Genomic DNA, 84,541 nt, shown 5'->3' with positions numbered 1-84,541 from the left:
GTACCGCGCTCTCGTTGCCTTCGTCACTTCACGTTCTCCTTGCTTGGATTGAATCACTCAGCAAGGGATCCGGTTTTCGAGGGCAAGGTCACTATGCCGTCGCGCGGGCCAGTGGCGCGCCGGCGATCGACGCGTTCCTCGCCGCGTACAACTGGACTGGCAAACGCGAGAACGCCCGCCAGGAGGCGGCCGTTGTCGAGGGTCGTGAACGTGTTGCCCGTCGGATTCAGGAACTGCGCGACCGCTATGCCGAGTCGGCGGTCGAGGCGAGCCGGGGCTCGTTGTCGGAGTCGCGCCCGCGCGCCTACACGGTAGCCGACGCCATGGCCGAGCTCGATCAGGCCTACAGGCTCGCCATGGACAACGCCAACCCGACGGCGATGGTCCGCGTCGTCGAGGCGCGGATCAAGCTCTATGGGCTGGGTATTGGCGACGCCAGGAATCCGGTCGACCAGCCCGCGATGACCTACGAGGAGGCGATCGAGCTGCTGCAGCGCATCAAGGCCCTTCGGGAAAAGGCGAACTGACGGGGCCTCGCTGATGCCGGGCTGCTCCTGATGGGCAGCCAGCCACGACGCCGGGCAATGCCGGATCGTACACCGACCACACCAAGCGCTGTCGGTGCCGCTGCGGCCGCGGATCTGGGTGTTGCGATGGTTTACGAAATGCTATTCTGCGCACCAGCCCGGCTGTCTTTCAGCCGGTGCCCATCGGGCTCCCATGATCCGCTGCCACCTCTCCACGCTGATGGGCCGAGACAAGCTCCGCATTGCTGACGTGGCCCGCCAGACCGGGCTCAACCGGAGCACAGTCACGGCGCTGTATCGGGAGACGGCGACCCGGGTCGATCTGCCGGCCGTCGAGGCGCTGTGCCGCCTGTTCCGGTGCTCGGTCGGTGAGCTTTTCGAGGTCGTTGCTGACGACGCCCAGGTCGCCCGATGAGCCTGGGCCCATCGCGCTGGCACGTCATCGCCGAGTCGCACTTCCCTTGGGAGCGCGAGGCGCTGGAGTGGTTGCGCGCCCAGTTGCCCGACCGCGACCCCTGGCACGTCTGGACTAACTTCGAGTTCATCGACGACGAGGGCAAGGTCAACGAGGTCGACGCGCTCGTCCTCTCGCCCGCCGGCCTGTTCGTCGTCGAGGTCAAGTCGCGCCCGGGCGCCGTGACGGGTGACGCGCACACCTGGACATGGACCACCGACGGCCGCGAGCGCTCGGTCGACAACCCGCTGCTGCTGACCGACCGCAAGGCCAGGCGACTGGCCAGCCTGCTCAAGCGCCAGAGCGCCGTGGTCAAGGCCAAGGTCCGGCTGCCGTTCATCGAACCGCTGGTCTTCCTGTCCTCCACGTCGCTCGCCTGCCGGCTGCAGGGGCAGGCGAGGGCGGGTGTCTTCCTGCGCGGCCGGCCCAGCGATCTGAACGACGACGGCATCGTCGGCGCGCTCTCGCGCGGCCTGCGCACCGCGAACCTGCCGCCGGTCGACGCGCATCAGGTGCGCGCGATCTCTCGTGGCCTGGCCGAGGCTGGCATCCGCCCGTCGAACAAGCACCGGCAGGTCGGGGACTACCGGCTCGGCAAGCTCATCGCCGACGGGCCGACCTACCAGGAGTGGGAGGCGCGCCACGTCAGCGTCGACGTGCAGCGCCGCGTGCGCATCTACAACCTCGCCGGCGCCACGAGCCCCGAGGAGCGACAGGCGCGCGTCACCCAGGCGCAGCGCGAGTTCAAGATCCTGGAGGGCATCGACCACACCGGCATCCTGCGCTGCCGCGACTACAAGGACACGGAGCTCGGCCCCGCGCTGATCTTCGACCACGACCCGAAGGCCGTGCGCCTCGACCACTTCGTGCGCGACCACGGCGCGCGCCTGAGCGTCGGCCAGCGCCTGCAACTCGTGCGCGACATCGCCGAGGTGCTGCAGTACGCGCACTCGCGCCGGCTGTACCACCGCGCGCTCGGCCCGCAGAGCATCCTCGTGCGCGGCGCCGACGGCGGCGACCTGCGCGTGCAGCTCATGAACTGGCAGACGGCCGCGCGCCAGGCCGAAACCGCGGGCGCCACTGCCACCGTGCACCGCACCACCGGCACGCAGCACGTCGAGGCCTACGTCGAGGACCCGGGCCTGGTCTACCTCGCGCCGGAGACCACCCGCGCCGACCCCGCCCACGGCGCCGAGCTCGACGTCTTCTCGCTCGGCTGCCTCACGTACCTGATCTTCAGTGGCCAGCCGCCCGCCACGTCGACGCTGGAGCTGGCGGCCAAACTGCGGCTGGGCCCCGGCCTGCGCCTGTCCGACGTGCTCGACGGCTGCCACCCGCGCCTGCACGAGCTCGTGCAGTACGCCACCAACCCCGAGGTGCTGGCGCGCTACGACACCATCCAGGGCTTCCTGGGCGATCTCGACCGCGTCGAGGACGAGCTCACCGCCCCCGACCCCGAGGCCACCGTCGACCCCAGCCGCGCCGGCCCCGGCGACCGCGTCGAGGGCGGCTTCACGGTGGTCAGGCGCATGGGCCGGGGATCGTCGAGCGACGCGCTGCTCGTGCGCCCCGACGGCAGCGACGAGGAGCTGGTGCTCAAGGTCGCCATCGACGCCGCCCACGGCGAGAACCTGCAGGCCGAGGCCGACGCGCTCGGCAAGCTCCAGCACGCCAACATCGTCGCGCTGCGCGAGGTTCGCACCGTCGCCGGCCGCACCGCGCTGCTGCTCAAGAGCGCGGGCGACGAGACCCTCGCGCAAAAGCTCAAGCGCGACGGCCGCCTGTCGCTGGACATGCTGCAGCGCTTCGGCGACGAGCTGCTCGACGCCGTGCGACACCTCGAAGACGCGGCCGTCGTCCACCGCGACATCAAGCCCGACAACATCGGCATCGCCGAGTCGCGCACCGGCAAGCTCAAGCTCGTGCTGTTCGACTTCTCGCTTGCACGCACGCCGGCCGAGAACCTCACCGCCGGCACGCCGCCGTACCTCGACCCGTTCCTGACGCTGCGTCCGCAGCGCCGCTGGGACCTGCACGCCGAGCGCTTTGCCGCTGCCGTCACGCTGTACGAGATGGCCGTGGGCAAGCCCCCGCACTGGGGCGACGGGCAGACCGCGCCCGCCATGCTCGACGTGGAAGCCACGCTCGAGACCGAGGTCTTCGACCCCGTCGTGCGTCAACCGTTGACCGATTTCTTCGCCAAGGCGCTGCGGCGCGACTACCGCGAGCGGCACGACAACGCCGACGACATGCTGCGCGCCTGGCGCGCCGTCTTCGAGCGTGCGTCGACCACGCAGCCCGCTGCGGCTCAGGGGTTCGAGGCGGTCGCGGCGGTGGCCACCGGCCACACCACGATGGCCGAGCTGGGCTACAGCCTTGAAGCGCAGGAGGTGCTCGACCGCATGGGCGTGCACAACGCGCGCGAACTGCTGGCCGTCGACCGCATCCGTTTCCGCTACCTGCGCGGTGTGGGCGACAAGGTTCGCAAGGAGATCCGCCTCAAGGCCAAGGAGCTCGCCCGCCTGCGTCCCGACCTCACGCAAGGCCGCGGCAGCCTGTACGACGGTGCCGAGCCGGACGCCGACGATGCGCGCGTGCCCGTCAGCGTCAACGAACTGGCCGAGGCGCTGCTGCCGCGCCGCCCGGCCGGCGACGATCGCCCCGAAGAAGTCGCGCTCGCGCATTACCTCGGCCTCGACGATGCCGTCCCCGCCGGGCAGTGGCCCTCGGTGGGCGACGCCGCCCAGGCCTGCGACGTCGACCGGGCGACGCTCGCCACGGCGCTGGTGAAGGCGCGCGAACGCTGGCTGAAGAACAAGGCCTTCACCGAGCTGCGCAACCAGGTCGAGGTGCTGCTGGCCACGCAGGGCCAGGTGATGACCGCGCACGAGCTCGCCGCGGCGCTGCTGGCGCTGCGCGGCTGCGCCCTGCAGGACGACGCCGAGCGCCTGCGCCTGGCCAGCGCCGTGGTGCGCGCCGCCGTCGAGGCCGAGTCGCACCTGGACCAGCCCCGCTTCGACGCCTTCGACCACGCTCCGGTGCCGCTGGTGGCCACCTCGTCGCCCTGGGCCGACTACGCGCGCCAGCTCGGCACGGTGGCCGACACCTGCGCGCTCGCCGACCCGCTGATGCCGCCCGGCCGCGTGCTCGAAGCGCTGGAGTCCGTTCGCCCACCTTCGGAGCCGGCGGGGCAGGCCGACGCGCCTGCCATCGCGCCCATCCCGGCCGCACGCCTGCTGCGCCTGGCCACGATGGCCTCGCGCAAGGCGGCGCTGTCGAGCCGGCAGGAGATCTACCCCCGCGGCATGCCCGCGCTGCAGGCGCTCAAATCGTCCATGGGCGCGCTGCTCGGCGCCACCGAGCTGAGGGTCCAAGAGCTGCGCGACCGCGTGCGCGGCCGTTACCCCGAGGCCGAGCCCCTGCCGGACCGCCCGCTGCTCGACCGCCTGCTGGAGGAGGCCGGCGCGCCGCTGCACTGGGACCCTCTCGCGGCCGACGGTGCCGGGGCCTACCGGCGTGAGAGTCTGGGCGGGGGCCTCACGGCCGGCACCACCACGCTGTTCGCGCGTCGCTCCACCGTCGACGGTGGCGTGGCGGCACGCACCGACGCCGTCTCGGGTGCCGCAGCCGACGCCGCCGCGATCGAGGCCCGGCTGCAGCGCAGCCTCAGGCAAGGGGGCCTGCTGGTGCTCAGCGTCGAGCCGCGCCTCGCGCGCCACGCCGAAGCTGAACTGCTGCGCCGCTTCGGGGCCGGCGCGATCCCGCCCGGTGCCGGGGTGTCGCCCTTGCAGCGCCTGAGCGTGGATGCCGTGCTCCTGCGCGAGCTGCGCCGCCAGGCCGACGCGCTGCGCGTGGACTGGGCCACCGTCCTGCGTGCCGATGCCGCCGATCCCGGTTCACGCGACTGGCGCAACCTGATGGCGCTGGTGCAGCGTGCGCTGCCGGCGCTGCGGCAGGCGCTGCTCGACAGCGCCGACCCGCTGCTGGTGGTCAATGCCGGTCTGCTGGCCCGTTACGACCTGATGGCGCTGGTCAGCGAACTGGAGGCCAGCGCCGGCCGCCCGGGCCACACCCCCACGGCGTGGCTGCTCGTGCCGACCCACCAGCCCGCGCAGGCCGCGATCGACGGCGTGCCCGTGCCGCTGGTCAACGCCGGTGCCGCCATGGCTCTGACGCTGCCCTGGGTCGAGAACCTCCACCGCGCTGCAGCGGGCACTGCTGCCCCGTGAGACGCCTCGAGCGTGCCACAGACCCGCTGATCACCGCTCCCATCGAAAGCTCCGCCGTTGATCCAGGCCCCCCAGCTCCTCGCCGACCTCACCCGCCAGCTCAAGCGCCTAGAGGACGACCTGCGCCTGCGTGTCTTCGACCCGGCCACCGACGTGCCCGCGCTCAAGCCCACGCTGCAGGCGGAATGGCAGGCCGCCCGCGACGCCGACCGCACCGCCGAGACCTTCGAGACCTGGGCCGAGCAGGTCCTCACGCAGGCCGGCGTGCACTGGCTGCTCTCCTGCGTGTTCATCCGCTTCATCGAGGACAACGGCCTCGTCGAGCGCCCCTGGCTGGGCGGCACGCCCGAATCCGGCCGCCTGGCGCTGGCGCGCGACCGCCACGAGGCCTACTTCCGGCAGCGCCCCACCGAGAGCGACCGCGACTACCTGCTCGCCGCTTTCCGCGAGGCCGGCGCGCTGCCGGGCCTCGCCACCTTCTTCGACGCCGCGCACAACCCGGTGTTTCGCCTGCCCATCAGCGGCGACGCCGCGATGGCGCTGCGCCAGTTCTGGCAGCAGGTGGACCCGAACACCGGCACCCTGGTGCACGACTTCACCGACCCCGCCTGGAACACCCGCTTCCTCGGCGACCTGTACCAGGACCTGAGCGAGGCCACCCGCAAGCGCTACGCGCTGCTGCAGACGCCCGAGTTCGTCGAGGAGTTCATCCTCGACCGCACGCTCACCCCCGCCATCCGCGAGTTCGGCTTGCGCGAGGTGCGGATGATCGACCCCACCTGCGGCAGCGGCCACTTCCTGCTCGGCGGCTTTCACCGGCTGGTGGACGAGTGGGCGCGCGCCGAGCCCGGCCGCAACCGGCGCGACATCGCGCAGAAGGCGCTCGACGCCGTGGCCGGCGTGGACCTGAACCCCTTTGCGGTGGCCATCGCGCGCTTCCGGCTGCTGCTGGCCGCGCTGAAGGTGGCCGAGGTGCAGCGCCTGGCCGACGCGCCGAACTTCAGGCTCAACGTGGCCATCGGCGACAGCCTGCTGCACGGCCGGCGCTTCGGCCTGACCGCCACCGAGGGCATGTTCGAGGGCGCCGAGCACTACGCCGGCACCGGGCTGGCGCATGCCTACGCCAGCGAGGACCTGGACGAGGTGAATCGCATCCTCGGCCGCCAGTACCACGCGGTGGTGGGCAACCCGCCGTACATCGTCGTCAAGGACGCGGCGCTGAACGCAGCCTACCGGCAGCGCTATGCGAGCTGCCACATGAAGTATTCGCTCGGCGCGCCGTTCACCGAGCGCTTCTTCGAGCTCGCGCTCACCGGCAACGGCCGTCCCGCGGGCTTCGTCGGCCTGATCACCGCCAACAGCTTCATGAAGCGCGAGTTCGGCAGCAAGCTGATCGAGCAGGTGCTGCCGCGGCTGGACCTGACGCACGTCGTCGACACCTCGGGCGCCTACATCCCCGGCCACGGCACGCCCACCGTGATCCTGTTCGGCCGCCACCGCGCGCCGGTGGGCGACGCGGTGCGCACGGTGATGGGCATCAAGGGCGAGCCGAGCACGCCCGACGACCCGGCGCAGGGGCTGGTGTGGTCGGCCATCGTCGGGCAGGTCGACCGGGCGGGCTCGGAGAGCGAATTCGTCAGCGTGGCCGATACGCCGCGAGCCACTTTTGCCAAGCACCCGTGGAGCATCGGAGGGGGCGGGGCGGCCGACTTGAAGGAACGAGTTGAAGATGGCCGCGGGACGTTGGGTTCGGTAGCAGATTCGATTGGATTTGCAAGCTTCACGGGCGCTGACGAGGTCTTTAGCGCATCCGCAGCGGCACTGCGACGTGCGGGCTTCCCAGCGAACACGATCCGGCCATTTGTCGTCGGTGACGCCGTCAGGGACTACGTCGTTGGAGGTGACGATTACGCCTTTGCGCCGTACACCGAAAGTCTCGACCCCATCCCCCTTGCAGCCGACAGCCGTTGGGGTCGCGCGATGTGGCCTTACCGTTCGTCGCTGGAAGGTGTGTTGTCTTTCGCTGGTAAGACGAGAAAGGAGTGTGGTGACCTCTGGTGGACTTGGTATCGCTGGGTGCCAACGAAGTATCGGCAGCCTCTGAGCATCACCTTCGCCGAGGTCGCCACCCACAACCACTTCGTCCTCGACTGCGGCGGCAAGGTCTTCAACCGGACGGCGCCGGTGATCAAGCTGCCGGCCGGCGCCAGCGAGGACGAGCACCTCGGGCTGCTCGGGCTGCTCAACTCTTCGGTGGCGTGCTTCTGGTTCCAGCAGGTGTGCCACAACAAAGGCGGCCCCGGTGGCGGCAGCAGCAAGGACGAGAAGTGGCACGACTTCTACGCCTTCAACTCCACCAAGGTTGCCGAGTTTCCGCTGGTCGCGGAGCGCCCGGTAGCGCTGGCGCGCCGACTTGACGCCTTGGCCATGCGACTTGGCGCGTGCATGCCGGCGGCGCAGATGTCAGCCGCGAGTGCAGCAGGAACCACGCTGACGCGTGGTGCGCTCAACCTTGCGCGGACTGAAGCCGCTTCGATCCGAAGGCAGATGGTCGCCTGGCAGGAGGAACTCGACTGGCACGCCTATGGCCTGTACGGCGTGCTGCCGACCGGGATAGACCCCGCGTCTGTGACCCACGCCGATCCGCCCGAAGTGGAGCGCGGTGAGCGAGCGTTCGAAATCGTGCTGGCGCGCCGCGTTGCTGCCGGCACGCTGGAGACACGTTGGTTCGAGTGGCTGGGCGTCGCACCGGTTACCGAGATTCCCGTCCGGTGGCCTGCGGACTACCGCGAGGTGGTTCAGCGTCGTATCGACTTGATCGAGCGCGACCGCAACGTCGGCCTCGTCGAGAGCATGGGCTGCAAGCGACGCTGGGAGTGGCCGGTCTGGGACGAGCTGGAGCGCACCGCGCTGCGCGATTGGCTGCTCGACCGCCTCGAAGCCCCGCACCTGTGGCCCGCCGGCGACGACCACCCGCCGCAGCTCACCACCGTCAACCGCCTGGCCGACGCGGTGCGCGGCGACGCCGGCTTCATGCAGATCGCCGAGCTCTACGCCGGCCACTCGGGCTTCGACGTCGCCCAGGTGGTGGCCGAGCTCGTCGCCGGCGAGTCGGTGCCCTTCCTGCCCGTGCTGCGCTACACCGACACCGGCCTGCGAAAGCGCGCGCAGTGGGAAGCCACCTGGGCGCTGCAGCGCCGCGAAGACGCCGGCGAGAACGTCGGCAAGATCCCCGTGCCGCCCAAGTACCAGAGCAAGGACTTCCTGAAGGCCGACTTCTGGCGCCTGCGCGGCGGCCTGGACGTGCCCAAGGAGCGCTGGGTCAGCTACCCCGGCTGCGAACGCGGGGCGGACGGCAGCCTCGTCATCGCCTGGGCCGGCTGGAACCACCTGCAGCAGGCCACCGCGCTGGCCGCGTACTACCTGGACATGAAGGACAACGAAGGCTGGCCGCGCGAACGCCTGCAGCCCCTGCTGGCCGGCCTGCTGGAACTGGTGCCCTGGCTCAAGCAGTGGCACAACGAGGTGGACCCCACGTTCGGCGAGCGCATGGGCGACTACTACGAGGGCTTCCTGAACGACCAGGCGCGGGAGCTGGGGTTCACGCGGGACGACTTGCGGGCGTGGAAGCCGGCGCCGCAAACAGCGCGGCGTGGGCGGCCGAGGAAGGCTGCGGTATGAGCACGAACCTCGTGTCTTCGGCTTCGGCGGCTCAGCCCGGTCGTCCGGTCCCGAACCGCCGTTGCGAAGGTCTTCTGGCGCTGGTCAGCGCGAACAGCATCCATCGAAAGGAATCGACACCATGGCAGCGCTGAAGCGTCTGAATGTGGAAGGCTTCGTGGCCTTCCAGCAGCGGCTGGACTGGAAGGACCACACGTCGCTCAACGTCATCATCGGCGAGAACGACACCGGCAAGACCCACTTGCTCAAGCTGCTGTACGCGATGACGCGGGCCATCGAGGAGCATGCCAAGAAGCAGGCCGGCCCCGAGCCCAAGGAACTCAGCGAGTTGCTGGCCAGCAAGCTGCGCTGGACTTTCCTGCCGCAGAAGATGGAGTTGGGCCGCCTGGTCTCGCGCGGCGCGGGCCAGCGGCTGTCAGTCGAACTTTGCTGGAACGCGGGGGGCTATCTCAAATTCGGCTTCGGCAAGGACACGACCGTTCGCATCAACGAGTTGCAGACCAACGGCTTGCCGGAGCTGAACGGCCACAAGGCCAGCTTCCTGCCGCCCAAGGAGATTCTGTCGATCTTCGACGCGATCGTCGCCACCCGTGAGTCGCAGGAACTGGCGTCTTTCGATGACACCTACTACGACCTGGTGCAGGACTACCGGCAGCCCACCCTGCAAGGCAAGTTGCAGTCCAACATCAAGACTGCCCTCGACCATCTCAAGAGCGTGACCGGCGGTGGCGAGGTGGAGATGACCGCCGAGGGGTCCATCGTCTTCCGGCGCGGCTCCGAGGTGTTCAACATGCACCAGACCGCGGAGGGCATCAAGAAGATCGGCATCCTGTCGCGGCTGATGCGCAACCGGCGTCTGACCCCGTCGGGTGGCTGCGTGCTGTTCGTCGACGAGCCCGAGGTGAACCTGCATCCGAAGGCCATCGTGCTGTTCGCCGAGATGCTGCACGAGTACGCGCAGTCGGGGATCCAGGTATACCTGACCACGCACAGCTATTTCCTGCTCAAGCGCCTGGAGCAGCTCGCCCGTGCGCACAAGACCGACTACACGCTGCTCGACTTGCGGCGGGCCGAAGGCGGAGGGGTCACTGGTTTGAGTTCCCGGCTGTCAAAGGGCCTGCCGATGAATCCGATCGTCGAGGAGTCGCTGCGGCTCTTCGACCGCGACGTCGAGCTCGAACTCGGGAGCTGAAAGGTGGCGACGTATGTCGAGTCGGGCCTGGAGGTCAACCTGCCGGACGGCGCGCACTTTCGCTTCGAGAGTCTGCCGACCTACGTACAGGTCAGTGGCCAGCAGGTGAAGGAGATGGACTTCGCCTGGTTGCATAACGGCAAGCTCTGGCTCCTGGAGGTCAAGGACTTCAAGCAGGTGACCGATTCGTTGACGAAGGATGACTTCGTGGCTACCAAGGGTCAGCCCGCGCCGCGTCGCTTCGAGGAGCTGGTCACCAAGATCACCGACTCGCTGCTGATGCTGCTGGCCGCCTGGGCACAGACCGGCTGGGGCAAGAAGCTGGCGGCGGAACTGCCCGCGCCTGCCCGCAAGGCCGTACCGCTGAAGCTGATCGTCGCGATCGAGCTTCCGGTCGCGCTGGCGGTGCATCTCGGCGCGCTGAAGACCGCCCTGAACGATCGGCTCAGGGGCAGGGTCGCGATGGTCGATGTGCCGGTGGTGACGCTGCTGGATTACACGCGCTTGGCAGCGCACCCTGCGACCGGCCCGTACGTGAGGCGGCTGCCATGAGCGACCGGCAACGTGGTTCGCGGGTTGACCTCTGGGGGCCTGCAAGCGTCGAAGCAGCTTCACGTGCAGCTCTTGGCGACCGTGGGCCGTCATGACCACGCTCGTGTCCGAGAAGGCCGCGGAGATCCTGTTCAACCGCTTCATGTTGCAGTGGTTCGGGCTGGGTGCTGCGCAGTTGTTCGCGCCCACGTCGCCGCAGGAGTTCGCCTGTGGCTACGACGGCAAGGTGGTGGGCTTCGACGCCATGCGCGAGCTGTACCTGCAGTTCAAGGCGCCTTCGCTGTCGCGGCGCGATCGGCGGTTCACCGTCCGGCTGACGCCGCACCAGCACGAGCGTCTGAAGCGCTATCCACCGGGATCGGCGTTCTACGTGGCCGGCATGTTCGGCTCGATGGCGGACTTCAATCGGGCCCAGGCTGGCGTCAAGACGGCCGAGGACTTCCTGCGTCATTTCGTCTGCATCGACGCGGCAGCGCTGCCGCAGGATGCGCGGGCGATCACCTTCGGGATCCCCGAGAGCCACCGACACTCGCCCGAGCCGGGGTTCAAGGCCTCGGCGCACGGCCCCGGCCCCGCCGACTTCGAACCGCTGGTGGGCAGCCAGTGGGAGCGCGGCAACACGCTGGTGTCCAAGCTGAAGCAGGGACAGGTGGGCCGCGTCTTGAGGTTCGGCCCCGAAGGTGAGTGCGCGCGCGCCGACGCGGTCGCTCCGGTTACCGAACTGGGCTCGATGCCGACCGAGGCCGAGTGCCGGGGCATGGGCACCTTCGTACGGATTCCGGTTGAGCAGTGAGCGGCCACGACGTTGGAAAGAAAAACATCGTCGGCTGGAGTCTTGTATGAAAAACTTTGGGCTCGATAAAGAGAAACCGCGTCACCAATGATCGGGTACGAGTTCCTGCTGTCGCGCATCCCGCTGCGGATGCCGCCGCCGACGCGGCCGGCGCGGGTTCGTCCGGTCACGCGGATCGAGCCGATGCCCGATCTGCTCGCAGTGCCTCGGCATGTGGCGCCAGCCGACGACGCATCGCTGCTCGACCATGTGCTCTTTGCCCTGAAGCACGAGACGCTCCAGTTGGCCATCCTGCACGAGGCGCTGAAGCTCGTGCCGGGCGAGGACCTGCTGCGGGCACTCGCCACGCAGCGCACGGGCGGCTACCTGCGCAAGGCGGCCTTCCTGTGGGAGAAGGCCAACGGGCAGGCGCTGCCGCTTCCCTGGGACACCACCGGCGGCAACTACCTCGATATCTTCGACCGCGGCACCTACTACACCGGGCCGTTGTGGGAGCGCAGCCCCAAGTACCGCGTCAACTTCAATGGCATCGGGCCTTACGAGTTCTGCCCGGTGGTGATGCGGGACGTCGCACTGGAGCAGCGCGGGCGCGACGTCCTGGAGCGCCTGCGCGCGTGGGCCACCGACCCCGCCAACGCCGGGATCGTGGACCGGGTGATGAATTGGGCCTACCTCAGCGAGACCCGGGATTCCTACGCCATCGAGAACGAATCGCCGACACCGGACAAGGAGCGAGCCTTCCTGCAGGCGATGGAGCACCTGCGCGACCGCACCCCGCTGACGGAGGGCTACCTCGTCGGCCTGCAGAACGTCGTGATCACGAACGACCTGAAGCTGGAGCACGCATTCCGCCGGCGCCAGAACTGGCTGCAGCGGGGCGGGCACGGGGCGCTGGCGGTGCGCTACGTGCCGCCGCCGCCCGAGGCGCTCGGCCCGCTGATGGACGGGCTGATGCGCATGGCCAACGCCCGCGAGGGCGACGTGCCGCCATTCGTGAAGGCGGCGCTCGTGAGCTTCGGCTTCGTCTTCCTGCACCCGTTCATGGACGGCAACGGGCGCGTGTCGCGCCTGCTGGCGCACCACAGCCTGAACTTCAGCGAGGTGCTGCCGATCGTCGGCGGCAACCCGGCGATCCTGCCGTTGTCGGTGGCGATGAAGCGCCACGAGAAGGACTACCTGGCCGCGCTGGAGGCCTTCAGCAGGCCGGCACGGCAGCTTTGGGACGTGACCTACGTCGCCGACAACGAGTTCGTGTTCGAGTTCAAGTCGTCGCCGATGGTGTACGCCCACTGGCCGGCCGATGCCGCGGCGGCATTCGTCACGGGTTGCGCCGAGGTGGCGCTGCAGCAGTCGCTGTTCGACGAAACCTCGTTCATCCAGGCCTACGACCGGGCCTACGAGCAGATCGACAAGGCGTTCGACCTGCCCAACCGCACGATCAACCTGCTGATCCAGTGGATCCGGCAGAACAACGGGCGCATGCCCGAGCGGCGAAAGAACGCGGCCGAGCTGATCCTGCTGAAGCCCGAACAACTCGCGCGCATCGAGGCCATCGTGGCCGAGTGCTTCCACCACGACGCCAGCCAGAACTGAAGAGGACCGAGATGCCGCTGATCAGGGAGTTGATCGCCATCCCCGAGCGGGTGCACCAGGGCGACTTCGTCCTCAAGCTGTCCGAAGGCGTCGCGCACGCCGACCAGACGCTGCGCGACTACGTCGTGACGCCGCAACTGGCGGAAGCGTTCAAGAACGCGCTGGGCTTCATCCAGCAGGCGGTGCTCTCGGGCAGCAGCAAGGCGGCCTACCTGCACGGCTCGTTCGGCTCCGGCAAGAGCCACTTCATGGCTGTGCTGAACCTGCTGCTGGCCGGCAACACGCAGGCGCGCGCCATCCCCGAACTCGCCGATGCGGTGGCGCAGGCGACGTGGACGCAGGGGCGCAAGTTCCTGATGGTGCCGTACCACATGATCGGCGCGCGCGACATGGAGTCGGCCATCCTCGGCCAGTACGCCGAACACGTCCGCCGGCTGCACCCCGAGGCACCAGTGCCGGGCTTCTATCAGGCAGAGGAGCTGTTCCGCGACGCGCAGGCCTTCCGCAGCCGCCTGGGCGACGAGGCCTTCTTCGCCAAGCTCAACGAGGGCCGCGCGGCGGGCGGCGGCGGGGGCTGGGGCGCCCTCGAGACGGGGTGGGACGCGACCAGCTTCGAGGCGGCCATGATGGAGCCGCCCTTCGGCGAGGAACGCTGCCGGCTGGTCGGCGACCTGATCTCGCAATACTTCTCCGCCTACCGCGCGCTGGCCGACGGCGGCGAGGCCTTCGTGCCGCTGGACGACGGGCTGGCGATCATGAGCCGGCACGCGAAGGACCTCGGCTACGACGCCGTCATCCTGTTCCTCGACGAGCTGGTGCTGTGGCTGGCGAGCCATGCGGCCGACGTCAACTTCGTCAGCCGCGAGGGCACGAAGCTTGTCAAGCTGGTCGAGGCGACCAACGCCGACCGGCCGATCCCGTTGATTAGCTTCGTGGCACGCCAGCGCGACCTGCGCGAGCTCGTGGGCGAGAACCTGCCAGGCGCCATCGGCGTGCAGTTCACCGACGTGCTGCGGCACTGGGAGGCGCGCTTCCACCGCATCACGCTGGAAGACCGCAACCTGCCGGCCATTGCCGAGAAGCGGGTGCTGCGGCCCGTCGACGACGCTGCCCGCCAGACACTCGCGGCTGCATTCGAGGACGTGCTGCGCCTGCGCCGCGATGTGCTCGACACGCTGCTGACGACCGAGGCCGACCGCGAGATGTTCCGCAAGGTCTACCCGTTCAGCCCGGCGCTGGTGCAGACGCTGATCGCGGTGTCGGCCGCGCTGCAGCGTGAGCGTACTGCCCTGAAGCTGATGCTGCAGTTGCTGGTGGATCGGCGCAACGACCTCGAACTCGGTCAGCTCATTCCGGTGGGCGACCTGTGGGACGCGATCGCCGAAGGCGACGAGCCATTTTCGGAGGCGATGCGCGCGCACTTCGACAACGCCAAGCGCCTGTACATGCAGCGCCTGCTGCCGATGCTGGAGGCGCGGCACGGCACGACGTGGGAGGCGATCAAGCTCGGCCAGGCCGATCCCACGGCGGCGAAGAACCTGCGCAACGACGCGCGGCTTCTGAAGACGCTGCTGCTCGCCGCGCTGGTGCCGGAAGTCGAGTCGCTGAAAGCGCTGACGGCGCAGCGTCTCGCGGCGCTGAACCACGGCACGTTCCGCTCGCCGATCCCGGGGCAGGAAGCGCAGCAGGTGCTGCGCAAGATTCGCGACTGGGCCGGCGAGGTCGGCGAGATCAAGGTCACCGACGACGCCAACCCGCTGGTGTCGATCCAGATCACCGGCGTAGACCTGGAGCCGGTGCTGGCCGCCGCGAGCACCAACGACAACCCGGGTAACCGCAAGAAGAAGGTCCGTGAGCTGCTGTTCGAGCAGCTCGGCATCCACGACAGCGGAGGCCTCTTCACCACGTACGAGTTCGCCTGGCGCGGCACGCAGCGCGAGGTCGAGGTGCTGTACGAGAACGTGCGCGAGATGACCGACGACACGCTCAAGGGCCGCTCCGGCGCGTGGAGCGTGATCCTGGACTTCCCGTTCGACGAGCCGAACCGCACGCCCAACGACGACCTCGCGCGACTCAACGACTACCGCGGCGGCAGCACCCGCACGCTGGTGTGGCTGCCCGCGTTCCTCGGGCCGAAGGCGCAGCACGACCTCGGCCGCTACGTGGTGCTCGACCACATCCTGCAGGGTGATCGCTTCGACCAGTACGCGGGGCACCTGTCGGCCATCGACCGGGCACAGGCCAAGGCGCTGGCGAGAAATCAGCGCGACTCGCTGCGCATCAAGCTGCGCGGCGTGCTGGAGGTGGCCTACGGCATCACGAGCGAGCCGCGCGACGCGGTGGTGCACCACCTGAGCGCCGACCAGCAGTTCCGCTCGCTCGACCCGACGCTGGCGCCGCGCCCGCCCGTCGGCGCCGACTTCAAGGCCGCGTTCGACAACCTGCTCGACCAGTTGTTCGCGCACCAGTATCCGGCGCATCCGCAGTTCGACACGGCGATCCGCCCGTCGGTGGTGAAGAAGGTGTGGCCCGAGGTGCGTGCCGCCGTGGAGGCACCGCAGCAGCGCGTGCTGGTGGCCGACCCGGCGACGCGGCGGCTGGTGAGGTCGGTCGTCAACGCGTTGAAGCTGGGGCAGATGGGCGAAACGCACCTGCTGCTCGATCCGCACTGGGCGTCACACTTCGCGCAGCGCGCAGCACTCGAACCGCAGGCGCCGCTGACGGTGGCCAGGCTGCGCGAGTGGATCGATCAGCCGCGCGCGATGGGGCTGCCGGTCGAGCTGCAGAACCTCATCATCCTGACGTACGCGGCGCAGACGAACCGGCGCTTCCTGCTCAACGGTGGCCCGTACGAGCCGGAGGTCGATCGCCTGCCCGACACGGTGGAGCTGCGCGAACAGGCCCTGCCGCCGGCGGCACACTGGCAGACCGCCGTCGCACGCGCCGCCAGCCTCTTTGGACTGGTGAGCCCCGAAGGCCTGAACGCTGCCAACGTCGACAAGCTGGTCGCCGACGTCAAGGCCGCTGCGACGGCGCGGCGCGCTGCGGTCGCCGATCTCGTGCGGGCGATCGGTGATCGTGCGAGTCGCTATGCATCCGACCCGCAAGGTGTTCCGGGTGACCGCGAACGCACGGCCACTTCGGCACAGGCGCTGCTGGCTGCACTCACTGCGTCGGACGAGGTCGGCCTCGTCACCACGCTGGCGACGGCGACGCTGGAGACCTCAGAGGCAGCAGTGGCACGCGCGCTGGGCCAGGCACAGGCGGTGACCACGGCGTTGGCCCAGGCGAAGTGGACGCTGTTCGACGCGGTTCGGAATCTTGCCGATCACCGGCGGGCGGCCGGTGAGGATCTGGGACGGCGTTTGTCAGAGGTGCTCCGGCACGACGAGCACGTCATACCGCTTCAGACGAAGCTCGACGAACTGACCGCGGAGGCTGTGCGCCTGCTGGCCGAGCCCGTGGCGCCGGCCGTCGCGCCTGCTCCGGTGCCCCCCGCACCGGTGCTGGCTTCACCGGCGCCGGCACCGTACGGCACGAGCCAGGTGGTGGTCGAGGAGAACCAGAAGTCCGACCTCGACGCGAGCAGCGCGGTCGAGCTGCTCGACAAGCTGAAGTCGAGGCTGCAGCGCGACCGTGACCTGGAGTTGACGTTGCACTGGCGTCTGCAGCGCAAGGGTACGCAGTCGTGAGCACGTTGCCGATCATCTCCACGGCGCAGGCGGCCGCGCAACTCGATGCCGTGCTTGCGCGCGAGCCGGCGGCCGCGGCGGTGGCGATCCGGGCCGCGGGGCCGCTGCAGGGCACCACGACGATCGCCCGGCGCGGACGCACGTTCGCCGTGCGCTGGTGCGAGAGCCGCCTGGCGTTGCGCGAGGCGCTGGCCGATGTGGACGACGCAAGAGCCCCGGGCGACGGCCTGCTGCTGCTGACCCCTCTGGCGGACACCGAGGTGCCCGACGACGTGGCGGCCCGGCTGGCGCGGGCCCGCGTGTTCCAGCCCGGCGGCTGGGAGATGGTGCGCCAGCTCTTTGCTGCGCACGGCACCGATGCGCGCCTGGGACGGTACGAGTGGATGCCGCAGGTGCTGATCGAGAGCGCCGACGCCGGCCCGTTCGCACCCGTCCAGAGCGGCTTCCTGGACCTGGAAACCGCGTGGCGTGAGGTGATGCAGCGCTGCCTGCAACTGCCCGAGGCGCGCCCCGACGCCGCCACGCTGATGCGTTGGGCGCTGAGACCCGACCTGCCTGTCCTCCTGGGGCGACTGCCGGCCCGGGCGCGATCGGACGCGTTCGAGTGGATGGCCAGTCATGCGGGTGCGGCGGGGCAGATGACGCTCCATTGCATCGAGGCGGGTCGCGCAGCAGACGCCGCGGCGCTCGGCGTGGTGTGCGGTGTGGTCTTTGCGCCCGCGGGCGACGGGGTGGCCGACCTGGCCCAGGCCGCGGTGCGGGTGGAGCGGTACGTCGGCGACCGGCATGTCTCGGTGGACGTCGGGCGTGACTGGGCGACTCACGCCGGACGACTGCTCGATCGCCTGGAGCCGGAGGAGGCTCGCGCCGTCCTCGACCGTGCCGACGCGCTGTTGCGCGAGTTGCGCGTGCCTGGGTATGCGCGCCTGAGCGACTGGACGCCGGCGGGGCTGGAGCAGCGGCTCGCCCTCTTCGCCGACGCGCTCGTGGCCCTGCTGGACGATGCCGGCGAGGCGACCGCCGCGGCCGTCGAGGAGGCGGCCGGCGACGTGCTGCGGCATCGGCTGGCCGGCCTGCAGCCGCTGCGCATGGAGCGGGTCAGGATGGCGCGCCGGCTGGGCCGCTGGCTGTTGCGGCCATCGTCGGCTGCAGGCGGGGTGGACGGGCTCGTTGCGCAGCATGCCGACGAAGGCGCCTTCGTCGACTGGGGGCGTTTCCGCCTGCTGGGGGGCGACGAGTTGCCCGAGCTGTCGCAGGCCTACGCACGCTTGCGCGCGGTCGTGGCGCAGCGCAGGGACGCGCAGAACAAGGCGTTCGCGGCAGCGCTCGCTGCCCAGGTGCGAGAGGCGCAGCCCCTCGGCGCGCGGGCGGTGCCGGTCGAGCAGGTACTCGAAAGGGTGGTGGGATCACTGGCCGCGTCGCACCCGGTGCTGCTGCTGGTGGTCGACGGCTTGAGCGTGGCCATCTTCCGGGAGCTTTTCGAGAAGCCGGAGCGGCACGGGTGGGTCGAGTGGTTGCCGCAGGCGCTTGAGCGACCGCTCGTGGGCGTGGCCGCGCTGCCGACGGTGACCGAGGTCAGCCGTGCCAGCCTGCTGTGCGGACGCATCTGCACGGGCACGGCGCCGGTCGAGAAGGCGGGGTTCGCCGCGCATCAGGCGCTGCTGGCGCAGAGCAGCAACAGCCACCCGCCGAAGCTGTTCCACAAGGCAGAGCTCAGCGAAGACGGCAACCTCGCGAGCGGCGTGCGATCGGCGCTGGCGAACCCGAGTCAGAAGATCGTGGGCGTGGTCTACAACGCCGTCGACGATCATTTGAGCGGGCCCGACCAGTTGCATCAGCGCTGGAGCCTGGAGGACCTGCGACTGCTGCTGCCGCTACTGCGCGAGGCACGCGACTCGAAGCGCGTCGTCGTCGTGACGGCGGATCACGGCCACGTTCTGGAGGAGGCGAGCACGCAGTGCGCGGGCGGCGTGAGCGACCGCTGGCGCCCGGGCACGGCGGCCGCCGATCCGAGGGAGGTCCTGCTGGCCGGCGCGCGCGTGCTCACGCCGGAGGGCGCGCAGCGCGCTGTCTGCCTGTGGAGCGAAGCGGCGCGCTACACGGGGCGCAAGAACGGCTACCACGGCGGCGCGAGCCCGGCCGAGGTGCTGGTGCCGCTGGCAGTGCTGGCGCCGTTCGGTGTCAACCTGGCCGGCTGGAAGCCTGCCCCGCCGCAGCAGCCCGATTGGTGGGATCTGCCGGCGGCGCCAGCGCCGGTCGTTGCACACCCGGCGCCGCGTACCTCGGCTCGACGGCCTGCGGCGGTGCCGGTCGGGCAGGGCGGGCTCTTCGGCGACGAGGAGCTGCCGGTGCCGTCGGGACCTGCCCGCGACGGTGAAGACTGGATCGGCGCCCTGTTGGCCTCGCCCGTGTACGCCTCGCAGCGCCTGCTGGCCGCGCGCGTGGCGCTGGCCGACGAGCAGATGCGCCACCTGCTGGCGTCGCTCGACGAGCGCGGCGGCAAGCTCAGCCGCGCGGCACTGGCGCAGCGAATGGGGGTGCCCGAGCTGCGGCTCGGCGGCATGCTCAGTGCCGCACGCCGGATGCTCAACGTCGACCAGGTGCAGGTGCTGAACGTCGACGACGGCGCCGGCATGGTCGAGGTGAACCGCGCGCTGCTGATGCAGCAGTTCCGCTTGCCGACGGCCGGGGGGAGCCGATGATCAGCGCGGCACGACGCGAGGACATCGTCGCCGCGTTGCGGCGCGGCACGGTGCCGAATGCCGGGCTGGACGCGCTGGCGGTGGGGATCGACGCGCTGGCGCCGGTGCTTGACGAGGAGCTCGCGGCGGCGGCCACCGGGCGTGCCGGGTTCAAGGCGGTGCGCGGCGAGTACGGCAGCGGCAAGACCTTCTTCGGGCGCTGGCTGCAGGAGCGTGCCCGCGCGAAGGGTTTCGCGTCGAGCGAGGTGCAGATCAACGAAACCGAAACGCCGCTGCATCGCCTGGAGACGGTGTACCGGCGCCTGGTGGAGCGGCTGGGCACCAGCGATGCGCCGTCGGGTGCGTTTCGCAGCGTGGTCGACGGCTGGTTCTATGCACTGGAGCAGGACGTGCTGGCTGACGGTCGCACCGACCCCGCCGACACGCAGGCGCTGCTCACGAAGACCGAAGCGCTGATGGAAGCGCGGCTCTCCGCGATCAGCCGCAGCGCGCCGGCGTTCTCGGCGGTGCTGCGTGCGTACCGCAAGGCCCTGGCCGCGGGCGACCTGCCAACGGCCGAGGGGCTGATCAGTTGGCTGGCCGGCCAGCCCAACGTGGCTGCCAGCGTGAAGCGTGTCGCCGGCATCAAGGGCGACCTGGACCACTTCACCGCGGCGAACTTCCTCGCTGGGCTGCTGACGATCCTGCGCGACAGCGGGTACGCCGGGCTGCTGCTGGTGCTCGACGAGGTCGAGACGCTGCAGCGCATGCGCGCCGACACGCGCGAGAAGGGGCTCAACGCGTTGCGCCAGTGGATCGACGAGATCGACGCGGGGCGCTATCCCGGGCTGTACCTGGTCATCACGGGCACCCCGGCGTTCTTCGACGGCCCACAGGGCGTGCAGCGACTGGCGCCGCTTGCGCAGCGGCTGCACGTGGACTTCGGGGCGGACCGGGCCTTCGACAACCCTCGCGCCGTGCAGATCCGGCTGAACCCGTTCGACCAGGCGGCGCTAGTGGCCGTGGGCCGCCGGGTACGCGACATCTTCGCCGAGGGCCGCGCGGCGGAAGCGCGCATCCGACGGCTCGTCGACGATGCCTACATCGAGACGCTGGCCAAGGCGGTGACCGGCGGTCTGGGCGGCAAGGTCGGCGTGGCGCCGCGCCTGTTCCTGAAGAAGCTCGTCGGCGACGTGCTCGACCGCGTCGACCTGCACGAGGGCTTCGATCCCCGCCAACATTACCGGCTGACGTTGAACGACACGGAGATGACGGTCAACGAACGGGCGGCGGCCGGCGCGGCGTCGGTGGACGACATCGAGCTGTGAACGCCGACGCGAGCGCCTTCGAGCGGCTGCACCCGGCAGTTCAGTATCACGTCGTCAACTCGCTCGGCTGGTCGTCGCTTCGGCCGACCCAACTCGACGCCATCGCGCCGATCCACGAGGGCCGCCACTGCCTACTGTTGGCTCCGACCGCTGGAGGCAAGACGGAGGCGGCGTTCATTCCGGTGCTGTCGAGGATGGCCGCCGAGGGCTGGCGTGGCACGAGCGTGCTGTATGTGTGCCCGATCAAGGCGCTGCTCAACAACCTGGAGCCGAGGCTGAGCCGCTATGCCGGCCTGCTCGGGCGCACGGTGGAGGTGTGGCACGGCGACGTGGCGGCAACGCGCAAGCGCCGCGTGCTCGGCAACCCTCCCGACGTGCTGCTGACGACGCCAGAGTCCCTGGAAGGCATGCTGGTGTCGCCGCGCATCGAGCGGCAGGGCTGGTTCGGCAACCTTCGTGTGGTGATCGCCGATGAGCTGCACGCCTTCGCCGCCGACGACCGCGGTTGGCACCTGCGCTCGGTGCTGTCGAGGATCGATGCCTATGGCTCGCAGCCGCTGCAGCGCATCGGTCTGTCGGCCACGGTCAGCAACCCCGAGGAGTTGTTGACGTGGTTCGCGCCGCGCGGTGAGCGCCAGGTGGTGGGCTCGTCGGCCGTGTCCACCGACGCCGACGTCACCATCGACCACGTCGGTTCGCTCGACAACGCCGCCATCGTGATCTCGCGCCTGCATCGAGGCGAGAAGCGCCTGGTCTTCTGCGATTCGCGCAGCAGTGCCGAGAAGCTGGGCGCCGCGCTGAACCAGATGGGGGTGCGCACCTTCGTCAGCCATGCGTCGTTGAGCGCCAGCGAACGCCGGCAGGCCGAGGCCGCGTTCGCCGAGGAGCGGGACTGCGCGATTGTGGCGACGTCGACGCTGGAACTGGGCATCGACGTCGGCGACCTCGATCGCGTGATCCAGATCGACGCGCCGTCGACGGTCGGCTCGTTCCTGCAGCGCATGGGTCGCAGCGGCAGACGTGCCGGCAGTCGCCGCAACTGCCTGTTCCTCGCTACCACCGACAGCGCGCTGTTGAACGCCCTCGGCATCGTCAACCTCTGGTCGAAGGGATGGGTCGAGGCTGCGGTGCCTCCGCCCGAGCCGTGGAACGTGGTGGCCCAGCAAGCGTTGCTGATGGCGCTTGAAGCCGGGCGAACGACCGCGCAGGAACTGGTTGACAGCCTGGGGCGGTCGTTTCCTGAGCTGCCCATCGACCGCGTTCGTCTGATGGTGGACCACCTCGTCGCGGCCGGACATCTGGCGCGCGAGGACGAGGGCACCGTGCAGATCGGGCCCCAGGCCGAGCGCGAGTACGGTGGCGGGCACTACCGTGACCTGATGGCGACCTTCACCGGGGGGGCCCTGCTCACGGCACGGCACGGCGCGTCCGAGGTGGGCTACCTCGACCCCACCGTGCTGGCCGGGCAGGGTGACGTGCTGGTCGTGCTGCTGGCCGGCCGGAGCTGGCGGGTTCGGGAGGTGGACTGGAAGCGGCGTGTGGTATGGCTCGAACCTGCTGAGGAGGGAGGGCGGGCACGATGGACCGGCGGCGGCCGAGGAATGAGTGCCGAGCTTGCAGCATCCATTCGCGACGTGCTGTCGGCCGGGGAGGTGAACGGCGTGACCCTGTCACGCCGCGCCCGCGCTGCATTCGACTCCGTTCGTGACGAGACGCCGGTGGCCATCGACCATCTGCCCGTCCAGGCGGATGGGGCGTGGCGATTCAGGCTCTGGACCTACGCGGGCACGGCGGCCAATCGGACACTGATGCTGACGTACAAGAAGGCGGGTGCCTATCGGTTCGATGGGCTGGGCGTCGATTTCCGAGTGGATCCGCAACGGGCCATGCGCGACGGTGCGGTCGGCTCCGTGCCTGAGGCCGATGTCATCGAACTGACGACGGGCCTGAAGTTCGTCGGCCTGTTGCCCACTTCCATGGCCATCAGTGTCGTGAAGGCCCGAATGTTGGTTGACACGGTCAAGGTCCTGGGTCCACTGGGATCAGTTCAAGCCATGATAGAGCGTCGCTGATCGGGAGTACGTATCCGGCGGCGTGGCAGTGGCGCCTTGGCGATGCTCCATACCCTGTTTCCTTACACCGATGGATGAATCCGAGATCAGCCAAGATCACCGACGGACCCTAAAAGCGTTCAGGAAGACGCTTCGCACACTGCCTCCCGGTGTTCTCGGAGCGGTCTACTCGACGTTGGCCGCGAAAAGGTTCGATCACCTCGGTGACCGCCCTTGATAGGTACTTTCTGGAGGTGACCGAGGACTTCATCATCAATGCCATCGGGCAAATGCCTCGCCGCGAGCTAGAGCAACTGCTGACGCCGCTGCATGGGACCGTTGACAGAGGAGAAGCGACCCAGAGAACAAGGACGATCGTTCAACTTGCAGATCGCCGCAGAGTCTCACTGTTGGTTGGACAGATCAACCCGAAACCCCGGCAAGGCGGTGCACCGGGGTCGCGTCGATAGCAGCCAGTCGATAGTGCTTCCCTTTCAGCAGCAAACTGGACGAGGCCCACAACATGCCGATGGTCACCACTGCTTATCATCGTTTCGGCCAAAGCGCCTGAGCGAGCATCTCCAGCTTGTTCTCGCCAAGGAGGCCCGTGTCAAGTACCTGGTGGTATTCGTCCAGGTCCTCCTCGTTGATCTCGCGCCGCCAGCACGCCGCCAGCACGCCGCCAGCATCCGCGCCGCCGCTACCGCCTCGGGCACATCGCGCTTGCTGGCGTACGCCACGAGCCGCGCCGCGCGCTCCCGGCGGCTGTAGTTGTCGCCGAAATACCGCTGCCACAGCAGCCACAGGCTGCCGTCGCGGTTGCCGCTGATGAAGTACCGCGGCCGACGCGAGTGCATCGGGCTCCACGACCATTCCACCTCGACGACGAGCCGCGCGTTCGGCGGCATGTGGCGCGGCGCCTTGCCCTCGGGCGGCGCCCCGAAATAACCCCCCGCGTCGATCTCCAGCTCGGCTTCGAGCGGTGACCCTAGAAACAGCAGTTGCTCCCGAGGCGAAACGGCGAAGAGCAAGCATCCATGCGGGTTTCCGGCCGATTTCCGCGACTGCGGAGCAGTTCCAAACGGGTGACCATCGCGGCCTTCGCAACCCGTTGTGCGGCAACGCATTCTTGTCGCTCCACCTACGTCAACTGCCGTTTCTAGGGTGACTCGTCCGGCGCGTTGAGCAAGCCCCCGAGCCGTACCACGGCGGCCTCGGCGTCGCGCGGCGGGCAGCGATTGGCCGCGCTGCGCACCTGATCGGTCTCCCATCGACCTGACCTGCGCACGAATAGCGCCGTCGCCACCCGTCGCCCAGGGTCCGAGCCCGCACGCACCGACACGACCAGAACGTCACCGGCTGCGCATCGGGCGGCGTACCCGTCGGCGCAATGGTGCATCGCCCGGGCTTCGTCCCACAGGTCGCGCACGGACTTCAGCGAGCGGCAGACGAAGTCCCCGACGATGGCCTCATCGAATGGGGTGTCCCAGGTGAGCGCCTCGGCGTCGATCTCGTTGCGCCGCAGCGCTAGCCACTCGCACGTGCGGGCCACCAGCCACGGCCAGCCCGCGCGTCGCTGCAGCTTGTCGAGCTGCGGGCGCTCGGTGGCGAGCCACTCAAGCACATCCGGCAGGTCCGCCTTGGCGACTTCAGGCTGACGCATGAAGTGCCGTGCGGCGTGGCCGAACAGGTGCCGATGCCGCGCGAGATGCTCGCAGTGCCGCTCGAACCGGTAGGCCGGGTTCGCGACGCGGCTGAGCAGGCACCAGGCAAAGTGCGGGTGCGGCTCGACCTGCAGGCGAAGGTCCGACAGGATGCGCAGGTAGTCGAGCATGGCGCTGCCGGCATCGCCCCGGTAGAAGTCGCGCACCGGCAGGAACAGGCGCGTGCCGGAGGCGACGATCAGCCGCCAGACGGCGGGGCCGAGGTCGTGCTCGACCAGGTAGCGGTGCAGCGCCTGCGCGGGCCAGCCACGGCGCGGGAAGTCGTCGCGATCGACGAGGGCGCCGTACAGCGGGATCGCCTGCGGCAGCTCGCGTTCGAGCGCGAGGAATGCCTCGCGGTGGCGCACGACGGTGTTGTAGTACGACAGCCGCGGTAGGCCGCGGTCGGGCAGCAGGTTCATCAGGCGGCGCGCGATGCGCAGCGCGGCGGGGTCGAGGTCGAGCTCCCGGGCGACGCGCTGGCGCATCACGCGCAGATCGGCGTGGCGCGCCAGCCGGCGGCGCAAGTGCGCGAAGAGCGCGCGGCCGTATTGCTCCAGCTCGCCGGTGGTCGCGGGGGTGCCGATGGCCTGAAGGTGGTGGGCCAGCTCGACCATCGCCGCACGCCGGATGAGGTCGAGCCAGACCCAGCCGGCCGGAACGGCCTGCACGACGACTTCGTCGTCCGGGCAGGGATCCCACTGCAGGCGGCCATCCTTCTGGCGCCACAGGCTCGCATGCAGGCCTGCCTCGGCGTCGCGCTCGAAGACGGCGATGCCGAGCACGACGACGCTGCCGTCGCCCAGGCGTAGGGCGGGCTCACGAACGGCGTCGATGAGACGCCGCCACAGGCTGGCGACCAGCACCGGCACGTGCAAGCGGCGAAGCCCGGCTGGCGGCAGCCAGCTCGGCGCAGCGTCGCGCCAGCTTGCGAACTCGGCCTGGAGCGACCAAGGCACGGCCGGCGAGCGGCCAAACAGGGGCTCGGGGCGGTCCTCGAGGAGGGGCTGCATCGTCGTCCTCCTCAGTCCGAAACGGGCCGCGTGAGGTCGTTGGACCACCGCGCACGGCGCATACCGTTGATCTGCAGGGCGTCATCGAGACGGTCGGCCGGAACCTCGAAGACCCGCTTGTCGAGGTGGCGGCAGAAGCTGACCCAGCCTCGGGGTCGCCTGCCGATCAGGCCGAAGAGCCGCTTGCGGGCTCGGTGGGATTCGCAGCGGACGAGGACACGGTCCGCATAGATGCGGTCTTTCATCTCGCACTCCACACCCCGGGTGACCATGGCGTGGTCGCGCCGGGGCGGGGTCGCGAGCCGCGCTTTAGCCAGTACTTGTTGACCGCCCCGGCAAGTTGCTGGGTTAAATCCGGCGGTGGGCTTGCGCCCGGGAACGGGTGCAGCCCGTCGCAGGGCCGCGGGTCAGACCTCGCAGGGTTCAGCCATCTCGATCGGGGCGACCGGCTTGCCGCCGGCAGCCACGAACTTGCGGCCGTCGATCTCGGCCTCGCCGTCCCACCGATAGGCCACGAGCGGCTGATCGGGCAGCGCGGCACTCCAGTCCAGGCAGGCCACCTTGCGCGACATCGGCACGGGCCGACCCCTCATCCAGTAGTGGCCAACGAACACCGGCGCACCCTTGAGCGGCGCCGCGGCGTAGTGCGCGGGCAAAGGGTGATCGGGCACCCGGTGGCTCTGGTCTTCGCCAACGATCGCCACGTCGCGGAAGCTGCGCGGGTCGTCGTGCCACCACTTCACGCGCACCTCGCGCCGCTCGACGCCGCCGTGGTCGATGAACGAGTGGCCGTCGGGCAAGCGGACCTCCAAACCCTTGGACAGGCCCTCCATCGCGTCCCACTCGGGCGAGCCGCGGTCGAAGGCGGCGAGCAGGAACTCGTCGCTCATCCGGCTGCCCGGCACCCACCGCGAGGCGATCAGGTCGACGTGGGGCTGGTGCCACCACGCGTGCACGACGCGCAGCCCTCCAAGGTCGAGCGCCGGCGGCAGCCACCGGAACCACTCCACCCACTGCCGGTGGACGGCGGACCCCTCGCCAACCTGCTTCAGGAACTCGGCGTGCTGGGCCAGGTTCTTGGCGCTGCGGGGGCGGAGGTATGCGCCCGGCACCTGCGGATCGGGCATCGCGAAACCGATCGCATTGAGTTCATGGTTGCCCATCACTGCGTGAGCGTGGCCTGCATCGACCATTGCGCGAACGATCGCCAGCACCTTGACCTGCTCGGGGCCGCGGTCGATCAGGTCGCCGACGAACACCGCCATGCGTCCGGCCGGCGGCACCCAGACACCACGGCGCTCGGCGTAGCCCATGTCGCGCAGCAGCGCCTCCAGCTTGGCCGCATGGCCGTGGATGTCACCGATCACGTCGTAGCTCATCGCCATCTTTTGCTCCACTTCGTAGCTGACTGCCACGAAGTAAGTATCCTACACTTAGGTGCAATGTGCAACTAACAGCGGGGTCCATGGCGAACGACGTCACGAAATCGGGTCATAGGCGTCACCCGATGCCGTTCACCCGGGTGGAGATCGCGGTGCTCAGCGTCGTGGACGAACGTCTGCAGGTGCTGATGGCGCGACGCGCCGAAGAGCCCTACAAGGGGCGGTGGGCCCTGCCCGGCGGCGTGCTGCGCATCGACCTCGACGCCTCGCTCGACGCGGCGGCGCAACGGGTGGCGATGGAGCGCCTCGGCCTGGAGATGCCGCTGCTGCGCCAGCTCTGCGCCGTTGGCGGCCCCGGGCGTGACCCGCGCGCAGCGTGGGGATTGAGCGTGGTCTACCGCACGCTGGTGGCCGCCGAGCAGATCGCGCCGAAGGCGGGCAAGCGGGTGGAGGAAGTGAAATGGCGTCCGGTCGACGATGCGGTAGGCGATCGGGCGATCGCCTTCGATCACGCCAGCCTGATCGGGCGTGCGGTCGCAGCGACGCGCGCCGAGGTGCGGGCACTCGACCTGCCGTTCGCATTGCTGCCCGAGCACTTCACCTTGGGGGAACTTCAGGCGGCGTGTGAGCAGGTCCTTGGCGAGCGCATCGACAAGTCCAGCTTCCGGCGACGGCTGGCGGCGGCGGAAGTCGTCGAGCCGGTCGAAGGGCAGATGCGAGGCGGGGCGTTCAGGCCCGCCCAGCTCTATTGCCGTCGATGACGGCTGGCACGGATGCAGCCGCGCCTGGGGCGGGGCGTCTCTCGCCAGTCGGGTTGATAGCGGGCTGGTCTTTATTGTTCTACCGGCCTACACGAACCCGCTTTCGTGGCCCTCGTCGACCCTCTACAATCCTCTCAAGCTGCGTTCCGAAGTGGATGTAAGTGCTTGGTGGGGCTTGCAAATCCGTTCAGCCCGGTTCGACTCCGGGCCGCGCCTCCACGATGACTCCGCGGTGAACGACGGCCCCCTCGGGGGCCGTTTTCGTTTTCGTTCTGCGGGCCGACCTCGTGGTGCGCGTGCCCGACCCCTCGAGCGCCCGCGCGCGTCAAGGCTCGATCAGGCCCCAGCGCAAGGCCATCAGCGTCAGCTCGGACTGATTGGTCGCGCCGAGCTTCTGCTTCACGTGGTACAGGTGCGTGCCCACCGTGCTCGTCGACACGTTGAGCGCAGCGGCGATCTGCGCGACGCTGAGCCCGCGCGCGAGGTGCAGGAAGACGGAGAACTCGCGTTCGCTGAGCACCGCGGCCGGGCTTTCCTCGCCGCTGATCTGCGCCATCGCGAGCGCCTGCGCCGTCGCGGCGTCCAGGTAGCGCTCGCCGCGTGCGACGGCGTTGACGGCGGCGATCAGCGCGTCGGGCGCGCTGCGCTTGGCGAGGTAACCGAGCGCGCCAGCGCGCAGCACGCGCTGCGGGTGCGCTGTGTCCTCGTGCGCCGACAGCGCGAGGATGCGCGCCTTCGCATCCTGCGCGAGCAGGCGGCGGATCGCCTCGAGCCCACCCATGCCCGGCATCGACAGGTCCATCACGACGACGTCCGGGCGCACGTGCGGGTAGCCGGCCAGCGCGTCCTCACCGCTGCCGTATTCGGCGGCGACTTCGATGCCCGCGTCGGCGAGCAGCATGCGAAAGCCCATGCGCACGAGCACGTGGTCGTCGACGAGGATCACGCGGGTCATCGGTCCGGTAGTCACGCGGGTTGGGGCAGGCTCACCTGCAGGTGCGCGCCGCGCGGGGTGGCCGGCTCGAGCCGCATCTGTCCGCCCAGCGCCTCGACGCGCTCGGCGATCCAGCGCAGGCCGTAGTGGCCCGGCGCCGTCGTGCCGGTGGCCGGCAGGCCCTGACCGTCGTCGCGCACGTCGAGCACAAGCCACCCGTCGCGCGCACCGACGCGCACCTGCAGGTGGCGCGCGTGCCCGTGGCGCAGCGCGTTCGTGATGCCCTCCTGCGCGGCGCGGTACAGCGCGAGCGCGGCGTCGACGCCGAGCGCGACGTCGGCCAGGTCGATGTGCAGATCGACCGTCACCTGCGGGTGCGCGCGCCGGGTGCGTTCGACGAGGTCGTTCAGCGCCGCCTCGAGCCCGAGCGTGTCGAGCACCATCGGCGCCAGCCGCGGGATCAGCCCGTGCATCGCGTCGTACAGCTTCGACGACTCGTCGGCGATCAGCCGCGCCGCCTGCTCGGCGGCCGGGTCGACGCCGTGCACGCGCTGCGCGATCGACAGCGCCATGCTGCGCATCGCGGTCACCGACTGGCCCAGTTCGTCGTGCAGTTCGCGCGCGATCAGCCGGCGCTCCTGCTCGATATGGTGGTCGATCCAGCGCGCGAGCTCGCGGCTGTCCGACAGCTCGCGCTCGGCGCGCATCGCGCGGCGCTCGGTCTCGAGGTTCTCGCGCAGCACGCCGACCATGCGGTTGAACGCGGCGCCGATCGCCGCCGCCTCGCGCCCGGGCAGTGGCGGCAGCTCGACGTCGAAGCGCCCGCGCTGCAGCTCGTCGAGCGCCTCGACGATGCGGCCGAACGGGCGCACCGCGCGCCCCACGCCCCACAGCACGAGCGCGTTGACGGCCACCAGCAGCGCCAGCGCCGCGCCGGCGAGGACGACGAAATCGTCCCAGGCGTCGAGTACCGCGCGCGACGCGTTCGAGCGCACGACGAGCTTGCCGTCGGGAAACTCGATCGACTGCACGGTGGGCGGCGGGGCGATCAGGCGGTCGAACCATGCCGGCGCGTCGCGCCCGGCCTTGTACGGCGACGGCGGCGAGCGGTACAGCTCGGCGCCGTCGGCGCCGTACAGCGTGATGTCGTTCGAGCGCACGCGGCCCACCCCTTCGAGGTAGGCACGCATCGCCGCGGTGCCCTGCGCAGCGTAGCCCCAGGCGCTGCGGTTGAGCAGCTGCGAGGCCACCCGGTTGGCTGCGACGGTTTCCTCGGCCACCGCGGCGCGCATGCCGCGAAACTGCAGCCCGAGCAGCGCGGCGACGAACAGCGCCGTCAGCGTGCCGACGATCAGGTTGATCTTCAGCCGCAGGCTCATCGCTCGGCCTCGAACCGGGCGGTGGTCGCCACGCTCGCGAGCGCCGCCGACATCGCGGCCGCCATCGCCGGGTGCGTCGGGTCGTGGCCGGCGCCCTCGACGATCTCGAGCGAGCTGCCGGCGATCCGCCCGTGCGCCAGGCGCGCGCCCTCGGGCGGGCAGACGCGGTCGCGGGCGCCGTGCAGCAGGTGGGTCGGCACGGGGGGCAGGTCGCGCAGCCGTTCGACCAGCGGCGGTGCCGCCAGCCAGCAGTCGTGCCGCAGGTAGTGCGCCTGCACGCGGTAGCGCTGCCGCAGCGCCTCGCAGGCCGGCAGCGTCACGGCGGCGGCTCCCTGCAGCGACTGTTCCCAGCGCCACCAGGCGGTCACGATGGAGTGCTGCTCGGCCTCGTCGCCGTGGTCGAGCCTGGCCGCCAGGTGTTCGACGAGGCGCACGCCGGCGGCGTCGGCCGCCGCCTGCCAGCGCCGCCATGTCGGCTCGCCGTCGCGCACCGCGTTGGCGAAGAACGCGTCAATGTCGTCGCGGCGCGCGAGGAACAGGCCGCGCAGCACGAGCGCGGCGACCGCATCGGGCTCGTCGAGCGCGTGCGCCAGCGCGAGCGTCGCGCCCCACGAGCCACCGACGACGACCCAGCGCGCGATGCCCAGCGCCCGCCGCAGCGCGCGCAGGTCGGCGAGCAGGTGCGCCGTCGTGTTGTGCGCGGTCGCGCCGGCCGGCGAGCTGAGCCCGGCGCCGCGCTGGTCGACGCCGATCACGCGCCAGGCCCGCAGGTCGAACGCGCGCACCAGCGTCGGCGAGCAGCCCGATCCCGGCCCGCCGTGCAGCACCAGCGCCGGACGGGCGGTCGGCTCCCCCCACTCGTAGACCTGCAGCTCGTGGCCGTCGCCCACCGGCAGGCGCCAGCGGCGGGGTGCGGCAGCGAGCGGTGCTGACGGGTCGGGTGCAGCGGTGACGGTCGACACCGTTCAATGGTAGCCAGCGCGACGACGGCGCCCCGGCGCGCGAATCATGAAAATCATGAGCCGAGAATCATGGCGGCGGGGCTTTGCGGCCGCGGCGCGCCGCGACACCATGTGGCACGGGATCGAAATCCCCGCCGTGCCGTGTGGTGCGGTGTCACGACCTGTTGGAGACTCACGATGCAGTGGCAAACCCCACAAGCCTGCGACTTCCGCTTCGGCTTCGAAATCACGATGTACGTCGCGGCTCGCTGAGCCGGGCCGCTGAGGCCGACGCCCCGGGTGCGCCCGGGGCGTTTCGTTTGAACGCGCTGCCACACCGCTTCGTATGCGCATCACGGTGCTCGGTGCCGCCGCCGGCGGCGGCTTCCCGCAGTGGAACTGCAACTGCCGCAACTGCCGCGGCGTGCGCGAGGGCAGCGTGCGCGCGAAGCCGCGCACCCAGTCGTCGATCTTCGTGCGCCCCGACGACGGTGCCGACGGCGTGCTGTTCAACGCGTCGCCCGACATCCTGCAGCAGATCCGCGCGAACCCGGCGCTGCAGCCGGCGCGGCGCGTGCGCGACACCGCGATCGCCGGCGTCGTGCTGATGGACGGCCAGGTCGACCACACGACGGGGCTGTACATGCTGCGCGAGCGCGGCAGCCCGCTGCCGCTGTGGTGCACCGACCCGGTGGCCGAGGACCTGACGCAGGGCAACCCGATCCTGCGCGTGCTCGACCACTTCTGCGGCGTCGAGCGGCAGCGCATCGCGCTCGACGGTACCGCGTTCGAGGTACCGGGTGTGCCGGGGCTGAGCTTTCGCGCGCTGCCGCTGCAGTCGAAGGCCGCGCCGTACTCGCCGCACCGCGACGCGCCGGTGGCGGGTGACAACATCGGCATCACGGTGACCGACCGCGCGCGCGGCACGACGCTGTTCTATGCGCCCGGGCTCGGCGCGATCGAGCCGGCCGTGTTCGACGCGATGCACCGCGCCGACGCGGTGATGGTCGACGGCACGTTCTGGACCGACGACGAGATGATCGCGCTCGGCCTGTCGCGCAAGACGGCGCGCGACATCGGCCACCTGCCGCAGTCGGGCGCGGGCGGCATGATCGAGTGGATGGCCCGGCTGCCGGCGCGCACGCGGCGGCTGCTGATCCACATCAACAACACCAACCCGATCCTCGACGAGGACTCGGCCGAGCGCGCCGCGCTCGCCGCCGAGCGCATCGAGGTCTGCGAAGACGGCATGGAGATCACGCTGTGACGATGCGCGCCGACCTGATCCAGGAAGCCCGCCACCCCGCCGATGGCGGCGAGCCGTGGCCGCGCGACGAGTTCGAGGCCAGGCTGCGCGAGCGCGGGCGGGCCTACCACATCCACCACCCGTTCAACGTGATGTTGAACACCGGCAAGGCCAGCCCCGAGCAGATCCGCGGCTGGGTCGCCAACCGGTTCTACTACCAGATCGCGATCCCGGTGAAGGACGCCGCGGTGCTCGCCAATTGCCCCGACCGCGACGTGCGCCGCGGTTGGGTGCAGCGCATCCTCGACCACGACGGCTTCGAGATCGAGACGCCGCAGGGCACGGTGCGCGACGCCGGCGGCATCGAGGCCTGGCTGCGCCTGGCGCAGGCGGTGGGGCTCAGCCGCGACGAGGTGCTCGACCTGCGCCACGTCGTGCCCGGCGTGCGCTTCGCCGTCGACGCCTACGTCAACTTCGCACGCCGCGCGCCGTGGCAGGAGGCCGTGTGCTCGTCGCTGACCGAGCTGTTCGCCCCCGAGATCCACAAGCAGCGCCTGGCGACCTGGCCTGAGCACTACCCGTGGATCGAGAGCGAGGGCTTGCAGTACTTCCGCAACCGCGTCAGCCAGGCGCGGCGCGACGTCGAGCAGGGGCTGGCGATCACGCTCGATCACTTCCGCACGCGCGCGCAGCAGGAACGCGCGCTCGAGGTGCTGCAGTTCAAGCTCGACATCCTGTGGGCGATGAACGACGCGATGGCGCTGAAGTACGGGGTCGCGTCGTGAGCAGCGAGCTCGCCGCCGACAGCCGCCCGCGCATCGGTGCGGGCTTTCGCCTGCAGTGGGAGCCGGCGCAGCAGTGCCACGTGCTGCTGTACCCCGAAGGCATGGTCAAGCTCAACCAGAGCGCCGGCGAGATCCTCAGGCGCTGCGACGGCGAACGCACGCTGGCGGCGATCGTCGCCGACCTCGAGCAGGCCTTCTCGGCCACCGGCCTCGAGGGCGACGTGCGCGCGTTCCTCGACATCGCCGCGCGCCAGCGCTGGGTGACCTGGGCATGACCCCGGACATGACGGCGACGCCTGCCGCGCGCCCCGGCCCGCCGCTGTGGCTGCTGGCCGAGCTGACGTACCGCTGCCCGCTGCACTGCGTGTTCTGCTACAACCCGGTCGACTTCGCGGCCCATGAGCGCGAACTCTCGACCGACGACTGGCTGCGCGTGCTGCGCGAAGGCCGCGAGATGGGCGCGGTGCAGCTCGGCCTGTCGGGCGGCGAGCCGCTGCTGCGCGACGACCTCGAGACGATCGTCGCCGAGGCGCGGCGGCTGGGCTACTACAGCAACCTGCTGACCTCGGGCGTGGGGCTGACGGCCGAACGCGCCGCGGCGCTGAAGGCCGCCGGGCTCGACCACGTGCAGCTGTCGTTCCAGGACTCCACGCGCGAGATGAACGACTTCCTCTCGCACACGAAGACCTTCGAGCTGAAGAACCGCGTCGCGAAGATCATCAAGGCGCAGGGCTGGCCGATGGTGATGAACGTCGTCATCCACCGGCTGAACATCGACCACATCGGCCGCATCATCGAGATGGCGCACGAGATGGGCGCCGAGTACATCGAGCTCGCCAACACGCAGTACTACTCGTGGGCCTTCGTCAACCGCGCGCAGCTGCTGCCCACGGGCGAGCAGCTCGAGCGCGCCGAGGCGGTGACCGACGAGTGGCGCCGCCGCGTCGGCGACGCGATGCGCATCTTCTTCGTCGCCCCCGACTACCACGAGGGCAAGGCCAAGAAGTGCGTCAACGGCTGGGGCAGCATGTTCCTCACCGTCACGCCCGACGGCACCGCGTTGCCGTGCCACACCGCGCGGATGCTGCCCGGGCTCGAGTTCCCCAACGTGCGCGACGCCAGCCTGCGCGAGATCTGGTTCGACAGCGCGGGCTTCAACCGCTTCCGCGGCACCGGCTGGATGAAGGAGCCGTGCGCGAGCTGCGCGCACAAGGAAGAGGACCTCGGCGGCTGCCGCTGCCAGGCCTACCTGATCGCGCACGACGCCGAGGCGGCGGACCCGGTGTGCCGCTTCAGCCCGCACCACGACAAGGTGCAGGCGGCCGTGGCCGCCGCCGAGCGCGGCGTCGTCGAGCAGCCGCTCGTGTTCCGCGACCCGGCGAATTCGCGGCGGCTGAGCACCCCCGCGGCCGGCGGCTGACGCGGCGCTACTGCTCGAGGCGCAGGATCTCGAGCTGCTCGGGCACGGTCTCGAACGTGCCGGTGCCGCCGGGCATCTGCATCAGCGGCTTGCCGTCGGCACCGAGCAGCCACACCGTCGGGTACATCAGCCGCCGCTCGCGCGCGTCGCCGATCGCGCGCTGGAACTCGGTGTAGTTCAGGCTGCGCTCGCCGACGCGCAGGTGCACGCGGTCGGCCCCCGCGGCCAACTCGCTGCGCAGGTCGACGACGAGGTAGTCGGCGGCGAAGTGCGGCACCAGCTCGGCGGCGTTCGCCGCGAGGAAGGCCTCGTACTTGCGGCAGAACGCGCAGTCGCGCGCGCCGAGGTAGACGTACAGCCGCTTGCCTTCGCGCTTTGCGCGCTCGAGCGCGGGCGTGAGGTCGAACTCGAGCCGCGCCGGGCGGCCCTGCGCCTCGACGACGATCGGCGAGTAGGCGGCGGGCAGCCCCGCGCGCGCATCGGCCGCGGCGACGGCCGCGACGGCGGCAAGCAGCAGCGGGCGCAGCATGGTGCGCTCAGTCGACCAGCAGCCGGCCGCTGTAGTGCAGGCCCTTCGTGTCGTCGACTTCGGCGCGCAGCTCGCCCGGGCCGCGCGGCACGAAGTGGAAGCGGAACATCGGGTTCTCGGCGATCGCGAACGTCAGCTCGGCGTCGAACAGCCGGCGCCCGTTCCACGTCACGTGCAGCTCTCGGACGTAGTGCGGCGGGATGAACATCACGGTGACGTGGTTGAGCTCGAAGCCGGTGTCGTTGGGGTGGATCACCTGCACCTCGGCCGGCGTCGGCGCGCCGGTCTTGACGCCTTCGGGCAGGCGCAGGATCGTCTTGCCGATCAGGTCGGGGCGCTCGCGGTTCGGCGGCGCCGAGCAGCCGCCCGAGACCTTGACGTAGCGCGAGTCCATGTGCAGCTGCCCGTCGGAGAGTTCGGCGATCGCACGCACGTGGCTGTATTCGTCGACGCGCAGCCGCGTCTCGAAGTCGGCCTGGCCGAGCTCGGGCGTGAGGTCGAGCACCGCGACGACCGGCGCCGGGTTCTTGTCGACGACGAGGTACAGGCGCCTGACGTACAGCGCCGGCGTCTGCGGCAGCTTCGAGACGACCTTGACCGGCACCGACGCGCCGAACGCCGCGCGCAGCGGCACGACGAGCTCGACGCGGCTCGGCGTCGCCGTGATCGGCCGGCTGCCGAACAGGTGCTGGCGCACGCGCTCGAACTCGGGCGACGAATCGGTGTGTGCCGCCGGCGCCGGCAGGCCACCGGGCGCGGCGAACGCCGCCGGGACCGTGATCGCGCCGAGCAGCGACAGCACGCGGCGGCGGGGCAGGTCAGGGTCAGGCATCGGCGGGTTCTCCGTGGGCGTCACTTGGTCAGTTGTTCGCGTTCGAGGCGCAGGAACACGATCGACGCGTTGCGGCGGTGGACGACGTCGGCCTGGTCCCAAGCCTCGAACTCGGGCAGCGCGGCGAGGTCGGGCACCTCGGCGAGCGCGGCGCCGCTTTCGAACAGGTCGCGCACACGCGCCTGCAGCTGGCGCAGGTAGCGCTCGACGGTGTCGATCAGCGCCGGGCCGGCGACCGGGCCGTGACCGGGCACGATCGCGGTGATCGGCAGCCTTCGCAGCGCGTCGAGCGCACGCAGCCAGCCGTCGAGGTCGGCGTCCTGCACGTCGGGGATGCGCCGGTGGTCGAGCAGGCCGCCGGCGAACAGCACGCCGCTGCGCTCGTCGAACACGGCGACCGCCCCGGGGCCGCTCGCGAGCCCGAAATCGAGCACGCGCAGCCGCCGGCCGCCGGCGTCGGCGTCGACGGCCACGTCGATGCTGCCGGTGAAGGTCAGGTCGGGCGTGGGCAGCGCGGTGCCCTGCATCTCGTCGTCGCCGAGCGTGCGCCGCAGCGTCGCGAGGCAGCGGTCGCAGCGCGCGGCCATCAGGCGCGCGGCGTCGCGGTGCATCAGCACCGGCACGCCACGCTCGCGAAACGCCCCGGCGCCGAAGATGAACTCCTGCCGCGCCTGCGTCAGCACGAGCCGGCGCAGCGGCAGCGGCGACGCCTGCCCGATCGCCGCGAGCAGCGCCTGGCCCTGGCGGTGCGAGGTGCCGCTGTCGATCGCGACGATGCCGCCCGCACCGACGACGAAGCCGGCGTTGCCGGTGCGCCCGCGGTTGTCCGGCGCGACCTCGCCGGCGGCGCCGCGCACGACGTAGACGCCGGCGGCGATCTCGGTCGCGACGCCGGGCGGCGGGTCGGCCGCCGGCGCGGCGATCGCGCGCGTCGCGAGCACGGCGCACGCGAGCAGCGCCCCGACGCCCCGGATGCACCGGGCGCGGGCGGCGGCGCGTTCAGGCCAGCGCATCGGCGCGTTCGCCGGCGATGCGCCGCAGCGTCTGGCCGCCGCCGTAGCTCGCCGGCACCGGCGCCGGGCCGCCCGGGGTCACGCGCACCGCGCAGTACTTGAACTCGGGGATCTTCGCGAACGGGTCGAGCGCCGGGTTCGTCAGCACGTTGACCGCCGCCTCGACGTAGCAGAACGGCACGAACACGGCGCCGCGCGGCGTGCCGTCGTCGGCGCGCGCATACAGCGACACCGCGCCGCGCCGCGTCGCGAGCGTGACGACGTCGCCGGGCCTGACGCCCAACGCGTCGAGGTCGAGCGGGTGCAGCAGCGCGGTGGGGTCGGGCTCGATCGCGTCGAGCACCGCGGCGCGCCGCGTCATGCTGCCGGTGTGCCAGTGCTCGAGCTGGCGGCCGGTGATCAGCACCATCGGGTACTCGGCATCGGGCCGCTCGGCGGCGGGCACGATGTCCACCGGCACGAAGCGCGCCTTGCCGCCTTCGCGCGGGAAGTCGCGCGTGAACACGACGCGCTCGCCCGGGTCGCCCTCGTGCAGGCAAGGGTAGGTCACCGCGTGCTCGCGCTCGAGCCGCTCCCACGTGATGCCGCCGATGCTCGGCATCGTGCGGCGCATCTCGTCGAACACGTCGCGCACGTGCGCGTAGCGCCAGTCCAGGCCGAGGCGCTGCGCGATCTGCTGGATGATCCACAGGTCCTGCCGCGCGTCGCCCGGCGGCTCGATCGCCTGCCGGCCGAGCTGCACGAGGCGGTCGGTGTTGGTGAAGGTGCCGGTTTTCTCGGGGAAGGCGCTCGCCGGCAGCACGACGTCGGCGAGGTACGCCGTCTCGGTGAGGAAGATGTCCTGCACGACGAGGTGGTCGAGCGCGGCGAGCGCCTCGCGCGCGTGCTGCGCGTCGGGGTCCGACATCGCCGGGTTCTCGCCCATGATGTACATCCCGCGCACCTCGCCGCGCAGCGCGGCGTGCATGACCTCGACGACGGTGAGCCCCGGGCGGTCGTCGAGGCTTGCGGGCGCCACGCCCCAGACGCGGGCGATGCGCTCGCGCGCGGCGGCGTTGTCGACGCGCTGGTAGTCGGGGTACATCATCGGGATCAGGCCGGCGTCGGATGCCCCCTGCACGTTGTTCTGCCCGCGCAGCGGGTGCAGCCCGGTGCCCGGGCGGCCGATCTGGCCTGTCAGCAGCGCCAGCGCGATCAGGCAGCGCGCATTGTCGGTGCCGTGCACGTGCTGGCTGATACCCATGCCCCACAGGATCATCGACGCCTTCGACGTCGCGTACAGCCGCGCGACCTCGCGGATCGTCGCCGCGTCGATGCCGCAGATCGGCGCCATCGCTTCGGGGCTGTAGCCCTCGACGTTGCGCCGCAGCTCGTCGGCGCCGATCGTGCGGCTGGCGACGAAGTCTTCGTCGACCAGCCCCTCGGTGACGATCACGTGCAGCATCGCGTTGAGCAGCGCGACGTCGGTGTCGGGGTTGAACTGCAGGAAGCGGTACGCGTGGCGCGCCAGTTCGCTGCGCCGCGGGTCGCAGACGATCAGCTTCGTGCCCGACTTCGCGGCGTTCTTCATCCAGGTGGCCGCCACCGGGTGGTTCACGGTCGGGTTGGCGCCGATCAGGATCACGACCTCGGCGTGCAGCACGTCCATCACTGGGTTGCTGACCGCGCCCGAGCCGATGCCCTCGAGCAGCGCGACGACCGACGACGCGTGGCACAGCCGCGTGCAGTGGTCGACGTTGTTGCTGCCGAATCCCGTGCGCACGAGCTTCTGGAACAGGTACGCCTCCTCGTTGCTGCCCTTGGCCGAGCCGAAGCCGGCGAGCGCCTTGGGCCCGTGGCGGTCGCGGATCGCGCGCAGGCCGTCGCCGGCGAGCGCGAGCGCCTCGTCCCACGTCGCCTCGCGGAAGACCTCGTGCCAGCGCTCGGGGTCCATCGCGAACTCGCCGCGCGCGATCGCGGCCTTCGGCGGCGCGTCGGCGCGGCGCACCAGTGGCTTCGTCAGCCGCTGCGGGTGGTGCACGTAGTCGAAGCCGTAGCGGCCCTTGACGCACAGGCGGCCGTGGTTGGCCGGGCCGTCGCGGCCTTCGACGTAGGCGATGCGCCCGTCGCGCACGTGGTAGGTCAGCTGGCAGCCGACGCCGCAGTACGGGCACACCGACTCGACGCTCCTGTCCGGGGCGGGCAGTGCGGCGCCGCGCGCGGGCATCAGCGCGCCGGTCGGGCAGGCCTGCACGCACTCGCCGCAGGCCACGCAGGTCGACGCGCCCATCGGGTCGTCCATGTCGAACACGATCTTCGCGTGCTCGCCGCGCCACGCCAGCCCGATGACGTCGTTGACCTGCTCGTCGCGGCACGCGCGCAGGCAGCGCGTGCACTGGATGCACGCGTCCAGGTTGACCGCGATCGCCGCGTGCGAGAGGTCCGCCGCCGGCTGCGAGCGCGCCGGCAGCCGCCCACGGCCGACGCCGAGCGCCTGCGCCCAGCGGCCGACTTCGTCGTGGCGCGTGTACGGCGCCTCGGGCAGGTCGGCGAGCAGCAGCTCGAGCACCATGGCCTGCGACTTGCGCGCGCGCTCGCTCGCGGTGTGCACCGTCATGCCCTCGGTCGGCGTGCGGCAGCACGACGGTGCGAGTGTGCGTTCGCCGTCGATCTCGACGACGCAGGCGCGGCAGTTGCCGGCCGGCTCGAGGCCGTCCTTGTGGCACAGGTGCGGCACCGCGATGCCCTCGCGGCGGGCAACCTGCAGCAGCGTCTCGCCGGGACGGGCGGTGACGGCGCGGCCGTCGAGCGTGAAGCGCACCGCGGGTGCGGCGGCCTCGAGGTGTTCGGGGCGGGTCGGGGCGTTCATCGCGTCAGCGCTTCGGGGCGAGTTCGTGGGGGAAGTAGCGGACCACGCAGTCGATCGGGTTCGGTGCCGCCTGGCCGAGGCCGCAGATCGACGCGTCGCGCATCACGGCCGAGAGGTCGGCGAGCAGCGGCAGGTCCCAGTCGTCACGCGCGATCAGCTCGCTCGCCTTCGCGGTGCCGTTGCGGCACGGCGTGCACTGGCCGCAGCTCTCGTCGCGGAAGAAGCGCATCAGGTTGCGCGCGGCGTCGACGGCACGGTCGCGGTCCGACAGCACGATCACCGCCGCCGAGCCGATGAAGCAGCCGTGCGGCTGCAGCGTGTCGAAGTCCAGCGGCACGTCGCCGAGCGACGCCGGCAGGATGCCGCCCGAGGCACCTCCGGGCAGGTAGGCGTAGAAGCGGTGGCCGTCGAGCATGCCGCCGCAGTGCTCGTCGATCAGCTCGCGCACCGTGATGCCGGCCGGCGCGAGCTTGACGCCGGGCGACTTGACGCGCCCGGACACCGAGAACGAGCGCAGCCCCTTGCGGCCGTGGCGGCCCTGCGCGGCGAACCACGCGCCGCCCTTCTCGACGATCTCGCGCACCCAGTACAGCGTCTCGAAGTTGTGCTCGAGCGTCGGCCGCCCGAACAGGCCCAACTGCGCGACGTACGGCGGGCGCAGGCGCGGCATGCCGCGCTTGCCCTCGATCGACTCGATCATCGCCGACTCTTCGCCGCAGATGTAGGCGCCGGCGCCGCGGCGCAGCTCGATCGGCGGCAGGTCGCGGCCGAGGTCGCTCGCGCGCAGCGCGGCGAGCTCGCGCTCGAGCATGCGGCGCAGCCCGTGGTACTCGTCGCGCAGGTAGACGTAGACGGCGTCGATGCCCACCGCCCATGCGGCGACCAGCAGGCCCTCGACGAAGCGGTGCGGGTCGCGCTCGAGGTACCAGCGGTCCTTGAACGTGCCGGGTTCGCCCTCGTCGATGTTGACCGCCATCAGCCGCGGCGCCGGCTGCGCGCGCACGATGCGCCACTTGCGCCCGGCCGGGAAGCCCGCGCCGCCGAGGCCGCGCAGCGCCGAGTCGTCGAGCGTCTGCAGCACCGACTCGACGTCGCGCTCGCCGCGCAGGCACTGCTGCCACAGCCGGTAGCCGCCGCCGGCGCGGTACGCGGCGAGGTCGAGGTGGCCGTGGTGGTCGTGCGTCGTCTCGCCGCGCCCGATCGCCGCCGTCACGTCGTCGGCGCTCGCGTGCAGCACCGGGCGCTGGCCGACGACGGCCACCGGCGCGCTCTCGCAGCGGCCGACGCAGGGCGCCGCGATCACGCGCACGTCCACGCCGTGGCGCTGCGCGAGCTCGGCGAGCAGCGTGCGCGCGCCGGCGAGCTCGCAGCTCAGGCCGTCGCACACGCGCACCGTCAGCGCCGGCGGCGGCGCCTCGCCTTCCTTGACGACGTCGAAGTGGTGATAGAACGTCGCGACCTCGAACACCTCGGTCTGCGAAAGGCGCATCTCCTGCGCGAGCGCGGCCAGGTGCCGCACCGCGAGGTGGCCGTAGCGGTCCTGCAGCTTGTGCAGGTGTTCGATCAGCAGGTCGCGCGCGCGCGGCGCATCGCCGAGCAGCGCGCGCACTTCGGCCAGCGCCTGCGGCTCGACGCGGCGGCCTTTGGGTGCCTCGCGCCGGCGCTGGCGGGCCGCGTCGGCGACGGCGATCGGAATCACGGGATGGTTCAACGCGGTCTCCACGGCGCCGCTCGACAATCGGAACGGAAGAACATATTCTGTCGGCGCTTCGACGCACACCATACCGCAGGCTCGGGGCGCGAGCCAGCGGACCTTCCACTTAATTCGGCAAGCAATTTCATAATGTTCCAGGTCCGCATCGAGCCGCGCTGGGAAGTCGAGCGCGACGGCGCGCCGCCGCTGGCGACGCACGCGCTGCTCGCGCTGTTGCAGCGCGTGCAGCAGCACGAGTCGATCGCACAGGCCGCGCGCGCGCTCGGGCTGTCGTACCGCCACGCGTGGGGCCTCGTGCGCGCCGGCGAGGCCTACCTCGGCGGCCGGCTGCTGCAGACGCATCGCGGCCGCGGCGCGATGCCGACGCGCCTGGCGCAGGCGCTGCTGTGGGCCGATCAGCGCGTCGCGGCGCGTCTGGCGCCGACGCTGCAGACGCTCGCCTCCGAGCTCGCCGGCGAGCTCACGCGCCTGGTCGAGCAGGACGCGGCGCACGCGCCGCCAGCGGTGCGCATCCAGGCCAGCCACGGCTTCGCGGTGGCGGCGCTGCTCGAGCAGATGGCCGCCGAGGGCCGGCCGGTCGAGCTCGGCTACCGCAACAGCAGCGACGCGCTGGCGTCGCTCGCGCGCGGCGACTGCGACATGGCGGGTTTTCACGTCCCGCTCGGGCGCTTCGAGGCGGCGGTGGTCGCGCGCTGTGCGCGCTGGCTCGACCCGGCGCGCCACGTGCTGATCCACCTCGCGGTGCGCAACGAGGGGCTGTTCGTCGCCGCCGGCAACCCGAAGCGCATCGTGCGCCTGGCGGACCTCGCGCGCGACGGCGTGCGCTTCGTCAACCGTCAGGAGGGCTCGGGCACGCGCATGCTCGTCGACCTGATGCTCGCCGACGCCGGCATCGCGCCGGCGCGCGTGCACGGCTACGAGACGAGCGAGTTCACGCACGCAGCGGTGGCCGCGCACGTGGCCAGCGGCATGGCCGACGTCGGCATCGGCGTCGAGACGGCGGCGCGCCGCTTCGGGCTCGACTTCGTGCCGCTGGTGCGCGAGCGCTACTTCTTCGCCGCCGAGGCCGACGCGCTCGCGCGCTCGCCGCTGCGCGAGGTGCTCGCGATCCTGCGCAGCGAGGCGTTTCGCGCCCGCGTCGACGCGCTGGCCGGCTACGATGCCGCCGACACCGGGCGCGTGCAGACGCCGGCCGAGGCGTTCGCGCGCTCGTGGCCGAAGCGGCGCGCGGCGGCTTGACGCACACGGGGAGGGAGATGGACGCCGACGAAGCCTTGCTCGCCGACTGGCGCGACCGCGCACTTGCGGTCGAGGCCGAGGTCGCGCGCGCCGTCGTCGGGCAGGCCGGCGTGCTGCGGCTCGTGACCACGGCAGTGTTCGCGCGCGGCCACGTGCTGCTGCAGGGCGACGTCGGTGTCGGCAAGACGACGCTGCTGCGCGCGTTCGCGCGCGTGCTCGGCGGCGCGTTCGAGCGCACCGAGGGCACGATCGACCTGATGCCCAACGACCTGATCTACTACACCTACATCGGCGCCGACGGCCGCCCCGCCGTCGACCCCGGGCCGCTGGTGCGCCACGGCGAGGACCTGGCGATCTTCTTCTTCAACGAGATCAACCGCGCCCGCCCGCAGGTGCACGCGCTGCTGCTGCGCGTGATGGCCGAGCGCAGCGTCGCTGCGTTCAACCGCGAGGTGCGCTTCCCGCACCTGCTCGTGTTCGCCGACCGCAACCGCCTCGAGCGCGAGGAGACGTTCGAGATCTCGACCGCCGCGCGCGACCGCTTCATGATGGAAATCGCCGTCGAGCCGCCGGCAGGCGAGGCCGAGCGCGCGAGCCTCGTGTTCGATGCGCGCTTCCACGACACCGACCGCCTCGTCGGCGCGCTGCGCGCCGGCGTCGTCGACCACCGCGCACTCGAGGAGGTCGGCGCCGCGGTGCAGCGCCACGTGCAGGCCTCCGACGCGCTGCGCCGCTACGCGCTCGACCTGTGGCGCGCGACGGCCGCGCCGTCGGCGTTCGGCGTGCGGCTCGGCGACCTCGACGACGCGCAGCTGCTGCTGGCCGGCGCGAGCCCGCGCGGCATGAGCATGCTGCTGCGTGCCGCGCGCGTGACGGCGTGGCTCGCCGGGCGCAGCTACCTCGTGCCCGAGGACGTGCGCGCCGTCTTCGCGCCCGTCATCGCGCACCGTCTCGCGCTGCAGCCGGTGCACGAGCTGCGGCGCCCCGAGCTCGTGCCGGCGCTCGTCGACGGCATCCTCGCGCAGGTGGCGGCGCCGTGAAGACGCCCGTGCCGGCGGCGATGCCGCGCGAGTTCCACTACCGCGTCGGCGCACCCGTGCGCGGCGAGGTGCCGGGCGCGCACCGCAGCCTGCGCGGCGGCGGCGGTCAGGAGTTCCGCGCCCACGCGCCGCTCGTCGACGCGCCCGACCCGCGGCGGCTGGACCTGCACGCGAGCCTGCGCGACCCGTTCGGCCGCTGGCTCGTGCGCCTGAACCGCGAGCGCCGCGCCGTGCCCGTCGTGCTGGCGCTGGACCTGTCGGCGTCGATGGGCTTCACCGGCGAGCGGCGGCGGCTCGACGTCGTCGCCGACTTCGCGGCGAGCCTCGCGTGGTCGGTCTCGCGCAACGGCGACAGTTTCGCCGCCGTCGGTGCCGACGAGGCGGTGCGCCCCGAATGGCTGCTGCCGGCCACGCGCGCGCGCGCCGCCGGCGTGCCGCTGGCGCAGGCGCTGCGCGGCTTCGTGCCGACCGGCCGCGACGCGAGCGGGCTGCGCCTCGCGCCGCAGCACCTCGGCACGCGCCGCGCGCTGGTGTTCCTCGTCTCCGACTTCCACTGGAGCGACGCGCTGCTCGCCGAGGTCCTCGATGCCTTCGCGCTGCACGACGTGGTGCCGGTCGTCGTCTGGGACCGGCTCGAATACACGCTCGGCGACGGTGCGGGGCTGGCCGCGCTCGCCGATCCCGAGCGCGGCACGCGCCGCACCGTGTGGTGGCGCGCCGCGCTGCGCGAGCGCTGGGCCCGCGCCGGGCGCGAGCGGCGCGAGGCGCTGCGGCGCGTGTTCGCCGCGCGCCGGCTGCGGCCGCTGCACATCGACGGCGCGTTCGACGCCGACGCGGTGACGCGGCATTTCCTGCAATGACCTCTCGGGCTGGCGCGCGCGCCTGGGCCGCCGCGATCGTCGTGGCGGCCGCACCGGCCGTCGCGTGGGCACAGGCCGGCGCCACGCTCGCGATCGACGAGCCGCGCGCCTACGGCTACCAGGTCGGCGACGTGTTCGAGCGCCGCCTCGTCGTCGACGCCGCGCGCACGCAGCGCCTCGACGAGGCGTCGCTGCCGGCCGTGGGCCGCCGCGGCCAGGCGATCGAGCTGCGCGCGCTGCGGCACGAGCGCATCGACGCGGGCGAGCGCACGCGCCACGTCGTCGTGCTGCGCTACCAGATCTTCCACGCGCCGGTCGAGGTCACGACGCTCGAGGTGCCGCCGTTCACGCTGCGCCTGTACGGCGCGCCGCGCGACGAGACGCTGCGTGTCGAGGCGCTGCCGGTGACGGTGGCGCCGCTGGTGCCGGTGGCCGTCTCGCCGCGCGAGGGCCTCGGCGAGTGGCGCCCCGACGCGCCGGTGCCGGCGGTCGACGCCACGGCGAGCCGCCAGCGGCTGGTGGGCTATGCGCTGCTCGCGCTGCCGCTGCTGGGGTACCTCGCGCACGTCTACGTCGGGCTGCCGTGGCTGGCCGCGCGGCGGCGGCCGTTCGGCCGCGCGTGGCGCGCCGTGCGTCGCACCGGCGACCCGATCGCGGCGCTGCGCGCGGTACACGAAGCGATCAACGCGACCGCCGGGCGCGTCGTGCTCGAGGGCGACCTGCCGCGCTTCGTCGCCGAGCACCCGCGGTACGCGGCGCTGCGCGACGACTTCGCGCGCTTCTTCGCGCAGTCGCGGCAGGCGCTGTTCGCCGGCGGCGCGGCGGCGGTCGACACCGCGTTCGTCGCCGCGCTGTGCCGGCGCTGCCGTGACGTCGAGCGGGGGTCGGCATGACGCGGTGGGTGCACCGGCGATGAGCTTCGACGCGCCACTGTGGCTCGTACTGCTGCCGTTGGCGGCGCTGCCGTTCGTCGCGCCGGCCGGGCGCGCGCTCGACGGCGGCGCGCTCGCGCGGCTGCCGCGCGATGCCGCGTCGCGTGTGCTCGACATCGGCCTGCGTGCGGCGGCGGCGGTCGCGCTCGCCGCGATCGTCGTCGCGCTCGCGGGGCCGTACCGGCCCGAGGCTGCCGTCGAGCGCATCGGGCAGGGCGCCGAGATCGTGATCGTGCTCGACCGCAGCCGCAGCATGGACCAGGGCTTCGCCGGCACCGCGACGCGCCCGCCGCCGGGCACCGGGCCCGAAGCGCTCGCGCACTACGTGCACCAGCAGCACGTGCGCCAGCGCGAGCCGAAGCGGCGTGTCGCGGTGCAGATGCTCGCCGAGTTCGCTGCGCGCCGGCCGCGCGACCGCTTCGGCATGGTCGTGTTCAGCAACCGGCCGCTGCGCGTGCTCGATTTCACGAGCAAGCCGCAGATCGTGCAGGCGGCGATCGCCGCCGGCGACGCCGGGCGCGGCCTCGCCGACACCGACATCGGGCTGGCGATGCAGGCCGCGCTCGAGATGTTCGACGGCCGTCCGTACGCCGGCTCGCGCGTCGTGCTGCTCGTCTCCGACGGCGGTGACCACGTCTCGCCCGAGATGCGCGAGCGCATCGCCGACCTCGCACGCCGCCACCGCGTGGGCATCGACTGGATCTACATCCGCAGCGCGCTCAGCCCCGGGCTCGCCGACGAGGCGGCGGCGGGCGCGGCCTCCGACACGGTGCCCGAGTTCTTCCTGCACCGCTTCTTCCGCGGCATCGCCGTGCCGTACCGCGCCTACGAGGCCGAGGACCCGCAGGCGCTGCAGGCGGCGATCGACGACATCGACCGCCTCGAGAACCTGCCGCTGACGTACACCGACACGCTGCCGCGGCGCGACTTCGCCGCCTGGGGCTACGCGACGGCGCTCGCCGCGGCGCTCGCGCTGCTCGCGGCGAGCCTGCTGGAGCGACGCCGATGGGCCTGAGGGGCGGCTTCGCGACCCGTCGCCGCACGCGCCTGGCGATCGCAGGGCTCGTCGTGCTGGCGCTTGCCGCGCTCGTCGACGGCTGGCTGCTGCAGCGCGCTGCGCGCTGGAATGCGCTCGCCGCGGCGGTCGGCACCACGTCGCCGCCGGCCGATGCGCCGCCCGCGGTGTGGTTTGCGCATGCGCGCGCGCTCGACGCCGCGGGCGACCACGACGGCGCGCTGCAGCAGTACCGCCGTCTGCAGGCCGACGCGCAGGTTGGTCTGGCGGCGCGCTACAACGGCGCCAACGTGCTGATCCGGCAGGCGCTCGTCGTGCGCGCGGGCGAGCGGCCGGCGCTCGCGATCCCGCTGATCGAGCTCGCCAAGGAGACGTACCGCGACGTGCTGCGCGCCGAACCGCAGCACTGGGAGGCGCGCTACAACCTCGAGCGCGCGCAGCGCCTGCTGCCCGACCCGCAGCCCGCCGACGACGAGGCCGGCCCGCCGCCGCGCAACGCCGAGCGCGCGGCGACGACGGCGCGCGGTGTCGCACAGGGGATGCCGTGAACGCGCGTGCCGTCGTGGCCGCGCTCGTGGCCCGGGTCCGGCGCCACGCGCCGTCGATCGCGCCCGCGCTGGCGGTGCTGGCGCTGGCGGCCACGCTCGCCGAGCCGACATGGACGCTGCCGCGGCCGCGTGTCGAGCACGTCGTCGCGATCGACGTCACGCAGAGCATGGACGTCGTCGATGTGCGCCACGAAGGCCGGCCGGTGAGCCGGCTCGAGCTCGCCAAGCGGGCGCTGCGCGACGCGCTGCCGTCGCTGCCGTGCGGCTCGAAGATCGGCCTGGCGGTGTTCACCGAGTACCGCGCGTTCCTGCTGCTCGCGCCGGCCGAGGTCTGTGCGCACCTCGACGAGCTGCGCCGCGCGATCGCGCACATCGACGGGCGCATGGCGTGGATGGGCAACAGCGAGATCGCGAAGGCCGTCAAGGGTGCGCAAGCGATGGTCGCGGCGCTGCCGGGCAAGCCGTCGCTCGTGTTCGTCACCGACGGCCACGAGGCACCGCCGCTGGCCGCGGGCCTGGCGAGCGCGGCCGAGCAGGCGGCGCCGGCACCGGGGCTGATCGTCGGCGTCGGCGGGCTGCAACCGTCGCCGATCCCGCGCACCGACCCGCTCGGCCGCCCGATCGGCTACTGGGGCGCGGGCGACGTGCTGCAGACCGACGCGCGCAGCCTGGGCCTCGGCAACGCGGCGCCGGCCGAGCCCGCCGGCGCTGTCGCCGGTGCGCTGCCCACCGGGGCGACGCCGGGCAGCGAGCACCTGTCGTCGCTGCGCGAGGGTTACCTGCGCGTGCTCGCCGCCGACCGTGGGCTGCAGTACGTGCGCCTCGACGACGCGGCGACGCTGGCGCGCGCGCTCACCGCCCCGGCGCTCGCCCGCCCGGTGCCCACCGCGGTGGACCTGCGCCCGGCGCTCGGCGTGCTGGCGGCGCTGCTGCTGCTCGCGCGCCACGCGCCGGCGCTGCGCACGCTCGTCGCGCGGCGGTGGCCAGCCGCCGCCCGGCGCCGCTAGCGCCGGCGGATCAAGGCGCCGCGCGCACCGGCAGCGTCGAGACGAAGGTCTTGCCTTCGGTGTCGACGACGACGGCGCGCAGCTCGCCGTCGTTGCCGCGCGGCAGGAAGTCGAAGCGGAAGTGCGGGTTCTCGCTGATCGTGAAGTCGACGTCGGCGGCGAACACCAGCCGCCCGCCGTAGGTGACGTCGATGCGCCGCACGAAGTGCGCCGGCGTGAACAGCCGCGTGAGCTGGTCCATCGCCATCCCGGAGTGGTTCGGGTGGCTGATCATCAGCTGCGCCATCGCCGGCTGTCCGTCGGCGAGCGCACCGACGACCTGCATCTTCATCCGTCCGAGGGTGGCGAGCGCGGCTTGCGGGTCCTTGCCCGGCGGCGCCGAACAGCCGCCCGAGGCCTTGACGTGGCGCACCGCCATGTGCAGCGAACCGTCGTTCATCTCGGCGATCGCGCGCACGTGCGTGTAGTCGTCGATGCGCACGCGCGTCTCGACCTCGGCGCGGCCGCTGTCGGGCGTGAAGTAAAACACCGCGCCAGCCGGCGACGGGTTCTGGTCGATCACGAGCACGATGCGCTTGACATAGCGCTCGGGGCTCTGCGGCTGCTGCACGCGGATCGCGATCGGCACGACGGCACCGTCGTCGGCGCGCGTCGGCGCCTCGAGGCGGATCAGGTCGTCGGCGGGGCTGCGCACGCTGCGGCCGCCGAACATGTCGCGCCTGAGCGCCTGCCAGCGCGGGTTGTCGTCGGGGCGATCGACCGGCACGCGCGAGACCTGCGCCAGCGCCGGCAGCGCGGCGCCGGCGAGCAGCGTGCCGAGCACGGCACGGCGGCGCGGCAACGAGCGGGGCTTGGTGATCATGGGACGTCTCCTCGTGCCCGGCAGCTTGGCGAGCGGCATGTCAATCTTCCCACTCCAGCTCGGCGTATGCCGCCGTGACGTTGCGGCGGTGGAAGAGCTCGGCGAGTGCCCACGGTTTGGCGATGTCGCGCCCGACCTCGTCGACCGCGCGCTGGATCGGCACGCCGGCCTTGACCGCGGCGCGCGTCTCACGCAGCAGCGCTTCGAGGTACGTGGCCTGCGGTGCGATCATCGCAGCCAAGTCGATGCCCGGCGCGCCGTGGCCGGGGACGACGCGCGAGACGTCGAGCCGGCGCAACTCCGCGAGCGCCGCGACCCAGCCGCGCAGGTTGCCGTCGACGACGGGCATGTGGCGCACGAACAGCAGGTCGCCGGTGAACAGGGTGCGCGTTGTGCGGTCGTAGACGGTGAGGTCGTTGTTGGTGTGCGCTGTCGGCCAGGGCCGCAACAGCAGCACGCGGTTGCCGAGGTCGAGCTCGGTGGGCGCGTCGATGGTGCGTGTCGGGTAGACGATCGTGCCGGGCCCGGCGGCGACGCCGAAGTCGCGCTGCAGCGCGTTGAGGTAGTGCCGCTCGCGCTCTGCCAGCGCCTTCGGCAGCGCCGCGTGCGCGACGATCGCCGGGGGACTGCCGCCCGGCGCGTCGACGAAGGCGGCGTTGCCGAGCACGTGGTCCGGGTGCGCGTGCGTGTTGACGACCGCGCAGATCGGCAGCGGCGTCGTGCGCTCGACGGCGGCGCGCAGGCGCCGCCCGACGTCGATGCCGCCGCCGCTGTCGATCACGGCGACGCAGCGATCGCCGACGATGAAGCCCACGTTGGCCACGTCGCCGTCGCTGCCGGGACCCCAGGCGGCGACGACGCCCGTGTGCACGTAGACGCCCGGTGCGATCTGCTCGACCGCAAGCGGCGGCAGCGCGTCGGCCCGCGCCGCGGCGGCCGCGCCGACGGCGACGACGGCAGCCGCCCGCGTGAGCCAGCGCGGCACGAGCCCCGCCGAATCGCGGCGGCGGGATGGCCGCGTGCCGGGCGCAGCCGCCGCGCCGCGGCCCCGCCGACCTATTGCGGCGCGATGAAGCACGCCTTCTTGACCCGCGCCTGCAGGTCGCGGTACGCGCGCACCTCGGCCTGCATCGCTTTCGCGTCGCGGATGTACGAGCCGCGCTCGCCGCCGATCGTGTTGGCGTCGAACGCGGTGGCCATCGTCTCGAACTTGTCGTGCGGCACTTCCTTGGCGATCGCGTCGATCGCGCACGAGCATTTGGCCATCATCTCGTAGGCCGGCGGACCGGGGTTGTCGCGCATGCAGGTGAACACGTAGCGCACGCGGTCGAGGGTGGGGTAGTCGTGCGCGGCGCGGACGTCGACGGCATCGGCCGTCGCGCACCCGCCGAGGGCCGCGACGACGGCCGCAGCGAGGACTTTGCGCAGGTCGAACAAGGGCATCATGATCGGGGGGCCTCCTTGGCGGGCGGCTCGGCGGGGGCACTGCCGCCTTCGATGAACATCTGTTCGACGATCAGCGGCGGCTCGCCGGCGGTGGCGCCGCGCATCACGCTGCGCATGCCGTAAATGCCGCCGGGAACGGCGTCGCTGACGTAGAACTGGTAGGCCTTGTCGGCGTAGCGCGCGTAGCGCTGGCGCGTCGGGTCGTTGCGGTACGGCTCGATTTCGATCAGACGACCGGCGATCGTGCGGCCCTGGTACGTCAAGGCCACGTCGCGCACCGTCGCGTCGTCGGCGATCGCGAGCCGGATGCGCTTGCGGAAGTACGCGGCCGAGCCCTTGGTCAGCCGATTCATGTCACGCACGTCGTGCTCGAGGAAGTACAGCAGCACAGGGTTGGACTTCGCCTGCTCGATGTCGGGCAGCATCACCGCGCGCTCGCCGCTGAGGAAACGGCCGACGACGGCGCAGCACGTGCCGTCGGCCGCCGCCCGCAGGTCGATCGCAACCCGGTCCTCGAAGCCGGGCTCCAGCGCGCCCGACTTCTGGAAGCGGTAGCTCAGCGTCAGCGGCGGCTTCAGCGTCGGCAGCGGCTCGCTCATGAAGAGCAGGCGCTCGGCCGGCGAGTACGTCGGTGCGGCCGGCTGCGCCGCCGCGGCACCGACCGCGACAGCGAGCGCGGCAGCGAGCAGGGCCCGCGCGCGACCGCGCGCGCACAGCGTCGGGCGCTTGGGAGGGAGGACAAACGCAGGTCGGTGCATGAGGGCCTGGACGGACACGCGGAGGGTGGGGTGGACAAAAGGTGCAGCGTCAGAGCGCGGCGAGGCGCGCGGCGAGCTGTCGCGCCAGCTCGTCGCTGAGCGGCTGCAGTGTCGCGAGGGCTTGCCGCGCCTTGTGGACGAAGCCCAGGCGCGCGCTGAGCAGACCGAGCCGCAGCCAGCCCTGCGCGTGGCGTGGGTCGACGGCGACGGCGCGCTCGTACGACGCGAGGGCTTCCGGCTGGCGATCGAGCGCTTCGGCGGCGAGGCCGAGCGCGTACCACGACGTCGGGTCGAGCGCGGCGTCGCGCGTCCAGCGCGACGCGAGTTCGAACAGCTCGTGCCAGCGCCCGCCCTGCGCGAGGTGCGCCGCGCGCAGGAACGCGGGCTGGGATTCCGGCGGATGCTGCCAGAACGCGACGCGTTCGCGTGGCAGCGGCGCGACCGGCTCGAAGCGCGCCGCACTCGAGAGCATCGGCGCCAGCCACTGGACCGGTGCCGAGAAGTAGTGCGCCTCGCCGCCACGCATGCGAAACGTCAGCACACCGACCAGCCGGCCCTGCTCGTCGAACAGGCCGCCGCCGCTTGCTCCCGAGTTGAACAGGTTGCTGCTCTGGATGACCGGCGCGTCATGCATCGGGTGCAGCGCGACGACCTGCCCCAGGCTGCGCCGCAGCCCGAAGCCGCCGGTGAACCCCAGCGCGATGACGGCGTCGCCGATACGCAGTGCACGGGCGTCGCCGAGCACGGCCGGCGGGTTCGGCAGCCCGGGCACGTCGAGCACGCACAGGTCGTGCTCGACGTCGGCGGCCTGCGCGTGCACCGGCATGCGGTCGCCACCGCGCGCGACCTGGATCGACACCGCATCGTGCGTGACGTGGCAGTTCGTCACCACGCGTCCCGGCGCGACGACGACACCGGAGCCCAGTGCGATGCCGCCTTCCGAGCGCAGCGCCTCGACCTGCGTGACCGCGGCGCTGACGCGCACGAACGAAGCCGGGTCGAGCGCATGCGCCGGTGCGGCGAGGGCCGTGGCGGCCAGCAGCCACGCCGTGCCGCGAACGCGGCCCGCAGTCAACGCGCCAGCGGGTTGCCCTGTGCGTCGACGAGCGGCACGCCGTAGTCGCGCAGGATCGCCTCGATCTCCGGCTGCTTGCGCTCGATCAGCGACTCGATCTGCTGCTTCCACTGCGGCTCTCCCCGACGCACGCCCATCGCCATAGCGTAGTCGAACTTCACGCCGGGTTCCGACTTCAGAAGAATGACCTTCAGCGGCCTGGCCGTCGCACGCTTGGCGTAGAAGCCGGCGATCGGGCCCCACACGATGGCGGCGTCGATCTTGCCCGCGGCCAGTTCGCGTTCGATCAGCTCGCCCGGGTACTGGTCCGGGTCGGGGCTGAGCATCAGGTACGGCACGCCCTGGTCGACGAGTCCGTGGCGGTCGAGCCAGGCCGACGCCGGGCTGCGGTCGAACACGCCGATCTTCAGCGACTTCAGCACCGCCGGGTCGAGGCGAAGGAAGGCCTCGATGCTGTCGACCTTGTCGAGCCCCTTCGAGTTGCTGACGACGAGGGCATAGGTCGAGCGGTAGTACGGCTTGGTCACGTCCGCCTGCTCGAAGCCGACCGGCACGCCCATGATGATGTCGCACGGGTAGTCCTGACCGGGCAGCTTGTAGCGCAGCGTGTTGCGCACGAAGCCCATGCGCTGCGGGAACGAGTAGTACGTGACCGGCAGGCCGAGCTCCTTGCCGAACAGCTCGGCGATGCGGTTCTCGATGCCTTCGCCCTTCGTGTTCGAGAACGGCAGGTTGTTCGGGTCCTGGCAGACCCGCAAGGCCTTGCGGGGCCCGTCGTCGGCCGTCGCGGCGTGGCACGCCAGTGCGGCGGCGAGCACAGCGACGATGCGTCGCGCGATGCGCGCGCGTCGGCCCGCGGACGTGCTGTCGCTGGGGAGCGTGCGCTTCATCGCGGTCTCACTCGATCGCGGTCACGCGGGCGGTCTTGATCGCGCCGTCCGAGCGCCCCTTGAGGTAGGCGTAGATCGCGTCGAGGTTCTCGACGACGACGGGCGCCTGCTTGTGCGGCGGCATGCCGCGTTCGATGCGGCCCTCGAGGACGACCTGGTTGAACTGCTCGCGCGTCAGCACTTTCATCCGCTCGATCAGTGACGGACCGGCCAGGCCTTCCTGGTTCGCACCGTGGCAGGCGGCACAGTTGGCCTGTCGCCAGGCGCGGAATCCGGCCAGGGTTTTCGGGTCGACCTTGTTGCCGTCGACGACGGTGTACAGGTCGGTCTTGACCTCCTGCGCGGCAGCATGCACCGGGGTGCCGAGCGCGGCTACGGTGGCGGCGACGGCGGCAACGAGGGATACGCGGACGTTCATGGTCGGGGAAGATCGCAAAGAAAGCGGGAGGGGGACGGCTGCCGTTCGGTACGCCGTCCCCCGATGGGAACCCCCGGGCCGCGCGCGGCCGGGGATCCGTGTCGAGTTTCGACGCTCAGTTGGGCAGTGCGAACACCGTCAGCGAGCCGCCGAGGTCAGTGTACTGACTGAGTTCGCGGTAGCCACCGACCGCGCCGAGGCCGTCGGTGTCCTTCTCGAGACCCGCCGCCATGCCGATGCCGGCCCAGCCGCCGATGCCCGAGAACACGCCGATGTACTGCTTGCCCTTGTGCTCGTAGGTGAACACGTTGCCGATGATGCCCGACGGGGTCTTGAACTTGTACAGCTCCTTGGTGATGTCCTTGGCGTCGACGCACTTGAAGAAGCCTTCGAGCGTGCCGTAGCAGGAGATCCCGCCCGCGGTGTTCAGCGCGCCGCTCCACACCGAGAACTTCTCCGGCTTGGACTGGACGATCTTGCCCGTGCCGGCGTCCCAGGTGATGTAGTTGCCCATGCCGCCGTGGCTGCCGGGCGCCGGGTACATCGACAGCGTCGCACCGACGTACGGCTGGCCCGCCGTGTACTCGACCTGGAACGGCTCATAGTCCATGCACACGTGGTTCGTGGGCACGTAGAAGAGCTTGGTGTTCGGGTCGAACGACGCCGGCTGCTGGTCCTTCGTGCCGAGCGCTGCCGGGCAGATGCCCTTGACGTTGACGTCGGGACCGTGCTGCGGGTTCGTGAACTTCGACGTCGCGTACTTCGGGTCGACCTTCGGACGGCCCGTCTTCATGTCGACGTGCGTCGCCCAGTTGACCTTCGGGTCGTACTTCTCGGCCACCAGCAGTTCGCCGGTGATGCGGTCGAGCGTGTAGGCGAAGCCGTTGCGGTCGAAGTGCACCAGCGCCTTGCGTTCCTTGCCCTTGACCGGGATGTCGGCCAGGATCATCTCGTTGATGCCGTCGAAGTCCCACTCGTCGTGCGGCGTCATCTGGTAGACCCACTTCGCGACGCCGGTGTCGAGGTCGCGGGCCCAGATCGTCATCGACCACTTGTTGTCACCCGGGCGCTGCGAGGGGTTCCACGTCGACGGGTTGCCGGTGCCGTAGTAGACGAGGTTGGCCGCCTTGTCGTAGCTGTACCAGCCCCAGGTCGTGCCGCCACCGATCTTCCACTGGTCACCCTGCCAGGTCTTGAGCGACGAGTCCTTGCCGACCGGCGCCATCTTGCCGTCGGTCCAGGTCATCGTCTTCTCGGGATCGATCAGCATCTCGTTGTCGGGGCCGGTGCTGTAGCCCTTCCAGACGAGGCGGCCGGTGTTGATGTCGTACGCGGCGAGGAAGCCGCGCACGCCCCACTCGCCGCCGGAGATGCCGGTGATGACCTTGTCCTTGAAGACGTGCGGCGCGTTGGTGTTGACGGCGCCGAGCTTCGGGTCGCCGTTCTTGACCGACCAGATGACCTTGCCGTCGGCGGCGTTGAGCGCCACCAGCGTCGAGTCGGCCTGCTGCAGGAAGATCTTGCCTTCGGCGTAGGCCAGGCCGCGGTTGACGGTGTCGCAGCACATCTGCGGGATCACCGCCGGGTCCTGCTTCGGCTCGTACTTCCACTTGATCTTCTGCGTGTCGAGGTCGATCGCGAAGACCTTGTTCGGGAACGGCGTGTGCAGGTACATCGTGCCGTCGACGACCAGCGGCGAGCCTTCGTGGCCGCGCAGCACGCCGGTCGAGAAGGTCCAGGCGACCTGCAGCTTGCCGACGTTGTTGCGGTTGATCTGGTTGAGCTTGCTGTAGCGCTGGTTGTAGAAGTCACCCGCCTGGGCTGCCCAGTTCTTCGGGTCCTGCATCTTCTTCTCGAGGTCGGCGTTCGCCATCGCGAGGGCGGGCAGCATCAGCGCCACTGCCGCCACCGGGGTCAGCCCGCGACGGGCCCTGTGCCATTTGAAGTCCATGTGTTGCTCCTGTCTCCTGTTTACACCGATGCCCTGCGCGGGCATCCACCGCTGAAGGGCCGGCCCGACCGACCGGCCCACCTCGCTGCTCACTTGGCCTGGAAGGGGTGCGTCGCCGTGCCCTTGCCAGCGACCACCTGGGCCGCGGTCGGCTCGCCGCGCACGGCGCGCGCGATCGCCTCCTTCGTCGCCCGGTAGTTGTAGTCCTGGATCTTCTTGTCGTCTTCGGCGAGCCAGTGGATGAACACGCCGACGCAGATGAACAGGTTGTCGGCCTCGTCGGCCGGGATCGTGCCGTCCTCGACCGAGTCGGCCACCGCCATCGCCACCGCGCGCTGCGCCGGGCCGAACATCTGCACCGCCTGCTTCGCGCCCTTGATCGTGACCTTGTTGAACATCACGGTGGCGGGCTTGGTCAGCAGGTTCGGCGCCACGACCGCGAGCAGCGACGTGAAACCGTCCTTGTTGTTCGTCAGGCAGTTCGCGAAGGCCGTCTCCGCCGCCGAGCCGCGCGGCCCGATGATCAGGTCGATGTGCGCCACCTCGTTGCCGTCGCCGACCAGCGACTCTCCCACCATCATGCGATCGATCTTTGCCATCTGCTATCTCCGTGCGTTGTGAGCTTGCGGGGGTTGCATCACAGCGCCTCGCGCCGCCGATGCCGTCGGAATTCATTCATGTTCTGTGCCAATCGGACCCGGTGTAAACACCGATCCGGGCTGCGCCGCACCGCGCGGCACGGTGGACTTCTACGGGTTGACCCGTAATTCGGCGGCGTCGTCGACGATCGCGGCGGCCATCGCACTGGTCACGCACAGGTCGGCGCACGTGCCGGGGTTCAGCGCGCGTCGTTTGAGGCTCTCGTCCCAGGCCGCGAACGCGGGATCGGCGTCGACGCGTTCGCCGGCGCGCGCGCGTTTGCGCCACGCGAGCGCTTCGCGCATGACACACTGCGCCGCCGCGGCGCCGTGCTTTCGCACAATGTGTGAATCGGGCTGCGCGGCGAGGAACTCGAGGTAGGTGCGCTGCAGCGCCGCCACCGCGTCCGCGGTGCGCGCCAGCGCGGCGCGAAACGTCGCCACGCCGACGGCGAACACGTCGGCGAAGTCGGTGACGTACTGCCGGGCGACGAGGTCGCGCTCGGCCGCCAACGCCATCGCGGCGCGCAGGTCGAGGGTCGGCTCGGCGTGCACGTCCTGCTGCGCGACGCGCCCGAGACCGGCCGGATGCGCGCGTGCGATCGCGCGGTAGGCGGCGCGCGCGTCGTCGACGTCGAGGCTGCGCAGCACGGCGGCGAGCGACGCGCGCAGCCCGGCCTCGCCGCGGGCCAGCGCCCAGCGCTCGGCGGCGGCCGCGAGCGGTGCGCACAGCAGCACGATGCCGAGGTTGGTGTTGCACTGCGCCACGGCCCACGTCGCCTCGACGGCCGCTTCGATGCGCCGCCCCACCGCAGCACCGGGCGCGCACAGCGGATGGGCGGCGGCGCGTGCGCTGGCCACGAAGTGCGCCGCGTCCATCCCGTGGCCCGGCGACGCGACGCTGACGTTGCCGGGCTTGCGCGCGGCGACGTCGAGTTCGCAGGCCCAGACGAAGGCCTCGCGCAAGCGCTGCGCGAGCGCCGGGTGCGGCGACGTCATCGGCTCCATGGCGGTGTCGACCCTCAACCCTCAGGCGCGCAGGCGCCGGGCGGCGGCTGCGCACTTGCGGCCGAGCAGGTCGTCGACGAGCCAGCCGGCGATGTCGCCCGCGGTGACGCGCTGCAGCCCCTGCCACGCGGCGACGCCGTTGACCTCGATGACGAGCGGCCCGTCGTCGCCGGGCATCAGGTCGACACCGGCGTAGTCGAGGCCGAGCGTGTGCGTCGCGGCCTCGGCGAGTCGGGCCAGGCGGGGGCCGTCACCCCGGTCGAGCGGCTGCGGCTCGCAGCGTGCGCCCTGCGCGACGTTGTGGATCCAGTGGCGCCCGAAGCGGCGCATCGCCGCGCGCGCGACGCCGCCGACGACGAGCACCCGCCAGTCGTGGCCTGGGCGCGTGCGCGCCGGCACGAAACGCTGCAGGTACGCGACGCCACCGAAGCCGGCGTCGAGCGCCGGCAGCGGCACGTGCCGGCCCTGGGGGTACTCGTCGTCGACGACCCAGCCGACGCGCTGCAGCCCCTTGCCCTGCGAGCCGAACAGCGGCTTGAGCACGAGCGAGTGGCCGGCGGCGCTCTCGCGCATCACGAGGCGCTGCGCGAGCTGCGGCGACTCGAGCGCCCACGTCGGCGGCGTCGGCAGCCCCGCGGCGTGCAGCAGCAGCGTCGTCATCGACTTGTCGACGCTGCGCTCGATCGCGCGCGCGTCGTTGTAGACCGGCACGCCGAGTGCCTGCAGCGCGTGCAGCACGGCCAGCCGGCGCGTCACCTGCTCGAAGCTGCCGCCGGCGATGCCGCGCACGAACACCGCGTCGGGCAATTCGCGCCCGAAGCCGGGCAGCACGAGCCCGTGCCCCGCGTGCGTCGTGTCGAGCCGCGCCTGCGCGAGGTCGAACGTGCGCCCGTCGGCGCCGCGCGCGCGCAGCGCGGCCAGCAGCCGCCGCGTGTGCCAGCCGCTCTCGTCGCTCGCGATCGCGACACGCATCAGGCGTCCTCGCGCCACAGCCGGTGCAGCAGGTCCAGGTTCGTGTGCCCGGCGTGCCACGTGCGTCCCGACTCGAGGTGGCTGACCCAGACCTCGGCCGGCGCGAACAGCGCGCCGTCGAGCTGGTAGAAGTCGTACCCCGCGGCGGCGAACAGGTCGGCGAAGGAGCGTCCGTAGTCGCGCGACGTCGACGAGGGCAGCCGGCGCGCGAGCTCGCGCGCGGCGTCGGCGTCGCCGCTGACGGTCAGGCGCACCTGCCCGCCGTACAGGATCGCGTCATTCGTGCGCCCCATCGCCTGGACGCCGTCCGCGCAGGGGGCGGGCAGCGGTGCGCACGCGCTGCCGTCGACGATGTGCTCGAGCGGGAACTTCAGCTCGTGCGCGCGGTGCAGCGCGACTTCGAGCACGCGCGCGACGACTTGCGTCGTGCCGGCGAGGCTCGTCGTCGGCGTCAGCACGATCGCGAGCGCCTCGGGGGCGAGCCGGCAGTCGCGCAGCAGCTTGTCGACGACGACCGGCGGCGGCGGCCGGTCGACCTCGAGGACGATGACGCCATGGTCGGCGTCGTCGCGGTAGCCCAGCTCGGCGAACAGCTCCTCCTTCGCCGCCAGCGCGCGCGCCGGCCCCGATCCGAGGGCGAAGAACTTCTTGCCGCCGGTCTCCTCCTTGCTCGCCGAAAGGCTCCAGCCCGCGTACTGGCTCGCCAGGCAGGCCAGCACCGGCTGCGAGCTGCGCACGTGCAGCCAGTCGGACCAGCCGTGGCGGCCGTCGGCCACGAGGCGCACCTCGCCGAGCCCGCCCATGCAGATTTCTGCCGCGAGCAGCCCGGCCTCGACGCCGCCGGGCGCCGCGATGCCGGCGTCGATCAGCGTGACGCCGCGTTCGTCGCGCGTGACGGCCACGCGCAGCCGCGCGGCGTCGTCGCGCAGGCGCGCGAGCAGCGGGGCGGCGAGGCGGTTGACGCTCGGCGGTCTGGCGTGGGGAGCGGGGGTCTCGACGGTCATGCGGGGAGCTCCTGCGGAAAGGTCAGCGACGCAGCGACGGCCTGCCGCCGTCGCGCGAGCTCGTGCAGCACGCCGGCGACGTCGGTGCCTTCGGCGCCGACCGTACACACCGGCATGCCGGCGTCGAAAGCGGTGCCGGCCGCCGGCACGTCGTGGGCGTGGCGGTCGCTCGCCAGCCATGCGGCAAGCGCCGCGTCGACGCGGCCGGCGCACGGCGCGTAGACGATCTCGTGGCCGCGCACGCTCGCGTCGTGCGGGGTGCGTCTTGGCAGTCGGCCGCCCAGCGCGTCGACGTGCGCGCGCAGCAGGCCGGCGGGCCAGCGGGCGTCGTACAGCGCCATTGTGTCGGACGGCCGCGGGTTGATCTCGAGCAGCACCGGCTGTTCGCTGTCGGCGAGGAAGTCCAGGCTCGCGAGGCCGCGCAGCCCGAACGCCGGCACGAGCGCGTCGAGCGCCGCCGCGATCCGCGCGCGCAACGCCGGCGCGTCGATCGGGCCGATCGCGCCGTGGTAGACGTACGGCCGTGCGCCGAGCGGGCGCACGAGCAGGCGGTTCAGGCCGACGATGGCGGCGCGCCGCCCGTCGGCGAGGAACAGCGCCGACATCGGCGTGCCGCGATGTACGCGCTGCCAATAGATGCCGGGGGAGACGCCGGGGGCCGGGCCGGTATCGGCCGCCGCGCGGATGTGCCCGCCGCCCGATCCGCCGGCATCCTTCGCGAGCCAGCCGGCCGGCGCGTGCGGTGGCGTCGTGCGCACCTCGGGGTGGGCGAGGCCGAGGCGGTCGAGGGTGGCGAAGAACGTCGCCGGGTGGCGCACCGCCGCCACGACGTCGGCCGCCATGCCGAGCCGCGGCAGCGTCGCACCCGCCGCCGCGAAGGCGGCGTCGTGCGGCGCGTCGAAGCCGCTGCCCGCGACCCATCCGGCGACGTTCGGCTGCGACGCCGCGTCGGCGAGCGCCGCGGCCAGGCGTGCCGGGTCGATGCGCGCGTCGGCGGGGTCGCCGATCGGCTGCCAGCGGGCGCTCGCGCGGCGCGTGTCGACGTCGCCGAACAGGTCCAGCGCGATCACGCGCCAGCCGCCGCGCCGTGCCGACTCGGCCAGCGTGCGCGCCGACAGCGCCGCGACGACGAGCGTTTCGGCGACCATGGCCTGCGCGCCGCGAAGACGAACCTGCCTCAGGCGCTCTTTTCGGCGAGGTACTCGCGCGCCGCGGCGAAGGCCTCGGGAAAGCCGAGCGTCACCGGCTTGTCGGCATTGCGCATGCGCACGAGCAGCCGGTGCTGGACCTGGTACTTGACGTTGCCCACCGCCAGCGCGCCGATGCCCACCGCGCCGCTGCCCTCGATCGGCTTGCCGTCGTCCATCACGCCGACGCCGGCCAGCCCCGCGGGCGGCACCGCATTGACGTCGGCGGCGACCTTCAGCCGCGTCGCGACGGCGCGGTCGTCGGCACTCATGACCTGCACGCCGGCAGCGGCCACGCCGAGCACGACGTCGGCGCCCGCCAGCGCGGCGTGCAAGTCGTCGCGGCCCGCACCCGAGGCCGCGTACAGCGTGACGCCGAAACGCCGCGCGGTCTCGTCGGCGGCGGCCTGCGCCATCGCGAGCCCTTTGTGGCTCGACAGGACCGCCGTGGCGCCCTGCTGCGCACACAGCACCGCGGCGACGCGGCCGACCGGCCCGGTGCCGCCGAGCAGCAGCACCGTCTGCCCCGCCAGACCGTGGCCGTGGTGGCGTTGCAGGGCCGCCTCGACGGTGGCGACCAGCGCGGCGGCGGTCGTGTACGCGCCGCTCGGGTCGGCGAAGACCGAGACGACGAACGGCGGCACCATCGCCGCCTTCGCCCGTTCGAGCATGTCGGCGGCGAGCAGCGCGTCGCGCCCGCCGATGAACAGGCCGGTGCGCGCGACGCCCTTGGGCCCGCGCGAAAAGATCGCGTCCTGCGTCAGCGCGGTGACCGCGTCGAGCCCGACGTGGCAGTAGGGCGTGACGATCTGGTAGCCGGCGTCGGCGGCCATGTTGACGTCGAACGGGCTCATCTGCGGCCCGGGGGTGAACATGTGCAGGATGTAGGGGCGTTCCATGGGCAGTGCGCGTCGGGTGGAATCGAGGCGTCGGCGGGGGGCGGACGCGGGTCACAGCGGCGTCAGCGTCGCGCCGTGGTTGCGCGCCCGCACGACGTGCAGTTCGAGTGCCGGATCGACGACGCCGGCGGCGCGCGCGGCGGCGAGCGCGTCGCGCGCGTCGTCGGCCGACGCGAAGATCGCGAAGCCGGTCGGCCCCCACGAACTCTGGCCGATCGCGGCCTGTGCGTGGCCACCGAGCCACTCGATGAGGCGGCGCACCGCGCCGCTGGCGAAGGCGCTGCCGCCCTGCGCCGGCGCGAAGTGCTCGCCGAGCACCTGCTGCATGCGGGTGATGCCCGCGGCGAAGGGCTCGAAGGCGCCAGCCGCCGCGCTGGGCAGCACGCGCATCAGGACCTGGTGGCACAGCTCCGCGGCGGCCGCGCGCGGCAGCGGCGGCAGCGCGGCGAGGGCGGACTTTTCCTGCTCGCCGCTCAGCCCCTGACGGCCGGGCTCGAGCGCGAGGACGATGCGCCACGGCGCCGGCAGCGGCAGTCGTGACAACAGCGGCGCCGGGCGGCCGTCGTCGCCCGGCCCGCCGTCGAGCAGCAGGCCGCCGAGGTCGTAGCCCGCGATGCCGACGCCCGAGCGCAGGCCGCGTCCGGTCAGCCGGGCCACGTCGCCCGTCGTCAGCGGCAGCCCGGCCAGCGCCGCGAAGGCATGCCCCACCGCGAGCGCGAGCTGCGTGCCCGAGCCGAGGCCGGCGTGCGCGGGCAGCGTGCGCTGCAGGTGCACGTGCAGTGCGCCGCTGCGGCCGGTGGCGCGGCGCAGCGCGTGCAGGTGACGCGCTGCGCGCTCGATCGCGTCGCGGTCGACGCACGCGCCGGCGGTGACCTCGTCGGTGGCCGCGCGGCGCATCTCGATGACGGTCTCGAAGCCCTCGACGACGAGGCCGAGGCTGCCGAAGCGTCGCCCCAGCGAGCCGGCCGGGTCGAGGAAGCCGAGGTGCAGCCGGCCGGCCGCCTGCACGCGCACCGCCGCCAAGCCGGCCTGCGCAGCGCGGCCCTGCGCGGGCCACCACGGCGTGTCGTCGCGCATCGGGTCGATTGCCCTGGTGCCGCTCAGGACGAGCCCGGCACCATGCCGGTGCCGATCAGGTGCAGGATCGCCGCGCCGCGGCCGGCTTCGGGAGGCCCGGGGCGGCGGCGCTCGATCACGACGCCGACGGCCTGCACGTCGTCGAACTTGCGCGGCTTGGCCACCCGCACGCGCACCCAGCGCGCGCCGAACTCGCCGAGCACGATGTGGGCAATCTGCTCCGCGAGGGACTCCAACAGTTGCACACGGTGTTCCGCGAGCAGCCGCTGCAGGCGCAGGCGCACCTCGCCATAGTCGATCGTGTCGGCGATGCGGTCGGTGTCGCAGGCGAGCGGGCGCGGGATCCCGGCGCACACGTCGATCTCGAGCGGTTGCGGCTCGTGCAGCTCGTTGTGGTGGATTCCGATCACGGTGTGGCCGACGAAGCCCTCGATGAAGACGAGGTCGAGCGCTTCGTGGTCGGGCTGCGGCTGCACACCGAGGTGGCGGTGCGCCGCGAGGGGGCGGATCGTCGACATCGTGTCTCCTGCGACTCGGCCGGCAGGCCGGCCGTTGATTGTGACGCCGATGCCAGTGCAACTTCCGGGCCCGCTTGCGGTGCCATCGGCGAAAACCCCGACCCGGCGCAGCGCGACGACGCTCGCCGGCGGCCGCGCGAGGGAGCGAGAATGTCCGGCGGTTTGGGGGCCCGTCCCCCGTGATCGAGAGGCGGGCTGACGGACCCGCCGCAGGAGACATACCGATGGCGTTGGCGTTGCAAGATCCCCAGCAGCACCTGCATCGCGTGCTCGATGTCGTGCGGCACGGCCCGCGCAACCTGATCAGCACGGTCGTCGCCGATTCGTGGGCACGTTGCCTGAATGTGCACCACCTCGATCCGAGCCAGGTGCGCCGTCCGCCGGTGCTCGGGCGGGCGGCGCTCGACGAGCGCCGCGAGCGCCTGCTCGACGTGATCGAGTGCGCGCGCTACGAGATGTCGACGCTGTACCAGCAGCTTGGCGACCCGCAGGCCGCGATCGTGCTGACCGACACCGACGGCGTGATCCTGCACATGGCCAGTTCGCCCGAGTTCGAGCGCGAGGTGCAGCCGCTCGGGCTCGAAGTCGGCGCCGTCTGGAGCGAGGCCGAGGCCGGCACCAACGGCATGGGCACCTGCGTGGCCGCTGCGCGCCCGGTGGCCGTGGTGCAGGACGACCATTTCTTCACGCACTACACGTCGCTCACGTGCTCGGCCGTGCCGGTGCACGACCCGGCCGGCGAGATCTGCGCCGTGCTCGACGTCAGCAGCCGCTCGCAGGTGCCGCAGCAGCACCTGCTGCTGCTGCTCGGCATGACGGCGCGCATGATCGAGAACCGCCTGATCGACCTGCGTTTCCGCGACGCGCATCCGATCCACTTCCACAGCCGGCCCGAGTTCGTCTACACGCTGCACGAAGGCAAGCTCGTCGTCGACCGCAGCGGCCTCGTCCTCGCGGCCAACCGCAGCGCGCTGACGCAGCTCGGCGTCGACAGCGTGCGCCAGATCCGCGGGCACCGGCTCGACCAGATCTTCCAGACCACGCTCGACGACATGCTGCAGCGCAGCCACCGCGCGGCGTTCCACCCGGTCGTCACGTACCGCGCGAACGCGGCGAACCGCTTCTTCGCCGTCGCCCGCCAGCCCACGCGGGCGGTCACGGCGGCACGTTCGGCCCCCACGACGTCAGCGGCCTGCGAAGCGCCGTCGTCGGGCCGCGCGCAGCAGATGACGCCGCGGTTCGCCGACCCCGTGCTGCAGGCGCGCTTCGCGACCGCGCAGCGCGTCGTCGCACGCGGCACGCCGCTGCTGCTGCGCGGCGAGACCGGCGCCGGCAAGGAGGTCTTCGCGCGCGGCGTGCACGCGTCGAGCCCGCGCGCCGGCGGCCCGTTCGTCGCGATCAACTGCGCGAGTCTGCCGGAGAGCCTGATCGAGGCCGAGCTGTTCGGCTACCGCGCCGGCGCCTTCACCGGCGCCGAGCGGCGCGGCCGCCCGGGCAAGATCCTGCAGGCCGACGGCGGCACGCTGTTCCTCGACGAGATCGGCGACATGCCGCTGGCGCTGCAGGCGCGGCTGCTGCGCGTGCTCGACGAGCGCATGGTCACGCCGCTGGGCGCCGACGAGCCGCAGCGCGTCGACTTCCAGCTCATCAGCGCGAGCCACTGCAACCTCGGCGAGCTCGTCGCGCGCGGGCATTTCCGCCAGGACCTGTATTTCCGCCTCGCCGGCATCGAGCTCGAGGTGCCGGCGCTGCGCGAGCGCAGCGACCGTGCCGAGCTGATCCGCGATGTGCTCGCCGACGAGGGCGGCGCCGACATGCCGATCAGTCCGGCGGCTTGGGACCTGCTGATGCGCCACCCGTGGCCGGGCAACGTGCGCCAGCTGCGTCATGTGCTGCGCTGTGCCGTCGCGCTCGCCGACGGGCAGACGATCACGCCCGAGCACCTGCCGTCGCTGCGCGGCGAGCCCGGCTGCGCCGATCGTGAGTCCGGTGCCGAGACGCCGCAGGCGCCGTCGCTCGATCCGGCGCAGGCGCAGGAGCGGCAGGCGCTGCTCGACCTGCTCGAGGCGCAGCGCTGGAACGTCAGCCACGTCGCCAAGCGGCTGGGCGTCAGCCGCAACACCCTGTACCGGCGGATGCACAGGCTGCACATTCCGCTTGCGCCCAACAACTGAAGTGGCCACGTTCCTGCGACGACGATGACCGATCCCGCGGCGCGCCGGCGCCTGGCGTGGGCCGTGACCGGCTCGGGCCATTTCCTCGAAGAATCGCTCGGCGTCGCGGCGCGTCTGCCCGACGTCGACCTGTACCTGTCGGCCGCCGCCGAAGAGGTGCTGCCGATGTACGGGCGCCGCCTCGACGAGCTCAAGGGGCGCTTTCGCATCTTCCGCGACAAGACGGCGAGCGCGGTGCCGGTGGGCACGCTCTACGAAGACGTCTACCACACCGTCGTGATCGCGCCGGCGACGAGCAACACGGTGGCCAAGTGCGCGTTCGGCATCAGCGACACGCTGCCGACGAACATGTTCGCGCAGGCCGGCAAGCTCGGCATCCCGAGCATCGTCTTCGCATGCGACACCGAGCCGGTGGTTGTCACCCGTGCCCCGCACGAGTGGGTCACGCTGCGGCCGCGGCGCGTCGAGTTCGACAACCTCGAGCGCCTGCGTGCGATCGACCACTGCCTCGTCGTCACCAGCCCGGCCGAGCTCGCGGCCGCGCTCGACGAGCGCTTCGCGGCCCTGGCGCGCGCATGGAACACATCGTCTTCCTGACCGGCCGCCTCGCGCAGCAGGCGCTGACGCGCGTGCTCGAGACGATCGAGCCGCCGGGTGCCGAGACCGCCTTCACGTGGGAGGTGCGCGAGATCGGGCTGCAGGTGGCCGCGCTGATGACGGCCGACATGATCCGCCGCCGCGTGCCGCGGCCGGTGGCGGCCGACCGCATCGTCGTGCCCGGGCGCTGCCGCGGCGACCTCGACGCGCTCGGCGCCCACTTCGGCGTGCCGGTGCAGCGCGGGCCGGAAGAACTGAAGGACCTGCCGCAATTCTTCCGCCGCCAGGCGCAGCCGGTCGCGCTCGACGCCTACCGGGTGCAGATCTTCGCCGAGATCGTCGACGCGCCGCGGCTGACGGTCGCGCAGATCGTCGAGCGCGCGCAGTCGCTGCGCGCCGACGGCGCCGACGTGATCGACCTCGGCGCGCTGCCCGAGACGCCGTTCGCGCACCTCGAGGAGGCGGTGCGCGAGCTCAAGGCGCAGGGCTTCGCGGTCAGCGTCGATTCGATGAACCCGGACGAGCTGCTGCGCGGCGGCCGCGCCGGCGCCGACTACCTGCTGAGTCTGAACGTCGAGACGCTGTGGATCGCCGACGAGGTCGAGGCCACCCCGGTGCTCGTGCCGCGCACGCCGGCCGACGAGGCGTCGCTGTGGGCGGCGGTCGAGCGGCTGCGCTCGCGCAACCGGCCCTTCCTCGCCGATGCGATCCTCGACCCGCTGCCGTTCGGCTTCCTCGCGTCGCTGTGCCGCTACCAGCGGCTGCGCGAGCGCTTCCCCGACGCACCGATCCTGCTCGGCGTCGGCAACCTGACCGAGCTCACCGAGGCCGACACCAGCGGCATCAATGCGCTGCTGCTCGGCGTGGCCGAGGAGCTGGACGCCACCGCGATCCTGACGACCCAGGTCAGCGGGCACTGCCGGCGCGCAGTGCGCGAGGCCGACTGGGCGCGGCGCATCATGCACGCCGCGGGCGCGCACCGCACGCTGCCGAAGGGCCTGTCGCCCGCGCTGATGACGGTGCACGACAAGCATCCGTTCCCCTACAGCGACGCCGAGATCGCCGCGACGGCGCGCGAGGTGCGCGACCCGAACTTCCGCATCCAGGTCAGCGCCGAGGGTCTGCACGTCTACAACCGCGACGGCCTGCGCCGCGGGCGCGACCCGTTCGAGCTGTGGCCCGCGCTCGGGCTCGACGGCGACGCGTCGCACGCGTTCTACATGGGCGTCGAGCTGGCCCGCGCGCAGATCGCGTGGCAGCTCGGCAAGCGCTACGTGCAGGACCAGCCGCTCGACTGGGGCTGTGCCGTCGAGCGCGCCCCGGAGGACCTGCTGCAGTGGTGCGCGCCGGGCACGACGCTTGCTGCGAGGACGGCGCAGCCGGTGGCGTGCGCACCCGTGTCCGGCGCCGCTTCGGCGGCGCCCGACGCCGACGACACCGCGCCTGCAAAGACGAGAAAACATGCCTGAGGCGATCTACGAAACCATCGTCACGACCTGCAGCGCCGACGGCACCGTCCACGTCGCGCCGATGGGCGTGCGCTACCGCGGTGACGACGTGCTGCTGATGCCGTTCAAGCCGTCGACGACGCTGGCCAACGTGCTGGCCACCGGCCGCGCCGTCCTCAACGTCGTGACCGACGTGCGCGTGTTCGCCGGCTGCGTCAGCGGCCAGTGCCGCGACTGGCCCACCGAGCCGGTCGACGGCGGGGTGCGGCTGGCCTGCGCGATCGGCCACACGTCGCTCGTGCTGCGCGAGCACGTCGACGACGTGCAGCGTCCGCGCCTGCGGCTGGCGCGCGTCGCCGAGGCGCGGCACGGCGACTTCCGCGGCTTCAATCGCGCGCAGGCGGCGGTCATCGAAGCCGCGGTGCTCGTCAGTCGCCTGCACCTGCTGCCGGCCGAGAAGATCGACCAGGAGCTGAGCTACCTCCAGATCGCGATCGACAAGACCGCCGGCGAGGCCGAGGCACAGGCGTGGTCGTGGCTGCAGCAGGCCGTCGCTCGGCATCGCGCCGCGGCGACGGCGGGGGCGCGCTGATGCGCGTGCTCGTCAGTGCGCGCAACGTCGCCGAGGCGCTCGACGCTGCCGCGGGCGGCGCCGATTTCGTCGACCTGAAGGATCCGGCCAGCGGCGCGCTCGGCGGCCTGCCGCCGCCGGCGATCGCCGTCATCGCCGCCGCGGTGCGCGCGGCGCACCCGTCGCTGCGTCTGAGCGCGACGATCGGCGACTTCGCAGCGGATGCGCACGAGCCGATCCTGGGCCGTGTGCGCGCCGTCGCCGCCGCGGGCGTCGACGACGTGAAGGTCGGGATCGTGCCCGGTGCCGGTGCGATGCGGCTGGTCGACGCGCTGGCGCGCTGCGGTGCGTCGGTGGTTCCGGTGCTGATCGCCGACGGCGGCGTCGATGCGCCGCTGCTCGAGGCCGTGCTCGCCGCCGACGCGTTCGCGGCGGTGATGCTCGACACCGCCGACAAGCATGCCGGAAGCCTGCTGCAGCGCGTGCCGCCCGCGTGCCTGCGCGACGTCGTCGAGCGCGTGCAGCGCAGTGGCCGGCTCGCCGGCCTCGCCGGGGCCCTGCGTGCCGGCGACGTGCCGGCACTGCGGCGGCTGGCGCCCGACTTCGCCGGCTTCCGCAGCGCCGTGTGCGCCGACGGGCGCGCGGGGCGCCTCGAGACGGCGCGTGTGCGCGCGCTGTGCACCGCGCTGCGCGCGGTGGCCGTCGCGGCCTGAGCCGCTGCGACCGCGGCCGCGATCCGGGCCGGGGCTGCGTTACCGCGGCGGCAGCCGTGGCGGCGCCGGCGTGCGCTCGGTGTGCCAGGCGCGCGACAGGTCCAGCGGGGGCAGGGCGGGAGGCGGCCATTCGCCGCGCACCAGCGCCAGACGCACCGCGTCGAGGGCGTCGACCTGCACCACGTCGACCGGGAACGCGGCGTCCTGCGCCCACTGCGGAAAGCGCCGGTCGACGACCCCCGCCGCGGCGAGGTCGGCCAGGCCGAGCGCCGGGTCGACGCGGCACGCCTTGACGACGAGGACGCGCTCGGCATTCAGGCGCCGCGCGAGCCACAGCGCCAGGCTGTCGGAGGTGACGTCCCACGTCGTCAGCGTGTCGGGGGCGTCGCGCAGCGCGGCGTAGGGCACCCACAGCGCGACGCGGCCCGTGTGGATGGCCTGCCGGATCTCCTCGTCCGCTGCGGCGAGGGCGAGGCGCGGCTCGAGCGCGTGCAGCATCTGGGCGGTCTGCGCCATGCCGAGTACCGCCATGTTGTGCGCCGCGAGCTCGTCGAAACCCCATTGCTGCTGCGCGATGCGCACCTGGTCGGCGAACGCGCCGCCCCCGGGGACGACGGCGACGCGGCCGCCACCGAACTCGGCGAGCATGTGCAGCCAGCGCAGCAGCACCGCATCGTGCGCGATGCTGCCGCCGAGCTTGACGATCCACATCGTGCTCAGCCCTCCACCGGTGGCGCCAGCAGCGCCACCGCGACCGCGGGTGCGGCGACGTCGATCCAGCGCGCCAGTGTGTCGTTGCGCGCGGCAGCGGTGACCTCCGCGAGCCGCCGGTACGGCCGCCCCGTGCGCGCGGCCAGCGCGGCGGCGAGGAAGGCGCCGCAGCCGGCGCCGACGAGCGTGCAGCGGGCATCGAGACCGGCGTGCGCGACCACCCGTTCGAGCTGGCCGCCGATCTCGGCGAGCTGGCGCGAGCGCCACACGTGCGCCAGTTCGAGCCACTGCGACGCCGGCGCGTCGGCCGCATCGCGGCCGACCATGCGCGCGAGCCGCTGCCGCGTCGCGGCGGCGTCCTTGGCTCCGCGGTCGGCGGCGGGGTGCTGGTCGTGCGCGGCGTCGAGCTCGCCGGTCAGCCGGTAGACGTCGGCCGTCGTCGCGAACCATTCGTTCATCACGTTGACCTCGTCGCCGCCGAACGGCACGCGCGGCCCGAGCGCGCACAGCGGCGTGCGCACGACGCCCTGGTAGACGAGCTCGCCGCTGGCCAGCCGTTCGGCGTCGTTGCGGCCGCGCGCGACGACGCGGCCGTCGCGCATCGGGATCAGGTCGGTCGTCGTGCTGCCGATGTCGACGAGCACCGCGTCGCCGCAGCGCGGCGCGAGCCACGACGCCGTCGCGCGCCAGTTCGCCGAGGCGATCGCGCGCCAGTGGGCGCCGGCCGCCTGCGGTGCGATCCAGCCGGCGTCGCCCGCGTACAGGCGCAGCGTCGGGCCGAGCCTCTCGGCCAGATGAGCGGCGAGGCGGCGCACGCCCTGTTCGCGGTCGGGGAACAGGTCGACCATTTCGCCGGTCATCGTCGCGACGTGCGTGGTGCCGATCGCCCAGCCCTGCGGCCAGCGATCGCGCGCGCGGTCGAGCACCGCGTCGAGGCGGTCGAGCCCTTCCCACAGCGCGCAGGGCCACTGCACGACGTCGACCGGCACGCCATCTTCGACGCGGCACGCCTTGACGTGCGCGCCGCCGATGTCCCAGCCGATGCGGCTGCCGCTGCGCTCAGGCATGGTCGAACTCCGGCCGGTGCTGGGACGCGTGGCCGCGCAGCACGTCGGCAGCCACGTTGCGGCCCAGCCGCTGCGACAGGCCGACGTACGCGCACGTGGCGCGCGGGTTGACCTCGATCACCACCGGTCCGCGCACCGGGTGCCAGACGAGGTCGAAGCCGACGACGCCGCGCAGCCCGGGGATCGCCGCCGCGACGCGCGTGGCCAGCGCGGCCAGCGGCGGCACGCGCGCATCGCCCTCGCGGCGCAGCGCGTCGACGTCGACACCGTCGTCGTGCAGCCGACCGTCGGCGTCGACGCCGATGCGCTGCCGGTTGAACGCGAGCGCCTCGACGCCCGCCGCATCGACGCGCATCGTGACCGACAGCGCTTCGCCGTCGACCCAGGGCTCGACCGTCACGACGTGGCCGGCGCGGCGGCGTGCGTCGGCATCGGCGAGCGCCGCCGCGCGGCTCGCATGCCGCCGCGTGTCGACGGTGCCGGCGCCGTCGTCGGGCTTGACGATCCAGCGGTCGCACTCGTCAGGGCGGTCCAGCGGCGTCGCGATGCCGGCGGCGGCGAGCGCCTGCAGCGTCGCGCGCTTGCTCGACGCGGTGGCGATCGCCGCGGCGCTGCTGCCGATCCAACGCGCCGGCTCGACGGCGGCCTGCAGCGCGGCGAGCACGCCCGCGGTTTCCGGCGCCACGACCCACGTGAGGTCGTGCGCGGCGGCCTGCCGGCGCACGAACGCGGGTGCCGCTTCGTCACGCGCCGGCCGCACCACGTGCAGTGCCGGCGACGCGGCGAGCGCTGGCTCCTCGTCGTCGCTGGCCACGCTCACCGTGACGCCGGGCAGCTGCAGCAGGTCGCCGACAATCGCGTCGCGCATCGCGACGCCGGCGTCGCGCAGCGTCGCGTCGCCGCCACCACCGGCGCTGAGGAACTCGTAGACGAACACGCGCGTCATGGTTGCACCTGCCGCCCTAGCGATCGTTCCCGTCATCGATGTGATGGGCGGGCGCGTCGTGCACGCGGTGCGGGGCGAGCGCCGCGCGTACCGGCCGATCGAGTCGGCGCTCGTCGCCGGCGACGATCCGGTGGCGGTCGCGCGCGCGCTGCTGCGCGCCGTCGGCACGTCCACGGGCGGCGGCGTGCTCTACCTGGCCGACCTCGACGCGATCCAGGGCGCGGCGGCGCAGCACGAGGTCGTCGCGGCGCTGCTCGAGGCGCTGCCGGGCGTCGAACTGTGGGTCGATGCCGGCTTCGCCGATGCCGACGCGGTGCGCGGCTTCGCCGGCCGCCTGCGGCGCCGACCGACGGGGTGGCGGCCGGTGTATGGCAGCGAGACGCTGTCGCGCAACCCCGGCGGTGCGCCACCCTGGCAGGACGACGCCCGCGCGATCCTGTCGCTCGACCACCGCGGCGGGCCGCTGGATCCGGCCGGCTGCTGGCAGCGGCCCGAGCAGTGGCCGGCGACGCTGATCGTGATGACGCTCGAGCGGGTCGGCAGTGGCGGCGGGCCGGATCTGGCGACCTTTGCCGCCCAGCGCCGCCGCGCCGGCGGGCGCCGCTGCTTCGGCGCGGGCGGCATCCGCGACGCGCGCGACCTCGACGCCGCGGCGGCGGCGGGCGCCGACGGCTGGCTGGTCGCCAGCGCACTGCACGACGGGCGACTGCGACCGGCTGCCGGCGGTTGAACGCCGGCCGTGGAGGGCAGCAAAGAGTCGCGTCACGCGGCGTGTGTTTTCACGAACCGTGCCACCCCGGTGTTCGCGCACTGCGGCTCCGGCTTCTGGCCCGCCCGGCGCCTTCGGCGCGGTTTCGCGACGGCGCAGGCCCGGCACACAGTGTCACGCGCGCGGCGCCGTGTCGGCGCGTTGCGCGCACAGTGTGGTTCGGCCGACCGCGCGTCGGCTCGGCGTCACCGCGGCCGTTGCGGATGGCACGTGACTTGCGGCATGCCGCTGCGTGTGGTGCGGCCGGCAACCTTGTTTCGGGGCCGGACATAGCGCCACCGAGCCCCTTGTCCAAACCTCCCGTGCCCGCGTCCTTGGCGATCGACCGCGCTTCGTCCCCACTGGCCGACTGGACCTGTCCGTTCTGTGCGCTGCTGTGCGAGGGCTGGACCGCGCCGGCACAGGCGGCAGCGGCGTGTCCGCGGGCGCGCCAGGCGCTCGATGCCCACGTCGCCGGCGGTGACTCGTCGCGGGCCATGGTCGACGGGCAGGCGGCGGACTTCGACGGCGCGCTCGACATCGCGGCCAGCCGGCTGGCGCGCTGGCGTCAGCCGCTGTTCGCCGGCCTGGGCACCGACATCGCCGGCGTGCGCGCGCTGTACCGTCTCGCGGTGCAGGTCGGTGCGATCTGCGACCACGCCGACGGTCGTGCGCTGATGCACGGGCTGCGTGCGCTGCAGGACCGTGGCCAGTACACCGCCACGCTCGCCGAGGTGCGCAGCCGCGCCGACCTCATCGTCGTCGTCGGCACCGACGCCAGCGCGTACCCGCTGCTGTTTCGCCGGTTCGGCGTCGGCGAACCCGGCAGCCCGTGCCGGCGGGTCGTGTTCGTCGGTGCCAGACCGACGACGGAGTTCGCCGGCGTGGCGGTCGACGTCGTGCCCGGCAGCGGCGACCTGTTCGCCGACCTGCAGCAACTGGCCGCGCTCGTCGCCGGGCGGACGGTGAGCGGCGCCGCAGCGCTTGCCGAACTGGCGGCCGCGCTGCACGCGTCGGGCTACGCCGTGCTCGTGTGGGAGGGGGCGCGCCTGCCGGACGAGGGGGCGCTGCTCGTCGAGGCGCTGAACCGCATCGTCGGCACGCTGAACCGCCACACCCGCGCCGCGACCTTCGGTCTCGGTGGCAGCGACGGCGGCCACAGCGTGAACCAGACGCTGGCGTGGCTGTCGGGGCTGCCGTCGCGCACGCGCGTGTCGGTGCAGGGCCTGCAGCACGAGCCGCGGCTGTTCGACACCGCACGCCTGCTCGCCGACGGTGCCGTCGACGGTGTGCTGTGGATCTCGAGCTTCGACGCCGCGCGCCTGCCGCCGGCTGCGGCTGTGCCGCGCATCGTGCTCGGCCCGCCGGCGATGGCGGTGCGGCTGCGGGACGCCGGCGCGCTCGCCGACATCGTGTTCGTCGCCGTCGCGACGCCGGGGCTGCACGCCGACGGCCATCTGTTCCGCATCGACGGGCCGGTCGTGCTGCCGCTGCAGGCCGCCTCACGCGACGCCGGCCTGCCGGGCGTCGCCGCGGTGCTCGATGCACTCGCCGGGCGGCTCGCGGCGGCCGGCGACGCCGACGTCCGCGTTCCGGCCTCCATCGTGGCCGTCGAGGAGGGCGGGCGGTGACGGCCACGCTGCGCATCCGCGGCGGCCGGGTGTTCGACCCCGCCAACGGCGTCGATGGCGAAGTGCGCGACATCGGCGTGCGCGACGGGCGCATCGTCGCGCTCGACCCGCGCGAGCCGGTGACGCAGGAGATCGACGCCAGCGGCTGCCTCGTGATGGCCGGCGGCATCGACCTGCACAGTCACATCGGCGGCGGCAAGGTCAACCTCGCGCGCCTGCTGCTGCCCGAGGACCACCGCCGCGGGCTCGAGCCCGCGCCGCTGCCCGACAACGCGCTCGAGCTGCCGTCGTGCGGCTCCTGCACGCCGGGGACGCTGGCCACCGGCTACCGCTACGCCGAGATGGGCTACACCGCGGCGTTCGAGCCGGCGATGGTCGCCGGCAACGCGCGCCACGCCCACCTGGAGATGGGCGACGTGCCGATCGTCGACCACGGCGCCTACGTGATGCTCGGCAACGACGAGGTCTTCCTGCGCCTGCTGCACGACGGCGCGCCGCCCGAGGCGATCCGCGACTACGTCGGCTGGGTCGTCGATGCGACGAAGGCGATGGGCGTCAAGGTTGTCAACCCGGGCGGCATCTCGGCATTCAAGTTCAACCAGCGCAAGCTCGACGTCGACGAGGCGCACGTGCACTGGCAGGTCACGCCGCGGCGCATCGTGCAGGCGCTCGCGCGCGCGATCCACGAACTCGGCCTCGCGCACCCGCTGCACATCCACGCGAGCAACCTCGGCGTGGCGGGCAACATCGACTCGACGCTGGCGACGATCGACGCCCTCGACGGCCTGCGCGGCCACCTGACGCACGTGCAGTTCCACGCCTACGGCACCGACGGACCGAAGAAGTTCTCGTCGGCGGCGCTTCGGCTGGCCGAAGCCGTCAACGCGCACCCGAACGTGTCGGTCGACGTCGGCCAGATCCTGTTCGGCCAGACCGTGACGGCCTCGGGCGACACGATGCGCCAGCATGCCAACGCCGACCTCGGCAGCCCGCGCAAGTGGATCGGCGCCGACATCGAGTGCGACGCCGGCTGCGGCGTCGTGCCGTTCCGCTACCGCGAGCAGAGCTACGTCAACGCGCTGCAGTGGGCGATCGGGCTCGAGCTGTTCCTGCTCGTCGACGATCCGTGGCGCGTCGTGCTGACGACCGACCACCCCAACGGCGCGCCGTTCACGAGCTATCCGCACCTGATGCGGCTGCTGATGGACAAGCCGTTCCGCGACGAGCAGCTCGCGCGGCTGCACCCCGACGTGGCGGCGCACGCGGCGCTGAAGGACATCAAGCGCGAGCTGACGCTGTCGGAGATCGCGATCCTCACGCGCGCGGCGCCGGCGCGGCTGCTCGGCCTCGCCGACCGCGGTCACCTCGGCGTCGGCGCCGCGGCCGACATCGCCGTCTACCGCGAGCGCGGCGACGCCGAGGCGACGTTCTCGCAGGCCGCGTGGCTGTTCAAGGACGGCGTGGAGGTGGTGCGCGACGGCCGTGTCGTCGCGACCCCCGTGGGCGGCACGCATTTCGCAACGCCGGGCTTCGACCCGTTCATCGAGCGCAAGATCGACGAGGCCACCGAGCCGCACATGCGCGGCCAGCACCGCTACCGCCCGATCGGTCACGACGAATTGTGCGCCTGCTGCAACGGCGGGCGGCTGCTGCCGGCGGCGTGCACGCCGCCGGGTGGGTGAGTGCGATGCAGCGGCAGGGCGTCACGATCGACGACACGTTCGCCGAAGCCTTCCCGATGAAGGCCACGCGGCTCGTGATCACCGCGCACGACCCGACGTGGGCGATGCACGCGGCCGTCACCGCGACCGGGTTCGCGACCTCGGTGATCGCCTGCGGCTGCGAGGCTGGCGTCGAGCGCATGCTCGGTGCCGACGAGACGCCCGACGGCCGCCCAGGGGTGGCGATCCTGCTGTTCGCGATGTCGGGCAAGGAGCTGGCCAAGCAGGTCGAGCGCCGCGTCGGCCAGTGCGTGCTGACGTGCCCGACGACGGCGGTCTACGCCGGGCTGCGCGAGGGCGAGCCGATCGCGCTCGGGCGCAACCTGCGCTTCTTCGGCGACGGCTGGCAGACGAGCAAGGTGATCGGCGGCGTGCGTTACTGGCGCATCCCGACGATGGACGGCGAGTTCGTCGCGCAGGAGACGACGCCGGTCGTCAAGGCGGTGGGCGGCGGCAACCTGCTGCTGCTGGGCACCGGCACCGCCGAAGTGCTCGCCGGCGCCGAAGCGGCGGTGGCCGCGATGCGCCGCGTGCCGAACGTGATCCTGCCGTTTCCGGGCGGGGTCGTGCGCTCGGGGTCGAAGGTCGGCAGCAAGTACCCGTCGCTGATGGCGTCGACCAACGACGCGTTCTGTCCGGCGCTCGTCGGGCTGGCGCCGAAGACCGCACTCGACGCGGGCATCCGCTGCGTGATGGAGATCGTGATCGACGGCCTCGCCGACACCGACGTCGCCGCCGCGATGCGCGCCGGCATCGACGCGATCGTCGCGCGCGGCGCCGCCGCCGGCGTCGTGCGCATCTCGGCGGGCAACTACGGCGGCAAGCTCGGGCCGTACCACTTCCACCTGCGCCGCCTGGCCGGCGAGGGCGGGGGCATCGCGTGAGCGGCTGGCGGCTGACGCTTCGGCACGCGCCGGCGCTGCGCGTCGATGCGCGCGCGCTGCAGCCGGCCACGCTCGCCGCGATGTCGCGCACCGACGTCGAGCGGCTTGCGCTGCCGCACGGGCGCGAGGTCGTCGCGCTGGCCGATTGGTTCGCGGTGCAGCCGCTGCCCGACGGCGACGGCGCCGTGCTCGAACTCGACGGCGACCTGCGCCGCTTCGACCGCATCGGCTGGGCGCTGGCCGACGGCACGCTGCACGTGCGCGGCAGCGTCGGCGACCACGCCGGCAGCGGCATGGCCGGCGGGCGGCTGGCGATCGACGGCGACGCCGGCGACCTCGCCGCGTGCGCGATGCGCGGCGGCTGGTGCGAGATCGGCGGCTCGGTCGGCGACCTCGCCGCCAGCGCGCTGCCGGGCGACATGGACGGCATGCGCGGCGGCACGCTCGTCGTGCGCGGCAACGCCGGGGTGCGCCTGGGCGACCGCATGCGCCGCGGCACCGTCGTCGTGTTCGGCGACGTCGGCGACTTCGCCGCCTCGCGCATGGTGGCGGGCACGATCGCGCTCGGCGGGCGCTGCGGCGCACACCCCGGCTGGGGGCTGCGCCGCGGCAGCGTCGTCTTCGCCGGCCCGGCACCGGCGCTGCCGCCCACCTACGTGCCGATACACTCCGACGCCCGCGTGTTCTGGCAGCTGCTGGCGCGCGATCTGGCGCGCTTCGGCGGCCCGTTCGCGCCGCTGCCCGCGCTGCGCGTGCAGCGGCACGCCGGCGACCTCGCGGTGCAGGGGCACGGCGAACTGCTGCTGCCGCATCCATGACGCGAGATCCCCCGCGGCCGCCGCGCGCCGGCTGCCGCGTCCAACGACTTCACGACGACCGACGACGATGACCCGAGACTACGTGTTCCACGCCGGCGAAGCCACCGTGCTCGCGCGCGAAGGCCAGTTCACCGACGCGATGCCCGAGATCCTGATCGGGCGCACCGACGGCCCGGTCGGCCACGCGTTCGCCAACATGATGGCGCAGAGCAAGGGCCACACGGCGATGTTCGCGATCCGCGCGTGCAACCAGATGGTGCGGCCCGCGACGATCATCGTGCCGAAGGTGACGCTCAAGGACATGGCCAACATCGACCTGTTCGGCGGGGTCGTGCAGTCGGCCACCGCGGATGCGGTGCTCGACTGCGTGATCGAGGGCGTGATCCCGAAGGACCGCGCCAACGACCTGTGCATCATCAGCCTGGTGTGGATCGACCCGCGCTGCGCGACCGACCTGAACCTCGACAAGAAAGACATGTACCGCACCAACTACGAGGCGACCAAGCTCGCGATCCGCCGCGCGCTCAACGGCGAGCCGACGATCGACGAGCTGATCGCCAACCGCCACACGATCAAGCACGACATGGACGACTGGAGCTGAGTCCGGCGTCATGCGCCTCGCGCTGTTCGACCTCGACCACACGCTGATCCCGTTCGACAGCGGCACGGTCTTCACGCGCCACCTGATCGCGTGCGGCGCGCTCGATGCGGGCTTCGAGCCGCGCTACCTCGAGTACTGCCGCCGCTACGCCGAGGGCCGCGTCGACATGGTCGAGATGCACCGCTTCACCGTGGGGGCGCTCGCGGTGCACCCGCCGGCGTGCCTCGAGCGCTGGCTGCGCGAGTTCGAGCCGGTGATCGCCTCGCTCGTGCCCGACGCGTCGCACGAGCTCGTGCGCGTGCACCGGCAGGCGGGCGACGCCTGCGTGCTCGTGACCGCGACGACACGCTTCGTCGCGCAGGCGTTCGCACGCGTGCTCGGGCTCGACGAGGTGCTCGCGACCGAACCCGCGGTCGACGCGCGCGGCCACTACAGCGGCGAGGTCGTCGGTGAGCCGTGCTTTCGCGAGCACAAGCGCACGCACGTCGAGGGCTGGCTCGCGCGCCGCGGCGCGACGTGGCGCGACGTCGAGCGCTGCTGGTTCTACTCCGACTCGATCAACGACTTGCCGCTGCTGTCGGCGGTCAGCGACCCGGTCGTCGTGAATCCCGATCCGCTGCTGGAGGCGCACGCGCGCGAGCGCGGCTGGCCCATCAGGAGAATTTCCCGTTCTGCGGATGCATCGACACGATGCGACGCGCTGCCCTAGGTTCTTCCCGCACAGCCATTGACGACAGGCGGGCCGGGCGACGAAAGTCCGCCCCCGCACGCCGAATCACTCGCCCATGCTTCGCATCGACCGCCTCACCAAACGCTACGGCCAGCGCGTGGCGCTGCAGGCGCTGTCGTTCGCGGTGCCGGCGGGGCAGTTCGTCGCGCTGCTCGGCCCTAACGGGGCTGGCAAGTCGACGCTGTTCCAGGTGCTCACGGGCCTGTTCGCGGCCGACGAGGGCGACGTCGAAGTCGCCGGGCATTCGCTGCGGCGCGAACCGGTTGCGGCGCTGCGTCACATCGGCGTCGTGTTCCAGCAGATGTCGCTCGACCTCGACCTCAGCATCCGCCGCAACCTGCTGTTCCAGGCCGACTTGCACGGCCTGCCGCGCGCGGTGGCGAACGAGCGCATCGCGGCCGAGTGCGCCCGGCTGGGCGTCGAGCCCGACCTCGACCGCAAGGTCCGCGAACTCTCCGGCGGCAACCGGCGCAAGGTCGAGCTCGCGCGCGCCAACCTGCATCAACCGCAGGTGCTGCTGATGGACGAGGCCACCGTCGGGCTGGATCCGAAGTCGCGCCGCGACCTGATCGCCGCGCTGCGCGCCGACGTGCGCGAGCGCGGCGTGAGCGTGCTGTGGGCGACGCACCTGGTCGAGGAGGCGGTTGGTGCCGACCGCGTGCTGGTGCTGCACCAGGGGCGCCTGCTGGCCGACGGGACGCCGCCGCAAGTGACAGCCGCGCTCGGCGGTGCGACGCTCGAAGCCGGGTTCATCGCCCGCACGCAGGTGGCTGCGCGCGAGGCTTCCGTCAACGACACTTGAAGGAGACCACGACATGACATCCAACGCCGCGACCCCCCGCGTGCTGTTCCGACTCGCCGGCGCGCTGTCTGCCGCGCTGCTGGCCACCGCGGCCCTCGCCCAGGGGACCGCGTACGTGTCGAGCGAGAAGGACAACGCGCTGACGATGATCGACATGGCGACGCTGACGGTGAAGGGCACGGTCCCCACCTGCAAGCGCGCACGGCACGTGCAGCGAAGCGCCGACGGCATGATCTGGGTCGCCTGCACCGACTCCAACGCCGCCGACGTGATCGACCCGGCGACGAACAAGTCGGTGCGTCGCATCCCGCTCGGCGACGAGCCCGAGGCGTTCGACCTCTCGCCCGACGGCAAGACGGTCTACGTCTCGAACGAGGACGCCGGCGAGGCCAGCTTCGTCGACGCGGCCAGCGGCAAGGTGCTCAAGAAGGTCAAGGTCGGCGACGAGCCCGAGGGCGTCAAGGTCAGCGCGGACGGCAAGCGCGTCTACGTGACCTCCGAGGTCGCGAGCCTGGTGCACGTGATCGACACCGCCACCGGCCAGGTGGTGAAGAACGTCAAGGTCGGCAAGCGCCCGCGCCGCATGGCGATCACCCCCGACGGCAAGGAGCTGTGGGTGACCAACGAGCTCGACGCGAGCGTGACGATCGTCTCGACGGACAGCCACGACGTGATCGGCACGATCAAGTTCGAGGTCAAGGGTGCGCGCGCGGCCGACATCACGCCGGTGGGCATCACGATGACGCGCGACGGCAAGCGCGCGTTCGTCGGCCTGGGCAAGGCCAACCACGTGGCGTTCGTTGACGTGCCGTCGCGCAAGGTGACGCACCAGGTGCTGGTCGGCAAGCGGGCGTGGAACGTCGCGCTCGACAAGGCCGAGCAGCGGCTGTGGGTCGTCAACGGGCTGAGCGACGACGTGACCGTCGTCGACGTCGCCGGCGCCAAGGCGATCAAGAGCATTCCCGTCGGCCGCGTGCCGTACGGCGTGGTGCTCGTCGAGTGAACGCCGTGCGGCCCCTTCTGCCGGTCTTCGTGCCGGCCCTGCTGCTGGCACTGGCGACGCTGTCGCAGGCGGCAACGCTGAAGGCCACGCTGATCGTGCCGCAGGACGACCCGCGCCTCGAGCGCTCGCGCGTCGAGCGCGCCTACCTGGGCCACCCCGGCGGCCCGGCGATCGACGCGCTGAAGGTGGCTCTCGACGAGGGCAAGTTCGAGCTCGACGCCGCGGGCGCCGCGGTCGACCTCGCCACCGTCGAGGTGGCCGGCGCCGACGCGGCGAAAGCCGCGGCCGCGGCGGCCGAGCGCGGCGGCGCTGCGGTGCTGCTGACCGACCTGCCGACCGCGTGGACGCTCGCCGTCGCCGACGCGGTCAAGCTGCCGGTGCTCAACCTGAGCGACGCGGCCGACCGGCTGCGCCAGCAGGACTGCCGCGCGCGCCTGTTCCACCTGATGCCCAGCGAGCGCATGCGCAGCGACGCGCTGGCGCAGTACCTCGTCGCACGCAAGTGGACCCGGGTGCTGCTGCTGGTGGGCAGCACGCCGCAGGACGAGCAGCGCGCGGCCACCGTGCAGGCTTCGATGAAGCGCTACGGGCTGCAAACCGTCGCGAGCCGGCCGTTCAAGCGCACCGCCGACCCGCGCGAGCGCGAACTCGCGAACCCGCTGCTACTGACCGGCGGCGCGACCTACGACGCGGTGTGGGTCGTCGACAGCGACGGCGAGTTCGCGCGCACGCTGCCGTACCAGACGTCGCTGCCGCGCCCGGTGGTCGGTGACGCCGGCCTCGTCGCGCTGGCGTGGCACGCGCAGTTCGAGCGCTTCGGCGCGCCGCAGGTCTCGCGGCGCTTCGCGCGCGCGCACCGCCGGCCGATGACGGCGCACGACTGGACGGCGTGGATGGCGGGCAAGGCGCTCGTCGCGGCCGCGGTCGCGGCGCCGAAGGGGCCCGCGGCGGCATTCGCGCAGCAGATCCCCAAGCTCGTACTCGACGGTTCGAAGGGCACCAACCTGGATTTCCGCCCGTGGGACGGGCAGCTGCGCCAGACGATGCTGCTCACCGACGGCCAGGGCGTGATCGCGCAGGCGCCGGTCGACGGCGTCCTGCACCCGAGCAACGTCCTCGACACGCTGGGCGCCGACGCGCCGGAGAGGCTGTGCAAGGCCAGCCGCTGAGCCACGCGGCACCCCCCGTGGCGGCCGCACTGCCGCTGCGCCGCGGCGTGCCGCACGCGCTGCAGGCGCTGCGCGCGATCGTGCTGCGTGAGCTGTTCAAGTTCTCGCAGCAGACGGGCCGCCTCGTCTCGGCCCTCGTGCGGCCGCTGCTGTGGCTCGCGGTGTTCGCGGCCGGTTTCCGCAACGTGTTCGGCGTCGCGATCGTCGAGCCGTACGACACCTACATTCCGTACGACGTCTACATCGCCCCCGGGCTGATCGGCATGGTGCTGCTGTTCAACGGCATGCAGTCGAGCCTGGCGATGGTCTACGACCGCGAGATGGGCCTGATGCGGCTGCTGCTGACGGCACCGCTGCCGCGTCCATGGCTGCTGTTCTCGAAGCTGACCGCCACCGCGGTGCTGTCGGTGCTGCAGGCGCTGGCGTTCGTCGTCGTCGCCGCGCTGATCGGCACGACGCTGCCGCTCGCGTCGTGGCACGCGCTACACGCGCTCGCGGCCGTCGTGGCCGGCGCGCTGATGCTCGGTGCGCTTGGCCTGCTGCTGAGCGTGCACATCAAGCAGCTGGAGAACTTCGCCGGCACGATGAACTTCGTCATCTTCCCGATGTACTTCCTGTCGACGGCGCTGTACCCGCTGTGGAAGCTGCAGGAGTCGGGCGCCGAATGGGTCTATCAGGTCGCGCGCTTCAACCCCTTCACGCACGCGATCGAGTGGATCCGCTTCGCGATCTACGGCAAGGATCCGGGCTGGGCGCCGTGGATCGTGCTCGGCTGCCTCGTCGTGTTCTTCGCGCTGGCCTGCTGGGGCTACGACCCGCAGCGCGGCTTCGGTGGCCTGACCAAGCGCGGGGGCGCTGCATGAACGGTGACCCGGTGTCCACGTCGCGCCGCGGCGCGCTGCGCGCCGGCGTCGCGGCGGCTCTCGGCGCGAGCGGGCTGTTGCGGCCGCTTGGCGCGCTCGCGGCGCGCGACTTCCCGTCGCGGCCGATCACGCTGTGGGTGCCGTGGGCGGCCGGTGGCGCCACCGACCTGTCGATGCGCGTGCTCGCGGACCTGGCGTCGCGCACGCTCGGCCAGCGCGTCGTCGTCGAGAACCGCGGCGGCGCGGGCGGCACGCTGACGATGCCGATCCTGCAGACCGCCGAGCCCGACGGCTACACGATCTCGCAGCTGCCGCAGACGGTGTTCCGCGCCGTGCACGCGCAGCGCGTCACGTGGGACCCAATCCGCGACACGACGCCAATCATCCAGATCTCGGGGGTCACGTTCGGCGTGCTGGTCGCCGAGTCGAGCCGCTTCCGCAGCCTCAACGACCTGTTCGATTTCGCGCGCGAGCGCCCGGGCGAGCTGTCGATCGCGACCAACGGCGTCGGCACCTCGCCGCACGTCGTGCTGGAGGAGCTGTTCACCGCGCGCGGGCTGAAGTACATCCACGTGCCGTACAAGGGCGTGGCCGAGCAGGTCAACGCGGTGGCTTCGGGGCAGGTGATGGCCGGCGTCGGCTCCACCGGCTTCGGGCCGATGGTCGACAGCGGGCGCCTGCGCCTGCTGGTGCTGCTGAGCGCGCAGCGATCGCAGCGCTGGCCGCGCGTGCCGACGCTGCGCGAGCTCGGCTTCGACATCGTCGCGCAGTCGCCGTACGGACTGGCCGGTCCCCGGGGCCTGCCGCCGGCGATCGTCGAGATCCTGCACGACGCGTTCAAGAAGGCGATGTTCGATCCGCAGTTCGTGCAGGAGCTCGCCAAGTACGACCAGGAGCCGGACTACCTCGGGCCGGCGGACTACGCGCGCCAGTGCCGCGAGATGTACGAGAAGGAGCGCGAGATCGTCGAGCGCCTCGGGCTCGCGCGCCGCAGCGGATCGTGAGGCGCTGCCGATAATCGCAGCGCAGCCCGCGGCCCGGGTGGCGGAATCGGCAGACGCAGCGGACTTAAAATCCGCGGCCCTCACGGGCATACGGGTTCGAGTCCCGTTCCGGGCACCACCCCTCGCCGTCGCGCGAGGTTCTTCGACGAGCCATCGGCTGCGGCCCGCCCGGCGCGCGGCGGGTTCGCCGCCGAACGAGGTCGCATGCCGCTCTTCTCCCAGGACGCGCTCAATGCCGGCGTGCGCAAGCGCGAGGTGTTCGGGTGGGCGATGTACGACTTCGCCAACTCGGGCTACACGACGGTCGTCCTGACGGCGGTGTTCAGCGCCTATTTCGTCGGCGGCGTGGCCGGCGGCGCCTCGTGGGCGACCTTCGCGTGGACGAGCGCGCTCGCGGTGTCGAGCCTGATCGTGATGGCGACGATGCCGGCGATCGGCGCTTACGCCGACTTGCGCGCGGCGAAGAAGCGGCTGCTCGCGCTGTCGACGATCGGCTGCGTCGCAACGACGGCGGCGCTCGCCGGCGCCGGCCCCGGCGACGTCGCGTGGGCCGTGGTGGCCGTCGTGCTGTCGAATGTCTTCTACACCTACGGCGAGTCGCTGATCGCGGCCTTCCTGCCCGAACTCGCGCGCGAGGACAGCCTCGGCCGCGTTTCGGGCTGGGGCTGGAGCTTCGGCTACTTCGGCGGCATGCTCACGCTCGGGCTGAGCCTGGCGTACGTGATCTGGGCGCAGGGGCAGGGGCGGCCGGCCTCGCACTTCGTGCCGGTGACGATGCTGATCACGGCCGGCGTGTTCGCGCTGGCGTCGCTGGCCACGTTCGCGCTGCTGAAGGAGCGCGCGCTGCCGCAGGCGCAGCCGGCCGGTGAGACGGGGCTGCGTGCCTCGTTCGAGCGGCTGGCGCGCACGTGGCGCGAGGCCCGGCGCTTCCGCGACTTCACGGCGCTGCTCGCCTGCGCGGTGGCGTACCAGGCCGGGATCTCGGTCGTCGTCGCGCTCGCGGCGGTGTACGCCGAGCAGGTGCTGCGCTTCGAGCAGCAGCAGACGATGATGCTGATCTTCCTCGTCAACGTCGCCGCGGCGGCGGGCGCGTTCGCGTGGGGCTACGTGCAGGACCGCATCGGTCACCGCCCGGCACTGGCGGTGACGCTCGTCGGCTGGATCGTGATGACGCTGCTCGCCTGGGCGGCCACCGGCCCCGCGCTGTTCTGGGTGGCGGCGGTGATCGCGGGGCTGTGCATGGGCTCGAGCCAGTCGGCCGGGCGCGCGCTCGCCGGCGCGCTGTCGCCGACGCTGCGGCGTGCCGAGTTCTTCGGGCTGTGGACCTTCGCGATCCGACTGTCGGCGATCGTCGGGCCGATGACCTACGGGCTCGTGACGCTGCTGACCGACGGCAACCACCGGCTCGCGATCGTGTCCACCGGTCTGTTCTTCGTCGCCGGACTCGTGCTGCTCGCGTTCGTCGACGTGCGCCGGGGCATCGCTGCCGCGCAGGCCTGAAGTGCGCAGTGCGGTCTGGACCGCGCCCGCGGGTGATGTCAAAATAGAACGGTCGTTCGATTTTGGGGTGGCGGTGGACGCCGGCTCCTAGAATCGGCGGCCCCACGACAGCCATCCACGCAGGAGCATTGCCGCATGAAGATCCTCGTCCCCGTCAAGCGGGTGGTCGACTACAACGTGAAGGTGCGGGTGAAGTCCGACGGCAGCGGTGTGGACATCGCCA

At 72.1% G+C, this 84,541-nt stretch carries 74 protein-coding genes, 1 tRNA gene and 1 pseudogene; 45 read left to right on the top strand and 31 right to left on the bottom strand.

What is annotated here, in order from left to right; translation table 11 throughout:
- The 12 genes from MOJ79_RS12220 to MOJ79_RS12165 form a co-directional block, all read left to right on the top strand.
- The coding region (locus MOJ79_RS12220; protein ID WP_241924410.1) for a hypothetical protein at positions 1-527 on the top strand (527 nt) is incomplete at its 5' end.
- Positions 528-720: 193 nt separating this feature from the next.
- Positions 721-942 carry a helix-turn-helix domain-containing protein gene (locus MOJ79_RS12215; RefSeq protein WP_241924409.1) on the top strand — a complete coding sequence of 74 codons (222 nt, stop codon included), beginning with the start codon at positions 721-723 and terminating at the stop codon, positions 940-942.
- On the top strand, positions 939-5,210 hold the full coding sequence (pglW, locus tag MOJ79_RS12210; protein ID WP_241924408.1) for a BREX system serine/threonine kinase PglW: 4,272 nt from the start codon (positions 939-941) through the stop codon (positions 5,208-5,210). Before MOJ79_RS12215 ends, pglW begins: the two co-directional genes overlap by 4 nt.
- 57 nt (positions 5,211-5,267) lie before the next feature.
- Complete coding sequence (pglX, locus tag MOJ79_RS12205; RefSeq protein ID WP_241924407.1) at positions 5,268-8,891, top strand: BREX-2 system adenine-specific DNA-methyltransferase PglX; 3,624 nt, start codon at positions 5,268-5,270, stop codon at positions 8,889-8,891.
- A gap of 121 nt (positions 8,892-9,012) precedes the next feature.
- The gene (locus MOJ79_RS12200; RefSeq protein WP_241924406.1) at positions 9,013-10,083 is read left to right on the top strand and encodes an AAA family ATPase; all 1,071 of its coding nucleotides are present in this window, start codon (positions 9,013-9,015) and stop codon (positions 10,081-10,083) included.
- A gap of 3 nt (positions 10,084-10,086) precedes the next feature.
- Positions 10,087-10,635, top strand: coding sequence for a hypothetical protein (locus tag MOJ79_RS12195; protein ID WP_241924405.1), 549 nt, complete (start codon positions 10,087-10,089; stop codon positions 10,633-10,635).
- 91 nt (positions 10,636-10,726) lie between these two features.
- A complete protein-coding gene (locus tag MOJ79_RS12190) occupies positions 10,727-11,428 on the top strand; it encodes a hypothetical protein (protein WP_241924404.1) in 702 nt (233 codons plus the stop codon).
- A gap of 183 nt (positions 11,429-11,611) precedes the next feature.
- Positions 11,612-13,021, top strand: coding sequence for a Fic family protein (locus MOJ79_RS12185; protein ID WP_241924403.1), 1,410 nt, complete (start codon positions 11,612-11,614; stop codon positions 13,019-13,021).
- 11 nt (positions 13,022-13,032) lie between these two features.
- Positions 13,033-16,713 carry a DUF6079 family protein gene (locus MOJ79_RS12180; RefSeq protein WP_241924402.1) on the top strand — a complete coding sequence of 1,227 codons (3,681 nt, stop codon included), beginning with the start codon at positions 13,033-13,035 and terminating at the stop codon, positions 16,711-16,713.
- Complete coding sequence (gene pglZ, locus MOJ79_RS12175; RefSeq protein WP_241924401.1) at positions 16,710-19,415, top strand: BREX-2 system phosphatase PglZ; 2,706 nt, start codon at positions 16,710-16,712, stop codon at positions 19,413-19,415. The genes MOJ79_RS12180 and pglZ overlap by 4 nt, the downstream gene beginning before the upstream one ends.
- On the top strand, positions 19,412-20,722 hold the full coding sequence (brxD, locus tag MOJ79_RS12170; protein WP_241924400.1) for a BREX system ATP-binding protein BrxD: 1,311 nt from the start codon (positions 19,412-19,414) through the stop codon (positions 20,720-20,722). Before pglZ ends, brxD begins: the two co-directional genes overlap by 4 nt.
- Entirely contained in the window at positions 20,719-22,794 is a 2,076-nt protein-coding gene (locus MOJ79_RS12165; protein ID WP_241924399.1) for a DEAD/DEAH box helicase, read from the top strand. The genes brxD and MOJ79_RS12165 overlap by 4 nt, the downstream gene beginning before the upstream one ends.
- A 512-nt stretch (positions 22,795-23,306) precedes the next feature.
- Here MOJ79_RS12165 and MOJ79_RS12160 read toward each other — a convergent pair.
- From MOJ79_RS12160 to MOJ79_RS12145, 4 genes are all read right to left on the bottom strand, one after another.
- Positions 23,307-23,804 (bottom strand): hypothetical protein, encoded by a 498-nt coding sequence (locus tag MOJ79_RS12160; RefSeq protein WP_241924398.1) that lies wholly within the window; start codon positions 23,802-23,804, stop codon positions 23,307-23,309.
- A gap of 128 nt (positions 23,805-23,932) precedes the next feature.
- Positions 23,933-25,489 (bottom strand): PcfJ domain-containing protein, encoded by a 1,557-nt coding sequence (locus MOJ79_RS12155; protein ID WP_241924397.1) that lies wholly within the window; start codon positions 25,487-25,489, stop codon positions 23,933-23,935.
- A gap of 11 nt (positions 25,490-25,500) precedes the next feature.
- Positions 25,501-25,734 carry a hypothetical protein gene (locus tag MOJ79_RS12150; RefSeq protein WP_241924396.1) on the bottom strand — a complete coding sequence of 78 codons (234 nt, stop codon included), beginning with the start codon at positions 25,732-25,734 and terminating at the stop codon, positions 25,501-25,503.
- 162 nt (positions 25,735-25,896) lie between these two features.
- A complete protein-coding gene (locus MOJ79_RS12145; RefSeq protein WP_241924395.1) occupies positions 25,897-26,874 on the bottom strand; it encodes a metallophosphoesterase in 978 nt (325 codons plus the stop codon).
- Between the two features lie 80 nt (positions 26,875-26,954).
- Between MOJ79_RS12145 and MOJ79_RS12140 the strand changes: the two genes are divergently transcribed.
- On the top strand, positions 26,955-27,632 hold the full coding sequence (locus MOJ79_RS12140) for an NUDIX hydrolase (protein WP_241924394.1): 678 nt from the start codon (positions 26,955-26,957) through the stop codon (positions 27,630-27,632).
- A 325-nt stretch (positions 27,633-27,957) separates the two neighbouring features.
- On the opposite strand, the gene MOJ79_RS12135 is transcribed toward MOJ79_RS12140, so the two are convergent.
- Genes MOJ79_RS12135 through MOJ79_RS12125 form a run of 3 tightly spaced genes read right to left on the bottom strand, consistent with a single transcriptional unit; the run spans position 27,958 to position 30,907 of the window.
- Positions 27,958-28,587 carry a response regulator gene (locus MOJ79_RS12135; RefSeq protein WP_241924393.1) on the bottom strand — a complete coding sequence of 210 codons (630 nt, stop codon included), beginning with the start codon at positions 28,585-28,587 and terminating at the stop codon, positions 27,958-27,960.
- Between the two features lie 11 nt (positions 28,588-28,598).
- On the bottom strand, positions 28,599-29,945 hold the full coding sequence (locus MOJ79_RS12130; RefSeq protein WP_241924392.1) for a HAMP domain-containing sensor histidine kinase: 1,347 nt from the start codon (positions 29,943-29,945) through the stop codon (positions 28,599-28,601).
- Positions 29,942-30,907, bottom strand: coding sequence for an alpha/beta fold hydrolase (locus MOJ79_RS12125; RefSeq protein WP_241924391.1), 966 nt, complete (start codon positions 30,905-30,907; stop codon positions 29,942-29,944). Before MOJ79_RS12125 ends, MOJ79_RS12130 begins: the two co-directional genes overlap by 4 nt.
- Before the next feature lie 6 nt (positions 30,908-30,913).
- Between MOJ79_RS12125 and pqqA the strand changes: the two genes are divergently transcribed.
- The 5 genes from pqqA (at position 30,914) to pqqE (ending at position 34,337) form a co-directional block, all read left to right on the top strand.
- Positions 30,914-31,159: a pyrroloquinoline quinone precursor peptide PqqA gene (gene pqqA / locus MOJ79_RS19165; RefSeq protein WP_442863121.1), complete on the top strand. Its 246-nt coding sequence runs from the start codon at positions 30,914-30,916 to the stop codon at positions 31,157-31,159.
- A gap of 73 nt (positions 31,160-31,232) precedes the next feature.
- Entirely contained in the window at positions 31,233-32,153 is a 921-nt protein-coding gene (gene pqqB, locus MOJ79_RS12120) for a pyrroloquinoline quinone biosynthesis protein PqqB (RefSeq protein ID WP_241924390.1), read from the top strand.
- A 2-nt stretch (positions 32,154-32,155) separates the two neighbouring features.
- Complete coding sequence (gene pqqC / locus MOJ79_RS12115; protein WP_241924412.1) at positions 32,156-32,917, top strand: pyrroloquinoline-quinone synthase PqqC; 762 nt, start codon at positions 32,156-32,158, stop codon at positions 32,915-32,917.
- A complete protein-coding gene (gene pqqD / locus MOJ79_RS12110; protein WP_119286951.1) occupies positions 32,914-33,192 on the top strand; it encodes a pyrroloquinoline quinone biosynthesis peptide chaperone PqqD in 279 nt (92 codons plus the stop codon). Before pqqC ends, pqqD begins: the two co-directional genes overlap by 4 nt.
- Before the next feature lie 8 nt (positions 33,193-33,200).
- Positions 33,201-34,337: a pyrroloquinoline quinone biosynthesis protein PqqE gene (gene pqqE, locus MOJ79_RS12105; RefSeq protein ID WP_241924389.1), complete on the top strand. Its 1,137-nt coding sequence runs from the start codon at positions 33,201-33,203 to the stop codon at positions 34,335-34,337.
- 7 nt (positions 34,338-34,344) lie between these two features.
- Here pqqE and MOJ79_RS12100 read toward each other — a convergent pair whose 3' ends face one another.
- The 5 genes from MOJ79_RS12100 to MOJ79_RS12080 are packed head-to-tail and all read right to left on the bottom strand — an operon-like array spanning position 34,345 to position 41,270.
- Entirely contained in the window at positions 34,345-34,866 is a 522-nt protein-coding gene (locus tag MOJ79_RS12100; protein WP_241924388.1) for a thioredoxin family protein, read from the bottom strand.
- Between the two features lie 7 nt (positions 34,867-34,873).
- Positions 34,874-35,698, bottom strand: coding sequence for a quinoprotein dehydrogenase-associated SoxYZ-like carrier (locus MOJ79_RS12095; protein ID WP_241924387.1), 825 nt, complete (start codon positions 35,696-35,698; stop codon positions 34,874-34,876).
- 20 nt (positions 35,699-35,718) lie between these two features.
- Positions 35,719-36,711, bottom strand: coding sequence for an MBL fold metallo-hydrolase (locus tag MOJ79_RS12090; protein ID WP_241924386.1), 993 nt, complete (start codon positions 36,709-36,711; stop codon positions 35,719-35,721).
- A complete protein-coding gene (fdhF, locus tag MOJ79_RS12085) occupies positions 36,698-39,559 on the bottom strand; it encodes a formate dehydrogenase subunit alpha (RefSeq protein WP_241924385.1) in 2,862 nt (953 codons plus the stop codon). Before fdhF ends, MOJ79_RS12090 begins: the two co-directional genes overlap by 14 nt.
- Before the next feature lie 4 nt (positions 39,560-39,563).
- Complete coding sequence (locus tag MOJ79_RS12080) at positions 39,564-41,270, bottom strand: NADH-ubiquinone oxidoreductase-F iron-sulfur binding region domain-containing protein (RefSeq protein ID WP_241924384.1); 1,707 nt, start codon at positions 41,268-41,270, stop codon at positions 39,564-39,566.
- Positions 41,271-41,402: 132 nt separating this feature from the next.
- Between MOJ79_RS12080 and MOJ79_RS12075 the strand changes: the two genes are divergently transcribed.
- Genes MOJ79_RS12075 through MOJ79_RS12045 form a run of 7 tightly spaced genes read left to right on the top strand, consistent with a single transcriptional unit; the run spans position 41,403 to position 47,914 of the window.
- Positions 41,403-42,512: a substrate-binding domain-containing protein gene (locus tag MOJ79_RS12075; protein WP_241924383.1), complete on the top strand. Its 1,110-nt coding sequence runs from the start codon at positions 41,403-41,405 to the stop codon at positions 42,510-42,512.
- A gap of 17 nt (positions 42,513-42,529) precedes the next feature.
- Entirely contained in the window at positions 42,530-43,552 is a 1,023-nt protein-coding gene (locus MOJ79_RS12070; RefSeq protein WP_241924382.1) for an AAA family ATPase, read from the top strand.
- Positions 43,549-44,412 carry a DUF58 domain-containing protein gene (locus tag MOJ79_RS12065; protein ID WP_241924381.1) on the top strand — a complete coding sequence of 288 codons (864 nt, stop codon included), beginning with the start codon at positions 43,549-43,551 and terminating at the stop codon, positions 44,410-44,412. Before MOJ79_RS12070 ends, MOJ79_RS12065 begins: the two co-directional genes overlap by 4 nt.
- Positions 44,409-45,305 (top strand): hypothetical protein, encoded by an 897-nt coding sequence (locus MOJ79_RS12060; RefSeq protein WP_241924380.1) that lies wholly within the window; start codon positions 44,409-44,411, stop codon positions 45,303-45,305. The genes MOJ79_RS12065 and MOJ79_RS12060 overlap by 4 nt, the downstream gene beginning before the upstream one ends.
- A gap of 19 nt (positions 45,306-45,324) precedes the next feature.
- Positions 45,325-46,359, top strand: a complete 1,035-nt coding sequence (locus MOJ79_RS12055) for a vWA domain-containing protein (RefSeq protein ID WP_241924379.1) — start codon at positions 45,325-45,327, stop codon at positions 46,357-46,359.
- Positions 46,350-46,907 (top strand): MxaK protein, encoded by a 558-nt coding sequence (locus MOJ79_RS12050; protein WP_241924378.1) that lies wholly within the window; start codon positions 46,350-46,352, stop codon positions 46,905-46,907. The genes MOJ79_RS12055 and MOJ79_RS12050 overlap by 10 nt, the downstream gene beginning before the upstream one ends.
- Positions 46,904-47,914 (top strand): vWA domain-containing protein, encoded by a 1,011-nt coding sequence (locus MOJ79_RS12045; protein WP_241924377.1) that lies wholly within the window; start codon positions 46,904-46,906, stop codon positions 47,912-47,914. The genes MOJ79_RS12050 and MOJ79_RS12045 overlap by 4 nt, the downstream gene beginning before the upstream one ends.
- A 10-nt stretch (positions 47,915-47,924) precedes the next feature.
- Here MOJ79_RS12045 and MOJ79_RS12040 read toward each other — a convergent pair whose 3' ends face one another.
- From MOJ79_RS12040 to MOJ79_RS11965, 16 genes are all read right to left on the bottom strand, one after another.
- Entirely contained in the window at positions 47,925-48,776 is an 852-nt protein-coding gene (locus MOJ79_RS12040; protein WP_241924376.1) for a quinoprotein dehydrogenase-associated SoxYZ-like carrier, read from the bottom strand.
- Positions 48,777-48,816: 40 nt separating this feature from the next.
- Positions 48,817-49,761 carry a quinoprotein relay system zinc metallohydrolase 2 gene (locus tag MOJ79_RS12035; RefSeq protein ID WP_241924375.1) on the bottom strand — a complete coding sequence of 315 codons (945 nt, stop codon included), beginning with the start codon at positions 49,759-49,761 and terminating at the stop codon, positions 48,817-48,819.
- 71 nt (positions 49,762-49,832) lie between these two features.
- Positions 49,833-50,222 (bottom strand): hypothetical protein, encoded by a 390-nt coding sequence (locus MOJ79_RS12030; RefSeq protein WP_241924374.1) that lies wholly within the window; start codon positions 50,220-50,222, stop codon positions 49,833-49,835.
- The gene (locus tag MOJ79_RS12025) at positions 50,219-50,821 is read right to left on the bottom strand and encodes a hypothetical protein (RefSeq protein WP_241924373.1); all 603 of its coding nucleotides are present in this window, start codon (positions 50,819-50,821) and stop codon (positions 50,219-50,221) included. Before MOJ79_RS12025 ends, MOJ79_RS12030 begins: the two co-directional genes overlap by 4 nt.
- 208 nt (positions 50,822-51,029) lie before the next feature.
- Complete coding sequence (locus MOJ79_RS12020; protein ID WP_241924372.1) at positions 51,030-52,055, bottom strand: tetratricopeptide repeat-containing S1 family peptidase; 1,026 nt, start codon at positions 52,053-52,055, stop codon at positions 51,030-51,032.
- Positions 52,052-52,945 (bottom strand): substrate-binding domain-containing protein, encoded by an 894-nt coding sequence (locus MOJ79_RS12015; RefSeq protein WP_241924371.1) that lies wholly within the window; start codon positions 52,943-52,945, stop codon positions 52,052-52,054. Before MOJ79_RS12015 ends, MOJ79_RS12020 begins: the two co-directional genes overlap by 4 nt.
- A gap of 7 nt (positions 52,946-52,952) precedes the next feature.
- The gene (locus MOJ79_RS12010; protein ID WP_119354565.1) at positions 52,953-53,363 is read right to left on the bottom strand and encodes a c-type cytochrome; all 411 of its coding nucleotides are present in this window, start codon (positions 53,361-53,363) and stop codon (positions 52,953-52,955) included.
- A 115-nt stretch (positions 53,364-53,478) separates the two neighbouring features.
- The gene (locus tag MOJ79_RS12005; protein WP_241924411.1) at positions 53,479-55,254 is read right to left on the bottom strand and encodes a methanol/ethanol family PQQ-dependent dehydrogenase; all 1,776 of its coding nucleotides are present in this window, start codon (positions 55,252-55,254) and stop codon (positions 53,479-53,481) included.
- Between the two features lie 149 nt (positions 55,255-55,403).
- Positions 55,404-55,913, bottom strand: coding sequence for a formaldehyde-activating enzyme (gene fae, locus MOJ79_RS12000; protein WP_241924370.1), 510 nt, complete (start codon positions 55,911-55,913; stop codon positions 55,404-55,406).
- A gap of 150 nt (positions 55,914-56,063) precedes the next feature.
- Positions 56,064-56,951, bottom strand: a complete 888-nt coding sequence (locus MOJ79_RS11995) for a triphosphoribosyl-dephospho-CoA synthase (RefSeq protein ID WP_241924369.1) — start codon at positions 56,949-56,951, stop codon at positions 56,064-56,066.
- A gap of 30 nt (positions 56,952-56,981) precedes the next feature.
- The gene (locus MOJ79_RS11990) at positions 56,982-57,932 is read right to left on the bottom strand and encodes an ATP-grasp domain-containing protein (protein ID WP_241924368.1); all 951 of its coding nucleotides are present in this window, start codon (positions 57,930-57,932) and stop codon (positions 56,982-56,984) included.
- The gene (mch, locus tag MOJ79_RS11985; protein WP_241924367.1) at positions 57,932-58,936 is read right to left on the bottom strand and encodes a methenyltetrahydromethanopterin cyclohydrolase; all 1,005 of its coding nucleotides are present in this window, start codon (positions 58,934-58,936) and stop codon (positions 57,932-57,934) included. Before mch ends, MOJ79_RS11990 begins: the two co-directional genes overlap by 1 nt.
- Positions 58,933-60,084, bottom strand: a complete 1,152-nt coding sequence (locus MOJ79_RS11980; protein ID WP_241924366.1) for an ATP-grasp domain-containing protein — start codon at positions 60,082-60,084, stop codon at positions 58,933-58,935. The genes mch and MOJ79_RS11980 overlap by 4 nt, the downstream gene beginning before the upstream one ends.
- Before the next feature lie 29 nt (positions 60,085-60,113).
- Positions 60,114-61,022, bottom strand: coding sequence for an NAD(P)-dependent methylenetetrahydromethanopterin dehydrogenase (locus tag MOJ79_RS11975; protein WP_241924365.1), 909 nt, complete (start codon positions 61,020-61,022; stop codon positions 60,114-60,116).
- A 51-nt stretch (positions 61,023-61,073) separates the two neighbouring features.
- Positions 61,074-62,099 (bottom strand): beta-ribofuranosylaminobenzene 5'-phosphate synthase family protein, encoded by a 1,026-nt coding sequence (locus MOJ79_RS11970; protein ID WP_241924364.1) that lies wholly within the window; start codon positions 62,097-62,099, stop codon positions 61,074-61,076.
- 23 nt (positions 62,100-62,122) lie between these two features.
- Positions 62,123-62,617: a dihydroneopterin aldolase gene (locus MOJ79_RS11965; protein WP_119287010.1), complete on the bottom strand. Its 495-nt coding sequence runs from the start codon at positions 62,615-62,617 to the stop codon at positions 62,123-62,125.
- A 224-nt stretch (positions 62,618-62,841) separates the two neighbouring features.
- On the opposite strand from MOJ79_RS11965, the gene MOJ79_RS11960 reads away from it, so the two are divergent.
- From MOJ79_RS11960 to MOJ79_RS11940, 5 genes are read left to right on the top strand one after another with little or no spacing between them, the layout of a single operon-like run.
- Positions 62,842-64,791: a sigma-54-dependent Fis family transcriptional regulator gene (locus MOJ79_RS11960; RefSeq protein WP_241924363.1), complete on the top strand. Its 1,950-nt coding sequence runs from the start codon at positions 62,842-62,844 to the stop codon at positions 64,789-64,791.
- A gap of 24 nt (positions 64,792-64,815) precedes the next feature.
- Positions 64,816-65,388, top strand: a complete 573-nt coding sequence (locus tag MOJ79_RS11955) for a flavoprotein (RefSeq protein WP_241924362.1) — start codon at positions 64,816-64,818, stop codon at positions 65,386-65,388.
- Positions 65,367-66,857, top strand: a complete 1,491-nt coding sequence (locus tag MOJ79_RS11950) for a DUF6513 domain-containing protein (protein WP_241924361.1) — start codon at positions 65,367-65,369, stop codon at positions 66,855-66,857. The genes MOJ79_RS11955 and MOJ79_RS11950 overlap by 22 nt, the downstream gene beginning before the upstream one ends.
- Entirely contained in the window at positions 66,850-67,428 is a 579-nt protein-coding gene (locus MOJ79_RS11945; RefSeq protein ID WP_241924360.1) for a DUF447 domain-containing protein, read from the top strand. The genes MOJ79_RS11950 and MOJ79_RS11945 overlap by 8 nt, the downstream gene beginning before the upstream one ends.
- Entirely contained in the window at positions 67,428-68,120 is a 693-nt protein-coding gene (locus tag MOJ79_RS11940; protein WP_241924359.1) for a (5-formylfuran-3-yl)methyl phosphate synthase, read from the top strand. The genes MOJ79_RS11945 and MOJ79_RS11940 overlap by 1 nt, the downstream gene beginning before the upstream one ends.
- A gap of 39 nt (positions 68,121-68,159) precedes the next feature.
- On the opposite strand, the gene MOJ79_RS11935 is transcribed toward MOJ79_RS11940, so the two are convergent.
- Genes MOJ79_RS11935 through MOJ79_RS11925 form a run of 3 tightly spaced genes read right to left on the bottom strand, consistent with a single transcriptional unit; the run spans position 68,160 to position 70,844 of the window.
- Positions 68,160-68,831, bottom strand: a complete 672-nt coding sequence (locus MOJ79_RS11935; RefSeq protein WP_241924358.1) for an amino acid kinase family protein — start codon at positions 68,829-68,831, stop codon at positions 68,160-68,162.
- Positions 68,832-68,836: 5 nt separating this feature from the next.
- Positions 68,837-69,898 (bottom strand): hydantoinase/oxoprolinase family protein, encoded by a 1,062-nt coding sequence (locus tag MOJ79_RS11930; RefSeq protein ID WP_241924357.1) that lies wholly within the window; start codon positions 69,896-69,898, stop codon positions 68,837-68,839.
- Positions 69,891-70,844 carry an ATP-grasp domain-containing protein gene (locus MOJ79_RS11925; RefSeq protein ID WP_241924356.1) on the bottom strand — a complete coding sequence of 318 codons (954 nt, stop codon included), beginning with the start codon at positions 70,842-70,844 and terminating at the stop codon, positions 69,891-69,893. Before MOJ79_RS11925 ends, MOJ79_RS11930 begins: the two co-directional genes overlap by 8 nt.
- Here MOJ79_RS11925 and MOJ79_RS11920 point away from each other — a divergent pair.
- The 15 genes and pseudogenes from MOJ79_RS11920 to MOJ79_RS11850 form a co-directional block, all read left to right on the top strand.
- On the top strand, positions 70,843-71,574 hold the full coding sequence (locus MOJ79_RS11920) for a HisA/HisF-related TIM barrel protein (RefSeq protein WP_241924355.1): 732 nt from the start codon (positions 70,843-70,845) through the stop codon (positions 71,572-71,574). The two genes, MOJ79_RS11925 and MOJ79_RS11920, sit on opposite strands and share 2 nt — an antisense overlap.
- A gap of 353 nt (positions 71,575-71,927) precedes the next feature.
- Positions 71,928-73,223, top strand: a complete 1,296-nt coding sequence (locus MOJ79_RS11915) for a formylmethanofuran dehydrogenase (RefSeq protein ID WP_241924354.1) — start codon at positions 71,928-71,930, stop codon at positions 73,221-73,223.
- Positions 73,220-74,905 (top strand): formylmethanofuran dehydrogenase subunit A, encoded by a 1,686-nt coding sequence (locus MOJ79_RS11910; protein WP_241924353.1) that lies wholly within the window; start codon positions 73,220-73,222, stop codon positions 74,903-74,905. Before MOJ79_RS11915 ends, MOJ79_RS11910 begins: the two co-directional genes overlap by 4 nt.
- A gap of 5 nt (positions 74,906-74,910) precedes the next feature.
- Complete coding sequence (gene fhcD / locus MOJ79_RS11905; RefSeq protein WP_241924352.1) at positions 74,911-75,828, top strand: formylmethanofuran--tetrahydromethanopterin N-formyltransferase; 918 nt, start codon at positions 74,911-74,913, stop codon at positions 75,826-75,828.
- The gene (locus MOJ79_RS11900; RefSeq protein ID WP_241924351.1) at positions 75,825-76,646 is read left to right on the top strand and encodes a formylmethanofuran dehydrogenase subunit C; all 822 of its coding nucleotides are present in this window, start codon (positions 75,825-75,827) and stop codon (positions 76,644-76,646) included. The genes fhcD and MOJ79_RS11900 overlap by 4 nt, the downstream gene beginning before the upstream one ends.
- 67 nt (positions 76,647-76,713) lie before the next feature.
- Positions 76,714-77,247 (top strand): formaldehyde-activating enzyme, encoded by a 534-nt coding sequence (gene fae, locus MOJ79_RS11895; protein WP_241924350.1) that lies wholly within the window; start codon positions 76,714-76,716, stop codon positions 77,245-77,247.
- A gap of 10 nt (positions 77,248-77,257) precedes the next feature.
- Positions 77,258-77,956, top strand: coding sequence for an HAD family hydrolase (locus MOJ79_RS11890; RefSeq protein ID WP_241924349.1), 699 nt, complete (start codon positions 77,258-77,260; stop codon positions 77,954-77,956).
- 76 nt (positions 77,957-78,032) lie between these two features.
- Positions 78,033-78,779 (top strand): ABC transporter ATP-binding protein, encoded by a 747-nt coding sequence (locus MOJ79_RS11885; RefSeq protein WP_241924348.1) that lies wholly within the window; start codon positions 78,033-78,035, stop codon positions 78,777-78,779.
- A gap of 13 nt (positions 78,780-78,792) precedes the next feature.
- On the top strand, positions 78,793-79,782 hold the full coding sequence (locus MOJ79_RS11880) for a PQQ-dependent catabolism-associated beta-propeller protein (RefSeq protein WP_241924347.1): 990 nt from the start codon (positions 78,793-78,795) through the stop codon (positions 79,780-79,782).
- A gap of 5 nt (positions 79,783-79,787) precedes the next feature.
- Entirely contained in the window at positions 79,788-80,951 is a 1,164-nt protein-coding gene (locus tag MOJ79_RS11875; protein ID WP_241924346.1) for an ABC transporter substrate-binding protein, read from the top strand.
- Between the two features lie 17 nt (positions 80,952-80,968).
- The gene (locus tag MOJ79_RS11870) at positions 80,969-81,814 is read left to right on the top strand and encodes an ABC transporter permease (protein ID WP_210756953.1); all 846 of its coding nucleotides are present in this window, start codon (positions 80,969-80,971) and stop codon (positions 81,812-81,814) included.
- A complete protein-coding gene (locus MOJ79_RS11865) occupies positions 81,811-82,818 on the top strand; it encodes a Bug family tripartite tricarboxylate transporter substrate binding protein (protein WP_442863120.1) in 1,008 nt (335 codons plus the stop codon). Before MOJ79_RS11870 ends, MOJ79_RS11865 begins: the two co-directional genes overlap by 4 nt.
- Positions 82,819-82,849: 31 nt before the next feature.
- Positions 82,850-82,936, top strand: a tRNA-Leu gene (locus MOJ79_RS11860).
- A gap of 86 nt (positions 82,937-83,022) precedes the next feature.
- Complete coding sequence (locus MOJ79_RS11855) at positions 83,023-84,318, top strand: MFS transporter (RefSeq protein ID WP_241924344.1); 1,296 nt, start codon at positions 83,023-83,025, stop codon at positions 84,316-84,318.
- A 135-nt stretch (positions 84,319-84,453) separates the two neighbouring features.
- A pseudogene (locus MOJ79_RS11850) lies at positions 84,454-84,541 on the top strand (electron transfer flavoprotein subunit beta/FixA family protein); the annotation flags it as partial.

The organism is Calidifontimicrobium sp. SYSU G02091 (assembly GCF_022631395.1).
Taxonomy (GTDB): Bacteria; Pseudomonadota; Gammaproteobacteria; order Burkholderiales; family Burkholderiaceae_C; genus Calidifontimicrobium; species Calidifontimicrobium sediminis.
The sequence above is the reverse complement of the archived record's forward strand: the minus strand, read 5'-3'. Positions and strand labels throughout refer to the sequence as shown.

Coding starts and splice junctions, on each gene's coding strand:
- MOJ79_RS12215 (WP_241924409.1), top strand. CDS start 721: ATGATCCGCTGCCACCTCTCCACGCTGATGGGCCGAGACAAGCTCCGC.
- pglW (WP_241924408.1), top strand. CDS start 939: ATGAGCCTGGGCCCATCGCGCTGGCACGTCATCGCCGAGTCGCACTTC.
- MOJ79_RS12200 (WP_241924406.1), top strand. CDS start 9,013: ATGGCAGCGCTGAAGCGTCTGAATGTGGAAGGCTTCGTGGCCTTCCAG.
- MOJ79_RS12190 (WP_241924404.1), top strand. CDS start 10,727: ATGACCACGCTCGTGTCCGAGAAGGCCGCGGAGATCCTGTTCAACCGC.
- MOJ79_RS12185 (WP_241924403.1), top strand. CDS start 11,612: ATGCCCGATCTGCTCGCAGTGCCTCGGCATGTGGCGCCAGCCGACGAC.
- MOJ79_RS12180 (WP_241924402.1), top strand. CDS start 13,033: ATGCCGCTGATCAGGGAGTTGATCGCCATCCCCGAGCGGGTGCACCAG.
- brxD (WP_241924400.1), top strand. CDS start 19,412: ATGATCAGCGCGGCACGACGCGAGGACATCGTCGCCGCGTTGCGGCGC.
- MOJ79_RS12155 (WP_241924397.1), bottom strand. CDS start 25,489: ATGCAGCCCCTCCTCGAGGACCGCCCCGAGCCCCTGTTTGGCCGCTCG.
- MOJ79_RS12150 (WP_241924396.1), bottom strand. CDS start 25,734: ATGAAAGACCGCATCTATGCGGACCGTGTCCTCGTCCGCTGCGAATCC.
- MOJ79_RS12145 (WP_241924395.1), bottom strand. CDS start 26,874: ATGGCGATGAGCTACGACGTGATCGGTGACATCCACGGCCATGCGGCC.
- MOJ79_RS12140 (WP_241924394.1), top strand. CDS start 26,955: ATGGCGAACGACGTCACGAAATCGGGTCATAGGCGTCACCCGATGCCG.
- MOJ79_RS12135 (WP_241924393.1), bottom strand. CDS start 28,587: ATGACCCGCGTGATCCTCGTCGACGACCACGTGCTCGTGCGCATGGGC.
- MOJ79_RS12130 (WP_241924392.1), bottom strand. CDS start 29,945: ATGAGCCTGCGGCTGAAGATCAACCTGATCGTCGGCACGCTGACGGCG.
- pqqA (WP_442863121.1), top strand. CDS start 30,914: ATGGTAGCCAGCGCGACGACGGCGCCCCGGCGCGCGAATCATGAAAAT.
- pqqB (WP_241924390.1), top strand. CDS start 31,233: ATGCGCATCACGGTGCTCGGTGCCGCCGCCGGCGGCGGCTTCCCGCAG.
- pqqC (WP_241924412.1), top strand. CDS start 32,156: ATGCGCGCCGACCTGATCCAGGAAGCCCGCCACCCCGCCGATGGCGGC.
- pqqE (WP_241924389.1), top strand. CDS start 33,201: ATGACGGCGACGCCTGCCGCGCGCCCCGGCCCGCCGCTGTGGCTGCTG.
- MOJ79_RS12100 (WP_241924388.1), bottom strand. CDS start 34,866: ATGCTGCGCCCGCTGCTGCTTGCCGCCGTCGCGGCCGTCGCCGCGGCC.
- MOJ79_RS12095 (WP_241924387.1), bottom strand. CDS start 35,698: ATGCCTGACCCTGACCTGCCCCGCCGCCGCGTGCTGTCGCTGCTCGGC.
- MOJ79_RS12090 (WP_241924386.1), bottom strand. CDS start 36,711: ATGCGCTGGCCTGAACGCGCCGCCGCCCGCGCCCGGTGCATCCGGGGC.
- fdhF (WP_241924385.1), bottom strand. CDS start 39,559: ATGAACGCCCCGACCCGCCCCGAACACCTCGAGGCCGCCGCACCCGCG.
- MOJ79_RS12075 (WP_241924383.1), top strand. CDS start 41,403: ATGTTCCAGGTCCGCATCGAGCCGCGCTGGGAAGTCGAGCGCGACGGC.
- MOJ79_RS12070 (WP_241924382.1), top strand. CDS start 42,530: ATGGACGCCGACGAAGCCTTGCTCGCCGACTGGCGCGACCGCGCACTT.
- MOJ79_RS12060 (WP_241924380.1), top strand. CDS start 44,409: ATGACCTCTCGGGCTGGCGCGCGCGCCTGGGCCGCCGCGATCGTCGTG.
- MOJ79_RS12055 (WP_241924379.1), top strand. CDS start 45,325: ATGAGCTTCGACGCGCCACTGTGGCTCGTACTGCTGCCGTTGGCGGCG.
- MOJ79_RS12050 (WP_241924378.1), top strand. CDS start 46,350: ATGGGCCTGAGGGGCGGCTTCGCGACCCGTCGCCGCACGCGCCTGGCG.
- MOJ79_RS12040 (WP_241924376.1), bottom strand. CDS start 48,776: ATGATCACCAAGCCCCGCTCGTTGCCGCGCCGCCGTGCCGTGCTCGGC.
- MOJ79_RS12030 (WP_241924374.1), bottom strand. CDS start 50,222: ATGATGCCCTTGTTCGACCTGCGCAAAGTCCTCGCTGCGGCCGTCGTC.
- MOJ79_RS12025 (WP_241924373.1), bottom strand. CDS start 50,821: ATGAGCGAGCCGCTGCCGACGCTGAAGCCGCCGCTGACGCTGAGCTAC.
- MOJ79_RS12015 (WP_241924371.1), bottom strand. CDS start 52,945: ATGAAGCGCACGCTCCCCAGCGACAGCACGTCCGCGGGCCGACGCGCG.
- MOJ79_RS12010 (WP_119354565.1), bottom strand. CDS start 53,363: ATGAACGTCCGCGTATCCCTCGTTGCCGCCGTCGCCGCCACCGTAGCC.
- MOJ79_RS12005 (WP_241924411.1), bottom strand. CDS start 55,254: ATGCTGCCCGCCCTCGCGATGGCGAACGCCGACCTCGAGAAGAAGATG.
- fae (WP_241924370.1), bottom strand. CDS start 55,913: ATGGCAAAGATCGATCGCATGATGGTGGGAGAGTCGCTGGTCGGCGAC.
- MOJ79_RS11995 (WP_241924369.1), bottom strand. CDS start 56,951: ATGACGTCGCCGCACCCGGCGCTCGCGCAGCGCTTGCGCGAGGCCTTC.
- MOJ79_RS11990 (WP_241924368.1), bottom strand. CDS start 57,932: ATGCGTGTCGCGATCGCGAGCGACGAGAGCGGCTGGCACACGCGGCGG.
- mch (WP_241924367.1), bottom strand. CDS start 58,936: ATGACCGTCGAGACCCCCGCTCCCCACGCCAGACCGCCGAGCGTCAAC.
- MOJ79_RS11980 (WP_241924366.1), bottom strand. CDS start 60,084: ATGGTCGCCGAAACGCTCGTCGTCGCGGCGCTGTCGGCGCGCACGCTG.
- MOJ79_RS11975 (WP_241924365.1), bottom strand. CDS start 61,022: ATGGAACGCCCCTACATCCTGCACATGTTCACCCCCGGGCCGCAGATG.
- MOJ79_RS11970 (WP_241924364.1), bottom strand. CDS start 62,099: ATGCGCGACGACACGCCGTGGTGGCCCGCGCAGGGCCGCGCTGCGCAG.
- MOJ79_RS11965 (WP_119287010.1), bottom strand. CDS start 62,617: ATGTCGACGATCCGCCCCCTCGCGGCGCACCGCCACCTCGGTGTGCAG.
- MOJ79_RS11960 (WP_241924363.1), top strand. CDS start 62,842: ATGGCGTTGGCGTTGCAAGATCCCCAGCAGCACCTGCATCGCGTGCTC.
- MOJ79_RS11955 (WP_241924362.1), top strand. CDS start 64,816: ATGACCGATCCCGCGGCGCGCCGGCGCCTGGCGTGGGCCGTGACCGGC.
- MOJ79_RS11950 (WP_241924361.1), top strand. CDS start 65,367: ATGGAACACATCGTCTTCCTGACCGGCCGCCTCGCGCAGCAGGCGCTG.
- MOJ79_RS11945 (WP_241924360.1), top strand. CDS start 66,850: ATGCCTGAGGCGATCTACGAAACCATCGTCACGACCTGCAGCGCCGAC.
- MOJ79_RS11940 (WP_241924359.1), top strand. CDS start 67,428: ATGCGCGTGCTCGTCAGTGCGCGCAACGTCGCCGAGGCGCTCGACGCT.
- MOJ79_RS11935 (WP_241924358.1), bottom strand. CDS start 68,831: ATGTGGATCGTCAAGCTCGGCGGCAGCATCGCGCACGATGCGGTGCTG.
- MOJ79_RS11930 (WP_241924357.1), bottom strand. CDS start 69,898: ATGCCTGAGCGCAGCGGCAGCCGCATCGGCTGGGACATCGGCGGCGCG.
- MOJ79_RS11920 (WP_241924355.1), top strand. CDS start 70,843: ATGGTTGCACCTGCCGCCCTAGCGATCGTTCCCGTCATCGATGTGATG.
- MOJ79_RS11925 (WP_241924356.1), bottom strand. CDS start 70,844: ATGACGCGCGTGTTCGTCTACGAGTTCCTCAGCGCCGGTGGTGGCGGC.
- fhcD (WP_241924352.1), top strand. CDS start 74,911: ATGCAGCGGCAGGGCGTCACGATCGACGACACGTTCGCCGAAGCCTTC.
- fae (WP_241924350.1), top strand. CDS start 76,714: ATGACCCGAGACTACGTGTTCCACGCCGGCGAAGCCACCGTGCTCGCG.
- MOJ79_RS11890 (WP_241924349.1), top strand. CDS start 77,258: ATGCGCCTCGCGCTGTTCGACCTCGACCACACGCTGATCCCGTTCGAC.
- MOJ79_RS11885 (WP_241924348.1), top strand. CDS start 78,033: ATGCTTCGCATCGACCGCCTCACCAAACGCTACGGCCAGCGCGTGGCG.
- MOJ79_RS11880 (WP_241924347.1), top strand. CDS start 78,793: ATGACATCCAACGCCGCGACCCCCCGCGTGCTGTTCCGACTCGCCGGC.
- MOJ79_RS11865 (WP_442863120.1), top strand. CDS start 81,811: ATGAACGGTGACCCGGTGTCCACGTCGCGCCGCGGCGCGCTGCGCGCC.
- MOJ79_RS11855 (WP_241924344.1), top strand. CDS start 83,023: ATGCCGCTCTTCTCCCAGGACGCGCTCAATGCCGGCGTGCGCAAGCGC.